Here is an 87,741-nt window from a genome sequence, read left to right on the forward strand (position 1 = left end):
AGGGTAAGGAGATCATCCGTGTCACGGTTGAAGAACCTTTCTATGTCCGGCCCGAAGAGCATCCTGGTGCGTTCTAAGTCGGGTATCATCTGCCGCTCCGGAACAGGGCACTATGCCCTGTTCCGGGGTGGAATTTAAAATAAAAGGGAGAAAAACCCCATGGCCGAGACCAAAGAAGTTAGCAAGAAGCAACAAGACGAGATCCTGCTGAAGTTCGGGGAAACGGGGAGCCTTGAGGAAATCAAGGAACAGCGGATTTCCCTGCACCTCGCCCGCGGCCGGGTCTACGATATTCTGTCCAATGCGTTCAGCTACCCTTGGAACCGCAAGTTTTTCCGCCCCAAATCCCTGCTGGAACCGTTGGATGTATTGTTGCTCAATGAAGAAGACTGGGGCACCGCCAAGGAAGCAATCAATCGGTTCGGTAAATACCTGCCGCGCATGGCTCTCAAACAGGTGCAACAGGAATATGTCCGTGTTTTCGGTCACGCGGTCTCCCAGGAATGTCCCCCTTATGAAATGCAGTACGGCACCGAAGGCGGTATTCAGTCCCAAACCGACGTTTTGATCCAGCTGGGCGGCTTTTACGAAACGTTCGGCTTCGAGTTCCCTAAAAGCCGGGGCAAGGAGCGCGTGGACCATATCGCCGTGGAGCTTGCCTTCATGGGCTATCTGTGTTTCCGCGAGGCTTATGGCATCACCAACGATCACGATGAGAAAAAGATTGCGATCGTCCGCCAGAGCGTGAAAAAATTTCTGCGCAACCACCTCGGCCGGTGGACACCGCTTTTCTCCATTTTTACGGCCCGCAAGGCGGAACGGGGACTGTATAAGGACCTGGTCGATATAATGTCGCTTTTCATTCATAACGAATGTGTTCTTCTCGACGTGAAGCCGATCAAGGTGGAAGAGCCCGAATACCGTTCGTTGTCCTACAGTATGGAAAATGACCTTATCGCCAACGCTCCGGCGGAGTGTGAACCGGTCAAGTAAACCCGGTTATCCAAACCGGTGAACTGCCTATATACCATTCGCTCCGTCCGGAGAGGTTTATGGCAAGTTTGAAGGCCCTGGTGTGGGCGTTTTGTTTTTTCCTTCTTCTGTTGATGGTCGCCCCGGCCGGGGCGGTCACCATAGAAGCCCTCCGTTTGAAAAAAACCATCCCCCTCAACCCATCCGATCCGTTTTGGTCCCGTACCGGTGACCAGCCCAAGCCCGAAATCATCGACTTGATGCCTCAGATGATCACCAATCCAATGTGGCCGAATCCGTCCACCAAATGGGTCATGGTGCAGGCCGCGGTGAATGAGGAGCACATTGCCATCCGGTTGGAATGGGTGGATGCCACCCGCAACGATATCCTCGTGCAATCCCAGCAGTACCGGGACCAGGCCGCCCTGATGTTTCCTGTCGATCAGCAGGGGCCGGTACCGCCATTCACCATGGGCGCGGAGGGGGAGCCTGTCAACATCTGGCAATGGAAAGCAACGTGGGATAAAGAAGGTGCGGGCCAGGCCGGCAACGAGATGATGCAGGACATCGAGGACCAGTATCATTACATGGCAATGGGTTCCGGAAGTTATTACATCTATGAACCGGACGAAGGCTTGAAACTGACCGACGAGCGCCACAAGCATTTCAGCGAACGGCAAACATTCATCGATTCGGGAATGGGGAAAAACGAAGGGGTTTACAATCCGGGCCGTGCGACGGGTAATATTCTTTCCGACAACACAATGCGCCATTCTCCGGTGGAAGACCTCAATGCCGAAGGCTTCAGCACACTCACCACTCAGGCGGAGCAGAACGTGGACGGCTACGGCAATTGGAGCAACAACCGATGGGCCGTGGTGTTCAAACGCTCGCTTCAAACCGGTGACACCAACGATACCCAGTTCGTGGGCGGCAAAACCGCCATCGCCTTTGCCATCTGGAACGGTCGCAACAAAGAAAGAAACGGCCAGAAAGGCGTCACTCCCTTCCATGATCTGGTTTACCGCTGACTCTCTACCGCCCAAACGGGTTAATCCGGCAGACCTTCCACCAGGCTATTGACCCCGCCCCCCCGTTCCCGTGTAAAATCGATATATGGGTGTTCATTCGAGGTATGAAATGAACCTGTGGTGGATTTTGTGAAAATCCGGCAAATAAAGAAATCCAGCTTGCATGGATTGCATCCTAATTTAAATGAGGTATGCGGCAACGCGGTACTTTTTGCTTGAACGTGTTGCCCTTATTAAACTTTTCTACAATGCCTGTTTTGAATATCACGCTTCCTGTTAAACTTTCGACCACCTGGGATTTTTATATTTACTGCAACCGTTTGGAATTCCTGCAATGTGCATCGTCCCCAAAAAGATTGAGGGAAAGGGGCGGTTTTACAGCAAGGTCGGTCATGAATGGAGGAAGGGTGATTTGCTGACGGGCCGGTAATGGCCACATGTTTGTATTCGACCCCCTCACCCAGGGTTTGGAGCTGCTTTCCAAACGCGATCTCCAACGCGCCGAAACCCTGTTCCTGCGCGTCATCAATGACCCCTATGTTCAGGACGAAGAGCTTCGTCAGGCGCGCACCTACCTGAATGACATCCGCTCCTGCCAGGCGGGGTCAAAAAATCTCGACTTCGACAAATACAAAAAACTATCCAGAAAAACAACGCTGTCGCTCGACAAGGTTTACGCCTTGCTGGCAGATGTGTATTTCTCAGATGCGGAATCCTACACCGCATTGGATGCGGAAATCGCGCGGCAGACGCCGAACGTGATCAACCGCCTCAAGCAGATCAAGATCAGTGACATCATTGCCCGCGACAAGCTGTTCCAGCAGTTCGAAAAACAGGGAATGCTGGAAATCCGGCGACGTCTTTCCCAATTCAAGAGCAACGGTAAAAACCAGAGCCAGTTGGATCCCTACCGCTGGAAAACGATCTTCCGCAAGTTCGTCGAGGTGGTCAATCCGATCCTGCTTGAGCGTCATCTGGAACTGCTGGAATACATTCTGGAGACCGGCGAGATACAACTGCTCGACGATCCCAAGCTGACAGTGCTGACACCCAAATACAAATGGATCATCGAATCGACCATCAAGACGAAATGGTATTTGCTGCGAAGTTATTTTTTCAAGGCGCGGTCGGAGATCGAAAACCAGTTCACCAAGAAGGAAGGAACCCGCAAGTATTGGGAGGAAGTCAAATACAAGAAAATCCGCATTTTTGAAAAGTGTGGTTTTCACGAACGGCACATCCAGAAATTTCTCTACATCGACAAGCTGAATTACAAAACACTGGAAGAGATCCACCAGTTCGCACAATCGCTCAACCTCACGCTGGTTCCCCGTGACGTGAGCCTGGCTCTTCGTGGAGTGAGCAAGGCGAAAGACCATATCAAGGAACGCGGTGGTTACCTGATGGGGGCGCGACGCGAATTTCAGGATCAGTTGGTGGAGCTGGGGTTTTCCAAGGAAAATGCCTACACAATTGCGCGGCAGGCCAAAAAGGCCAACAACCACCAGATCATCGAATCCTACAGGCAAGCCCTGCAAGTAGCGCGGGATGAAATTTACTGGTACCGCGTTCCGCCCCGTTCGGCCTCATTTCAACTCGATATCCAAAATCAATGTGTGAAGCATCTGAGTACGGTGCGCATCCACTTGTTTGATCGTGGCCGCCTCAACAAGCTTCTGCTTAAGACGGGAAAGTCTCTCATCCGTCGCTTCCTGGTGCAAGTTTACGGGCCGGAGGTGGTGGACCTGCACTGCTATTTCCGGCTGGAAACCGTTCACCAGTACTACAAGCTAAAATTCTTCCAGTATCATCAGGAAAACTATCCCAGTGTTTCCGAACTCATCAAGATCAGCCGTAAAGAATTCAGGCCCATGTTGGTCGATGGTTTCAATGTGTTCCTTAAAAAACGGCGGCTCACGATACCCGACAAGCTTGTGCAGGGATTGGATAAGCACAAGTCGCAAACGGACTGGGAAGACACCCAGACCACGGTGGAGGAGAAAATTTTACTGCGGTTCTGGTTTCTGATGGATCACGGGGTCAATATCACTCAGGGTCTTTTGAACAAAGGGGTGATGCAACCGGGGGCCGATTTGCTGGAGTATCTGGATCTTCAGGATTCGGAAGAATGCCGAATCTGATTGAGGCGGTTCTGCATATCGCGAAGGGGCATGAGGTCCCCTTTTTTGGAGGCCGCGGCGATGCCCTGCTGGTAAACTTCCGCGGCTTCTTCCTTCCTGGATAATTTCTCAAGCGTTTTGCCAAGCAGAAGGTAGGCGGCGGAATAATCCTTGTAATGTTTGACCACGGTCTGGAGCGGTGGTACCGCCTCCTCGTACCGTTCGGTGTCGTAATAAATTGAGCCCAGCCCGAAGTTGGCGACCTGGTCTTCCGGATCGATGCCCAGCACCTTGATGAACATCTCCAGTTGACGCTCCCGTTCGGCCTGGTCGGCTTCCGCCTTTTTCTCTCGCGCTTTTTTGGCCTGACTTTCCTCGACCATTTTTTCAAACTGGAGAGCCGTTGCCTCCGCCTTTTCCTGTTCCGCTTCTTCAATGCGCCCCTGTTCCATGTAGTAGATCGAAAGGTTGGTGTGCGCCATGATCTCGGTGGGGTCGATCTCCGCCAGTCGCTTCATGAGCGAAATGGCCTCGTCGAGCTTTTTCTGTTTCGACAGCATGACGCCCAGCGCCTCGTATCCCGCGGCGTACTTGGGGTCGAGAGCGATGGCCTGCCGTAAAAGCGCGATCGGCTGGTCCAGGTTTTCTTCTTTTTTGTAAATTTCAAGTGCCTGCTTGTGCAGGGTTTCCGCCCGTTCCGTCCGGCCTTTGGTCTGGTAAAACGGCAACAGCGCGGTCTTCACCGTGTACGGTTCGCCGCCCAGAGTCACTTCATACGTCTGCCCCGGAGAACGGCGTTCCTTCTGCATGTAGGCCAGCGCGATGTTTTTTCCGAGGTGCGGGGAGAACACGGCACTTTTGATTGTGCCGACCTTTTTATTGTTGAGCCTGATCTCCGAATCGCGGGGGGGCAGAGTGTCGCCTTCCAGGGTCAGACCGATCAGCGCGAACGCAGGTGAACCGTAGGTCTTGATGCGCGCGATGACTTCCTGCCCGGTGTAGCATCCTTTGGAGTAACTCACCGCGCTGTGTTCCAGTCCCGTCTCAGGCAGGATCTGGCGGTCGTCCATGTCCTTGCCGTAGGCCGGGATGCCCGCCTCGATGCGCAACACCTCGCGCGTTTCCGCGCCGATGGCCAGAATCCCGAATTCGCTTCCCACTTCCTGAAGTCTGGCGACCAACTTTTCTTCGATCTCTTCAGGGTACGCCAGCACGAAGCCATCCTCGCCCGTCAGGCTGCGGCTGATGAGGCCGATTCTTTGGCCCTCAAACGACACCGTTTTGATGTCGTTGTGCTTCATCAGGTTGGTCACCTCGCCCGTCAAATCGTCCAGGACCACCGGGCTTTTGGGTCCCTGAACGGCGAGCAGGCGGTTCCACGCGGTATCTTTCGAGAATTCCACCTTTTCGCGAATGTGGTAGGTTTCGAGCGTGTCGATCAAGCGGTCACGCTGGGCCCTTTCCACCAGCAGCAGGACGGATTCCTCCGAGTCGCGGTGCACGGAGAAATTGGCAAGGAGTCTCGCCTTGCGGTCGGTGACGGCATTGTCCACCCCATCCCCCACCTCGATTTTCATCATGTCATTGGTGGTCTGCGTCTGAAGGAAGCTCAACGTGTCCGGGCCGGACGCCTTTGCCAGACACCAGTCATCCATCACAAACCAGGCGAGGGATTCGCGCAACTGTTTGTATTCTTCAGCTACGGAGACGGCGGTTTTCATAATGATGGAACCGGATGGTAAGGTGAAACGGGAACCCGGCGCGAAGGGCCGCGAAGGCCATGCGCCCGGAATCATTCTACAAGAAAAAAAGCGCATCGGCACAAACCGGATGCGCTTTGGGTGGACCGATGGGTCCGGGAAACCTGGCTCAGGTCAGGGAGAACGACTCGCCGCAACCGCACACCGACTTGGCGTTGGGGTTGACGAACACAAAACCCTTGCCCTGCAGGCCGCCCTGGTAGTCCAGTTGCATGCCTTTCAGGTAAATCAGGCTTTTGGGGTCCATGAACACGTTGAAGTCCCCATAGTCGATTTCCGTATCCCCGTCATCTTTCGGGGTGAAGCCCAGGTCGTAGGACAGGCCGGAGCAACCACCGCCCTTGACGCCGAGACGCAGCCCGATTTTAGGATCGTTCTCAGCCTCGATCAGCTTCTTGACTTCCTCTGCCGCTTTCGGTGTAATGGATATGAATTCCGAGGTTTTGGTCATTGCCCCTACTCCCTTTAAATTAAATACCGGGTTTTAATATTTAGATTCTGAAACCACCCAATCGATTCACCATTATAGCAGAATGTGGCAGCCGGGGCCAACCGGCAGTTGGATCTTGCAGGCGCCCCGAAGCTCCATTAAATCGTTGATTTTTAATGGGTTACTGGCTTCTCCCCGGGGGGGCCCTGAAGCTTGCCGCAGGGGGTGAAAAAATTAAATCTTTCGGGTATGATTTGAATCCAAAACACGAGCGTTCAAGCCGTAATTTCAGTAACTCATTTCCCTCAGGAAAGGTGGTTTCATGATTAGTGTTCCCGACCTGATCAAACTGGTGACCGATACCATCCCCGACGCCGAAGTTCAGTGCATGGACAAAACCGGAATGCGGGACCACTACATCATTCACGTGACCTCGAAGGAGTTTGAGGGCAAGAATGTGATGGAGCGTCACCGTCTGGTGCAGTCGTGCCTGAATCCTGCCATGCAGGATGGACGCCTGCACGCCGCGGAGATCAAAACCGCGACCCCGTGATACAATAAGCAACAGGAAACTTTTTATTCAACCCCCTCTCAGTACATTGGAGTTAGACGATATGTCGGACAATCTCGAAGAAGAAATCAAAGAAGAAATTGCAGAAAACAAAATCCTCATTTACGGCAAGGGCACCCGCCATGCGCCGCGTTGTGGATTCACCGTCGAGACCATCCAGTTTTTCGACAAGTACGGGTACCCGTTCGAGGTGATTGACGTGCTCGACAACATGCAGAAACGGGAAACCCTCAACAAATTGACCAACTGGCCGACCTTGCCGAAAGTGTTCATCGACGGCAAGTTTTATGGAGACACGGACATCCTCGATGAAATGGAAGCCAAGGGGGAAGTGGAGCCTCTGTTGAAAGATGCATTCGGCGAGAAGTAACTCTCCCGATTTTTGAACTCCCAACAAAAGAGGCTTTCATGGCTGACAAACTGGAGGTAGGGGACAGGGCCCCTAATTTTGAACTGCCCGCGGTTTACGGGTACAAGGCCGGGGCCACGAGCCCTTCCGCCGAGGAAGGCGTCACCATCAAGCTCAAGGACTTCGAAGGCAAGCAGTGGGTCATCCTGGTGTTTTACACCTTCGATGCGAGCCCGGAAGACACGCGCCTGATGGTTTCGCTCAACGGTTACAACCGCAAGTTCCAGACCAAGGAAGTGGAAATGATGGGCATCAGCTGGAACGGCGTCCAGTCCCACCGCCAATTCATCGAAGTTTACCAGTTGAACTTCACCCTGTTGTCGGATGAGAAAAAGGAAATGACCCAGAAGTACGGGGTGGTTTACGAAGAGGACGACATGGGCCAGATGGTCAAAAAGATCCGTCGCTCCACGTTCGTGATCGACAAGACCGGAATGATCCGCGCCATCTGGGACGACATCGAGGACCTGCGCGAGCATCCGAAGGACGTTTGGGCCTTCATCCAGAAAGAAAAATCCTAAGCAGATGGATGCGGCGGGTTTTCCGCCGCTTGCGTCTGGAAAATGGTTTCCGGGGCATGGAGGCGGTAATTTTCGCAAATGGTCGCGCGGATCCCCTCCAGCACCGACTCCTCCTTTTTAGCGGCAATTTCCTCATACTCCACCGGTTTGCCGATGATGATGCGGATCGGACCTGGACGGATAATACCACTGCCTTTGCGGATGATGCGGCCGCTGCCGATGAGGGTCACGGGTACCATGGGGACCTTGGCGCGCACTGCCATCAGGTGCCCTCCCTTTTTGAAGGGACCGATCACCCCGTCGGGAGACCGCGTGCCCTCCGGAAAAATAACAATCGAATTTCCCTCTTTCAGTTTTTCGATCGAGGCGAGAAACGCCTGGTGTGCTTTCTTGCGGCTTTCACGCTCGACCGGGACATAGCCCGAGGCGCGCATCGACCATCCCACGAAAGGAATTTTGAACAGGCTCGCCTTCGCCACCCAGCGCAGCTGCAGGGGCAAATAGCCGGACAGGCTGAATATGTCGAAGAATCCCTGGTGATTGGCAATTAAAATCTGTGACTGATCGGACTTCAGGTGTTCCAGCCCTTCCACTTCGACGTCGATCCCGTTCCATCGGCACAGGAGGCGGCCCCACAAAGAAGAAACCCGATGCGACAGGTTCCCGGAGCGGTCCACCCAGCCCATCACAATGCAGGCCACACCCAGCATCAGGGAAAGCAGGACAATAACGACCCAGAATCGGATGGTATGATAGGCATGGCTCATGGGACTCCTTGTTGAATTCAGGGAAACAGTGGCATGAACAGGTTTAACGGGACAGGATGGTTGGGGCTGTTCACCGGGATCCTCCTGACGGTAGCGGGGATGGCGGCGCCTGGTTGGGCGTGGGGGCCGGAGGGCCATCGTATCGTGGCCCATCTGGCGGAACTGCGGCTGGAACCGGACGTTCGCAATACCATCCAACGCGAATTCAATATAAAGCATCTCGCCTCCATTGCCAACTGGGCCGATTACATCAAGAAAAAACCGGGTGCGCCGGACTTGCTCCACTACACCAATATCGCCGAGGGCGAACGGGAGTACCTTCAAAGCCGTGACTGCCCGCGGCGCAATTGTGTTACTGAAAAGATCGGGGAATACCGGGGGATTCTAGCCGACCGCACCCGCCCGCAGGACGAGCGGGACGAAGCACTCCGGTTCCTGGTGCATCTGGTGGCGGATGTCCACCAGCCCATGCACGTAGGCAACGCCCGCGACCGCGGTGGCAACGAAATCGACGTCCGCACCGGCAACCGCCATACCAATCTGCACGCGTTGTGGGACAGCGGGCTCATCGCCCTCGGCGGACGATCTCTGTTACAATATGCCCGCTTGTTGAATCAGGGACTGACGCCGCAGGAAGCCGCGCTGTGGGGCGGCGGCGATCCCGTGGCCTGGACCAACGAGTCGCGCAACCTGGTTCTTCATCATGGGTACACCCTGTCGAAGGACCGGGAGGGACGCCTGACCCGACGCTATCTTGAAAAAGGCCGGGAGGTGGTGGCAATGCAATTAAAGAAAGCAGGGGTTCGTCTCGCTAATTTGTTGAACCAGATTCTCCAATGAATCCGCAACCGGAGGTGCTCCGTTGAGTGATAACAATCCATTTTATTTCCGGCAACTTCTTTCGGGAGTCGATTTCGCACGCTACGACAGCTCGGCACGCAGCATGGCCAATTTCGTTTACCTGCTGGGCGACGCCCAGACCCGCGAGTGCGTGGTGGTGGACCCGGCGTGGGACATCGACACCCTCCTCGACATCGTGGCGGAAGACGACATGACGCTCAAGGGCGCGCTCATCACGCACTACCACCCCGACCACGTCGGCGGCCACATTTTCGGCATGGACATCCTGGGCCTGCCGGAGTTGATGGAACGCAGTCCGGTTCCCGTCTACGTCAACAAGCACGAGGCGGACGGCGTGCGTCAGGTGACCGGCATTTCGGACAGCGACATGAAGAAAATGGACAGCGAGGACACGCTCAAAGTGGGCTCCATTGATATTTCCTTTCTGCACACGCCGGGCCACACTCCGGGCTCGCAGTGCTTCCGAGTGAAGGATTACCTGATCGCCGGGGACACGCTGTTTTTGCAGGGATGCGGTCGGGTGGATCTGCCCGGTGGCGACAGCGAGGAGATGTACCGAACGCTCACCCAACGGCTCACCAAAATTCAGGACGAGGTGGTTCTGTATCCCGGTCACAATTACGGCGGCAAGGACAACGCTCCCCTGGGGGAAGTGAGGGAAACCAATACCTATCTTCAGATTGACAGCCTGGAACAGTGGCGGATGTTGATGGGGTGAGAGCCTGTTGGACTGAAAACGGCGCATTGATCCGGCCGGGCCAAAATGATATAAGCTGTTAAGCAGTCATCAATCCTTCTTCTATAAAGGAAGTCTGCCATGCGTTCCATCCTTTCGATGTTCGCGAAATCTCCGTTCAAACCCCTCGTCAGCCATATGGAAATGGTTCGCTCCTGTGTGGATCATGTCCACCCTCTATTCGATGCGCAGTTGAAAGGGCAATTTGACAAGGTGGGGGAGATGTCGGAGAAGATCGTGCGCCTGGAGCACGAGGCGGACACCATAAAAAGCGATATCCGCAACCACCTGCCGCAGGGGATTTTTCTGGCTGTGGACCGGCGCGACTTTCTGCACCTGTTGTCCGCCCAGGACGACATCGCCGATGCGGTTGAGGATCTGGCGGTCCTGCTTCGTATCAGGAATCTCAAAACTACGGAACCCATGAAGGAACCGCTCATGGAGCTGGTGAACCACGTCGTAAACATTGCCCAGAAAAGCTGTGACCTGATTCATGAATTGAACGCGCTGCTGGAAGCCTCGTTCGGAGGGATGGAGGCGGAAAAAGTGGAAAAGGGCTGTCACAAGCTGGCTGAGCTGGAATGGGAAGCCGACCGCAAACAGTTCCAGTTTGCCAAGACCCTGTTTGCGCAGGGTGAAGAGTTGAACTCCGCCGACCTCCTGTTGTGGAACGAGGTCAGCAAAAAGCTGGGCGGGGTTGCCGACAGGTCCGAGCAGATCGGCAAAGTCCTGCGTATTTTCCTGGCCAAATAACCTGGCCCGATTCATTCCAAACCCATAGGGGAGAGAGAGCCTTTTGGATTTAGGCACGTTCTTACTGGCCTTCGCCATCCTGGCCTGCGTATACATGGCCTGCAACATCGGCGCAAACGATGTGGCCAATGCCATGGGCACCAGCGTGGGCGCGCGTTCGCTCACGTTCCGGCAGGCGGTGCTGGTCGCCGCCGTCGCGGAATTCGCCGGGGCACTGCTGGTGGGCGGCCACGTCTCCGACACCGTGCGCAAGGGGATGGTGGATCCCGCTCTGTTTGCCGATGAGCCCATGGACCTCGTTCTGGGCATGATCGCGGCCCTGGTGGCGGCGGCCATCTGGCTCCATGTCGCAAGTTATCTTGGATGGCCCGTATCCACCACGCATTCGATCATCGGTGCGGTGGTCGGGTTCGGCCTCGTGGCTCGGGGCATGGTGGCGGTCAAGTGGGCCAAGGTCGGCTCCGTGGTGCTGAGCTGGATCGTCTCGCCCGTAATGGGCGGCATTGTGGCCTTCCTGATATTCCGGTTCATCACCGTCAAGATTTTCGACAAGCACAATGCCGTTGCTTCCGCCAAGCGCGTTGTCCCTTTTCTCGTATTCCTGGTTTTTGTGATCCTCGCCAACTCCATGGTGTACAAAGGGCTCAAAAACCTCCATCTCAACCTGGGGTTCACCCGGGCCCTCACCATTTCGCTGATCGTGGGCGGGATTGCTTTCGTGATCGCGAAATCGCTGGTGGAGAAAGTGGCGGTGCCTCCTGCCGATGACATCAACCGCCAGTTCCAGACCACGGAACACATTTTCAAATTTTTGCAGATCATCACGGCCTTCTACGTGGCCTTCGCCCATGGCGCGAACGACGTGGCCAATGCCGTGGGACCGCTCGCCGCGGTGGTGTCCATTTTGAACGACGGGGAAATCCAAATGAAGGTGGAGATGCCCATATGGATTCTGGCGATGGGAGGGATGGGTATCGTTTTTGGGCTGCTGATCTGGGGAGCGCGGGTGATGGAAACCGTGGGCAAACGCATTACGGAAATCACTCCGTCCCGCGGATTTTCCGCTGAGTTCGGCGCGGCCACCGTGGTGCTGGTCTGTTCCAAGATGGGGCTCCCCATTTCCACCACGCACACCCTGGTGGGTTCGGTGATCGGCGTCGGGCTGGCGCGGGGCCTGGCCAGTTTGAACCTCAATATTGTAAAGCAGATCGTCGTTTCCTGGTTTGCCACCGTTCCCTTCACGGCGGTGCTGGCGATGATGCTCTACGAAATCCTCACGATGTTTCTGGGCTGAGCCCTCCTCCCTCCCTGCGCCGTTCTTTCAAATCGTCTATAATTTAAGTATGGGGAGCAACCCCATCTTCATCTCAAACAGGAATTTTCATGAAAGTTTCCGGACAACTTCGCAAAATGCGTCATGAAGCGGGCGATCCCATCCAGTATTTTCTCGACCTGGATGAAAGCCCCGTCGCTATCAATTCCGCACTCGAGCGGCAGTTGACCCTCAGGTTCAGCGGGCGCATCACATGCGTCGAGTGCGGCCGGGTTATCAAGAAAACCTATGATGAAGGTTACTGCTTTCCCTGTGCCCGCGACCTGCCGGAAAACGCCATGTGCTCCGTGCGGCCGGAACGATGCGAGCACGAAAAGGGGAACGAACGGGATCGCGAGTTTTACGAAACGCACTGCAAGGTGGACCATTTCGTGTACCTGTCGCTGACCTCGTCCGTCAAAGTGGGTGTGACACGGCACTGGAATATTCCGTCCCGCTGGATCGACCAGGGGGCGGTGAATGGGCTGGTGATCGCCCGCACCCCGGAACGGAAACTGGCGGGACAGATCGAGGTGGCGCTTGCAAAAAACATGTCGGACAAAACCAACTGGCGGCGCATGCTGAAAGGGGAGGTGGATGAGGCGGACCTGGAAATCATGCGCGGCCAGGTGTACGAATGGTTTCCAGAGGATCTTCGTTCTTTTTTCCTGGACAGCGAACCGGTGCAGTCGCTCACCTATCCGGTTCTGGAAGTTCCCGCTAAAATCGTGAGCCACAACCTGGACAAGGAAAACACGTTGTCCGGACGGTTGACCGGGATCAAGGGACAGTACCTTATTTTTGACAGCCGGGTGATCAATCTGCGCAAATACGCCGGATACCACGTTGAGTTTGAGTGGGATGAATGAACGCTGAGCTTCGGGAGGCATACGGCTTATGGACATCGAGTGGTGGATAGACGGAGAAGTCCTGTTGCGGTTGCTGCTGGCAATTGTTCTGGGCGGTGTGGTGGGCATAGAACGGGAAATTCATGGCCGTCCCGCAGGGTTCCGCACGCACATCGTAGTGTGCCTCGGCGCGGCGATGATGATCCTCGGCACCGAGTATTATTCACAAAATATGGAGTCGGGTAACATTCTGGATGTCAACCGCATGTCGGCGGGCATCATCACCGGCATCGGTTTTCTGGGAGGCGGAGCCATCTTGCGGGAATCGGACATGGTCCGCGGGCTCACTACCGCCGGGTGCGTGTGGTTTGTCGCCGGACTCGGTATCGTGATCGGCAAGGGAATCTACCCGCTGGCGCTTTGGGGAACCCTGTTCGTTTTCATCATGCTGTTCTTTTTCCGCTTTGTGGGGGACTGGATGCCGGTCGATCAATACAAGGCAATGGTGGTGCAAACCAGCCTGACGCAATACGAAAATGTACGTCAGAAATGCACGGAGGTCTTCCGACGCCATGGTTTTTCCGTGGAAGACATTCATTTCAAACTGGACAACGACCAGAATGAAGCGGAGATCGACTACCGGCTGTCGTTCAGGAAGGGCGCCGACCGCGAAGCGGCGGTGATCGGTATTTCCAGGATTGAAGGAGTGAGGGAGGTGCGGGGGTGAAATCGGGCCTGGCCCGCAGGCGGCGTTACGCCGCCTGCTTGACCATTTCGCCCTGATAGTATTCGTCGGCTTCCGACTCCTTCGGCTGAAGCTGAACCACCTTTAGGTTGGTGGCGAGGCCCAGTTTCCGAAGCAGGCTGATGACCATCCACGTCGGGTCGATTTCCCATGCGTGCAGGCCGTGCCGTGCGGAGCTGGGGAAAGCGTGATGGTTGTTGTGCCAGCCTTCACCGAAAGCGAGCATGCCCACCCACCAGCAGTTGGTGGACAGGTCTTTCTGCAATTTGAAATTCTTGTAGCCAAACATGTGTGAGGCGCTGTTCACCAGCCAGGTTTGATGGTAAACCAGAACCACGCGGACGAAGATGCCCCAAATCACCCAGGGCAGGCCGCCGATGGCGTACAGCAGGCAACCGAACGCGATCTGGATCTTGATGAAGTGGTTGTCCAGGAACTGGTAAAACCGGTCGCCGTTGAAGTCCTTCGTGTAGTCCAGAAGTTTCTGCTTGTCGTCAAAGTCGGAATGCACATAAAACATCCAGGCCATATGGGACCACCAAAAACCCCGCGCCGCGCTGTGCGGATCGCCGTCGGTGTCGGAGTTGGCATGGTGCATTCGGTGCTGGCCGACCCATTTGATCGGGCCGTTTTGGCAGGCCAGGGTACCGACGAATACGAAGAAGTAGGCCAGCCATTTGGGCATTTCAAAACTGCGGTGGGTCAGGTAGCGGTGAAACCCGAGGCAGATGCCGAGAGACGCCGTCATCCAGTTGAGCACCAGCATCACCGCCACAGCGCTCCACGAAAAGGCGAAGGGAAAAACGGCCAGCAACGCCATGGCGTGCAGGAAGCCGAAATAATAAACGTTGGCCATGCTGAACCGGTATTTGGGATTGAATTCTCTAATTTCGCCCATGGATTTCCTCTCCACCTGAGAATGCGTTAGAATGAAAATGAAATTGAATTAATGGAAAGCACTTCTGTACTCCCATACAAGATACATTTGATTGGTTTTATTGGATGTAAAACCTTTGTAACATTTGAAAAAGACGCAATTTGAAGGACTTGCACACCCTGTTTGGGTGAAATTCTGACATGGGTTTTGCCCCCCCAATTCTGGAGATTTTGTTTGGCCATCATGAGCAAATTGAGGACGCTGTTCCACCCCATCATGGTGTTCATCGGGGTGCAGATCGCCTGGGTGTTCCTGATGGCGATCTGGATCAACTGGTACCTGAAGAACCGCCAGGATTTTCAGGAGTTCGCCCAGCGCCTTCGGCCGGAGTTGTTTTCGCCTGATCTCAACTGGGTCATCCTGATTGAGGGATGCGTGCTGATGCTGTTCATCCTGGGCGGGGTGATGATCATGTTCGTCTATTACAACAAACAGGCCCGCCTGAACCAAATGCAAAGCGACTTCATCTCCAGCGTGTCCCATGAACTGAAATCGCCGCTGGCGTCGATCCAGCTTTACCTGGAGACGATGAAATACCAGAAGCTGTCGCCGGAGGAGGCCCGCGATTTTGTGGAAACGATGCTCTCCGACACCGAACGCCTGTCCGCATTGATTGAGAACATTCTCGAAGCCAGCAGTCCGGAATCCAAAAACATGCAGTTGCAGTTGAAGCCGGTGGAGATGAAGCCGTTTCTCGAGGAACTGGTGCAGAGCCACCGACGTCAGTTCGAGGAAAAAAACTGCGCTGCGCATTTGGAGATTGAGGAAGCGCCGACGTTGAACCTGGATAAACGGGCGATGCGGATGGTGTTCAATAACCTCATCGGCAACGCACTTCGTTATTCCTCCTCGGGCAAGCAGTTCAAAATACGAATGGGATTGGAGGGCAAGTATTACCAGATTGATTTCATCGACCAGGGAATCGGTATGGATGAAAAGGACCGCAAAAAAGTATTCAAGAAATTTTACCGGGTGCGCAATCCCCAAACCCAGAACATCGAGGGGGCCGGGCTCGGGTTGTACATTTGCAATGAAATCGTGAAAAACCACAAGGGACACATCGAAGTGAAAAGTGAAGGGCGGGACAAGGGGTGTGTGTTCACTGTGCTGTTGCCCGCAAATGGGAACCCCCCCGGGTCCGGCAATCATTCGTAAGAAGAGTTTTATTATGACAAATGGAAAGAAATTACTGCTGGTCGAGGATGAAAAACACCTGGCGAAAGGACTCGCTTTCAATTTGGAGAAAGAGGGGTACCGGGTGACGATTGTCGAAGATGGGGAATCGGCTCTCAGGGAATACGAGGAAGGTTTCTACGAAATGATGATCCTCGACCTCATGCTGCCCGGTTTGGGAGGGCTGGAAGTCGCCCGCAAGATCAGGGAAACCGATTACCGTTTCCCCATTCTCATGCTGACTGCAAAATCAACCGACGACGACCGCACCGAAGGATTGGAAGCGGGTGCCGATGATTACCTCACCAAGCCGTTTCACCTGCCGGAACTGCTGTTGCGTGTGAAGGGCATCCTCCGCCGCAAGCAGTGGTACCAGCAGGTTTCGCAAAGTGAAGATGTTTACCGTTTCGACGACATGTGGATCGATTTCAAAACGGGCAAGGCACGCGGCCAGAATGGTGACTTCTATCTGACGTCGAAGGAAATCATGATCATGAACCTGTTGATCGCCAACGAGGGGCAGCCGGTGTCCCGTGAAGAGTTGCTGGAGAAGGTCTGGGGTTACGCGCCGGACACGGAGACGCGCACGGTGGATAATTTTATCGCGCGTTTGCGCAAGCATTTTGAGAAAAAGCCGCAGAAACCCTGCTTTATCCAAACCGTGCGTGAAAAGGGCTACCAGTTTGATGCGAAATGACAAATTCTGCATGGATGAGGAACCCGAACCCGGTTTGTGGGACCGCATCCGGGCCCCCGCTTCGGAGCCATGGAAACCGGTATCCGGGCTGGCGCTTGGCTGTACATCGGTTGCGTTCGCTTACCTTCTTTACCTGATGGCGGTGGACCCGGGAATGATGGACCGTGCGGCCCTGCGCTTTCTTCACCAGGTCAATCTGGTGTTTCACGAATTCGGCCATCCGGCGTTTGGAATTTTCGGCGAGACCATCGGCATTCTCGGCGGCACGCTGGGCCAGTTGTTGATTCCGCTGGTCGTGACCGTCGCCTTCTGGCGGCAACGCGATACGGTTGGATTCGCCGTCGGCGGGTTCTGGTTTTTCGAGAACTTTCTGGACATCGCCGTGTACATGGCGGACGCCCGGGCGCTGCGCCTGCCCCTGATTGGAGGGCTGGGGGCGGAGGCGCACGACTGGCGCAATCTGTTTTTTCAATGGGGCCTGATCATGCAGGACACGAAAATCGCCGCCATCACCCGAACGCTTGGGTGGATCGGCATGATCTGGACCTGGATCTGGCTGGGCTGGCGCTGGCTCACCAGTGATCGCAAACCCTACGCGTGAGGCAAGCATGGATGAACAAATCGAAAAACTTCTGGTAGCACTGATGGTGATCATTGATAAGCAGGGTGGGGAGTACCGCCTGGATTCCACTGCGTTTGAAACCATGTTCGAGGCGCGCCATCATAAAGGAATTCAGGTTCAAGAGCGGGGAGAGGAAGGCATCTTCCTCAAACTTGGGGACATGACCGTTCGGCCTGATGAAGCGCAGAACAATTGATCGCCTCAACCGCGGGGTTGGAGAGGAATCTCATACATAAAGAAAGCGTGGTCTCCACGCGGAAAGTGATTTATGGAATTGGACAAGTTCATGGAAGGGTTCGTCAAGCGCAATCCCGGCGAGCCGGAGTTCTACCAGGCGGTGCAGGAAGTCGCTGTCTCGGTCATCCCCTACATCAACGAGCATCCCAAATACATCAAGGCCCGTATCCTCGAACGGCTGTCAGAACCGGACCGCATCATCATCTTCCGCGTCTGCTGGGAGGATGACCGGGGCAAGTACCGCGTGAACCGCGGTTACCGTGTGCAACACAGCAACGCCATCGGCCCATACAAGGGCGGCCTGCGGTTTCATCCCTCGGTCAACCTGAGTGTGCTCAAGTTCCTCGCCTTCGAGCAGACATTCAAAAACAGCCTCACCACCCTGCCGATGGGGTCGGCGAAGGGCGGTTCCAATTTCGATCCCAAGGGAAAATCCGAACGCGAGATCATGCGATTCTGCCAGGCCTTCATGACCGAGCTGTGCAAGCACATCGGCAACAACATCGACATCCCCGCGGGCGACATCGGAGTCGGCACCCGGGAGATCAGTTTCCTGTTCGGGCAGTGGAAACGTCTGCGCAACGAATTCACCGGCGCGTTGACAGGCAAAGGACTGGAATTCGGCGGCAGCCACATCCGCAAGGAAGCCACGGGTTACGGGTGCGCCTACTTCATGGAAAGCATGCTGAAACATAGGGGCGAATCCATCAAAGGCAAAACCTGCGCCGTGTCCGGTTCGGGCAACGTGGCGGTGTTCACTGCCGAGAAACTGATGGACCTGGGTGCGAAGGTGGTGACGTTGTCGGATTCTTCCGGCACGATATACGACAAAGACGGATTGAATGAAGAAAAACTGGAGTTCATCAAAGACCTGAAGCTGTTTAAGAAAGGGCGCATTGCGGAGTATTCGGATAAATTCGATTGCGAATATCATGAAGGCAAAAAGCCATGGGGTGTGAAGTGTGATCTGGCCTTTCCGTGTGCAACAGAAAACGAATTGTTTCAGGACGACGCGAAGGAATTGTTAAAAAACGGTTGCATTGCCGTTGCAGAGGGTGCCAATATGCCGTGCACACCGGAGGCAATCCGTGTGTTTCAGGAGGAGCGCATATTATACGCTCCCGGCAAGGCTTCGAATGCAGGTGGAGTTGCGGTTTCCGGATTGGAGATGACGCAGAACACCACTTACATGGCCTGGTCCGGGGAGGATGTGGATCTGCTATTGAAGGGGATCATGGCGGATATCCATCAACAGTGCATCGATTATGGCGTTGTTGATGGCGGCTACATCGACTATGCGAAAGGCGCCAATCTGGCGGGATTCAAAAAAGTGGCTGACGCGATGATGGCTTATGGAGTTCTCTAACATGAAATATAAACTGAAGAGCTATGCGACAGTCAAATTGGATCTGGTGGGTGGTTGCCACCCTGACACTGTGCGTGACACCGGCCCTGGCGGCAAACGAAGCCGACCGGCCTCCTTATAATCAATCCCGGTACAAAGAAGTTTACTCTTTTCTGCGGGACGCCTCCCGGCGGACCGATTACCTGGATTCCCTGAAGTTCATCCCTATAGACAGGCAGGGAGACTTCTATTTTTCCCTGGGCGGTGAAACCCGCCAGCACTTCGAATACATCGACAACGAAAACTGGGGGGCGGGCTCCCAGGATGAAAACGGCTGGTACCTGCAACGATACCTGCTGCACGCGGACTTCCACGCGAAGGACCGCTTCCGCCTGTTCTTCCAGTTGCAGACAGGTACAGAGTCGGGCCGTACAGGCGGACCCCGCGGCGTCGATGAAGACCGGATGGACATCAACCAGCTGTTCGCCGACTTCAAACTTCCAGGCTCGGGTGCGTCGAATTTCACCCTGCGGCTCGGCCGGCAGGAGATCATTTTCGGCGCACGACGGTTTTTCAATTACCGCGAACGTCCGAACCTGCGTCTCAGCCACGACGCCGCCATGCTGACGTGGCAGGATGAGGAGACCACCGTCACTGGATTCATCGCGCGGCCGGTTCAGATTTCACGCGATTTCTTCGACAACAACTCAGGTAACGAGCAAAGCTGGTGGGGACTCTACGGCGTTCACAAAACCGGTTGGCGGTTTCCGGTGAATGTCGATCTGTATTACGTCGGACTTAACCACGAAGCGCACGCGTTCGACCAGGGAATCGCCAACGAAATCCGTCACACCCTCGGAACGCGGATTTGGGGAAAGGAGGGCGCGCTCGATTTCGATTTCGAGTTCGTGTACCAGTTCGGCACGTTCGGCGACTCAACGATCAGTGCATGGGCGGCGGCTTCCGACACGGGGTACACCGTGCTTTTTGCGAATGAGCGGTCTGCGAGGTTGAGCGTGCGGGCGGACGTGTACAGCGGCGACAACAACGCCGCCGACGGGGACCTCAACTCCTTCAACCCGATGTTCCCGAAAGGCAAGCACATCAGCCAGAGCGCGCCGGTGGGGCTCATCAACACCTACCAGCTTCAACCCCGTGTCAGTTTCAAGCTGGACCGCCACTGGTCGGGGACGGCGAGCACAATGTTTGTCTGGCGCGAGTCCCTTAACGACGGCGTGTATTCCATCGGCAACGGAATATTGAGGACGGGACAATTGAGCAACGCGCGCTACGTCGGCACGCAACAGGAAGTGGAGATCAAGTACGCGTTCGACCGGCATCTCGACATCCGCGCCATCTACAACCATTTCGAGGCGGGATCGTTCATCGAGCAGACAGCACCCGCGAACGATATCGTGTATTGGAGCGGCCTGCTCACTTACCGGTTCTAGCGGGATTTGGTTTCGTCGCCTTCGTAAAACACGATGGTGACTTTTTCTTCGGTGATGAGCCCGGAAGTGACGACGCCTTCCAGCTTCGGCAGGACGCCTTCGATTTTCTCACGCGTGTCGACGACCTCGATGACGATGGGCAGGTCCGTGGACAGGCGCAGGATGGAGGTGGTGTGGTAGTGACTGGTTTTGCCGAAGCCGTCGGTGCCGCGCAGGACCGTTGCCCCGGCCATCCCCTCCTTGCGGAACAGCTCGACCAGGTATTTGTAAAGGGGACGGCCTTCGTGCCGGTCGTCTTCGCCGATGAAAATCCGCAACAGGATCGCTTCGGTTTCTTTTTTCATGATTACAGGTTCACCGAGATGAGGCGCCCGAGGTACACGCCAAGGAGTGCCAGGGTCACCGACCCCACAACATTGAGGCTGAACAGGCCGAGTTCATTCTGTTCGAGAAGCTTGAACGATTCGTAGCCGAAGGTGGACATGGTGGTGAAGGAGCCAAGCACGCCGATAGTGAGAAACACCCGCGTCTCTTCGGTGAACACGCCCTTGAACTCCGACAGGTACATGATGAGGCTCAGCAGGAAACTGCCGATGAAGTTCACGCCGAGTGTCCCCAGTGGAAACGTGACCAGCCCGTTCTGAATCCAGCCGCTCACCCAGAATCGCAGGATGGCGCCTGCAAATCCCCCCGCTCCTATCAGCAATACCAGTTGCATGCCCGCTCGGCCTCCAGGTTGGCAGTGAGTTGTGGCCCTTCAATCCAGCCGCGGGCGTATTGTATCACCCTTCCTGTTTGGATGCGTGCTGGAGTGCGTGGACTCAACCGGAATGGTGTGCCAGGGTTTTCATGATCTGGTGGGAAACCGGCGAGTTCCATTCCCGCGGACCGGATATGTACCCGGCGAGCTTACCGTCGGCTCCGACGAGATAACTGGTGGGCAGTCCCATGATGAAGTACTTGCGGCGCACTTCCTGCTTCGGGTCGAGCAGGATCGGAAAGCGCAGGCCGAAATCCTTCTGGAACTCTTCCACCCGGTCCTTGTTCCAGCGATCGATGTTGATGGTCAGAATCTGAACCACCTCGCCGCCCAGATTTTCGTGCAGTTTCTGGATCGTGGGCAGCTCTTCCTTGCAGGGAACGCACCACGTGGCCCAGAAGTGAATGAGGATGGGTTTGCCTTCGTATTCCTTCAGGCTTACCTGTTTCCCCTCCAGCGTGGTCAGCGTGAAGTCGGGCGCTTCCTTGGCGGTGCGCGGCGGGGTGACGCCGAACTGATCGAACAGCTTCTCTTTCGGCGGCAGGGATTCGGTCCCTGCGCCAGTCAGCAGGAGAAGGGATGCCGCCAGTGCAAACAGCAGGTGAACTTTGTTTTTAAGATTGAAGTGTCTCATCGTGAGTTCCTGTGCAGATAGTTGCGTATGGTTTCCTTCTCGCTTTCAGTGAAAGCGATGTTCTTTTTTTTCATGTGACCCTCCATCACCTTCAGATAGTGGTCCCATTCTTCAGCCGTGTGGCGCTGAGGATGCGGCCAGCTGTGACAGACGGTACATTTCGCACGGTACAACCTCTCATCAGCTGATCCCGCCTCGGGCAACGGGTTGCCACCGCACCCGGCAGCCAGAACAAGGGCAGCCAGCGATGCGACAAGGGGGAATCGATTTCGAGTAATTCCATTCATACGGCTTCCCTAGAATCCGAGTTCTTTGGGTGCGGGCATGCCTTTGTAACGGCGGCTGTCTTTGGTCGGGATCTCGATGTAATACGAGATCATGATCCGGTAATCCTCGGCCAGCTGCGGCCCGCGCAGATTCTGTGTCACCGGCGCCGATGCCGTCAGCTCCAGTACGTGCAACGGGATCGGCTGGTACTGGATGCCCGCGGTGACATTCAGCTTCGTTCCGCCGTAGTTGTCCGGGTCGAACAGCGGACTTGTGAACGGTCCGTTGGGATTGAACCCGACGTGGCCGTGTCCCTGCTCCCTCGCCAGCCGCGGCTCGTCGCTGTACCTGCCTTCATAAAATCCGTTCAACTGGAGGTGCACCACCGACTGCGGGTGAAACTGGTACATGCTGTAAAGATCCAGCCGCACCTCGTCGCCCTGCTGGTAATCCTGGCTGTTGTCGTAGAAACGTCCGGTGTACACCAGGTTCGCGCCGTACCAGAACGGATCGCGCGACCCCTGATAGGTCAGCCCGACGATGGGATCGAACGTGCCGCTGCCCATCTGCATCTTGAAGGGAAGCAGGGTGCCGTTCTGCCCAGCCGCGGGATTTTCCGTGAATTCTTTCTTAATACTTCCCGTCGGCAGGGACACCCCGAACAACATAGAGACCTGTTGCGTCGGCGCCAGGTGATCGTCGGAATACAGCCGGTACTTACCGATGAGCTTGGTGTCGCCGAGGCCCGACGATTCCATGGTGAAGCCCGATCGGCCCGTCGAGGCCTGGAGCATTGCGTTGAAGCGCATGGGCATGGTGTTGTACCTGAAACTGCTCATGAGCATCAGCGCGAAGTCGTCGGAGAACGAGTACGCGCCGCCGAACATGGTCATCCACATGTTCATGGACTCCGGCACGGCGGGAAACTTGCCCATGGCCGGCATGCCGACGAGTTCGGAGGTTTTCAGATCCCTGGTGCCGTCCCGCATGGGACCCATGCGCATGAACATCTGGCTGATCTTGAAACGGAACTCCTTCGGTTCCGGAATGCCGCCGCCGAAAATGTTGAGCGGCATGTTGCCGCCGCAGTGCGCGCAGCAGAGGCCAATGTAGGCCTGCGCGTTGGCGGGCAACAGCAGGAACAGGGCCAGCAGGACGGCCATCCCCCGGTGCAGGCCGCCTGCAAAAATGCGTGAGGCGCCGCGGCGCTTTTTAAGTGGTGGAGTCGGACTTTTTTCAATTTCGGTCATGGTTCGTTTGCGTTCTGGATCGATGAAAGTTGCCCGGCAGGCCGGAGGGGGTTCGTTCGGGGTGTTGCCGTTGTTTCAAAGAAGACGGACGGACCCGAACCGGGAAAAACCTCGTTTGCGCGCAACCGGGATTTAATTAAGGGAATCGATCAGGACGATTTGGGAGGCGGGGAAGGCGGGGACGTCTCCCACAAAACGAAAGGGGAAGGTGTCATTGGATGAAAAGCGGCCTGCATGAGGGAAACCAGCCGAGCGGCACCTCCCGCCGGGCCGAAGGTTTTGAGAACCAGGGCGGACTGTGCCGGCACGGTGCCCTGTGGCTGACCGCCGCAGTCGAGACCGAGCTCCGTACGCGGCGACCGGTACGGTTTCCTGTGCGGGCAGGGCTGGTTGGCGTGGACGTGCCGGTGTCCGTTCAAGTCGCAGTGCACGGCCTTGTCCGGCTCCAGTTTGAACGGATCGGCCCCATGGTGGCTGTGACCCGAATCCGCGAAAGCCAGCGCCGGGACGGCGATGCATCCTGCCAGTAAAAATGTCGCGAAAACAATGCGTTTCACGGCTATTGACCCCGTTCGTTCTTTTTTTCCTACATTTTATGAATTTTCAGGCGCAAATGTCAAACTTGCCGGCCGGATCCGGTACGGGAGGCGAGGGCGGAAGTGGCCACCGGCCGCCAGGCACGGGCGAAAAGTTCCGCCAGGTAGCGCGTGGTGTGGTGGAAGGCGCTTTCTCCGCCCGGCACCGGTTTTACATGAATGAAGCGCATGCCTGCATCGATGGCGCCGCCGTCGGTGATGTAGTTGTCGCCGATCATCACCACCTTCGCCGGATCGTCGAGTTTCAGGTACTCCCGCATGGCGGTGTGGAATCCGGCCGGGTCCGGCTTGGGCGGCACGTTGGTGACCACAGGCACGCCTTCGAACTGCTCGAAGCGGTCCTCGAAGGCGTTGGTGAACAGCGCCACTTTCAATCCCACCGCCTGCAATAACTTGACGTGCGTCACCACCGAATCGGGAAACGTGCGCGTGTGGTGCGGGCCCAGCGTGCCGTCCACATCCAACAGAACGCCCTCGATGCCGTCGGCGAGGAGGCCGTCGGCCGGCACGTCTTCGAACCGTTTCACCCGGCGGTAGGTTTTCAGCCGGTCGGGTGAAAAGGGCAGGGCGAGGAAACGGGCGACCTTCACCCACTTCAACCCCTCACGCGGTGCGGGGGAACCCTCTTCAGCCATTATGCCACCGCACGCCGGTCATCTGGCCGCTGATGTCCCACAGCCGGTCCTGCAAACCGGTGTCGTAGGACACCGGCAGGGTGGGCACGGAGCGTTTGCGCACGAAATAGGTGCCGGTGACCTTTTCCACGGCGGGAGAGGCGGCCAGGTGAATGAGTGTCCGCGCCCCGTTCTGCGGGCGGATGTAAAACGGCCGTGCAAACACCTTGGCGAGCTTGTACCACAGGGGCCCCGCGTGGCCGAAATTGGTCGCCACCACGCCGGGGTGCATGGCGTTCACCGTGATGCCCGAACCCTCCAGCAGGCGCGCCAGCTTGTATGTGAACAGGATGTTCGCCAACTTCGACTGCGCGTACGCCGACATGGCGCGATAACTTTTTTTCTCGAAGAACGGGTCGTCGAAACGGATGGAGCCGATGAGGTGAACGATCGACGAGACGTTGATGATGCGGGACGGCGCACCCGCCTTCAGCAGGTCGAGCAGGCGCAGGGTCAGCACGTAATGCGCGAGGTGGTTGACGGCGAAGGTGGTCTCGTAGCCGTCCTCGGTCAACTCCCGCCGTCCCTGCAGGAGCCCGGCGTTGTTGATGAGCACGTGCAGGACGTCGTAACGCGCGCGTATCTTTTCAGCAAGTTCCTCCACCTGGTGGAGCGAGGCGAGGTCGGCGATCATCAGCTCCATATCGTCGTTGCCGGTGCGCTGGCGCAGCGAGGCCAGTGCCGCTTCCCCCTTTTCGGGATTGCGGCACACCAGGATCAACCGCGCTCCCATGTACGCCAGGGCGCGGGCGGTTTCGTACCCGATGCCGGAGTTGGCGCCGGTGATCAGGCACGTGCGGTTCTTCATGGAGTTGGTGATCATCGTGATTCGGTACCTGCCAAAAACCCGGAATAACCGGGCCCTGTAGAGGATACAAGTATAAACCAAAGTCGGGTCGATTGCATTTCTCAGGATGTCATGATAAGGTATTCAGTTACAATAAGTTATGGCGTGGTGCCGAAGCGGCGGGAAGCTTCTCAGCCGTCGCGAATGAAAAAGGGGGCAATCCTGTACCGGGCAAACCTTCCGCTTTTCACGAAAAGCAAGGGACCGCACCCGGTCGGTTGGGAGAATCGAGCCGTGAGAGAAACCATTATGAATCGTTTCAAAAAATCGGTGCTTCTTGGCGTGGGTGCGCTGGCACTGTTTCCGGCGTCTGCCGAAGCGGAGATGTTCCGCTGGATCGATGATGCGGGCATGGTGCACTACAGCGATTACCGTTCGTCCATCCCCGTGCAGTACCGGGACCAGATCAAAGGCCAGGTCCCGCCCCCGGTGGACCAGTTTGCGCAGGAAAGCATCCAGCAGGCCAAGCTGACAACCGGTAAGGGGGAAGGCCAGTCCCTGGCTACGGGCGAGGGCTCGAAGAACCAGGAAGCCGGCAAGGAAGGTGAGGGCGGCAAGGAAGGCGGCGGCGAAGGCGAAGAGGCCGGGCCGTCCATCGACCCGGAGCTGGCCAAACTGCTGGTGGAGACCCGCGATTACCTGGCCCACGAAAACGCGGTGTACCGCCGCTGGATCCGCGCCGCCAAGTTCGACAAGGAAGAGGGCCGGTTTTTTGTCATGCTGGTGCACAAGCACCTGCCGCGCAAGGAAGAACTGATCAAGAAAATCGAAATCACCGAAGCCGCCAAATCCGTCCCCGTCTTCAATACGGTGAAGTTTCATTTGATGGATGAAGCCGCGGCCGACAAGGAAACCAAGGTGGGGGGCAAGGACTACCTGGAACGGCTGGCGGACATGGAGCGGCGCCTGAAGAGCGCCCTCATTGCCAAGGATGAATTCGTTGAAACCCTGAGCAAGGAACTGGAAAAAGCCAAGGTGGATGAAAAGCTGGTTGCCGAAATGCAGAAAGTGATCGAGCAGGAGGAAGAAATCGCGAAGCAGACCCGTCCTTCCTCCATCAAAGTCGAGGAAGTGGGTAAGGAGAAGCCGAAGCCGACCGGCCAGGTTCCTCCGCCTCCCGGACAGTGATCAGGGAGAGTACATCCGGAATATGAAAGTCCGGTAGAGAATTGAAAGATAGAACGACGCAATAAAAAAGGGCGGCCCGCGGGCCGCCCTTTTCTGTTACATGGGATCGAAAGTTGCGTCGGTGATCAGGCTCCGGTTTCGAACCAGTCAACCACGCTGACGTTGTCGTTGAACACCGCGTTGGCGAGGTTGATGCCTTCACAACTGTAGTTGATGGCAAAGTTACCACGGATATCGGCCTGCGCCTGGGTGCCGTTGCCCACCACCAGCGCGCCGTTGATGGTACCGGAACCCACACCGGTGGTGTCGGTGGCGGTGCTGCTGCAGGTGGTGCAGGCACCGACCAGGATGACGCCGTTCCAGTTCACCGTGCCGGACAGAGTCAGATTGCCGTCGACGATCAGGATGCCGCTTCCGGTCAGGTTACCAGTCATTTTCAGGTCACCGGTGACGTAAGTGATCTGGGGGCTGGCATCGGTCCCGTAGGCGCCGCCACTGAAAATCTGGTTGCCGGTGTAGTAATTGGAAACCAGGTCCGGCGTGCCGTCGTTGTCTCCGTCCGCGGTCAGAACCTGGTGCAGTTCGGTACTGTCCGCGCTGGAGAACGTGCTCTGGCTGGTCTGAAAATCCCGGGTGTTGGAATTGACTCCTGTGTAGTTGCCGTCGTTGCTGTTAGCGTTGCCGTTGGGAACCTCCACGCAGGTGTTGGTGGCGGCCGTAGAACACTGGTTCATGTTGCTGACCTCGGTGACCGGGCCGCTGGACTCGAAGGCCACGGCGGCTTTGCCGGGACAACTGGCGTCCGGGTTGCCGCTCAGGTCCAGCCCGTTGCCGCCGGCCTGATCGGCGCCGTTCACCTCGAAGGAGTTACCGGAGATGTTGACGGCCGAAAGCGGGCCCACCATGGTCAATGCCGAGGGAAAGGTGGACGGCGGAAGATCGAACTTATAAATGTTAGCGCGGATGGTTTTCTCCACACCCGTATTGGACGTGCCCACGGCGGTGACGACCAGGACCTTGTCCGTATCGGTCGTGGTGTCGCCATCCGGCTCCGTGTTGTCGTCCACGCGGATCTTGTAGGTGCCATTCGCGTAGTTGTATTCGTTGTAGTTGGCCCCGTTAAAGGAAACCACGGTGCCGCCCGGCTCCAGCAGTCCCGCGTTCGTGCCCAGGATGGTGTCCCGGCTCATGGTCTTGGTCATCCGGATGGCTTCCTGCACGCCCGCCTCGGAAATGTAGAACGCTTCCTTGGATTCCTGGTAGTTCGCGGTGCGCGTGTAATCGTTGCGGGTCATGTTGATGGCGGCCGGAATGAGACCGATCAAGACGACCATCATCAGGAGAACAACCACCAGAACCGCCCCGGACTCGTTCCGGTGGGACTGGGGTTCCCCGATGTTCCCTGTAAAGCTGTGTTCGTGGTTTTGGTTGTGAGTATTCATGATCCCATGTTCCTCAAGTTGACATCGGTTTTAAGAATAATATCCTCCGCAAAGTCTTCGGGATCTTCCATGGTCAACGTGATCCCGATTTTGCGGATGGTGTGAATGTTGTTCGAACCCGTGGTGTTGCCCACAGAGCTGGTCCAGCCGGTATTGGATAGTGGAACGGTCACGGTAGAGCCGGCGGAATTGGAGTAGGTGAAGGCGACGGATTTCACATTGTGGACCAGCGGCACCACGGGGTCTCCGTCATCAAAAAACTGGACGATATTGGTAGTGGCATTGTGGGTGATGCGCTGGTACCTCATTTTGCTGACCTGCACGGTATCCGTGGAGACCGAAAAGTCCTGGTTCGGATACATGGACAGGTTTACGATGTTGCCCCCGACCGCGGTGGTGAAACGGACCATGTTCCACTGGTCCGCCTGCTTGACCGTGCGTAGCATCAGGTAGCCGAAGCCTCCGGTCTGCGTTGCCATCAGGTTTGCGTCCTGCACGTTGAGCAGCACGTCACCGGAGGTCACATCCGCCGTCACGGCGGTGGTGGCGTCGTCGGTGTTGATCCACCAGTAAACGTAATTGGATCCTACGCTGTACAGTCCGTGGCTGCGCGGCATGCCGTAGCCGATGCGGCGCAGTTCCTTGGCCAGTTCGTTGATTCCGGCCCGGCCTGCGGCACGGATCTGGGAGGCGGCCTGTTCGGTGCGGATCACCTTTTCCTGCTTCATGAAGGTGTACATCGCCGCACCCATCACAACGGTGGTGATGCCCATGACGATGATCAGCTCGATCACCGAAAAGCCCTTTTGGTTTCTATTGAGTTGGGTCCATGTACTCATGATGACCTCTATGGTTAATCCTGGTTCAACCGGGTTTGCAGGGTCCGGGATTCAGTGACGCCGGAACGACTCCAACTGACCGTGACCACGACATCCGTCTGGTCCGACGTGCCGGAGATGGTCCAGTTGCGCGTGAACTTGTTGCCGCCTGCGTTGCCGTTTTCGTCCAGGGTGTCCGATCCGTTGTTGGAGCTGGTCAGGGTGGTGCTCAGCGCCTGGTTTTTGAGATCTTCCAGTTTTTCCGCGGCAAGGGTGGTGGCCAGCGTGGCCGATTCCAGATGGCCGCTTTTATTCAGTAAATTGCCGAGAAAGAAATTGACCGTGAGCAGGCCCATCACGAGGATGGCCATGCCGATCAACAGCTCGATCAACGTGAAGCCGGATTCATTTTTGGTGTGTTTTTGTCGAGGTTCCATGACTCCCCCACTAGGTTTAATTATAAACCTCGTTTAAAGTTCGGCTCCGCTTTTTCAGCTTCTCCCCTCTAGAAAGCAATTTTTGAGCCGTTTTCGATGAAAATCGTGTTTCTGATATAACGATTCCCATAGAATGAGTTGTTTTTCAACACTTAAGGAATTTCACAAAAGAATAAGACAAAATCAGGAATATCGGAATACCTGATCCCAAAGGACAAATTTTGTCCAAATTCCGTATAAAATTTTATAACCAGCCCCGATTTGGGCCCGGTTTGGACCCGGATCCCGTATAAATATTATAAACGATTAAAAATCAAATTCTTATGAAAGAATTGGGCAAAGGACGAGAGGGCCGGTCCTGGTTGCCTGCAGGAACAAGCGCAGACAGGGGGACGAGAAGCAGGGTGAACGGGTCGCGTTCGGGAGGAGGACTGTTTTCTGGAAGTGGGAGTTTAAGACCCCATGTTCCTCAGGTTGACGTCGGTTTTGAGAATGATGTCCTCGGCAAAACCCTCCGGGTCTTCCATGGTCAGCGTGATCCCGATTTTGCGGATGGTGTGAATGTTGTTCGAACCGGTGGTGTTGCCCACGGAACTGGTCCAGCCCGAATTGGATAACGGAACGGTCACGGTACTGCCGGCGGAATTGTAATAGGTGAAGGTCACGGTCTCTACATTGTTGACCAGGGGCACCACAGGGTCTGCGTCATCAAAAAACTGGATGACGTTGTTGGTGGCATCGTGGGTGATGCGCTGGTACTTCATTTTGCTGACCAGCACGGTATCCGTGGAAACGGAAAAGTCCTGGTTGGGGTACATGGACAGGTTCAGCGTGGTGCCGCCGCTGGCGCTGCTGAAGCGGACCATGTTCCACTGGTCGGCCTGCTTGATGGTGCGGAGCATCAGGTAGCCATAGCCGCCGGACTGGGTCGCCAGCAGGTTCGCATCCTGCACGGTGATCGCCGTGTCGCCGGAAGTCACGTCTGCAGTCACGGACGTGGTGGCTTCGTCGGTGTTGACCCACCAGTACACGTAGTTGGTGCCGATGCTGTACAGGCCGTGGCCGCGCGGCATGCCGTAGCCGATGCGGCGCAGTTCCTTGGCCAGCTCGTTGATGCCGTTGCGTCCCGAGGCGCGGATCTGGGCGGCGGACTGTTCGGTACGGATCACTTTTTCCTGCTTCATGAAAGTGTAGATCGCCGCACCCATCAGGACCGTAGTGATTCCCATGACGATTAGCAGTTCGATCACCGAAAAACCCTGTTGATTCTCTTTATTTTTGGTCAAGGTAAGCATGGCGGCCTCTGTTTATGATTCCGTTGCAGCCGGATTTAAAAATTAATGCAAATATATTGGTATTGTTGACGGGGGACGAGTCACCCTTTTTTCCGATCCATTTCTTGAAGTGAAATTTATTATAAGGGCCGAACCCATACTTCAAAAATGAGACGGCCCCTGGAATTCCAGGTTGCAGGAAAGGGCTGCCCCCTCAATACGCGAATCCCCAATCTGAATCTCGCAACGGTCATGGGAACGAACCATTTGGTGCATCCCGGTTTGCGGCCCGTGCTGGTCTGCAGAGTGCAATTCTTAAGCCACTTCAAGTGTACATCTATGATCAAACTTCTTAATATATTGATTTATATGAGATTTACAAGGGTTGAGAATTTTTGGACCTGAAATCAATCTGGCGAAGGCGTTGCAAAGTTGTGACCGGACTGACAAACTTTTGCAACCCACTGTTCACATTTTTCAACAATCGGTTCCCCAGGTTCCTCTTTTATGAGGCGGCCCATTTTTCTATTTCAGGTGTTTGAAGGGCCGATTCCATCGGCCCTCGCCACCGGCGTTGTTCATTTCCAGGGAGCGTCGCTCTGGCCGGTATAATGCAATACACGGATTTCGCCTGAGGTCTTGAGAAACTGCAGGGCGCGCATGTTTTTTGCGGTGACGCCTGCGTCCTCTTTGGGAATCAGGTAGACCACCCCGTTGTCGCTGGTCTGCCCCATGGGATTGAAGGTCAACCGGGTTCCCCCGTTGAACAACTGAACCCCCCGGTTGCCAACGGGCTTGCCGTTCCAGACGTTTTTGAGGTCCGGCAACGATCCGCCGTAGAATTGCAGGTGGTCGCCCAACCCGAATTCCTCGTGAAACTCCCCCGTGTCCGCGACTCCATTGCCGTTGATGTCCTCGTGAACGTTGAAGGCATTGCGTTCAGGAAAGAAGGTAACAGAAACCAGCTTGCGTTTTTCCACCGCGGTATTCTGGGCCATGACAAGACGGTCGTAAAAGGCCACGACTTCCTGGTTGGTCTCGATGCCGTTCCACCAGTTGAGAAGCCGCGGGATGCCCATGAAAACGAGGATGAGGACGATCACCACGCCGGTCACGATTTCCGCGAGCGGCAGTTCTTTTCGGGTTCCGGTTTCCGGCTCGGGTTGGGGGGGCGGTCGCCGGGCAGGACGATTGAGAGGGGATTGACGGGTTGCCATCCAGAGCGTCTCCCTTTAAGGGGTTCGAGGCTTCGGTTCCCTGTGGAGCCCCGAGGCTGTTAAAGGCGATTGAAATAATTAGAGTTATTCTATTCTAACAGAAAACCGGAGAAACGGAAGGGTTTTCCTGCTGTCATAGGTTTCCGGGAGGCGGGTGTCGGTTCCGCCCGATCGGGGATTATTTGATACCGGGGCTGACCGGGATGAGTTGGATGTTCATCCGCTTTTCCTCGCAGAGGGTGTCGAGGGCCTTCTCCACGGGTTCGATTCCTTTCGACAGGGTGCCTTCTATATGCAGGTAGAAGGTGGGTTTCGGCGACCCGGGTTCCTCGTCGAAGTTGGAATCCAGGTGCAGGATGTTGAGACCGGCTTCAGCCAGTGCGGTGGTGACGTCCTCGACGATACCCTTGCGGTCCTCGGCATAGATGCTGACGCGGATGTCGGGCTGGCGGTGGTGTTCCAGTTTTCCCGGCACCGGGTGAATGTTGAATGTGAGGCCCAGGTTGTCGCCAATGGGTTGAACCACCCCGATCAGTTCATCCTGCGTGCCTTCCCAGTGAACCATCATCATGATGGTGAAGTTGTCGCTGAGCGCGGCCATGGAGGACTCACCCAGGTTGCATCCCGCCCGGCATAAAGATGCGCTCAAACGGGCGACAATGCCCGGCCGGTCTTTTCCCACCATCGAAAGCATGAACCAGTTTTCCATTCGAATTCCTCGCGCCCCTTGGGTTATCTCTAAATCATTGTTTCAGAAAACGAATCTCCTGTAAAGCAAAACGCCCGGATAAATCGTTCCCTGCAGGCGGTTCGCATTTTGGAATCGGATGGAAGCGCGAAAACGCAGTTTTGAATTCGGGGTTTTGGCTTTAGAATACCAATGAGGGTTCATCATTCACACCCATCCCATTTTTGTCCACCCGATGAGAGGAATTATGAAAACAACCAAACTGGTATCGGCAGGATTGATCGTGCTGGCCGCCTTGTTTCTGTTCGTCGAAAATGCCATCAGCGATGAGGATAAAGTCCGTGCCAAGATCGCCATCGAAATCCGCAGTGACGATGATTCAATCTGGGCCCGGGCACGCGACAACATCACCTCCCAGGACAAGCTTCGCATCGTGGTGATCCCGCGCACCGACCTGCATGTTTACGTGATCTACTCGAACTACGAGAAGGCGCAACTCCTTCTGCACGAAAAAGTTTCCGGCGAATCGGTGCTGAAACTGCCCGCCGGCAGCAATTTCTTCCAGGTCGACGGCACCCGGTCGCAGGAAGCATTCTGGGTGGTGTGCAGCCCGGAACCGCTTGAAAGTCTGGAAAACGATTTCTCCGGCCGGGAGGCGTCGCACGACCGCTGGGAAAAAATGGCCGAGGGGCTTTACGACAAGGGCGGGCTCGACATTGCCGAAAAAATGAAAAAGCCGATTTCCATGGCCGGGGCGGTGCGCAGCCTGGACATGTCCGAAGACCAATTGAAAGAGGACCTGCTCACCTTCACCGGCCAAACTGTCCTGATCAAACGCTTCGTGTTTGATGTTACGGAGTAAAAAGTTTCTAAAACTCATCCTGCTGCTCCATGCGGGGCTGGTGCTGGCCCTGCTTGGGTTCTGGCTGGTGCGGGGAACGGTGTGGACCAGTTGGGATTATCAGGTACTCGACCGGTTCCACAAGCGGGCCCTGGAGGAGGGTAAAGGCCCGACGGCCTCGCCCCGCCTCCTGTATCTCCTGGTCACCGACGACGCCTACGAAGATTTCGGCCGGAACGCGCTGGACCGCGGATACATGGCGCGGGTCAACCGCATCCTGTCCATGTTGCGCCCGGAAGCGGTGATGTTCGATATCATCTTCGCGCGCGAAGGGGACGCGGAGGAAGACAGGAAGTTCGCCCGCTCCCTGCGTCGTCTTCGTACCGCTTACCTGCCCATTGCTTTTCACATCTCGGATTCCCCCCAGCCGTTCCAATGGAAACCGGGTACGGTTTACGAAAAGAAGAACGAAAAAATCTCCGCGAAGCTCGAAGAGAAGGGACAGGGCGTTCCTTATTATGGCGACCAGCCGGTTCTCCAGAACGACCTGTTTGCCAAAAAGGCACAAGGCACCGGGCACATCAACGCACATAACGACTCCGACGGGGTGTACCGTCATTTCCCTCTTGTGATTAAGCTGGGTGAGCGGTTTTTCCCTTCCATGCCCCTTCGAATTTATCTCGATCACGTCCGCGTGCCATTCGACAGCGTCCGCATCGAATGGGGCCGGGCGCTTACCATCCCGGCTTTCAAGGGAAGCCTGCTGGATGAAGCGGTCGTGGTTCCCATCGACGAACGCGGCCAGGTGTACGTGCCCTACTCAGGCACGTGGGAAAACGATTTCCCCAAGGTGGCGGTCACCCGCCTGCGCGAGCTGTTTGCGGATGAGGACATGCAGGGCAACCTGAGCGAGTTTTTCGGCGGGCGTTTCGTGATGCTGGGCGATGTGTCGCAGGGCATCAGCGATATCGGCCAGACACCGCTGGAGGAAAATGTACCGCTCATCGCCGTGCATGCCTCGGTGCTGAACGGGTTTCTGGAAAACCGGTTTTATGACCGCTGGCCGGACTGGCAGGTTTATGGAGTGGTTATCGGATTCAGTCTGCTGGTGGGAGTGGCGGCCTGTTTTCGCAAGCTGTGGATATATTACGTGACGGGGGCGGTGTCCTTTGCGGCGGTCCTGGCTTTGGCGTGGTGGCAGTTCACGCGGTTTTCCCTGTTTCCGATCACTTCGGTGACAGCCGCCTGCCTGGTGGTGTTCGTGGGGCTGGTCGTGGGATTGCAGGTGTCGCTGGCCCGGCACGGGGCGTTCATCCGTACGGCGTTTTCACGTTACGTTCCGTCGCAGGTGGTGGAACAGCTTCTGGATAACCCGGACCTCTTGCGGCTCGGGGGCGAGGAGCGGGAGGCGACGGTGTTGTTCTCCGACCTGGAGGGGTTCACCACCGTTTCGGAGACCATGCCCCCGCCGAACCTGGCCTCCCTGCTCAATGAATACCTCACCGAGATGACCCGCATTGTCATCGAAAACGGCGGGATCATCGACAAGTACCTGGGTGACGGCATCATGGCGGAGTTCGGCATCCCGCTGGCGAGTCCGAATCACGCCGATCAGGCCGTGCGCGCGGGGCTCGCCATGCAGGTGGCGCTTCGCACCCTGAACGCGGAATGGGAAAAGCAGGGCCGTGTGCAGGTGAATTGCCGCATCGGCATCCATACGGGAATGCTGGTTGCGGGCAACCTGGGGTCGGACCAGGTGTTCGACTACACCGTCATCGGCGACTCGGTCAACCTCGCCTCGCGTCTCGAAGGGGTGAACAAGCTGTACCGCACGCAGGTCATCATCTCGGAAAAAACATTCAGCCTGCTCACTCCGGAGGTGTTCCGCGTGCGGCCGCTCGATATCATCAAGGTCAAAGGGAAGAACGAACCGGTTCGGATTTTCGAGGTGTACGGACTGGAGGTGAAGCCCATCACCGAAGAGGACATCGAATACTACCGATTGTATGAAGAAGGATTCCAGGCCTACCTGAACAGGGAGTTTGCGAAAGCAACCGAATTTTTCAACCGGGCCTTGAAGCTGCATCCCGACGACGCCCCCTGCCTGAACATGATCAGCCGCATCGACCGCCTTCAGGTTGAGCGCCTGCCCGCGGACTGGGACGGTTCCACCGCACTCGACTTCAAGTAGAAAACGGCCCGCCGTCCAATGGGATCAGCGCCGGTCCCGGCGGAGTTTGTTCACCCGCGATTTCGCCCATAGTCTGGCGCGACGGATCTGCTTCCGCGTCATGTGTTTCTCCAGCTTGCCAAGCGCATTTTTGGCTTCAGGATTTTTGTGCGAAGCGATCAGCATCCATTTGTACGCCTCCACCACGTTACGCCGTGTGCCCCAGGCTTCCACGTACATGCGTGCGAGCATCATCTGAGCCAGCGCATTTCCGCGCGCGGCCTGAACTTTGAGGATACGAAACGCGGTGGTGTACTGTTTCAGCTTGATTGCATGATGCGCTCTTTGCAGGGCCGTACCCGTCACACTGTCCGGGGTTTGGTGCGTATCGGTGTGGTCGGTTGTGTTTTTCGCAGGTGGGTCCAGCCGGGTTCCTTCCTGAAGTTTTGCGTTTTCCTTTTCAAGCTGCACCTTTTCCGATTGGAGGCGGGCGATGGTCGCCTCCAGTTCGCTCAATTCGGTTGCCGCGTTCATGGAATCCGGCGTCGCTTCAGGTTCTTTGGGGTCCAGCCGGAACACGAAGTCGCCCTTGTCGAGAAAGGGGTTTCGGATGCGCCCGTATTGAGGGTGCTGGGAGCCCTGCGAGTAATTCACCACCTTGGCCTGCAGAAACTCACCCAGCTCGACTCCCGTCAGGTAGCCGTCCCCGTCGGAATCGCCTTCCCCGTTCAACGCGGCGATGAACTGGTCGCGGAAAATGCTTTCGTCCGGCACCGTTTCATCCGCGCTTCCGGCGGTCACGAATTGCCGCACCGGCTGACTGGTTTTGTAACTGATGTTTTCCGGCACCGCGCGGGAGAGGGCGAAGATCGATCCAGAAAAACAACTGTCGAATAAAAACAGCGCGTGCTTGGACTCGATGCGCTTGGCATACACCTCGATGCGTTCCATATCCATGGCCCGCGCCAGAAAGCCCTGCCGGTCGCGGTTGGGATTGGGCGCGTCTGCGGGAACGATGTAGCCCATGTCGCCGCCATAGGCCAGCTTCAGTGTGTGACCGTGGCCGGCAAAATAAAAAAGCAGGCGGTTGTCCACCCCGTGACCGTATCGGTTGATGAAATCGTTGAAGGCTTTCTGCAAGGTCTCGTGGTTGGGATTCATGACCACCACCACATTGAAGCCCTGTTTCTCCAGTGCATTTTTTACCAGGTTCACGTCTTTATTGACACCGGGAAGGTCCGGCCAGCCTGCGGTGTAATCGCTGACACCGACGATCAGGGCGTGACTTTCCTGGTACAGTCCGACCTGGTTGCCCTCCGCATCTTCGATGGGTACGACGCGGATGCCGCGTTCTTCCGCCAGAGTGATAGCAGGCAACGCCAGAGCGGCGGCGAAGAGTCCAGCCATCAGGGCCGAACAAATGGATTTGGATTTCATGTGTCCAGGACTCCCTTAAAAAAATTTCAATATGTCTTCGTAGATCATAATGAGATAAGCGGCACAGCCGATGCTGAGCGCCGGACCGCCAAACAGTTTCAGCCGCGTGTGCAGGGTGAGGTGGCCCAGCACTTCCTCTTCTTTGCGGTTGCTGATGAGGAACAGCGAGGGTTCCATTTTTTTGAACACCATTTTGGTGTTGGAATACAGTTTGGCGAACTGGTCGCGATTGTATTTGTCGACCATACGCTGTCCGATCACCTTCGCCCCCCATTCCAGTTCGTCGGGATTCAGCACACCGTCTTTATCGCGGTCGAAGCGTTGTTTCAGTTTGGGGTGTTTCTGCACCAGCTTTTTGGCTTTGAGGAAGGTTTTGAAGTCGAGTTTTCTTTGCGCCGCGAGTTTCAATCCCGAATCGGCGTATCCCAGGATGTAAACGGTCTCCCCCGCCATGAATTTTTTTTCAGTCACCCGGTATTTGCCGGAGGTGTTGTCTGCGTCGTCCGTATCGAATTTTTTAAGTTCTTTTTTGTTTTCGGCAACGGCCTGTTTGAAGCGCTGGCGCACCTCGTCGCGCAGGTAGCGGTCCAGATGCTGAACAAATCCCTTTCCCTTCTGGATGATCTGCGCGCCTTCGGCGAACACCAGCGCATTGGCGCCACTGCCGTCTTCCACGTAGAATCCCTCGTCGGAATGAAGAGTGTCGATGGTCACCCAACGGGAGGAGTTGCGACTCCGCACCAGTTTTTCGATTTCCAGCGCGTAGAACACGCAGGCATCACCGCTCATCGGGGCGGTCAGCAGGCGGTCGTCATCACACACGATTTTCCCGGAAATCTCGACGTCCGTTCCTACTGCGCCGGTGGCGATGCGGGAGGTGGGGATGTCTTCCACCGTCCTTTTGGTTTTGAGGTCGCGGAATCCCTTTAAGAAAAAATAAATCCCCGCGAAAAACCCCATCACCGTGTACATCACCAGTTCCAGGTCCACCCGGACCTCGCTGGATGTGGCGGACATAATGATGTGGGCCGCATACCCCGAATTCATCAAAAGCGCTCCGGTTCGTTAACTCATTAATAAGGATAACGGCTTGATCGAAAATTTGAACTGTTTTGTGAGTTGGGGTCCGCAGGGAAAACCTGTATGACGGGAACGAGGAATCATACGAAGGCGAGAACAATTTGAAATTCCGCAGGTAAGGTCAAATTGGAGGCCCGGCCCGGAAGGGTGGACAGGGTACGCCCTTCCGGGCCGCCGTCGGAGGTGGGATTCGATCAGGAATAATATGCGCCGTAGCGGTAGATCCGGAGTTCGCGGCGAATTTCTTCCTGGTCCGGCTGGGAAGCGGGTGCGGGTTGTTTGGACGGTGCATCGGTGAAACCGCGGGTATCGGGAACGTGTTGGCGGCCGGAGTCCCGGGTGTCCACCGAATACTGGTTGTTGGCAAACTTTTCGTTTTCAATGGTTGCGGTCATAGGCAAAAACCTCCTGAATTTTTTTTGGTCGATCATGCCAGGGTTTATTTGACCCGGTATCAGGCCATGGATTGAGCCTCGGGAGAGGGGCTCTTCCATCCGGGTAGAAAAAAATAAAATCGCTGGGGGAGGGAGGCAAGTTTTGCCTCAAAAAATTATATGTAAAGTGGGACCCGTAGAATCAGGAGGCGGGTTTCCAACTGGCCACCCAGGCGTCGGCTTTTTGTTTCTTGGAGGTTTTGATGCGCGGGGTGATGAACTCCAGGCTTCTTTGGGCGTCCTTGTTGCCCCTGGCGGCAGCCAGCGAATACCACTGGTACGCCTGCATGATGTCCTTTTTCACCACGTCGCCGTTTTCGTACATCATGGCGAGGTTCATCTGGGCCAGCGGATGCCCCCGCTCGGCGGCGGGTTTCAGGTAAGTGTGCGCCTTTTTATCATCGATGACCACGCTGGTGCCGTGATAATACATGTCCCCCAGAATCGCCTGCGAATCCAGGTGGCCCTGGTCCGCCGCCAGGATGAGCCACTCGCGGGCCTTGTTGAGGTCCTTATCGGTACCGGTGCCTTCCATGTAAGCCAGTGCGGCATGATATTGACCCATCACATACCCGCCCTTACCGGATTCCTCGAACCACTTGAGGGCGGTGGGCGCGCTGCGTTTGAATCCACCGGTTCCGTTTTTGTAATACCAGCCAATTTCAAAAAGGGCCCACGGTTGTTTCTCCTGGGCGGCTTTCTTGAACCATTCCACCGCCGTTGCGACATCGCGCTCCACGCCCCGGCCGTTTTGATACATGTTGGCGACATACCACATGGCCTCCGGGTTGCCGCGTTTGGCGAGAACCATGAAGTGGGCCATGGCGGTTTTGAAATCGCCCCGCATGAAGGCCTGTTCTCCCAATCCGTAATCCACCTTGGCCTTGAACGGATTCGGTATGTAATCGAGAAACATGGCCGCACCGGTGACCACGACGAGAAACAGTGTGGCGAGGGCCAGGGTCGTTTTCCTGTTCCGGGTCTTGTCAGGTGAAGAAGGTTGGGGTGTCTCTCGAGTTGCGGAGGAAACAGAACGCGTGGGTTTGCCGGAAGGGGAGGGACCTGCATTGGAACCCTGTGTCGGGGGCCGGGGGGCCGGACGTTTCTGTGGCGACGGTTTTTGGGGAGTTCCTTTGGGTTCCGGTTTGGGGACACCACCCGCACGGGGGGCATTGGCCGGAGCCGACGCCGGCGGAGGACGCCGGGGTGGCGGTTTGGGTTTTGCCTGTTCGGGTTTTTTGTTTTTCTCGGGTTCCTTGGGCATGGCTCCCCTTCTCCCCTCAGATTTTCAGGAAACACATTCCTGAAAAAAATCCTCATCAATTATATCGGATTGCTGGAACATTGCAAAAAAAGTCATAAAAAACAAGGGGGATTTCCCCTCTGAACCCTGTCGATGGGATAAAAAAAGAAACCCCGGCCGGGAAATCACTTTGAATTTTGCCGGATAAAAAAGCGAAGGAGGGAAGGGGGGAGTGACTGAAAAAATTTAAGCCATCGAGTGGTCCGGAGATGGAATCCAGCAGAAAAAACTTCACTTACCGCTACTTTTCCTTTCCCGGTTTCCTTATCCTGATTGTTGAAGAGCGGGTGTCCTTCCTGAAAACGGATTCGCTCGTTTCGTACCGCCGAATTCGAATTTAATAATTGCTACTGAAGCTTGGGAGTCTGTTCGTGGTCTGGGTCTATTTGCTTTTCCTGCTGTTTGTATTTTTGATGTTGGCGCTCGATCTCGGCGTGTTTCACCGGGATGCGCATGAGATCAATATCCAGGAAGCTTTGTTCTGGACCGGAGTCTGGGTGGCCTGTGCCCTGGTGTTCAACATGCTGGTTTATTTTTTGTACGAATACCAGTGGCTGGGTGTGGGCGTTGATCCGCGATACCAGAAATCCGGAGCGCAGGCGACGCTTCAGTTTTTTGTCGGGTACCTGTTGGAAAAATCGCTCAGCCTGGATAACGTGTTCGTCATCGCGCTCGTCTTCACTTACTTCAAAGTGCCTCTGCGCTACCAGCACCGGGTTCTGTACTGGGGCATCCTGGGGGCCCTGGTGCTTCGCGGTCTGATGATCGGTCTGGGCACGGTTCTGATTCAGCGGTTCGACTGGATCGTGTATGTATTCGGCCTGCTGTTGCTGTGGACGGCGGTCAAGATGTTGATCGAGCGTCACGACAACCTCGATCCGGAAAAAAATCCGCTGATCCGCTGGGTCAAAAAGAAACTGCCGCTGACCGATGATTTTGAAGGCGACCGGTTTCTGGTGAAGCGTGAAGGCCGATGGATGGCCACGCCGCTGTTCCTCGCGCTGGTGCTGGTGGAAAGCTCCGATTTGCTGTTTGCGGTGGATTCCATTCCCGCCATCTTTGCAGTGACGCACGATCCGTTCATCGTGTTCACGTCCAACATTTTCGCCATCCTGGGACTGCGTTCGTTGTATTTCGCACTGGCGGAGTTGCTGGAGAAATTCCGCTACATGAAAATGAGCCTCACCTTCCTGCTGGCGTTCATTGGAGTGAAGATGATGCTGTCGCACACGCATCCGATTCCGAACCTGGTGTCGCTGGCGGTGATCATCGGCATCCTTGGCGTGGGGGTGGTGGCCTCGATACTGGGAGCCCATCGCGACACCGCGCCCCTGGTTTCCCCGGTCGCCAAAAACCTGCAACAACTGGTGGGCTGGACGTACGACGGGGTGCTTCGACTGTTCATCATCCTGGTGGGCATCACGGTTCTGCTGACGGGGATAGTGATGATCATCCTGCCGGGCCCGGCAATCCTCGTCATTCCCGCCGGACTCGCCATCCTGGCGACGGAGTTCGCGTGGGCGCGCTGGCTGCTGAAAAAATTCCGCAACAAGTCGAGCGCCCTGATGGAAAAGCTGCCGCGAATGCTGAAACGGAATGTGGAAAAGGACGAGGGATTGCGTTAGTGCGGAACCCACTCTAAAGTGGTCGATGAAAATGGAAATGGTTTCAAATCCACCAAGCCTGGGCTAAGATGAATCGTCCACAAGTGCAGTCCCTTATTCACCGACAGGCGGTGATCATGACAAAGGACAATCCGGTATCCGTGCCCACCGACAGCCAGGCGGACCCCACCCCGCTCTGGCAGTTCGTGCGTCCGGATGAATATAGCTTGCCTGTCACCGCCGTTGCGAGCACAGCCCTCCGCAAATGGACCGCGTTCAAACAGCTTTTCATCAAAAACGGGGAAAATGGCGACAGTCCGTTCAAGGCCGAAGTCGAACTGAAAACACTACCGGAAGTGCGCCTGCGCCATTTGGTTCCACCCATCGACTGGAATGAGGTGGCAGGAGTCCTCGACGCGGAACTGGAGGATTGGCTTGATGAGCATTCGCCGGACGTTCCGGTTCAAATTGTTTTGTTCCAGCCCCACACCGGACAGGAGGCCCTGTTGCGCCATTGGGCCGATCTCCATGATGCGCTTTGGCTCGAGCCGCCGACACCGGAACAAATTCTGAAAGCCGATCCCCACTGGTTGGGAAAATGGCCCAACACCGATCGGGTTTGGGTCCTGCCGCACCTCGAACACTGTTTCCTGCGGCATGCGAACGGACTGGAACTGGCCCGCCGGTTTCTGGAGTGGACTGCATCCGGCAGGCTGGGTCGCGGTCTCATCGGTTGTGACAGCTGGGGCTGGGCCTACCTGCAACGCGTCGGGCCGCCTTCACAGGTGAATCCCCTTATCCTGCAGGCGTTCGATGGCGAACGGCTGTCGCGGCTGTTTTCAAAAAAGAGAGACACAGGGGGCCGCAACAACCGGGTGCGTTTCCTGAATGCCAAAACAGGAAAAACAATTTTGTGTTCGCAATCCGGCCAGGATTACGAAATCAGTTCGGAATTGAACCAGCTGGCTGCCCGGTGCCGGGGTAACTTTGGAACGGCCCTCGCTTTCTGGAGCCGCCGGTTGCGGGCCGAACCGGATGAGGAAGAAGCGCCTGTTGTTGAAGAGGAGAATGGCCCGGATGCCCTTGGGAGTCTGAAGGAAGAGTCCGTCTGGGTTGCCCAGATGCCAGAGGAGTTGACCCTTCCCACGGAAAAAGACGAAAGCGTTGCCTTTGTATTGCACGCCCTGCTTCTTCACAACGGATTGACAGTGGCGCTTCTCAGCGATTTGTTGTCCATTCCGGATTTTCGCATTGCATCTTTTTTGCGCCGCCTGCAGGCATTGGGTGCGGTGGATGAAGAATCGGGATACTGGAAAGTGACCCCCCTGGGTTATCCCACCGTGCGGGAGTATCTGAGTGCACGGGATTATCTGCTGGATGGGTTTTGAGGGCGGTTATGGATAACGAAAAAATCTCTCAAGTGTTCAAGACGCTCGATACGGTCGCGATGATTGAGCTGGTTCTGATCGTAATCGGAGCGGTTGTACTCATCCTGATCACTCAGAGCCTGCTGCCCTGGGTGGCCAACCGCCTGCATGGCAGGTTGCGATTGTTCCTGCTGGCCATGACCCCGCTGTTGCGGCTGGTATTCATACTGGCTGCATTCGTCCTGAGCGTGCCCCTGGTCATAGAACCGTCCCTGCAGAACATGGTGGCGGTGCTGGGTTCGGTCGGACTGGTGCTGGGGTTTGCACTCAAGGATTACGCGAGCAGCCTGGTTGCCGGGGTGGTTGCGGTGGGCGAACGGTTGTACCGCAACGGAGACTGGATCGAGGTGAACGGGGTGTATGGCGAGGTGACGCACGTGGGGGTGCGCACGGTGCAGATCGTCACGGCGGATGACACGGCGGTGTACATTCCGCATCACAAACTTTGGACCGAGCTGATCTCCAACGCCAACAACGGCACGCCGCACCTGCAATGCGTGGCGCATTTTTACCTGCATCCCCAACACGATGCCGTGGAGATCCAGCGGATCCTGCACGACGTGGCGCTGACCAGTCCTTACCTGTATTTCGATTTGCCCGTTTCGGTGGTGGTGGTGGAAGAACCGTGGGGCACGCATTATCGCCTGAAGGCATATGCGGTCGATCCCCGTCACCAGTTCCGGTTCATCACCGACCTCACCGTGCGCGGCAAAACCGCGCTGATCGAACGCAATATCCGGTTTGCGCTGACTGCCGGGCAGGCCGGGCAGGATGCCCCCACAGCCACCGGTTGAGCGCGACTCACCCCATCAAACCCTTGCGGTAATCGTCGAACGCCTGTACCAGTTCCGCTTCCGTATTCATCACAAACGGACCTTCCCCGGCGATGGGCTCGGCAATGGGTTCTCCGGAAAGCAGCAGCAACCGGGTTTCTTCCTGAGCGGATAAATGAATGGCCTCGCCTTCGCGGGAGAACCGCACCAGTTGCGCGGCACGGGCGGTCTCGCTCTGATTGACCTTCACCGTGCCCGTCACCGGCACCACGGCGGTGGTGTGTCCGGCGGGCAGGGACAGTTCCATCTCTCCCCCCGCCCGCAGGGTGATGTCCCAGATATTGATCGGCGTGAATGTGAGTGCGGGGCCGCGTGTTCCGTCGTACTCCCCGGCAATGACGCGAAGCTGGCTGCCGTTCACCTCAACAGTGGGAATGCGCGAGGAAGCGATGTCCTGGTAGCGCGGCGGCGACATCTTGTCTCTCGCGGGCAGGTTGACCCACAACTGCACGGCATGGAACGTACCGCCTTTTTCCGTGAAGGACTGGGAGTGGAATTCCTGGTGGACGATACCGGAGGCGGCGGTCATCCATTGCACGTCGCCGGGCTCGAGGTGGCCGCTATTGCCCGCGAGGTCCTTGTGCTCCACCTCGCCTTCATAGACGATGGTGACCGTTTCGAACCCGCGGTGCGGATGCTGGCCCACGCCGCGCGGTTTGGACGCAGGCGGGAACTCCGCGGGACCGGCGAAGTCGAACAGCAGGAACGGGCTCAGCGCTTCGCCGTGGCTGTCGTATGTGAACAGGGTGCGCACGGGAAACCCGTCGCCCACCCAGTGCTGGCCGGGTGTGTTTAAAACTTCCTCGATCTGTTTCAACTGGGCCATGATGCCTCCTTCGGGTAAATGAAAGCCAGCCCCCTCGTTAACAGACTATCATTGAAACACCCGTTCGAAAAACGCCTGCATGGATTTCCACGCGCGTTTGTCCGCCTGCTTGTCGTACACCAGGCTGTCGATGTTGAATTTCTGGCGGAACTCGTCGGCCTGCGGGTTGGTGTAGCTGTGTTTGACGCCTTGCAGGTTGATGTAAGTCAAATCGACATTGGCCTCGAACATTTCCTTCATGAACCCGGCCACCCGGTCGGCGGGCAGGAAGCCGTCTTCCGAGCCGTTGATGACGAGGATCGATGCCTTGACGTCGCCCTTGCTCACCGGCGGCTGGTCCGGCAGGGCGCTGTGGAACGCCACCACGGCGTCGAGGTCCGCGCCGCTCCGCGCCATGCGGATGGACACCGCACCGCCGAAACAGAACCCGATGGCGCCGATGCGGTCCGCGTCCACCGTCGGCTCCGACTTCAGGATTTCCAGGGCGCGGTTGAACTTCGCCTGGCTGCCTTCCCAGTCCTTGAACGCCGCGTTCATGAACTCACCCGCTTTTTTCGGGTGATCGGCCAGCTTGCCGTCGCCGTACATGTCGAGCGCCAGCGCGGTGTAGCCCAGCTCCGCCAGCATGCGCGCGCGGTTCCGCGCGTGTTCGTTGTGTCCCCACCACTCGTGCACGACGAGGATGCCGGGGCGTTTGCCCTCGACCGCGTCGTTCCAGGCGACGAAGGCTTTCAGTTCGACGCCGTCCAGCTTATGGGTGATCTCCTTGGTCTGGACACCCGCGTGAGCGGGCAGGGCGATCAGTACGCAGGCCAGCGCCAGCGCGGTGAAGGAAATCGTTTTCAGGAAACGTTGAGTTTGGAATCGGAACACGTTATCTTGCCTCCAGAAGAGATGATTGAAGGCCCCCTTCCCCGAAGACCGTGGGGAACGAAAAGGGATGGCTTGGTGCAAACCGGGTTCTTTCCCTGTGGAAGGAAAAGAGTAGCCCCAAGGGGAATCGAACCCCTGTTTCCGGCGTGAGAGGCCGGCGTCCTAACCGCTAGACGATGGGGCCGCGCTGTCAGATACCGCCGCCGTCCCTGTTGATCAGGGGCGGACCACTGCTTTTTCGCTGCTTCTTTTTCTCCTGCCGGATGCGCTCTTCGGCTTCCAGGTCGCGCTTGTTGAGGCGGCTGACCAGGTACACCATCAGGAAGTACGAAGGCACGCCCATCACCACCCAGGTGATGAAAAACTTTCCGGCGGGGGAAACCGGGGCGGAATCCGCCTCGGTGGTCGGGGTGGCGAACAGCATGTTGATGGCCCACATGATGAGGCCGAACACGATGCCGAGAAGCGACGCCACCGCCGTTTTGTGCATCAGCTCGTTGGGGTACAGGCCGGACAGGATGTGGAAGTCCGTCACATACGCGCCCAGGATGCCGAGCGTGGCGAAAATGAACATGGTGAACAGAAGGAAGTCGCTGACCACGGCCACGGTCCCCACCAGGTTGTAGGCGGGGGCGCACAATCCAAGCAGAAACGGGTTGCGGTAAATACTGGCGGCCGGCATTCACTCCTCCTGTAAAAAACAAAAAAATGGCTCGGGTACAAGGATTCGAACCTCAACCTTCAGAGCCAGAATCTGACGTCCTACCATTAGACGATACCCGAGCGTTGAACCTATTGTATGAATTAAACCTTCCGGTTTCAAGGTGATTTGACAAAAGGGGTAGAGAATAATAAAACACCCGCGGTTGCCGGGTCAATGGGGGAATGAATTGATTTTTCATGATTTTATTACAGACGGAATCCTGCCGGGGCGGCTGCTGTGCGGGTGATCGGCGGGAGCCTGAGGGGCACGCGGCTGAATCCGCTGAAAGGGCTCGATATCCGGCCCACGCTGGACCGGGTGCGCGAGTCCCTGTTCAACATCGCGGGCGGCGGCATCGAAGGCGCGCGGGTGCTGGACCTGTTCGCAGGCAGCGGTGCGGTGGGCATCGAAGCCCTCAGCCGGGGAGCAAAACGGGTGGTGTTCGTCGAGGCCAGAGCCAAAGTCCGCGACCTCCTGCAGGGCAACCTGAAAAAATGCCGCCTGCTGGAACCGGACGCCGATTCAGCGGACTGGACCCTGCTGTCCGCCACAGCCCGGCAGGCCATCGACCGGCTCGCCCGTCAGGGGGAGGTGTTCGACTGGGTGTACGTGGATCCGCCCTTCGAGGCCGATCTGTACACGGAAACCCTGACGGCGCTGGCGGAATCCGGCATCCTCGCCCCGGAGGCGGAGGTGGTGGCCGAGCATTTTCACAAAACCGCCCTCGCTGAAAACTATGTTAGACTGAAAAAACGTGAAACCCGGCGGACAGGCGACACCTGTTTGTCTTTTTTTTATTTGGAAAACGGTTGATCCATGACGGAACTCCAGACAGTTGAGATCGGCACCGACTGCAAGGTCGTCGTCGCCATGAGCGGCGGGGTGGACAGCTCCGTCGCCGCTGCCCTGCTGAAGGAACAGGGATTCGACCTGGTCGGCATCTCGCTCCAGTTGTGGAACTACAGCTGGGACACGGACAACCGTTTCGGCACCTGCTGTTCGCTCGATGACCTGGGCGACGCCCGCCGCGTGGCGGAGCGGGTCGGCATCCCGTTCTACATCCTCAACCTGGAAAAAGAATTCCGCGAGGGCGTGGTCGATTACTTCGTCGACGAATACCTGAAGGGCCGCACGCCCATCCCCTGCACCGCCTGCAACAAGAAGCTCAAGTTCGACGAGCTCATGCACAAGGCGGAGGTGTACGGTTACGACTACATCGCCACCGGCCACTACGCTTCGGTGGTGAAGGACGCAAGCGGACGCTACACCGTGCGGCGCGGTCGCGACGCATCCAAGGACCAGAGTTATTTCCTGTTCAACCTGTCGCAGGAGCAGTTGTCGCGCCTCGTGTTCCCGCTGGGCGACATGGAAAAGAAGGAAGTGCGTGGTCTCGCCGAGAAGTACCGCCTGAACGTCGCGGGCAAGGCGGAATCGCACGAAATCTGTTTCATCCCCGATAACGATTACGCCAAGTTCATCGAAAGCGAAGTGGACGCGGCGCTGTTTCGTCCGGGCAACATCGTCAATGCCGACGGCGACGTGCTGGGCACGCACAAGGGCTATCCCGCCTACACCATCGGGCAGCGCAAGGGACTCAACCTGGGCGGCCTGCCGGAACCGTACTACGTGACCGCCATCGACACCGTCAACAACGAGGTGGTGGTGGGACCGAAGAACGACCTGTTCCGCGAAGAGTTCACGGTGAGCGACGTGACGTGGCAGTTGGATCACTGCGAGGCGTTCGAGGCGGAAGTGCAGATCCGTTACCGTCACCAGCCGGTGGCCTGTGTGGTGACGCCGCTTCCGGGCGAGCGCGCGCGCATCCAGCTGGAACATCCCCAGCCCGCCATCACGCCGGGTCAGTCCGCTGTGTTTTACACGGACGACTGTATTGTCGGCGGGGGGTGGATTGAATGACCGCTCCCCTGCAGGTGGCCGTGGAGGCGGCGCGGGCGGCGGGTCGCATCCAGAAAGAACGCGCCGACTGCATCGGTGAAATCCGCTACAAGGGCGACATCAACCCCGTCACCGAAGTCGACCTTCTCTGCGAAAAAGAAATCATCGACCGCATCCGGAAAACGTTTCCCGATCACGCTGTGCTGGCCGAGGAATCAGGCGAGACCGTCGGCCACGCCGATCACCTGTGGGTGATCGATCCGCTGGACGGCACCATCAACTACGCGCACGGCTACCCCTGCTACTGCGTGTCCATCGCTTACCGTCACGAAAACGAAACTGTGGTCGGGGTGGTGTACAATCCCAGCCTCGACGAGTTGTTCGTCGCCGAAAAGGGAAAGGGCGCGACGATGAACGGCAAACCCATCGCCGTCTCGCCTCTCGCCAACCTGAAGGAAAGCCTGCTGGTGACGGGTTTCGCCTACGACATCCACACCGCGACGCACAACAACCTGGACCACTTCATCAACTTCATCAGCGCCTGCCAGGCGGTACGCCGCGCCGGGTCGGCCGCCCTCGATCTGTGCTACACGGCGATGGGGCGGTTCGAAGGGTTCTGGGAATTGAAGTTGAATACCTGGGACTACGCGGCGGGTGTGCTGATCCTCGAAGAAGCGGGTGGCCGGGTGACGCGGTTCGACGGCACGCCGTTTCAGTATGGTGACCGCGAGATTCTGACGTCGAACGGACTCATCCACGACGCCATGATCGCCGTCCTCGAAAAAGGCAGCAGCCGCGGTACGTTGATGAAATGACCCCGTTTATTTGTCCGGTTTGATGAGGTAGGTGTAGCCGGACAGGCCTTCCTTGTACAGGTTGAGAAACTGGTCGGCTTCTTCCTGCGAAAGCCGGCCGTTCTGCACGCTGTGGAACAGGAATCCCGCCATGCGTCCCGCCAGTTCTTCCGCGCGGAACTGCACGTAGTCGAGCACGTCCGTGACGTCCTCCCCCTCGATGATCTGCTCGTACTTGAGCGTCCCGTCCTTTTTCAATGACACGTGAACGGTGTTGGTGTCGCCGAACAGGTTGTGCAGGTCGCCCAGGATTTCCTGGTATGCGCCGGTGAGGAAGATGCCGATGCGGTACGGCTCGCTGTTCACCGGATGCAGGGGCAGGGTGCGTTCCATGTTGTGGTTGCCGATGAATGTGTCGATCATCCCGTCGGAGTCGCAGGTCAGGTCCATCAGCGTTGCCTCGCGCGACGGATGTTCGTTCAGCCGTTGCAGGGGAACGATGGGAAACACCTGGTCGATGGCCCACGAGTCGGGGAGCGACTGGAACACGGAGAAGTTGCAGAAGTACTTGTCGGCGAGACGCTGGTTGAGCGTTTTGAGTTCGTCCGGCATGTACTTGAGGCGTGACGCCAGGTCCTGAATTTTCCGGCAGATGCCCCAGAACAGCTTGTCGGCAATGGCCTTGTCCTTGAGCGAAATCATGCCCAGTGAAAACTGGTTCTGCGACTGGTCCTTGAGGTCCAGCGCGTCGTGCCAGGATTCGGTGATGTTCTTGTTCGACGCCTGTTCGAGGACGTAGTGCAACTCCTGCACCACGCTCGGTGCGTCGTCGTCGATATCGAAATCGTGATCCGAGTCCGGGAACGAGGCCACCTCCAGTACGTTGAACACGAGAATGGAGTGGTACGCCGTCATGGCCCGGCCGGATTCCGAGATGATGTTCGGGTGCGGAAGGTTTTCCTCCTCGCAGATTTCCGAGAGGTGGTAGATGACGTCGTTGGCGTATTCCTGAACCGTGTAGTTGGTGCTGGAGGCGAAGGTGGACTTCGACCCGTCGTAATCCACGCCCAGCCCGCCGCCGACGTCGATGAACTTCAGGTTGCACCCCATCTTCATGAGTTCGGAGTAATACCGGCCGACTTCCTTCAGGCTGTTCTTGATGCGGCGGATGTTGGTGATCTGGCTGCCGAGGTGGAAGTGAATGAGCTGGATGCAGTCCAGCGCCCCCTCCTTGCGGGCGATCTCCACCGCCTCCACGGTTTCCATCGGGCTCAGGCCGAACTTCGAGTATTCGCCGCCGGAAGACGCCCAGCGTCCGGCTCCCGCGGAGAACAGCTTGATGCGCAGGCCGATGTTCGGCGTGACACCGATTTCCTTCGCCACACGGAGGGTCATGGAAAGTTCCGAGAGGCGTTCGACCACGATGAACACACGCTTGCCCAGCTTCTGGCCCATCAGTGCGAGGCGGATGAACGACTCGTCCTTGTAGCCGTTGCAGATGAGCAGGGCCTCCGGGTTGTCCATGATGGCGAGGATGGCGTGGAGCTCGGGCTTCGACCCGGCTTCGAGGCCGATGTTGTGGTCCCGGCCGAACTTCACGATCTCTTCCACCACCTGTCTCTGCTGGTTGACCTTGATCGGGTACACGCCGTGGTACTCGCCGGTGTAGTTGTGGTCCACCGCGGCTTTCCGGAACGCATGGGCCAGTTTGGCGATGCTGGATTTGAGGATGTCGGAGAAGCGGATCAGGACCGGCAGGGAATAGCCCTTGGCCTTGATGTCGTCCACCAGCAGTTTCAGGTCGACCGTGTGCTCGTTGGTCTGGTCCGGGCGGACGATGATGTGCCCTTTTTCGTTGATGCCGAAGTAGCCGCACCCCCAGCCGTCGATGTTGTACAATTCCCTCGATTTTTCAATGGTCCATTTCTGCATTCCGGATCGGTGTCCTCTGGTGCGGGTTCTTTGGAAAATGAGTGTATTCGTTCAGTTTTAAAAGACACCCCCGGACGATGTCAAACAGAAAACAGGGGTGGGGGTGGCGGGCGGTTCAAAAGCGGTTTTTGCCGGTCGGCGATTTGTGTTATAAAGGCCGGACCTCGTTTCCCTATCCCATGGTAACACCCTTTCAGGAGAGAGCATGAAAATCGAAGATGTGGACGTCCGCGACATCGCCCGGCAATACGGCACCCCGGTGTACGTGTACAGCCTGAAAACCCTGCGCGCCGCCATCGCGGAGATCAAAACCCTCGCGCCGGTGGTGCGCTACGCCATGAAGGCGGAATCGAACCGCGTCATCCTGCAGGAGATGAAAAAGCAGGGGATTCACATCGACGCCGTCAGCGTGCTGGAAGTCCAGCGGGCCCTGCGTGCGGGTTTCGACGCCTCGGAGGTCTGCTTCACCAGCGACGTGTTCTTTCACGCTTCGGACGCGGAGTACTGCATCGAGAACAACGTGTACACCAACTGCGGCACGCTGGGGATGCTTCGCGAGTACGGGCAGACACTGAAACGGCTCGGCAAGGGATCGAACAAGGTCTCCATCCGCATCAACCCGGGGGAGGGCGCGGGCCATTCCAAGAAGACCAACACCGGCGGCCCCTACAGCAAGCACGGCATCTGGCACCAGAGCCTCGACGAGGCGCGCGCCATCGCGAAGGAATACGGCCTCATCATCAACGGTGTGCACATCCACATCGGTTCCGGCGGCGATATGGAGCACCTGAAACGGCTGACCGGCAAGCTGGTCGAGTTCGCCAGGCAGTTCGACGATGTGGAGGTGATCAATTTCGGCGGGGGCCTGCCGTACCAGTACCGTGAAGGTCAGCCGGAGGCCGATGTCTCCGCCTACAAACCGATCCTGGAGGAACGCCTCGCCATCCTGGAAAAACATTTCGGCCGCAAGATCCGCTGTGAGATCGAGCCCGGCAGGCGTTTCGTGGCCGGGTGCGGGTACCTGCTGGGTGAGGTGCGGGCGCTCAACCACACGCTCGATGAAAACGGCAAACGCCTCGACTACGTGCTGGGCAACATCGGCTTCTGTCATCTACTCAGGCCGATGGCCTACGGCTCGTACCACGCCATTCAGTTTGTGGGTGACAATCTGGGCCCGGAGCAGGACGTGATCGTCGCCGGGCCGGTGTGCGAGTCGGGCGACGTGCTCACTCAGGAAAACGAGGAACCCGTAACGCGCAAACTGCCCTTGCCCAATCCGGGCGACATCATGGTGGTGGGGGGTGCCGGGGCGTACGGCTTTGTCATGTCGTCGAACTACAACACCCAGCCGCTTCTGCCGGAAGTGATGGTGGACGGCGATAAATGCATCCTCGCCCGCCGACGCCAGACCCTCGACGACATCTTGAAAGAAGAGGAAGAGGTTTAAGAAGTCCGCTTCCGCCCTGCGGCGGTCGCTTTATTCTTTCTCGAACAGCGGGTCGATCTGCTGGGCCATCTCCACGTCGGCCAGGGTGACGCCGCTCACGGTGTGCGTCCAGTAACGCACGGTGATGCGTTTGTAGTGGATCAGGATGTCGGGGTGGTGGTTTTCCTTCTCCGCTTCCTCGGCCACCTGCCGGACGAAGTCGATCCCTTTCAAATACTCTTTTGCGCGGTACACGCGGTAGATGAAGGGCAGGCCCTTCTCGTTTTTATCGACCTTCCATTCCGGCGCCATCTCTTTCAGTTTTTGTTGAAGCTCGTCGTCGCTCAATGCGGTTTTCTGTACCATGATTCGTCCCTCATCTATTCAAGAAGACCGTGAGGTCTTGGTTTTAAATTAACACATAGATTCTTCGTCGCCTGCGGCTTCTCAGAATGACAGGGTTGAGTTTGAATTGTCATTCTGAGCGAAGCGAAGAATCTATGTTTTCTCTGTATTTCAAAGTGTCATCCATCGCTGACGCTTTGGATGACAAACCGAAAAGGAAAAAGCCCCCCAGCCCCCTTCGGAGAAGGGGGAGCCGAATTACTTCCAAACCGGCATTTTCTACTTCCCCTCCTTGGAAAGGGGAGGGGAAATTAATGATTAGAGCAAGATTCATTTCCTGCCGTCGAGTTCCTCCAGCCGTTTGCGCAGGGTGACGGGGTGGACTTTGTAGATGAAACTGTCCTCGCCGTTCAACCGCACCACGGGAATCTTTTCCTTGTATGCCTCGAACAGGGCGGCGTCGGATTCGATGTCCGTGAGCCTAAGCGTCGCCGGGTAATCGGCGAGCACCGCCTCCACCACCTCTTTCGCCTCGTCGCACAGGCAGCAGTCGGACTTGGTCAGGATTTCGATCTCAATCATATCGCCATCCGCCGTCCCTTTACATCGAGTGGGTCATGGTGGTGACCTTGCCCCAGATGATGAGCGCCAAAGACAGCACGATGCAGAACACGAGGACGGCGGTGGCTACCGGACGTTTTCGCCAGTCGCGTTCCGGACCCCGGTCGATGAACGGCACCGCGACGAGAAACAGCACGATGAGCGCGGGCGCGACAATCAGAAACGGCACCCACAGGTTTTCCAGCGCGTAGATCCAGACAAACTGCCACGGCGGTTTGGTGACCTCCATCCCGAACACCGGTTCGTCGCCCAACGGCGGCGCGATGGTGAGCGCCAGAATGCAGACGATGAAGAACACCCCCGCGCCCGCCATATTCAGGTATTGCAAATGGCGGGTGAACGGCATGTGCCGCTGGACTACCGGCGGCGTGTCCATCTCGCTCGAAGCCCTGTGCGTCTCACCCACTTCAGGCTGACCCGGCAGGGGCGACAGCCTGTGGTACTTGATATAGAACAGGTGCAGGCCGAGTAGCGGAATCGTGATGACAGGCAGCAGGCTGATGTGTGCCATGTACACGCGGTTCAGGATCGGCACCCCCTGCGCGAATTTTTCCGTCAGCGGGTAGCCAAGGATGCCCAGGTTGTCCGCCACCCAGTTGAAATGCATGAGCGCTTCATACCCTTCCTGATCCCACTTGAGCACCGTTCCCGTGAACAGGAAACCGACCATCATCAGCAGGAGCCCCACACCGATCAGCCAGTTCACTTCCCGCGGTGCCTTGTACGCCGCCGTGTGCGCGACGCGGATCATGTGCAGGAGCAGGGTGACGGTCAACGCCTCCGCCGCCCAGAAATGGAGTCCGCGCAGGAACCATCCCAGATAAACCTGGTCCATCAGGTAATGCACGCTGGCGTTGGCACGTTCCGGATTCGGCACGTAAAACTGTGCGAGCAGGATGCCGGTGATGACGAGGATGGAAAAGGACGACAGCGTCATTCCGCCCAATGAGTAACGGATGGTGTTGGCGTGTTCGGGGATGGGGTACTCCAGCTCCTTGTAGCCGAGCCGGTCTTTCACTGTCTCAACGATTCCATTCGCCATGAGCGGCCTCCGGGGTTTGCCGGTGTGGGAGCCGGGGATTAAGAATCGGTCGGGCGCTTGAGAAACAAGAAGCCGGCCACCAGACCGGATAAGACGGTGATGCCTACGGCGAGGCCGTAGCCCTTGCTGGACGAAGCGACCATTTCATGCGTCGCCTGTTCGATGTGCTGTTTTTCTTTCATGCCGGCCATGTCGTGTCCGGAATGATCCATCATCTCCCCCGGCATCGTGGAATCCATGGATCCCGGACCGAGACCCAGGGGGTCGTCCTCCAGTCCGAGGGAAGGAGAACTGCCGTGCTCCATGCCCGGCATCCCGGACCCCGTGCCGTAATCGACCGAATCGGCCGAACCCATTCCGTACTCGACGGGTTCGGTCGAATGCCCGGCATGCGAATCCATCGGCAGGTCCTCGATCAGTTTGACGGGGGAGCCGACGGCGGGTTCTTCCTCGATAGAGGTTTCGTGATCGTCGTGTTTTTCACCGCCGTGAGCGAAGGCCAAAGCGGGCAGGCAGGACAGGCAAAGCATAAGAACCAGTATGCGTAAAGGAATCATATCCGAGTCACTCCTCAGGATTGCTCCACGAGTTGCTGGAATGCGGCCATCGCGTCTTCCGTCGCCCAGTCCCTCGGTCCGATGGCCTTGTGCACGATGACGCCGTTTTTGCTGACAATGAACGTCTCCGGCACGCCGGTGGTCTTGTACACCTGCTTGGCGATTTCCTCATCCGGGTCGAGCAGGACCGGGAAGGTGAGGTTGTATTCTTCCATGAACGGCTGGATCAGTTTCTGATCCTTGTCCACGCTGATGGTCAGCATTTCGAATCCCCGGTCCTTGAATTTGTCGTACACCTTCTGCATGGAGGGCATCTCCACCTTGCAGGTGGCGCACCACGTGGCCCAGAAGTTGATGAACACCACTTTGCCGCGGTAGTCCTTGAGGGAGATCTTGCCGCCGTTCAGGGTGGGTAGTTCGAAGTTGGGTGCCAGGAACGCCTCCGCCGGGTACTCCGTCTCGAAGGGTTTCGGCGGCACGTTGTCCAGCGCCTTCAAAAAAATAAACAAAAGGGCCGCCGCAAGCAGTGAGTAGGGGATATAGACGCTGACAGGTTTCTTTTCCAGGACGTGTTCCATTTTCTTTTTCTGGGTCCGATCGTTCAATTACAGGTGCCGTTTGTAGGGGCGGTAAAACCGGTCGTCCACCGCTTTCACGATTTCATCGAGAGTCTTGCCGGATTTGTACAGTTCGTACGCGTAGATCACTTCGTCGATGCACACGCCGCACTTGGAGCCGTGCATGGTGGTGAAGCAGGTCAGGAGCGTTTTGTGGCCGTGGTCCCGTTTGCAGTAACAATAGCAGAACTGGCTGTCTATCACTTTCGGGATTTCCGCCGCGTACCGGTAGGCGAGTGCCGCCTTGCCGGTGAACAGCGCCGGGGTCAATACCGGGCGTGTCTCAATCAGGTTGCCCGTGGCCGGGGCCACCGGTGTGGGAGCCGGTTGGAGGTACAGGTATCCGCCGAACAGGATCGCTCCCACCACGGCACCGAACACCCCCGGGAGCGTGTATTTTTTGCTGGGTTTGGCGGACGCCGGCGGCTTCTGGTTCTTTTTGGACTTTTTCTTTCCCATGATTATCCGGTAGTGAAAGGGTGGGATTGAGGATGTATGTTTTCAGACATTATATAATTTAGGCTTTCGGCCTTTCAAGGGTTTTGGGTCACCGTTTGGGCGGGTACCATTTGCTCAGCCGGGCCGGAGAAAACCCCATCAAAAAAAGGGAAGCGATCAGAATGTTGCGCGAAGTGGTCCAAATCAGTCCCTCGGCATGCCAGCGGCGCGCGGAGGTGGAAACAGCCTCACGCAGGATCACCGTCCGGCCGCGTTTTTTCAGGCGGCGAAAGAAATCCAGGTCCTCGCAGATGGGCAAGGGAGAAAATCCTCCCAGTTCGTGAAACACCTCCGGTCGAACGAAGATGCCCTGGTCCCCGTACACCAGGTTCAGGTAGCGTGAGCGCAGGGTGGCCAGGCGCGAAATGGTCTGCAAAGCGGGCTTTTGGGAGTCGATCGCCAGGCTGAAAGCGCCGCCGATGTGGCGGCCTCGTTTCATCACGGCAACCATGCGCTGGAATCCCGCCTCATCCAGGTGGCTGTCGGCATGCAGAAACAGCAGGAGATCGCCTTTTGCGTGCCCGGCGGCGGCGTTCATCTGTGGCGCCCGGCCGCGCTGGGATTCGATAAAGCGCACCCCGCGCCGCTCGGCGATGGACCGGGTGTCGTCGTCACTGCCGCCGTCGCCGATCAGGATTTCGTATGGCGCGATCCGGGTCAGCCGCTCCAGCGTATCCGGGAGCAGGCGGGATTCGTTCCAGGTCGGTATGATGACCGATACGTTCAAGGCCGGTTCCCTTTTTCCGGTGGGTTCACCGGGCGGGGTTATCGAAATATGGATAGATTGTGTTGCGCCCCTGTCGCCGGAAGTAAAGCACAAAACTCCCTGCGTTACAACGGTTTGACCCGGAAGAGCGGGATTTGTGCAAAACGCAGCTCCATACAGGGTGGGATCAGACCCCGGCAATTTCAAAGCTGGGTGGCAAATCCGGCCTTCACCCTACATTTCGCCGCCAAAATGGTATAAAATTCATTTTAGTTGTTATGACGACCTGTTAATCCGAACTGTCCCATAGGTGTCTGGGGCTTTATTTATGCTCGCCCATTTTATTGATTCCAAACCGTTTCAGTGCGGCTACTTCAAGGACCGCCAGTCCTTGTTCGAAGAGTACCTGCTGGAGGATATCTCAGAAGTCGAATTCGACTACATGCTGGCGCACGGCATGCGTCATTTCGGGGAGTACTATTTCCGCCCCCGTTGCGGAAACTGCCACCAATGTGTGCCCATTCGTGTGCGTGTGGAGGAATTCCGCATGACTAGGAGCCAGAAACGGGCGCTCAAGGCCTGCGAGGGCATTGAAATCCGCATGGGTCTGCCCCAGTTCACCAAGGAAAAATTCCGCCTCTACCTCGAGCACAAGAAACGGTTCCACGCCCTTCAGGACGATGTGGAGGATGAGCAGAACTTCCGCCTGTCGTTTTACGTGAACACTCCGTTCGGAATGGAGTTTGAGTATTATTACAATGGTGAACTGGTGGGGGTGGCGCTGGCGGATGTGACCCAGCGGTCTTTCTCTGCAATCTATACCTTTTACAGCAATCCGGTATCGCAGATGAGTCTGGGCACCTTCAGCGTGCTCAAGCAAATCCAACTTTGCCAGAGGCGGGGCATTCCTTACTATTACATGGGCTACTTCATTTCACACAACCACTCGCTGGCATACAAGGCCAACTTTCGACCCAACGAAATTTACATCAACAACGAATGGCGGCCCTTCCGCAATGCTCAGGGCGACTTCCTGGTGCCGGAAAGTCAGGTGTACTGGGTGAACAACGACGCTCTGGTCAAGGCCGCATCCCATTCCGCCAGAGTGGTGCAGTCGCTCTGATCCGGGCGCAAGCCCGTTTGATGTTCTTCCCTAAATAATTTTGAAGAAAACCAGGTAGAGCCAGATCACCAGCAGGACGTTGAAGATCACGCCGATGTGAAACAAAACGTTAAACAGCTTGCTGTAGGTGTATTTGTAATCCATGTCTAACCCTCCTAATCCATGACCAGCGTGACCAGGCGCTGTGCCAGCGCCGAATTGCGGATTTCCTGAATCACCGGCGGATCCATCAGGTTCAGGCTCATGTAAAGCCGCTCCAGCCTGTCGAATGTGCTGGAGGCGATCATGGCCTGCCCGCCCGCGTCGCGGATTTCGTTTCGCCAGATACTGAGCACGCGCAGGGTTTTGAGGTTTTCCGACCGCGAAAGCGCCAGGGCCCCTTCATTTCCGATGCGGTTGGAACAAAGGTAGAGGCGCTCGATGCCGGTCAGGGTTTTGGAATTGGCCAGGGCCACCGCCCCCTCGTCGCCCATCTGGGTGCTGTCCAGGTGAAGCGCCTTGAGATTCGGGAAATTGGGGGATTCGGCAATGGCCTTCACGCCCTCCGGACCGATGGGATTGAAATCGAGAAACAACTCTTCCAGGTTTTGAAAGTGGGTCGAATTCGCCAGCGCCTTCGCGCCTTCGGCGGTGATGGCGTTGGCCTCCAGCATCAGGCATTTGAGCGGCTTCACCCACTCCGACCGGGCAAGGCTCCTGGCCGCACCGTCTCCCAGCAAATTGTGGTTCAGGTACAGAGACTGGAGGTTCCCGGAGACCTGTTCGAGGGTTTCGATCGCCGCATCGGTCAGCTGGTTGTTGCTGATGTACAGCTTTTCCACCTCAGGAAAGATTTCCCATTCCGCAAGGTGTTTCAATTCCTCGAGACCCAGGTCCTTTTCATCGAGATCCAGCATTTTTTCCGGTGCGAAATACTGGACCTGAAACATCTGGTCGAATTTGGTGTTCACTGCCTCATCCAATTCCAATTCCTCCGGGTGTCTCTTAATTTAGATGTTGCGGGAGTGCATTTTGATGTAATAATTTATAGGATTTCCGGGTAAATAGCAATCGGCCGGAAATCGCGTTTCCTCATCAGCTTTAGGACCGTTTTCCTGGTCCACAATCCATTCCCCAAAGCTTACATATGATTATTGGTGTCCCAAAAGAAATCAAGGAAGATGAATACCGCGTGTCCATGACCCCGGCAGGGGTGACGGAGCTCATCGCCGATGGCCACACCGTACTGGTGGAGGAGTCCGCAGGAGAGGGGAGCGGCATCTCCGACGACGATTACGGCTGCACGGGAGCGAAAATCCTTTCCTGCAAGGAGGTGTTCGAGCAGGCGGACATGATCATCAAGGTCAAGGAGCCCCTGCCGGAGGAGTTCCCACGCCTGCGCGAAAACCAGATCCTGTACACTTACCTGCATCTGGCGCCGGCTCCGGAACTCACCCAGGGCCTGCTCGACCGCAAGGTGGCGGGCATTGCCTATGAGACCGTCCAGTTGGCGGACGGTTCCCTGCCGCTTCTGGTCCCAATGAGCGAGGTGGCGGGCCGCATGTCCGTGCACGAAGGCGCGAAGTACCTGGAGCGCGAAAACGGCGGACGCGGCATCCTGCTGGGGGGGGTGCCGGGAGTCGATCCGGGACACATCGTCATCATCGGCGGCGGCATCGTCGGAATCAACGCGGCGAAGATGGCGATCGGCACCAGTGCGCGGGTGACCCTGCTGGACATCGATCTCGAACGCCTGCGTTTCGTTGACGACATTTTCGGCGGACGCGTGAAGACCATCATGTCGAACAAACTCAATTTGCGTGAGTACACGGCAATGGCGGATTTGGTCATTGGCGCGGTGTTGCTCACGGGAGCGCGGTCGCCGCGGCTCATCACGCGCGAAATGCTGAAGAGCATGCGGACGGGATCGGTCGTGGTGGATGTGGGCATCGACCAGGGCGGCATCCTGGAAACCTCGCGCCCGACCACACACTCAAACCCGATTTTTGAAGTGGAGGGGGTCATCCATTACTGCGTGGCCAACATGCCGGGGGCGGTGGCGCGGACCTCCACCTACGCGTTGACCAACGCCACCCTGCCGTATGCCCGGGAACTGGCGCGCAAGGGATTCAAGACGGCGCTGATGGAAAGCCAGCCGCTCCGCCACGGACTCAACGTGTACAAGGGGCACGTCACGCACCCCGCCGTGGCCGAGGCGCTGGGAATGGAATACGTGCCGTTTGAAAAACTGCTGGACTGACCGGCCACTCCGGGTCGATCAACTTTTGTAAGGACAGGACGCCCCATGCGTCATTCCAATTTTGTGCACCTGCACGTGCACACGCATTTCAGCCTGCTGGACTCGTCGCTTCGCCACGAGGCGTTGTTCAAGCGCGCCGAAGAGTTCAAGATGCCGGCGGTGGCGATGACCGACCACGGCAACCTGTTCGGGGCGATGGAGTTCTACCAGGGCGCACGCAAGCACGGTCTCAAACCCATCATCGGGTGTGAGGTGTATGTCGCTCCGGAAAGCCGGTTGAAGAAAGACGATAATTTCCGCCTGCGCGACGCAGCCCACCACCTCATCCTGCTCGCCCGCAACCAGACCGGCTACCAGAACCTGGTCAAGCTGGTGACCTCCGGTTACCTGGAAGGTTTCTATTACAAGCCGCGCATCGACAAGGAACTGCTTGCCCAGCATGCCGAAGGCCTGATCGCCCTCAGCTCATGCAACCGCGGCGAGCTCGCCCATTACATCAACAAGGAAAACCTGCCGCGCGCGCTCAAGATGGCTGAGCAGTACAAGGACATCATGGGCGAGGACAACTTCTATCTGGAACTGCAGAACCACAAGCTGGACTGGCAGGAACCGATCAACAAGGGTCTGATTGAGATCGGCAGGAAACTCGATCTTCCCGTCGTCGCCACCAACAACTGCCATTACCTCGACCAGGAAGACTTCCGTTCGCACGAAATCCTCCTCTGCCTGCAAACCGGCAAGACGATGGACGATCCCTATCGCATGAAGTACCACTCGGACGAGTATTACTTCAAGTCGTCTCAGGAAATGGAGGCGTTGTTCCGTGAGATCCCGGAGGCGATCGAGAACACCATCAAGATCGCCCAGCGGTGCAACCTGGACCTTGAAACCGGAAGGGACAACCTGCCGGAATACCCGGTTCCCGAAGCGCACACGCTGTACTCGTATCTGGAAGAACAATCGCGGCTGGGACTGCAGGAGCGGTATGAGGAAATGGGCAGGGCGGGGCAGGCGTACGACCGCGCGGTGTACGAGGACCGGCTGGACGAGGAACTTGCCATCATCAGGAAGATGGGCTATCCGGGTTATTTTCTCATCGTGTGGGACTTCATACGATACGCACGGGAGAACGGCATCCCCGTCGGACCCGGCCGCGGTTCGGCGGCGGGAAGCCTGGTCGCCTACTCGCTCCGCATCACCAACCTCGATCCCATCCAATACGGCCTCCTGTTCGAGCGCTTTCTGAACCCGGAACGCGTCAGCATGCCGGATATCGACATCGACTTCTGCATGGAAAAGCGCGACGACGTCATCAAATACGTCACGGAAAAATACGGCGGCCACGATTTCGTCACACAGATCATCACCTTCGGCAGTATGAACGCGAAGGGCGTCATCCGCGACGTCGGCCGCGTGCTGGGCCTGACCTACGGCGAAGTGGACAAGATCGCCAAGCTGGTGCCCAACCGGCTGAACATCACGCTCACCGACGCGATGAACGAGGAGCCGCGTTTCAAGGAGATGTCGAAGGAAAACGAAAATATAAAGGAATTGCTCGACATCGCCCTCAAGCTGGAAGGCCTGCCGCGTCACTGCTCCACCCACGCGGCGGGCGTGGTGATTTCGCCCAAACCGCTCACCGAGTTCCTGCCGTTGTACAAGGGCAACAACGATGAAATCGTGACCCAGTTTTCGATGAACAACATCGAAAAGCTGGGGTTGCTGAAGATGGACTTCCTCGGCCTGCGGACGCTCACCGTCATCCACAACGCGCTTCGGTTGATCCGCGAGTCGGAGGGCACGGAGCTCGACCTCGACGCCATCCCGAAAGACGATTCCGAAACCTACAAGCTGTTGAGCGAGGCCCGGACGCGCGGCGTGTTCCAGCTGGAAAGCTCCGGCATGCGCGACCTTCTGCTCAAGATGAAGCCGGACAGCTTTGAGGACATCATCGCGCTCCTCGCGCTGTTCCGTCCGGGTCCGCTGGAGAGCGGCATGGTGGACGACTACGTCAAGCGCAAGCACGGCACGCTCGAGGAGAAATACGAACTGCCGCAGTTGAAGGACATCCTGAAAGAGACGCACGGCGTCATCCTGTACCAGGAGCAGGTCATGAAGATCGCCAACGTGCTGGCGGGCTTCACGCTGGGCGACGCCGACCTCCTGCGCCGCGCCATGGGCAAGAAAAAACCGGAGGAGATGGCGCAGCAGCGCGAGAAGTTCTATCAGGGCAGTCACAAGAACAAAATCCCGGACAAAAAGTCCGAGCGCATCTTCGACCTGATGGAAAAATTCGCGGGTTACGGATTCAACAAGTCGCACAGCGCCGCGTACGCCCTCATCTCCTACCAGACCGCGTATCTCAAGGCGCATTACCCGCTCCAGTTTTTCGGTGCGCTGATCACCAGCGAAATGGACAACACCGACAAGGTGATCCGTTACATCAACGACTGCCGCGAGATGGGCATCCAGATGATGCCGCCGGACGTCAACCGCAGTTTCCGCGACTTCTCGATCCACGAAGACAAGCTGGTGTTCGGGCTGGGAGCGATCAAGAACGTCGGCGCGTCGGCCATCGACATCATCATCGATACGCGCAACCAGGTGGGCGAGTTCACCTCGCTCAAGCAGTTCTGCGAATCGGTGGACCTGAACAAGGTGAACAAGCGTGTCATCGAAAGCCTGATCAAAAGCGGCGCGTTCGACTCCGTTGGCGAAAGTCGCGCGGGGATGATGAAGCACCTGCAGGCGTACATGGATATGGGACAGTCTCGCCAGCGCGACCGGCAGTTGGGTCAGTCCAGCATGTTCGATCTCCTGGGCGAAGAGGAAGAGGACATTGCGGTGTCGTCGGAACCCGCGGAGGAATGGAGCGACCACGACCGCCTGAAATTCGAGAAAGAGACCATCGGCTTTTACGTGTCCGGGCACCCGTTAATGAAGTACCAGAAAGACATCGCGTGGTTCACCGACGCCAACTCCGCCAACCTGTCCGAGCGGCCGAACGGCAAGGAAGTCAGCATCGCGGGGGTGCCGTTCAAAATCATCACCAAGACCACGAAGAAGGGCGACAAGATGGCGCTCATGACGCTGGAGGATTTGCAGGGCACGGTGGAGGTCACCGTGTGGCCGGAGACGTACAAAAACTCACTGGAGATTCTGGAGCAGGACGGGCCGATTCTGGTGAAGGGCACGGTGGAAGCCGACGACAACTGGCCGAAGGTGATCGCAAACGAGATCCGTCCCCTGGCCGAGGCCAAGGATCACTGGAAGGGGACGGTGCACGTCCACATCCGCACGCCGGGACTCGAGAAGACCACCCTGCATTCGGTCAAGGACGTGCTGGCGCGGCATCCCGGCAACAACCAACTGCTCGTGCATTTCCTGTTTCCGGAAGGTGGCCCGGCGAGGCAACGCACGGTGCAGGCCGAGCTCAAGGTGAAACCCTGCGACGAGATCATCGAGCAGATCGAGGATTTGCTCGGCGAAAACTCGATCAACTTCGAATAGTTTTTTAAATTATAGAATATGCGGGTGGGATTAAATTTTAGCTATGCGTTAGATTAGAGATTTCATTTATGTCTTTTATGAGCCCTAAATTTTAAAAATGGATTTAGAAGAGTGGGAATGAGCTTCAAAAGGTTTGTTCTTATATTTGCAATAACCGGATTTTGTGTTGCTGTTACGCTTTATTTGTTTTATGTGATAGTTCTAAATTCTTCTCCTTTAGGAGATTTTGGGTTTAATTTATATATCTTTTTATTTCCGCCCGTTTTGGGGATAATAGGAGCCTCTCCAAAAGAATCTCTTGTTGTTTTATTGCTGTTGCCAGCCCTTCTTAACTCGATCTATTACGCCGTTTTGGGTTCTATATTATGGTATGGCATCTATAAAAGCCGTTTAGTTCTTTTTGTATCAGTGGGTACGTTTTTATATTTTTGGTTTGATGTAATAAGGTTTTTTAATTAACAATTCGCAAATAAAAATTTATCGTCAACTTCGAATAGCGTTGCGCCATTGGAGGTTGTCGCGAATGAGGTTCTGCACCGCCTCCATCTGTTCCGCCTGCCGGGCGCGGGACAAGCGGAATGGAAGGTCCACCTCCACGCCGTTTTCGCCCTGGACTTTGGGATAGGTGATGAACGGCAGGCCGATCAGAAACGCGGGCAGGAACAGTCCGTTGCCCGGCTCCACCGACTCGACGTCGTGCCACGTCAGCCACGCGCGCGGATTGTGAAACGGAAAGTGCTTGCGCGAGTAGTGCATGGCGATGCCGTTTTTGCCGAGGGTGACGAAGTAGTTGCGCGGAAACAGCGCACGGTTTTGCAGGATGAGATGCATCACGCGCACGAGACCGACGATCAACACCACCGAGATGGCGAACACCCCCAGCGTGGTGGCGTTCAGCGAAACGTCATCCTTGAATCCGAACAGCACCAGAACCACGACGCTGGCCAGCAAAACCGGCAGGGGCGCCAGCATGAACAGGCCGTAAAACCGGATTCCCAGTGCGGGAAGGCCGCGCGGGATCACCGCGTACAGCCCGTCGCCGCAGTCGAAGAGGGCGGTATCCGGTTGATCCACTTCGTGTTCCTCCAGAAAGACCTCCGCTTTTCGGAAATCCGTTTCACACCATTCCGGTCGGCTCATGAATTTTCCAATTCCATCTCGGACGCGTTAAAATTGTGTGAGATAATAGCGGTTTTTCCACCACCCCTTCAACAGGCTTTATGAACACCACCCATACGCTTGAAAATCGAACTCACCTCGATACCCTGGAAAACGGACTGACCGTCGTCACGGTCGAGATGCCGCACCTGCACACGCTGGACATCGGCATGTACATCCGTTCTGGCGTTCGTTTTGAAACACCGGCGAACAACGGCATCTCGCATTTCCTGGAGCACATGCTGTTCCGCGGCAACCGCAGGTATCCGGACTCGATCCTGCTCAACACCGAGTTCGAGAAAATCGGTCGCGGCCTGCGCGCTTCCACCTACACCGAACACACGCATTACGACTTCAGCCCGCATTATGAACAGTTGGAGCGGGGAATGGAACTGTTTTCCGATTTCTTCACCGATCCCCTGTTCCCCAGCATCGAAGTCGAGCGCGAGATCATCCTGGAAGAATGTCTTGAAGATTTCAACGCGGAAGGTGTGAACGTGGATATCGACTACCACGCATGCAAACTGCTGTACGGCGACGATCCACTGGGCTATCCCATTATAGGTACTGAGGAGTCGATCAAGGCCATCGACACGGATCAACTCCGCGAGTTTTTTGAAACCTATTACTGTCCCGGAAACATGGTGCTGGCCGGGGCCGGTGCACTGAGTCACGACCGCTTTCTGGAATTGGCCCGGCGCCACTTCGGCGGGTTTCCCAGGTGCGGGCGGGTGATCCCGAAAAATCATTTCGTCGGTTCGGTGAAAGAAAACCAGGAGGAGCCGGTCCTGTTCATCCAGAAGCATGACGACAGCCAGGCCCAGTTGCAGATCTGTTTCCGCTCGGTTTCATTCAATGATCCCGACTACTACATTGTTTCGTTGATCGCGCTGATTTTTGACGACGGGACGGCGTCCCGTTTGCAAAAAACCCTGCGCGAGGACCGCGGTCTTGTGTACTCCGTTCAGGCGCGGGAGACCGCGCTTTCCGACTGTGGCACGTTCGACTTCGACGTCAACGCGCGTCCGGAAAAAGTGCTGGAAATTGCCGATATCATTTTCCGCGAGATCAAAACCCTGCTTGCCGAAGGACCGAGTGCCGAAGAACTGGGTTTTGTGAAAAAGCGATATGCTTACGAACTGGAGCTGGAATACGATTCGCCCTACAAGCAGTTGGTGCGGTACGGTCAGGCCCCCCTCTACTCCACCGCGATTTCAGTTGAAGACGAAAGGATGTTGGTAGAAGACATCACCCTTGATGATGTCCGCCGCGTCGCCCGTCGTTTGTTTGTGGCGAACGGACTCAACGTCGTGCTGGTGGGGCCGCATACTCCTCAGATCACACAGGGTTTGAATGAACTCGTTAACCGTTTTTAATTCTCTACCGAAAAATTTTTCCATGAAACAATACCTGTTTGGATTACGTTGGTTTCCTGCCGTGCTTACGGTTTTGGTCACTGGCCTGGGTTGGGGATGTGGTTCTTCTTCAGTGAATTATGAATCCTGTCTGAATGATGGATACTGCACCGGCAAGGTGAAAGTGACCCGCTATTCGGGATCCCTGCCGCTGTCCCCTCTATCCGGCTTCTGGACGGCGGCACAGGGGCCGGAACGCAAGGTGATCGAACTCGGCCCGCAGTTGATCACCAATCCGCAGTGGCCTGATCCCTCGATCAAGAAAGTCACTCTCAGTGCGGCGCGTACGGATACCGAGTTTGCGGTGCGGCTGGAGTGGGAGGACTCGACCCGCGACGATGGACTGGACAATTCCCGGCTCTATACGGACCAGGCAGCGGTGATGTTTCCGCTGAAGGCAACCGACACGCCGCCTCCCGTCACCATGGGAGCGGAAGGGGAGATGGTGAATATCTGGCAATGGAAAGCCGCGCGGCAGGTGGAGGTCGATGCGCTGAGGCAGACAGTGAAAGATCCGTCCACCATCAAATCGCCGGTGGAGGATTTGAATGCCGAGGGCTTCAGCACTCTCACCCGCCAGGCCCAGCAGGATGTGCAGGGGCATGGTGTGCGAACCGAGACCGGGTGGGTCGTGGTGTTCAAACGCCCTTTGACGACCGGAGACGAACTGGACCGGCCACTGGATGCGGCCACGGCGTTGGCCATTGCCATCTGGGACGGAGGCAACCGCGAGACCAACGGGCAGAAGGGACTCGCGGGGTGGATCGTGCTGGAGTATGTATAAGGGGTTTGTTCAGGCCTGCTGAACCGCAAGGTTGCGGCTGAACTTTTCGAACGTGCCTTCGAGATGAGGCACCAGCTTTTCCTTCAATTCATCCGGTACGAAATTGATTTTATCCACCGGCCAGTTTTCCACCTGGAAAATGTCCAACCCTTCCTTCTTGTAAGGTCCTTCCAACGCCTCCTCGTAGCCGTAGGCCAGCGCATTGGCGTAGACCTTTTGGTATTGCTCCTCCACGTCGGAACGGTCGCTCATGCCCGTCACAAACTTTCCGTAAAGTTCCTTGATGATGGGATGGGCATGCTCCTCGAAGTCCGGAGTGAGAGCCGGCCTCAGCGTGAAGTAGGTGATGAGGATGTCCTGCAGCAGGAATTTGAGTTCATCGACACCCGCGATTCGCGGGCGGTGATCGATGTCCAGAAGCTCGCGCAGCTGGCGAACATTGCGGATCATGTCGAAGATGATGGATTCCGCCCAGGTGGCCGAGTTGGGAACGAAGAACACGCGGGCGAATTGGATGCGCCGTGAAGTGTCCACCATCTGCATCGCGGTGGTCGGGCGCCTGCGGTTGGAGTAGGGGATCACGTCGCCCCACGTCGGCTGGTCCAGTCGAATCCGGTATTCGCGAAACTGTTCTTTCAAGCAGTCGCGGTAATACCGCATCAGCATCTCGAACACTTCCGGTTTGTCCAGCGGGGTCCCCTGAGGGAAATTGACGATGGAATAGAGACGTTTGACATTGGTGCGCGACACACCCGTGGGGTCGGCAACGAGGTAGGAGCCCCCCCACATACCCGCGGTTAGCGGGATGTCGGCCCCCAGGTCGGACCCAATACGTTCGCTGACTTCCGAAGCGATTTCCTGAAATAAATCGTGCAGGTAGTACAGGTTGATACGGGTCGCGCTCACCAATAATTTATTGGGTGCTTCTGGTGCCATGATCTCCATTTGCCTTGCTCCCTTCCTTGTTGGACAAGAAAGAAGCAAGAATTAGCATGAGCGGTTCGCAAAAGAAATCGAGCCATCTCCTACACAGCGTGCGGGAGAGGCCCAGTTTCTTTCCAACGAGAGCAAGAACGAGAACTTTTTACAGTGGGTATCGAATTAATACCGACTAATCCGTTACCGCACCTTTGGAGGACGAAGCAACCAATTTGGCGTACTTGGCAAGCACGCCGGTCTGATATTTGACAGGTGGAGCCTTCCATTCAGCCTGTCGGGCTTGCATTTCCTCACTGCTCAAACTCACCTCAATGAGGTTGCGGTCGACGTCGAGCGTGATCGAGTCGCCTTCGCGGACCAGCGCAATCGGTCCGCCTTCCTGCGCTTCGGGTGCAATGTGTCCGACAACCAGTCCGAAAGTACCTCCTGAAAACCGGCCGTCGGTGATCAAACCGACCTTATCACCCAAGCCTTTTCCGACAATTGCTGATGTCGGTGCCAGCATTTCACGCATGCCGGGTCCGCCTTTTGGCCCTTCATAGCGGATGACAATGATGTCTCCTTCTTTGATTTTATTTTCAATTATTGCATCCAGACACGCCTCTTCGCTGTCAAAAATGCGAGCCGGTCCGGTGAGGACGTGCGTCTTGATGCCCGAAACCTTGGCGACGGCTCCCTCCGGTGCGAGGTTGCCTTTCAAGATAACGAGGTGTCCTTCCTTCGCTTTGGGCTGGTCCAACGGAAGGATGACATCCTGGTTCGCCGCCGGCTGGTCCGGTACGTCTTTCAGGTTTTCCGCGATCGTTTTGCCGGTGCAGGTCATGCAGTCTCCGTGAAGCAACCCTGCATTCAACAACATCTTCATGACCTGTGGAATGCCTCCGGCTCGATGAAGGTCAACCGTAACATACCGGCCGGATGGCTTCAAATCGCAGAACAACGGCACGCGCTTGCGGATGGTTTCGAAATCGTCGATTGAAAGCTTGAGGCCCGCGCTGTGCGCGATCGCCAGCAAATGGAGGACGGCGTTGGTCGAGCCGCCGACGGCCATGACCACGGTGATGGCGTTCTCCAGCGACTTCCGCGTGATGATATCGCGCGGCAGGATGTTGTTCCGGATCAGGTTCATCAACGCGATGCTGCTTTCGCGCGTGCTGTTTTCCTTTTCCTTGTCCTCATTGGACATGGTCGAACTGTACGGCATGCTCATGCCCATCGCCTCGAATGCCGACGACATCGTGTTGGCGGTGAACATGCCGCCGCACGACCCGTAACCGGGACACGCATTTTTTTCGATGTCGGTCAATTCGTCCTGGTCGATGGCCCCGGCGCTGAACTTGCCAACAGCTTCGAACGCGCTGACGACAGTCAGGTCCTGGTCGCCGAGGTGGCCGGGCTTGATGGTGCCGCCGTACACGAAGACCGCGGGGATGTTCAGCCGCGCCATGGCGATCATCGCGCCGGGCATGTTCTTGTCACAGCCGCCGATAGCGAGCACGCCGTCCATGGACGATCCCCGGCAGACGGTCTCGATGGAGTCGGCGATGACTTCGCGGCTGACCAGCGAGCATTTCATGCCTTCGGTGCCCATGCTGATGCCGTCGCTGATGGTGATGGTGCCGAACATCTGCGCCATGCCGCCGTTGTTGTAAATCTCTGCAGAGGCAATGTCCGCCAGCTTGCCCAGTCCCGCATTGCAGGGGGTGATGTTGCTCTGCCCGTTGGCAATGCCCACGATCGGCTTCTCGAAATCTTCGTCCTTGAAGCCCACCGCGCGTAACATGGCGCGGTTGGGCGCACGGCGGTCGCCCTGGGTGATCGTTCGGCTGCGGGGATTGAGCGGGGTTTCACTGGCGTCTGACATGATCTTCTCCTTAGAGTCTCTCCAATTTGTTTATGAATAGGGTGAATTGACCGTCCATCATATAACGGCCGGGCTGGATTTGAAAACAAAAATGGCGGAATCAGCCTTCCACGCGGTGCACGGCGGGGCGGGTGAAGTAGCCCGCGCCCCTGGGCGCGTGCGCCACGGCGTAATACACTGGGCTGCGGGAGGGCGAAAGACGGGCCTGCCAGCGGTCCACTTCGATCTCGTGCGAGAAGGGCACAAGCGGCGTCTTGCGGTCGCCGGACCAGGTGCGGAGCTTGGTCGATCCGTTTTCCGGCAGGCGCGCACGCAGAAATTCGGGAAGGTGAAACGTGCGCTGGTGGTACAGGTAATCGAGCTTGAGCAGGTCGAGCGCCAAGGGATCGTCCAGCAGACCGAAACACTCGGCGAGGAACAAATACTGTCGGTCGAGCGAGATGCCGCCGTGAAACCCGGTGTGCTTTTCGACGTGGGCCAGCAGGCGGTCGAACACGTCTATGGGTGAACGGTCTCGCAGGATGTGTTCCAGCGTGAAGCGGAAGCGTTGCGAGTTGTAGAACAGGTCGAACATCTCGGTGAAACGTTTCAGATAACTGAACTGTTCGGCGGATACAAGCCGGTTGGCGATCACTTCATACGGCGGCGTGGAGAGATACCGGTAGCCTTCTTTTTCTATCTGGTCCTTCACCGGCGCGCCGGGCAGGAACTTGAGGAATCCCAACTGAACCTCGTGCGGGCGCAGGGCGAACACTTCCTCGAACGACTGCATCATCTGTTCGTACGTCTCGCCGGGCAGGCCGAAGATCAGGTCGCAGTGAACGTGCACGCGGTCCTGCGCGATCAGCTGGCGGATGGTGGCGAACAGTTTGTCGTTGTTCTGTTTTCTCTGGATGGTCTGCTGGACCGGGTCGGTGGCGGTCTGGATGCCGATCTCGAACTGGAACATGCCCGGCGGCACGGTGTCGAGAAACTCCAGCATGCCGTCGTTCAGGAGATCGCCCACCACTTCGAAATGGAACTCGACCTCGGGGAACTGTGTCAGCCACTGCATGAGGTCGCGCATCCGGCGCGGTTGCAGGTTGAAGGTGCGGTCGACGAACTTCACCTTGCCGACGCCCGCCTTCACGATGTCCTCGATCTGCTGGCGCACCGCGTCATCGTCGAAATAACGCACCGTCTTATCCAACGCAGACAGGCAGAACGAGCACAGGTACGGGCAACCGCGCGAAGTCTCGACATATGCGTAACGGTTCTGGAGATGCGGCCAGTCTTCCTGCGTGTACGGTACATGCAGATCCGGCAGGTCGCCGCCGTAAACCAGCCACCGGTCCAGCACGTCCGGCGGCGGCGATTCGTTTTTCACGGCGTAGCCGAGATACTCGACGAAACGCGCCTCACCTTCGCCGGAAAGGATGGTGTAGTCGTCACCGTGTGGCATCTCGAACGACACCTCCGGCCCGCCCAGAACAATTTTCAAATCGGGATTCTGTTTTTTGAGAACCTCGACCAGCTCGAAGCATTGCCTGCGGTTCCAGATGTACACGCCGATGCCGAGGATATCGGGCCGGTGTTTCTGAATCTCGGCGGCGATTTTCCAGGTGGGGTGATGGATGGTGAACTCTTCGATCCACACGTTGGTGTAGCCTGCACGGCGGGCGGCGTTCCGCAGGTAGCGCAGGCTGACCGCGGTGTGGATGAACTTCGCGTTGAGTGTGATGAGTCCGATTGAGGGTTGCATGGCCCCAAGGATAGCACCGAAGCCCGGGCGGGTTAAGCGTTATCTCTTTTGGCAGACTTTGCAGAAAAAGGTGGAGCGCCCGGAGTGGACTTTGCGCACGATGGGGGTGCCGCACTGCTTGCATGGCTTGCTTTCGCGTCCGTACACGGCGAGGTCCAGCGTGTAGTAGCCCGGCGATCCATCGGCGCTGAAAAAATCGCGCAAGGTCGTCCCTCCGGAAGCGATGCTTTTCTCCAGTGTGACCCGCAGGGTGGCGAGCAGTGTTTCCCATTGCGGCAGGGTGAGTTTGTTGGCGGAGCGGTTGGGGTGGATCCCCGCCGCGTGCAGGGACTCACATGCGTAGATGTTGCCGATGCCCGCCAGGCGCGTGGCGTTCATGAGGAATCCCTTGATCGGCCCCTTGCAGGTGCGGGCACGCGCTTTCAGGGCCTTTGCTGTGGTGCCGGGGGCGAGGGGGTCGGGGCCGAGATGATCGATCAGCGGATGGCCCTTGCCGTCGGGTACCCACAGGATGCATCCGAAGCGGCGCGGATCGACGAAATGCAGGTAGATGTCCGGCTCGAAATGAAACACGGCGTGGTCGTGTTTGTGAATGGGGGTGAGCGACGGACCCTGCTCGACGCGCCCGCTCATGCCGAGGTGCCACAGCATGGCGCCGCCGGAAAAATGCAGTAACAGGTATTTGCCGATGCGGGTGATGTCACCCAGCACCGCGCCGGGGAGGTTTTTTGTCAGGGGTTCCGTCGGGATGGGAAAGCGCAGGTCCGGCCGGTAGAATTTCAGCGCGGCCAGGCGTTTTCCGGGGATCAGCGGCAGCAGCGCCCGGCGCAGGGTTTCGACCTCCGGCAACTCGGGCATGGGATGGGGTCGCGCCTCAGGCGGGGGGGTCGGCGGGTTTGTCCCCGCTCGGTTTTTTGGCGGTGGCGACTTTCGCCGGAAGCAGGACGCGTCCGTTCATCTTGTAGCCGCGCACGTATTCCTCGATGACCGTATTCTCCTCGTGTTCGTGCGACTCGATCTGCGCCAGCACTTCGTGCACGGCGGGATCGAATTTTTCGCCGACGGCGGTGATGGGTTCGACTCTTTCCTTCTCGAAGATCGCTTCGAACTGCTTGGCCGTCATGCGCACGCCTTCCTTCAGGCTTTCCACGTTGGTATCCGGCGCCTTGAGCGCGCGGTCGAGGTTGTCGAACACGGGAAGGAGGTCCTTGATGAGCCGCTGGTTGGCGAAGGCGATGGCGTCTTCCTTCTCCTTGGTCAGGCGGCGGCGGATGTTTTCCACGTCGGCGCGCATGCGGAGCACTTCGTTCCGCATCTCGGCAAGTTCCTCGTCCTTCCTTTTAAGAAGGGTTTCCGCGGAGTCCTCGTCCACCACTTCCGGTTCCGCCGCCTCATTCGCGGCATCCGTTTGCGCGGCGTCTTCAGGGCCAATTTTGTTTTCCTCTTCAGATTTTTCGTAGGTGTCGCTTTTCTTGCTCATATTGCGGTTGGCACTCCTATTTATTTGTCAAAAACTCCGACACGTTGTCTGCGGTCGAGTTCACAATACCGATCATTTTCCGATAATCCATGCGCTTGGGACCGAACACGGCGAGCGTGCCCAGTTTTTCGTCGCCCATGCGGTAGTTCTGCGCGATGAGGCTGAACCCTTCCAGCTCCTCGTCCGGGTTTTCCTCGCCGATCAACACGGTGAGGCCGTCTTCCAGCATGCACTGGTCGAGCAGTTTGATGAGCTTCGCCTTCTCCTCGACGGTTTTCATGAGGCGCTTCATCTTCTCAACGTTTTCCGAGAACTCCGGCTGGTCGAGCAGGTTGATGAGGCCGTCGATCAGCAGTTCCGCGTTCTTCTCGTCGGGGAACATCTGCACCCACAGCTCGCTCGCCCTTTTCACCAGTTCGTTGTAGTGCTCCTTTTCGTTTTTCCTGCGGTGCTGGAGTTCCTGACGGATGGCTTTCAGAGACCGACCGCCGAACTCGCGGTTCAGGTAGTTGGACACCGCGTTCAACCGGTCCTGAGACAGGGCGTCACCGGTTTCGATGATCTTGTTCTGCAGCATGCCCATCTGCGATTCGAACACCGCCAGGAGTTTGCCGGAAGTGAGGTGGATGAACTGGATGTTCTTGAGCGCGAGGTCCCAGAAGCTGGGCACCATCACCAGCCCCGCCTGGTGCGAACAGGTGGACAGAAACGAACATGCCGACTCCAGAATCTGGTCCAGCGACTGGTTCTGGAGATCACGTGGGAACGCCGCAAACGGCGCGGAATTCTGGATCTGGATCTGCAACAGCTCGTTGACAAAAAACCGGTAGCCCTGGTCGGTGGGGACGCGTCCAGCAGACGTGTAAGGCTGGTGCAGGAACCCCATTTCCTCCAGATCCGCCATCACGTGGCGCACGGTGGCGGGGCTCAGGCGTTGCTCCAGGTTGCGCGAGATGGTGCCGGAGCCCACGGGTTCCGCGGTGGTGATGTAGTTGCTCACCGTCTCCATCAGAATGGTGCGCGATCTGTCGTCTATCCGGGTTGAGGGCATGGTTGCGATAAGGGCCTGATTTTTAAACTTTCAAATATTTAAAACTAGCAATGTCCACGGGGGATGTCAACCTTCCACAAGCCGGGGGGGATGGCGGAAATGCTTGCGGAATAGGAATTTACGGCGCCGAAGGGCGAAAGGAGCGGGGAGGGGCTTATTTGTCCACGATCTGCGTCCCGACGCCCTCTTTCGTGAAGATTTCGAGCAGAAGGGAGTGGCGCACGCGGCCGTCTATGATGTGGGTTTTTCCGACGCCCGCTTTCAATGCGTCGAGACAGCAGTTCACCTTGGGCAGCATGCCGTCCTTGATGACCTTGGACTTGATGAGGTCCTGCGCTTTTCTCCGGGTGAGATTGGGGATCAGTTTGCCGTTTTTGCCCTTCACCCCTTCGATGTCGGTCATGAGCAGGAGCTTTTCCGCTTTCAGCGCGGAGGCGACTTTCGACGCGACGATGTCCGCGTTGATGTTGAGCGTCTCGCCCTTGTCGCCCTGTCCGATCGGTGCGATGACGGGAATGAACCCGGCTTCGTCAATTTCCTGAAGAATGCGCACGTTCACCTGCGTGATCTCGCCCACCAGGCCGAGGTCGATGATCTCCGATTGATTGGTCTCAGGCGACTTTTTGACGTGCTTGTACCGTTTCGCCTGGATGAGGTTGCCATCCTTGCCGGTGATGCCCACCGCGTTGCCGTCGTGACTGTTGATGAGCGTCACGATGTCCTGGTTCACCTTGCCGCCCAGCACCATTTCCACCACGTCGATCATTTCCTTGGAGGTGATGCGGTGGCCGTCGATGAACTTCGACTCGATGCCGAACATCTCGAGGGTCTTGCCGATCTGCGGGCCGCCGCCGTGCACGATGACGGGGTTGATGCCGATGTATTTCATCATCACCACGTCCAGCGCGAACGTGTCCTTCAACTCCTCGGAGACCATGGCGTTGCCGCCGTACTTGATGACGAACGTTTTCCTGTAAAAATTTTTTATGTAAGGCAGGGCCTCGATCAGCATCTCGGCTTTGTTGATCAATGCTTCCATGTTTCGGTCCATTACAGGATGTAGCGGCTCAGGTCCTGGTCCTCGATGATGCCGCCCAGTTTATCTTTCACGCGAGAGCCTTCAATGGTCACGGTCTGTGCTTCCATTGTCGAGGCGTCGAACAGCAGGTCTTCCAGCAGTTTTTCCATGACGGTCTGCAAACGCCGAGCGCCGATGTTCTCGGTGCGCTCGTTGACCTGCGCCGCCATCGATGCGATTTCCTGGATGGCGTCGTCGGTGAATTTGAGGTCGATGCCTTCGGTATTGAGCAACGCCGAGTACTGCTTGATGAGCGCATTGCCCGGTTCCGTCAGGATGAGCACGAAATCCTTCTGCGTGAGCGACTCGAGCTCGACGCGGATGGGAAAGCGCCCCTGGAATTCCGGGATCAGGTCAGAAGGTTTCGACGAATGGAACGCGCCGGCTGAGATGAACAGGATGTGATCGGTCTTGACGATGCCGTACTTGGTGGACACCGATGCACCTTCAACGATGGGCAGCAGGTCGCGTTGAACCCCTTCACGGGAGACGTCGGGACCGCCGCTCATGCCGGAGCGCGCGGTGATCTTGTCGATTTCGTCGATGAACACGATGCCGCTCTGCTGGGCGCGCTCCACCGCTTCCTGGTTCACCTTGTCCTGATCGACTAATTTTTCTGCTTCTTCCTGCGTCAGTACCTTCAGCGCCTCCGGTACTTTCATTTTCTTGTGCGAGGATTTTTTCGGCATCAGGTTGCCCAGCATGTCCTTGATGTTGGAATCCATATCCTCCATGCCGGGCGGCGACATGATATCGACCATGTACGGCGACTTGGCCTGCACCTCGATCTCCACATCGCGATCATCGAATTTACCTTCATGCAGGTACCCGCGGAACTTCTCACGCGTCTGCTGGTACTGTTGCTGGCCGAGGTCGTCCAGTTCGTATTCCTTCTGGCCCGGGTGCCGCTGGCTGGGATGCGGCGGCAATAGGATGTCGAGCAGGCGCTCTTCCGCCGCTTTCCGGGCTTCCTTTTGCACGTCCTCTTCCTGCTCCTGCCGAACCATGCTGCGGGTCAGTTCCACCAGGTCGCGGATCATCGATTCCACGTCGCGGCCGACGTAGCCGACTTCGGTGTACTTCGACGCCTCGACTTTGATGAAGGGCGACTTCGACAGCTTCGCCAGCCGCCTTGCGATTTCCGTCTTGCCGACGCCGGTGGGGCCGATCATGAGAATGTTTTTCGGGGCGACTTCCTCGCGCAGTTCCGGGTCCAGCTGCTGACGCCGCCAGCGGTTGCGGAGCGCCACGGCGACGGCGCGCTTGGCTTTTTCCTGGCCGACGATGAACCGGTTGAGTTCGTGCACGATGGCCTTCGGCGTGAGTGCCGCCATAAACGTTTCCCGTTCTTTAACGGTTTTCGGAGTCTGGGTCGAGAGGTCCGCCATCGTTCACAACTCCTCGATGGTGAGATGATCGTTGGTGTAGATGCAGACATCCTGCGCAATTTTCATGGCTTCCTCCACGATCTGCCGGGCGTTGAGGCTGGAATGGCGCGCCAGCGCTTTCGCGGCCGACTGCGCAAACATGCCCCCGGAACCGATGGCGATGATGCCGTCGTCCGGCTCGATCACGTCGCCCGTGCCGGAAATGAGGAAGCTGTTGTTCTGGTCCGCAACCAGCAACATCGCTTCCAACCGCCGCAGGAGTTTGTCGGTGCGCCAGTCCTTGGCCAGTTCCACCGCAGCGCGCGACAGATTGCCGTTGTATTTTTCCAGTTTTTCCTCGAAACGCGCGAACAGGGCGAACGCATCGGCTGTGCCCCCGGCAAACCCGGCGATGATCTTGTTGTTATACATCCGGCGGACCTTTTGTGCCGAGTGCTTCATCACCGTCGGGCCGAGAGTCACCTGCCCGTCGCCGCCCATTGCGACCTGTCCCTGGTGGCGGACGGATAATATTGTCGTTCCGTGTGGAGTGTGGGATTCCATGTTGACCGGGTATTGAAAACGGGTTGGCAATGCGGTTTCCAACGGTTTCCTGAGAAACCGTCCTGCATTTTTATCATGGTTTGGGCGAATTGGCATCCAATTGTTGAGCCCGTGGGTGGGATTTGTCGTACGTCTCCATGAGCCGGTCGATGGTCAGATGTGTGTATTTCTGTGTGGTGGAGAGACTGGCATGCCCCAGCATTTCCTGAATGGAACGCAGATCCGCCCCGCCTTCGAGCAAATGTGTGGCGAAGGAATGGCGCAGGGAATGGGGTGACACCCCTTTCGAAAAGGCCGGTCCCAGGTAGCGGTGGAGGATCTTCCGCACCCCGCGAACCGTCACCGCTCCACCGCGGGTGTTGAGGAACAGTTGCGCGGGAGGCAGCTCCGGTTTTTTCTTTGCAAGCAGCACCTGCCGTTCTTTCATGTAGGAGCGGACCGCCTCTATGGCTTTCCGTCCGAGCGGCAGAACGCGTTCTTTTTTTCCCTTGCCAAGCACGTTCACCCGGCGCTCGTCGAGGTGAATGGAGTCGAGTGTGAGCCCGGTCAGCTCGCTGATGCGCATGCCGGTGCTGTAGAACAACTCCAGCATGGCGCGGTCGCGTATGCCGAGAAACCCTTCCTTTGCGGGAAGCTCCAGCAGGCGAAACATCTCGTCCACCGTGAGGTAGGTGGGAAGCGCGTTCTTTTTTCGGGGCGCCGGGATGGTTTTCACGACGTTGGTTTTGATATGATTCTCCCGGCACAGAAACTGGAAAAAGGTGCGGAGCGACGACAGCTTGCGGTTCATGGTGCTGCCGGTGCAGGATTGCTCGTAAAGGTAAGCGAGGTACGAACGCACCGCCAGCCGGTCGATCTGGTGGATGTCGATCGCCCCGTCTGCGGTGCAGGCATGTCCAGTCTGGCGCAAGAACCCCGCGAACTGGTCGAGGTCTTTCAGGTAGCCCGTCACCGTATTGGGCGAGGCATTTTTCTCCGCCACCAGGTGGGTGCGGAAGGATTGGATCAGGTTGTCCATGGTTTGGTCATAGTTTTCAATAATATACACTGTATCCCCGGAGGCGGGGGAAGTCAAGGCGGCGGTCTTCGTCCTTGCAGGGAGGCATCATGTGGGGTCGTTTGCGCGGGTGTGTGCAGGAAATTTTTAAAAACATTCAGAAAAAAACTCATCTAATATGTAATTCGCAATCCAACCAAGAAAAGGCAATCGGTATGCTTATGAGTCCAGAAGAAGAACAGAAGGCACGCGAGAACCTGCGCATCCTTTCCGAGTTGCGGGAGAAAACGGAACTGCTTTCCGAGCACGTGGAGAACCGCAAGCAGGCGTTGGAAGAAGAGATCGAAGAAAGCCTGCATGAAGCCATTTCCAACGCACGCGACAGCCTGGAGAAGATTTCCGAAAACATCGAACCCAAACTGCAGAACACCATTCAACAGCGGCTGGATGTTTTGCGCCAGCAAATGGATGAGTGGAAGTACGATGCGCGTGAAATGGTTAAAGACGAGATTGGCAAGCAGGCCGACGCGTTGAACCAGAAACTGTTGGACGCACAGGACGCCCGTATTCAGCAAAAGGTGGATGCCATCCGTGACGACATGCAGGCGAAGATGGAAGAAACCTTGAAAGCCGAGGTCGCCTCCCAAATCGATGCCGTGAAGAAGGAAACGGACGACAAGCTGGCGGGCCTCAAGACGCTTGCGCTGACCGGGGTCGGCCTGGGGGCGGCGGCTCTCGTTGCGGCGGCAGCGGCGTGGCTGGTGCGTTGACGACGGATCAGGTGATCAGCCAGAACAACAGGAACAGGGCCAGTGACGTCAGGATCACCTGATAGGTGAAGCTGAAACCGGGCCCTGTGAACAGAATTCCCACAGTCATGACGCACAGAATGACAAAGCCCAGGATCAACCGGGTTTTTTCGGATAACTTTTGTTTCATGAAAACGGATTGTAGCGGAGTGTGGTCTGGAAGGAAAGAAAAACGGTGCAAGGGAGCCTTGCTTTCCTCCTCAATAAAATAGCTTCTTGATTTCCTCAACCAGAAAGATGTCGTCGATTTCAGACATCACGTCCTTGTATTCGATCGGTTGATCGTCTTCCTTCAGCGATATGCCGAGTTCGGACTCGTTGCCACCAAACCGTGGATACGATTCCAGGTATTCGCGGATGTCATCCAGCTCAAACGCTTCCTTGATTTCCTCAACAAAGTCGTTGCGCAAATGGCTGAGATCCTCAATTTTTTCGAGAGCTTTCTGGTAATTGTTCTGGATGGCGAGCAGATATCCCTGATGGATTTCCGTGTTTCCGGAAAGGGGTGATTCGACTGCCTCGTCCTCACCGGTTTCCCCGGCGTTGTAAAGAAACTCGACTTTCGCTTCCGCCTGTTTGAGGGCCAGTATCAGCGAATAAAACTTTTCACCGATGAGGAAAGAAAGCCCGTCGTACGCGCCAAGTTCTTCCGCCATGTCCACGGCGGTTCGGCAGTAATCCCGAATCTGATGATAGTCCAGCGATTCCATCGCAAATCCTCCCCGGGAAGGGGTTAAATCCTCTACCTATATTTTCGGCAATATTTCCGGAAAACTCAACAATTATTGTGGGACGGGTGCCATCGTCTTAAAAGAGGTTCCCGGCCGATGCGGATAAAAAAAGCGCCCCCGGCCTTCCGCCGGGAGCGCTGCAATAGGGCGATTTCCTACACTTTTCAAAACTTGGAATTGCACTGTTTCTCCAGGTCGGCATTCACGATAAAGCCACACTGGCTTTGTTCCTTGTTCACCACGGCGTAGCAATAAGCCTGCTTGTCCCGGCTTCTGATGAGCGAACAATAATAGGAACTGTGATTTTTATTCTGGTAACGGTTTTCCTTTTCTTCCGCTGTGAGCTTTTTCTCGATTTCAAAGGCCCGGCAGAGGTTCTTTTCGTCCAAATCATTGACAGCGGCACAGGGGTCGGGTTCCGCTTTCGGGTCGGCAAAGGCCACGGAGGGAACCCCCACCGCCAGAGCCGCTACAAGCATCCACAGCCAGAGTTTCTGGTTCATTCTCATCGTTGTCTCCTCGTCAGTTGAATCCACAAAGATGAATATCACTGGGCGGATAACCCCCCAGGTGAAAGCTATGGAACGGGGCTCTGGTTTGCATCAATGCCCCCGGCCAGACCCACCAAATTGATTTGGAAAATCCATTGAAAGGCCTTCTGCCGTTACGCCAAAAACCTACCACGGTTAGGTGGTTTATGCAATATGCAGGGCTCGTGGTTGTGTGCCGGTTTCCTTCTGCGTTTCGGCTGTGAAATGAAACCCTGGCCGGTTTCCCGGTCGTTTTATCGGCTTGACGGCGGGCGGCCACCGGGCACGGGTTGATTGCCTGGAGTTTCGATGGATTGTGTGCCAGCCGATTCCTCCTTGCCGGGGAGCGGGGTGTTTCCCAGGTGGATGGGTTCGGGCACCGTTTCCTCATCTTCACGATGGACCGCAATGACGCGGTCCCCCGGCCCGTACACCACCGACATTTCATGGTCGTCGCCCATCATGAGTTCGCGCGGTGTGGCGATGATTTCCCACAGCAGAATGGAATAGACGTCGAGCGCGAAGTTGGCCAGGGCGCGGTCGCCATTCGGCGCGTTGCCCAGTTCGTAACGATACCAGTCCGTGCGCTGGCCGCTCTGCTGGTCCGTGTGAAAAGGGGTTCCCAGTTCCTCCTCCACCATGGACCGGGAGGCACCGGGTTGGATGACGGCAAAGTTGGGTTCCGGGTCGCCGGATAAAGCCATGATGACGGAACAGCCGGAAGTCATAAACAGGATTGCGAGAAAAGCGATGCCGTGAAGGGCGTGGCGTTTAAACATGGCGGGTTTCTCCATAATTCAGCGGAATGAATTCGTACCGAAAGTCCGAAAAGAATTGTCACCGATCTGCGGAATTTTTGAAAGTATTTTTGAAACCCGGGGCATAAAGAGAATTGCCTTCTGCGCGAAAACCCAACCGGAGTTCAACAAGGCGGGCCGCACTGGCACCCTCCCGCCACCGGTGGGGGGTGGCGGGCGCCTGAGATGGGGATGCCAGTGCGGCGCCTGGTTGAAACATCCGTGAACCGGTTACAGCATCAGGGCGTCTTCGCGGTCGAGGTCGTTGACCACTTCCCAATTACCGCCTCCGGTCTCCACCTTCTGCTGCCAGATTTTCAACCGGTCCACGTACTCTTCCGGATTCACGTTGTCGGCGCGCAGTTTGGTCACGTTCAGCGCGCGCACCTTGAATCCGTCGAGGGTGAACTTGAGGTTGCGGTTGTAACCCTCCGGGAGTTCCTCCTTGAGATCAGAGTAGATGAGGATGTGCTTGTTCGAGGCCTCGACTTCATTCAGGTACTCGATGGCCTGGAACAACCCGCCGGAGATGTCGGTGTACTGGCTGCCTTTCACTTTTTCGACGAAGTCGTTGACGATCTCCGCGAACTTGCGTTTCTGCGCGTTGGCCACAGACGGCCGCGAGTCGAACGTCACCTTGGCGACGATGTCCTTCTCACTGAAGCTGGCGCTGTCGATGCGCGCCACGGCCATGGTGTCACCGGGACCGAGCGTCCCCAGCAGGTAGTTGATGATCTGCTGGGCCTTCCTCAACTCCTTCGTGTAGGTACCGGATGTGTCGAGCAGAAGGTAGACGCCCCGGCTGTTTGAGGCCTGCTCGGCGCATCCGTAGAAAAACAGGATGCATAACAGAACTGAAATCATTCGTTTCATTTTGCCACCTGTTCGATTCGGGTTTTAGAATCCATCAGCATCTCCGCGGTGGGCGGGGTTCCACTGCCCGCTTCGCCGGAGGATTTTTGACGGGTTTTCAACATCTGCTCCAGCCACAAAGGCAGGAAGATGAAGATGTCGTACACATGGGTCATCAACAGGCCCAGGTTTTTGAAGCCGCTCCCAAGAATGCGGAACAGCACCGCGAGACTGCGGATGGTCAATGCCAGCAGGTCGCCGAACACACTGCGGCAGGAGTGCATGAGCGTCTCCAGCGGAATGGCGACGAAGGTCAGGGCGAAAGGCAGGATGAAGCCCATCACCATCTGGCCGAGCATCGGAATCCAGGAGTTGACGCCGCTCACCGGCACCGCTTCCAGCTCACCGCCGGTGGCCGTCAGCGAATGACGGAGCGCGCTCAGGTCCATGGCGATCTGGTCGCGCATGAACGCCAGCGCCGCTTCCACACAGGCCAGCGTGAACAGGATGCCGAAGGTCACCCAGATCATGCGGATGCGCAGGCGGTCGTCCATGGTGCCGATCACAGGAAACAGGCGCGTGAAGCGCAACGCTTCCATCAGGAACAGGCCCATCGACATCTCGACGAAGATGATGACCAGCGCCGCGATGTCCGACACCTTCATGCCGCCGATCTGCGCCGTGGAGCCGACCATCTCGGACATGGGCAAAGCGATCAGGTTGAAGTTGATGATGGCGCCGCCGGTGGCGATGAGTACGACGAGCAACGATACAGCAAACTGCACCGCCGCCGAGGCGCGCAAAGTCCGTTCCGCCTTGTCGGTCTTGTTGATGATCTCGACGTAGCGGTCCATGTGCTGGTCGATGTCGCGGGCGCGGTCGAGCAGGCCGCGCAGGGTTTTACCGACTTCGTCCACGGAGTTGACGAGCTTCCTCCAGTACGGACGCAGGGTCTGCAACAGGGCGTGACGTTTGGCCACGCTGTCGCGGTATTCACGCACCACTTCGCGGTGGTGTTTCTCCGACGCTTCATGGATGCTCTTCAGGATGTTGGCGGTCAGCGGGTTGTTCTTGTGGTCGACTTTCAGCTTCGCCACCACCTCGACGGCCTCGATCCATTCCGGCGTCGGCGGCACTTCCTGCCCGCACTGCTTGTAGTCCTCCTCGATCTGCGTGATCTGGTCGGCGATGACCTTTTGCAGTTCGGGGTAGCGGGCGAGGTCGCGTTCGACCACTGCGTTCACGCGGAAGAACTCGCGTTCGATCTTGCGTTCCATGTGGTCCTGCCCCAACTCCAGCAGGACTTCCTTGTTGCGTTCGCACAGGCGTTTCTCGGCTTTGAACAGCGAGCGGGACGCCAGGCGGAAGCCGGAGTACACCGTCGCCACCATACGCTGGAGTCCGGCGTGCACGGGCTTGCGTCCCATGTACAGGGCCATCATCGCCACAAGTATCAACATCGCGGACCATCCGGGCTGGTTGGCCAGCAGGGTCCATAACGTGTTTTGGTTTTCGGGCTGGTTCATGATTTCCTCTCAGGTCATGGTTGTGAAAAACCAATCCATGGAAAACGGATTCCCTTTCCATTCGGTTTCTTGCCTGTTTAATGTCGCAATACGCGTACCAAACAGGAGGGAAACGCTAATCTTTTGGAAAGGGATTGGTTTTCGCCGTGCAAGGGGAATGTTGATTTTAAGAATCAACTGGCGGGGGGAGGAAAGCGTCAAAAACGGTAACAAAAATGGTCACAGGAGTTATGATTTTCTGCCCAATGTTCAGAAAATCAGACCCATTGCCGCAGCGCCCGGATTTTGACGGGGAAAGAAGGCATGTTGGATTGTTGGCGGAGTGAAGTCGTTGTGCGTTACTGCCAGTTTTCTTTGTCGAGGGTGCGATACTGGATGGCTTCGGCGATGTGTTCGGCGGCGACGGCGTCGTCGCCGGCCAGGTCGGCAATCGTCCGCGCGACTTTTAAAATGCGGTCGTGAGCGCGGGCGCTCATGCCCATCTTGTCGATGGCTGTGGACATGATTTTCTGCGACGCGGCATCGAGTGGGCAGTGCGTCTTGATCTGCTTCGAACTCATCGACGCGTTGGAAAAAATCTTCGACCCGGCAAAGCGTTGCAGTTGACGCACGCGCGCCTTCTGCACGCGTTCGCGCAAGACGGCCGACGGTTCGCCCACCGTGTTCGATGCGAGGTCCTTGTACTCGACGGCGGGCACCTGGATGTGGATGTCGATGCGGTCCATCATCGGCCCGGAAATGCGCGACACGTATTTCTTGATCTGCGGCGGCGTGCACTGGCATTCGCGTTTGGGATCGGTGCGGTAACCGCAGGGGCAGGGATTCATCGCCGCCACCAGCATGAAGCCGGTAGGAAACGTCAGCGACCCCGACGCGCGCGAGATGCACACCTGCCGGTCCTCCATCGGCTGACGCAACACCTCCAGCGCGTTGCGTTTGAACTCCGGCAGTTCATCGAGAAACAGCACGCCGTTGTGCGCCAGTGACACCTCGCCCGGCATCGGCACCTTGCCGCCGCCGATCAGCCCCGCATCCGAAATCGTGTGGTGCGGCGACCGAAACGGCCGCGTGGCGAGAAGCCCCTTGCCGTTGTTCATGAGGCCGAGCACGCTGTGGATTTTCGTCGTCTCGATGGCTTCGTCGAGGGTGAGCGGCGGCAGGATGGTGGGCAGGCGCTTGGCCAGCATGGACTTGCCCGATCCCGGCGGCCCGATGAGGATGATGTTGTGGCCGCCCGCGGCGGCGATCTCCAGCGCGCGCTTCACGTGGTACTGGCCCTTGACGTCGGTGAAATCGAGGTCGTACGCCGAATGCTCGTGGTACTCGCCTTCCGGGTCCTTTTTCACCGGCTCCAGTTCCAGCTCGCCGTTCAAAAACGCCAGCGCTTCCGGCAACGTCTCCAGCGGATAGACCTTGAGACCCGACACCACCGCCGCTTCGGCGGCGTTGGCTTTGGGGAGCAGGATGCCTTCGACTCCCGCCTTCTTCGCCTGCGCGGCGATCGACAGCGTTCCCTTGATCGGTTTCACCCGTCCGTCGAGCGAAAGTTCTCCCAGGATCAGGTAGCGGTGCAGGTGGTCGGGTTTGACGATGCCGTCGGCGGCAAGAATGCCCAGCGCGATGGGCAGGTCGAAGGCGGAGCCTTCTTTTTTGATGTCGGCGGGCGCGAGGTTGACGGTGATGCGCCGGACCGGAAACTCCAGTTGCGTGTTGCGGATGGCGGCGGCAACGCGATCCGAGCTTTCCTTCACCGCCGCGTCGGGCAGGCCGACGATGGACATCCCCGGCAGTCCGGGTGAAAGATGGACCTCGACTTCGACGACGTAACCGTCGATGCCCAGCACTGCGCCGCTCTGCACCCGGGAAATCATGCTGTGCCCCTCGCACGTGATTAAAGTTGCAAAATAATCGGTATGTCAATTTAATGCAAAAGCGCGCGCGATGGAACCAAAAAGGGGCCTGCCGTGGAATTGTGGGAGGGTGTTGCCGGGGGAGGTTTTGGAGCGTTTCCCTTATTCCTGTTTTCCAATAACGGCGCGTCCTATGAAATTCGTGTCCTCTCCGAACCAGATGGTTTTTTCATTGGCATCGAACATCATGTGACGCACCGATCCGCCGCGTTCCGGGATCTCCGTGATGTTGACAAATTTCTTTGTGGGAGTATCGAATCCCACCAGCCGGTTGGGCATGTCCCCGGTTTCGACCACCCAGACCCTGTCTTCATGGTCTACGGTCATGGCATAGGGTCCGGAATCGTCACCACCGGGCAGGGGCCACTCTTTAAATTCCCCGTTTTCGGGATCGAATCGTCCCAGCATTCCCTGGGCATAATCCCCATACCAGACCACCCCGTCCGATGTGATTGCAAGCCGTCTGGGGCGGGCGTCCTTGCGGGGGAGTTCGTATTCTTTCAGTTCCATCGTTTCCGGGTCCACGCTGGCGATTTTATTGCTCCCGAACAGCGCAATCCAGGGCCGGTTGCGGGAATCCATCCAGATCCCGTAGGGGAGGGCATTCCGGGAAGGAACCTTTATAAGGCGGACTTCACCCGTTTGGGTGAACAGCTTGCCGATGAAATTGCTTCTCTGGACGGTGAACCAGATATCACCCGCACCATCGAATACCAGCGTGTGTGGATCCCGCGCCTCCTTGTGCGGCATTTCGAATCGGGTGATCCCGCCGGTATCCGGATCCAGCTTGCCAATATACGCGTTGCGGTTTCCTGCAAACCAGATGAACCCAGCCGCATCCACAATCAGATTGTGTGGCCCTGCGCCAGGCCCTAAATCGAACTTTTTGAAGGTTCCGGAAGCGGGTTCCAGGTACGCGATGTAACCGCCTTTTTGTCCGCAGAACCAGACACGGCCTTTCGGATCGACAAAAGGGTCTCGCGGCCGGGAATCGTCCCAGGGCACTTTCCACTCTGTAATGGAAACCGTTTCCGCCTGCGCGATGCCACCGGCCGGCACGAACCCGGCCAGCAGGGCAGAGATGGAAAGAATGGCGATGCGCTTCAGTCGATTCATGATGATTCCGTTTGTAGAAGGTTGATTAAAAAAGTCCCCCACACATGAATGAAATTTTCCCAGCGAAGCAGCCATCGATGCCCCGCGCCGCGCCCCTCGCACGTGTTTAAAATGGTAGAATAATCCGCATGTCAATTTAATGCAAATGTGCCAGGGATCGAGGCAAAAAGCATTGGTTCGCGGGGGAACGCATGGCGAAGCGGGGAGAAGCGAAGTCGAAAAAGAATAAGACAGGTGCCGGGCATCCCACGAAGGCAACGCGGCAGGACAAGGAAAAGGGTTCGACGGAGTTGAAAGCCAAACATCCGCAGTCCATGCCTCCGCGCGCGAAAGAAAAAGCAGACGAACTGGCGCGCATCTGGGATGAAGACTTGTGTGAATAATTTTATTTATGGGAGGGCAATACCATGAATACGAAACGCAAACTGCATGACGGGATCGTCGGCGCGGTGCTGACGGCGGGCTCGGCGCTGGCGTAATGGGTGGATCCGTTGTGGATTCTGGTGCCGGGCGTGCTGGGAGTGACGCTGTTGCAAAGCGGGCTCACCGGGTTCTGCCCGCTGTACTTCATCCTCGATAAAACGTGCCGGGAAACGAAGACGGCGGTTTAGGTTTAGCATTCCATTTAAAGAAAGGGGTTGGCATGGCGTGGGCGGTGTTGTTTGTGGCGGGGTTGTTTGAGGTGGGCTGGGCCGTGGGCCTGAAGTACACGGAAGGGTTCACGAAATTGTGGCCGACGGTGTGGACGGTGGCGAGCATCGTCATCAGCATGGGGCTCCTGGGCCTGTCGCTCAAGCACCTGCCGGTGGGCACGGCGTATGCGGTGTGGACGGGCATCGGCACGCTGGGCACGGCAATCCTCGGCATCTATTTGTTTGGCGAACCGGCGACGGCTTTGCGACTCTTCTGTATCGGCCTCATCACCGTCGGAATCCTTGGATTACGATTTGTTCCTTCCTGATTTAAACTTGGCCTTCATTCCCATTTCTGGATTACTTCAAAGTAAGCTTCACTGTTATCAAATTCCTGCACGTGATGAGTGCGGTGGTGTTGCTGGGGACGGGGCTGGGGCTCGCCTTCATGCTGTTCCGCGCCCAGCAGAGCCGGAACTCGCAAACGCTCCTGTTCGCGCTCAATAATACTCTCATAGGCGACATCGTGTTCATCGGCCCGGCGCTGTTCGTGCTGTTCGGCTCCGGTCATTGGATGCTTGGAAACGGCGGGCATTGGCAAAGAGGGTACAGATGGTATGTTTACCGCGTGTGTTTTTACTCAAGCGAAGAGGCCTGCAAGCCACCTCGATAGGCATTTTTCAAGATCAGAAAAAAAGGGATCCACCAAACCAGATCATTGGTGATGATATGAACTCCAAAGATAAGAGGAAGCTCATCATTTATAATGGCTGCGGCAAATCCTATAGGTCCAAAAATCTTTCCAAGAAAACCCACCAATACAATGGGCCAATGAACCATTGGATTACTGGCGACAAGATACCGTCTGAAAACCCCGTATGAGCCAGTGCTGGCGTGGGAGCGTCGGGAGTTTTGGCTCTGCCGGGGCACATGATTTCATCCTCGGCCTGTCCTGTACTCCCTGGGTTCCTCTGTTTCACCTCCGTTTTTTCGTTTCCTTTTGTTGACTTAGTATGCGTTCGAGGTTTTCTTCATCTTGATCAAGTTGGAGCGGGATCGGGCCGGGCTTTCAGTCTCTCCATCTCCAGTTTGATCCACCGCTTGAGGTTCACCGCCACCGCCGTGAAGTAACATTGCAGACCGACCTTTCTTATGCCCCGGTACCGTGCCCGCGTCAGCCCGTGGTACCGCTTCATCTCGGACAACTTGCCCTCGATGCCCGGCCGCAGTTTC

92 protein-coding genes, 2 tRNA genes and 1 pseudogene are annotated in these 87,741 nt (G+C 57.0%); 39 read left to right on the top strand and 56 right to left on the bottom strand.

Annotated features, from left to right (window positions below):
• Positions 1 to 159 precede the first annotated feature (159 nt).
• The 3 genes from ACTRXA_RS13050 to ACTRXA_RS13060 all read left to right on the top strand — a co-directional run bounded on the left by ACTRXA_RS13050 (position 160) and on the right by ACTRXA_RS13060 (position 4,144).
• Positions 160 to 993, top strand: coding sequence for a TorD/DmsD family molecular chaperone (locus ACTRXA_RS13050; protein ID WP_442427610.1), 834 nt, complete (start codon positions 160 to 162; stop codon positions 991 to 993).
• Positions 994 to 1,052: 59 nt separating this feature from the next.
• The gene (locus ACTRXA_RS13055) at positions 1,053 to 2,003 is read left to right on the top strand and encodes an ethylbenzene dehydrogenase-related protein (protein WP_442427611.1); all 951 of its coding nucleotides are present in this window, start codon (positions 1,053 to 1,055) and stop codon (positions 2,001 to 2,003) included.
• 437 nt (positions 2,004 to 2,440) lie between these two features.
• Positions 2,441 to 4,144 carry a hypothetical protein gene (locus ACTRXA_RS13060; RefSeq protein ID WP_442427612.1) on the top strand — a complete coding sequence of 568 codons (1,704 nt, stop codon included), beginning with the start codon at positions 2,441 to 2,443 and terminating at the stop codon, positions 4,142 to 4,144.
• Here ACTRXA_RS13060 and ygfZ read toward each other — a convergent pair.
• Together ygfZ and ACTRXA_RS13070 are read right to left on the bottom strand one after the other, a co-directional pair.
• Positions 4,117 to 5,844, bottom strand: a complete 1,728-nt coding sequence (gene ygfZ / locus ACTRXA_RS13065; protein WP_442427613.1) for a CAF17-like 4Fe-4S cluster assembly/insertion protein YgfZ — start codon at positions 5,842 to 5,844, stop codon at positions 4,117 to 4,119. The two genes, ACTRXA_RS13060 and ygfZ, sit on opposite strands and share 28 nt — an antisense overlap.
• A 148-nt stretch (positions 5,845 to 5,992) precedes the next feature.
• Entirely contained in the window at positions 5,993 to 6,334 is a 342-nt protein-coding gene (locus ACTRXA_RS13070; RefSeq protein WP_442427614.1) for a HesB/IscA family protein, read from the bottom strand.
• A gap of 301 nt (positions 6,335 to 6,635) precedes the next feature.
• Here ACTRXA_RS13070 and ACTRXA_RS13075 point away from each other — a divergent pair, with 301 nt between their 5' ends.
• The 3 genes from ACTRXA_RS13075 to ACTRXA_RS13085 all read left to right on the top strand — a co-directional run bounded on the left by ACTRXA_RS13075 (position 6,636) and on the right by ACTRXA_RS13085 (position 7,814).
• Positions 6,636 to 6,866, top strand: coding sequence for a BolA/IbaG family iron-sulfur metabolism protein (locus ACTRXA_RS13075; protein ID WP_005009276.1), 231 nt, complete (start codon positions 6,636 to 6,638; stop codon positions 6,864 to 6,866).
• Between the two features lie 61 nt (positions 6,867 to 6,927).
• A complete protein-coding gene (locus ACTRXA_RS13080) occupies positions 6,928 to 7,254 on the top strand; it encodes a glutaredoxin family protein (protein WP_442427615.1) in 327 nt (108 codons plus the stop codon).
• Between the two features lie 38 nt (positions 7,255 to 7,292).
• Positions 7,293 to 7,814, top strand: a complete 522-nt coding sequence (locus ACTRXA_RS13085) for a peroxiredoxin family protein (protein ID WP_005009278.1) — start codon at positions 7,293 to 7,295, stop codon at positions 7,812 to 7,814.
• On the opposite strand, the gene ACTRXA_RS13090 is transcribed toward ACTRXA_RS13085, so the two are convergent.
• Entirely contained in the window at positions 7,811 to 8,581 is a 771-nt protein-coding gene (locus ACTRXA_RS13090; RefSeq protein WP_442427616.1) for a lysophospholipid acyltransferase family protein, read from the bottom strand. The two genes, ACTRXA_RS13085 and ACTRXA_RS13090, sit on opposite strands and share 4 nt — an antisense overlap.
• A gap of 33 nt (positions 8,582 to 8,614) precedes the next feature.
• Here ACTRXA_RS13090 and ACTRXA_RS13095 point away from each other — a divergent pair, with 33 nt between their 5' ends.
• The 6 genes from ACTRXA_RS13095 to ACTRXA_RS13120 all read left to right on the top strand — a co-directional run bounded on the left by ACTRXA_RS13095 (position 8,615) and on the right by ACTRXA_RS13120 (position 13,818).
• Entirely contained in the window at positions 8,615 to 9,421 is an 807-nt protein-coding gene (locus ACTRXA_RS13095) for a S1/P1 nuclease (RefSeq protein ID WP_442427617.1), read from the top strand.
• Between the two features lie 22 nt (positions 9,422 to 9,443).
• Positions 9,444 to 10,160: an MBL fold metallo-hydrolase gene (locus ACTRXA_RS13100; RefSeq protein ID WP_442427618.1), complete on the top strand. Its 717-nt coding sequence runs from the start codon at positions 9,444 to 9,446 to the stop codon at positions 10,158 to 10,160.
• A gap of 99 nt (positions 10,161 to 10,259) precedes the next feature.
• Positions 10,260 to 10,931, top strand: a complete 672-nt coding sequence (locus ACTRXA_RS13105) for a TIGR00153 family protein (RefSeq protein WP_442427619.1) — start codon at positions 10,260 to 10,262, stop codon at positions 10,929 to 10,931.
• Between the two features lie 43 nt (positions 10,932 to 10,974).
• On the top strand, positions 10,975 to 12,225 hold the full coding sequence (locus ACTRXA_RS13110; protein ID WP_442427620.1) for an inorganic phosphate transporter: 1,251 nt from the start codon (positions 10,975 to 10,977) through the stop codon (positions 12,223 to 12,225).
• Positions 12,226 to 12,314: 89 nt separating this feature from the next.
• Positions 12,315 to 13,112 (top strand): DUF2797 domain-containing protein, encoded by a 798-nt coding sequence (locus ACTRXA_RS13115; protein WP_442427621.1) that lies wholly within the window; start codon positions 12,315 to 12,317, stop codon positions 13,110 to 13,112.
• Positions 13,113 to 13,140: 28 nt separating this feature from the next.
• A complete protein-coding gene (locus tag ACTRXA_RS13120; protein WP_442427622.1) occupies positions 13,141 to 13,818 on the top strand; it encodes an MgtC/SapB family protein in 678 nt (225 codons plus the stop codon).
• 25 nt (positions 13,819 to 13,843) lie between these two features.
• On the opposite strand, the gene ACTRXA_RS13125 is transcribed toward ACTRXA_RS13120, so the two are convergent.
• Positions 13,844 to 14,734 carry an acyl-CoA desaturase gene (locus ACTRXA_RS13125; protein ID WP_442427623.1) on the bottom strand — a complete coding sequence of 297 codons (891 nt, stop codon included), beginning with the start codon at positions 14,732 to 14,734 and terminating at the stop codon, positions 13,844 to 13,846.
• A gap of 222 nt (positions 14,735 to 14,956) precedes the next feature.
• Between ACTRXA_RS13125 and ACTRXA_RS13130 the strand changes: the two genes are divergently transcribed.
• The 6 genes from ACTRXA_RS13130 to ACTRXA_RS13155 all read left to right on the top strand — a co-directional run bounded on the left by ACTRXA_RS13130 (position 14,957) and on the right by ACTRXA_RS13155 (position 20,298).
• Positions 14,957 to 15,928, top strand: a complete 972-nt coding sequence (locus ACTRXA_RS13130; protein WP_442427696.1) for a sensor histidine kinase — start codon at positions 14,957 to 14,959, stop codon at positions 15,926 to 15,928.
• A 13-nt stretch (positions 15,929 to 15,941) separates the two neighbouring features.
• A complete protein-coding gene (locus ACTRXA_RS13135) occupies positions 15,942 to 16,643 on the top strand; it encodes a response regulator transcription factor (protein ID WP_442427624.1) in 702 nt (233 codons plus the stop codon).
• Positions 16,633 to 17,244 carry a hypothetical protein gene (locus ACTRXA_RS13140; RefSeq protein WP_442427625.1) on the top strand — a complete coding sequence of 204 codons (612 nt, stop codon included), beginning with the start codon at positions 16,633 to 16,635 and terminating at the stop codon, positions 17,242 to 17,244. Before ACTRXA_RS13135 ends, ACTRXA_RS13140 begins: the two co-directional genes overlap by 11 nt.
• Positions 17,245 to 17,251: 7 nt before the next feature.
• On the top strand, positions 17,252 to 17,461 hold the full coding sequence (locus tag ACTRXA_RS13145; protein ID WP_442427626.1) for a hypothetical protein: 210 nt from the start codon (positions 17,252 to 17,254) through the stop codon (positions 17,459 to 17,461).
• Positions 17,462 to 17,533: 72 nt separating this feature from the next.
• Entirely contained in the window at positions 17,534 to 18,868 is a 1,335-nt protein-coding gene (gene gdhA / locus ACTRXA_RS13150; protein ID WP_442427627.1) for an NADP-specific glutamate dehydrogenase, read from the top strand.
• Positions 18,869 to 18,891: 23 nt separating this feature from the next.
• Positions 18,892 to 20,298, top strand: coding sequence for an alginate export family protein (locus ACTRXA_RS13155; RefSeq protein WP_442427628.1), 1,407 nt, complete (start codon positions 18,892 to 18,894; stop codon positions 20,296 to 20,298).
• Here ACTRXA_RS13155 and ACTRXA_RS13160 read toward each other — a convergent pair.
• From ACTRXA_RS13160 to ACTRXA_RS13195, 8 genes are all read right to left on the bottom strand, one after another.
• Positions 20,295 to 20,642 carry a DUF190 domain-containing protein gene (locus ACTRXA_RS13160; RefSeq protein WP_442427629.1) on the bottom strand — a complete coding sequence of 116 codons (348 nt, stop codon included), beginning with the start codon at positions 20,640 to 20,642 and terminating at the stop codon, positions 20,295 to 20,297. The two genes, ACTRXA_RS13155 and ACTRXA_RS13160, sit on opposite strands and share 4 nt — an antisense overlap.
• 2 nt (positions 20,643 to 20,644) lie before the next feature.
• Complete coding sequence (crcB, locus tag ACTRXA_RS13165) at positions 20,645 to 21,016, bottom strand: fluoride efflux transporter CrcB (RefSeq protein WP_442427630.1); 372 nt, start codon at positions 21,014 to 21,016, stop codon at positions 20,645 to 20,647.
• 103 nt (positions 21,017 to 21,119) lie between these two features.
• Positions 21,120 to 21,692 carry a TlpA family protein disulfide reductase gene (locus ACTRXA_RS13170; RefSeq protein WP_442427631.1) on the bottom strand — a complete coding sequence of 191 codons (573 nt, stop codon included), beginning with the start codon at positions 21,690 to 21,692 and terminating at the stop codon, positions 21,120 to 21,122.
• A complete protein-coding gene (locus tag ACTRXA_RS13175) occupies positions 21,689 to 21,979 on the bottom strand; it encodes a cytochrome C (RefSeq protein ID WP_442427632.1) in 291 nt (96 codons plus the stop codon). Before ACTRXA_RS13175 ends, ACTRXA_RS13170 begins: the two co-directional genes overlap by 4 nt.
• 9 nt (positions 21,980 to 21,988) lie before the next feature.
• The gene (locus tag ACTRXA_RS13180) at positions 21,989 to 23,209 is read right to left on the bottom strand and encodes a transporter (protein WP_442427633.1); all 1,221 of its coding nucleotides are present in this window, start codon (positions 23,207 to 23,209) and stop codon (positions 21,989 to 21,991) included.
• A gap of 149 nt (positions 23,210 to 23,358) precedes the next feature.
• Positions 23,359 to 23,766, bottom strand: coding sequence for a hypothetical protein (locus tag ACTRXA_RS13185; protein ID WP_442427634.1), 408 nt, complete (start codon positions 23,764 to 23,766; stop codon positions 23,359 to 23,361).
• A 59-nt stretch (positions 23,767 to 23,825) separates the two neighbouring features.
• Positions 23,826 to 24,440, bottom strand: a complete 615-nt coding sequence (locus ACTRXA_RS13190; RefSeq protein WP_442427635.1) for an HAD family hydrolase — start codon at positions 24,438 to 24,440, stop codon at positions 23,826 to 23,828.
• Positions 24,433 to 25,302, bottom strand: coding sequence for an SDR family oxidoreductase (locus tag ACTRXA_RS13195; RefSeq protein WP_442427636.1), 870 nt, complete (start codon positions 25,300 to 25,302; stop codon positions 24,433 to 24,435). Before ACTRXA_RS13195 ends, ACTRXA_RS13190 begins: the two co-directional genes overlap by 8 nt.
• Positions 25,303 to 25,575: 273 nt before the next feature.
• On the opposite strand from ACTRXA_RS13195, the gene ACTRXA_RS13200 reads away from it, so the two are divergent.
• On the top strand, positions 25,576 to 26,454 hold the full coding sequence (locus ACTRXA_RS13200; protein WP_442427637.1) for a DUF4124 domain-containing protein: 879 nt from the start codon (positions 25,576 to 25,578) through the stop codon (positions 26,452 to 26,454).
• Between the two features lie 125 nt (positions 26,455 to 26,579).
• Here ACTRXA_RS13200 and ACTRXA_RS13205 read toward each other — a convergent pair whose 3' ends face one another.
• From ACTRXA_RS13205 to ACTRXA_RS13230, 6 genes are all read right to left on the bottom strand, one after another.
• Positions 26,580 to 27,896: a hypothetical protein gene (locus ACTRXA_RS13205; RefSeq protein WP_442427638.1), complete on the bottom strand. Its 1,317-nt coding sequence runs from the start codon at positions 27,894 to 27,896 to the stop codon at positions 26,580 to 26,582.
• Entirely contained in the window at positions 27,893 to 28,735 is an 843-nt protein-coding gene (locus ACTRXA_RS13210) for a PilW family protein (protein WP_442427639.1), read from the bottom strand. Before ACTRXA_RS13210 ends, ACTRXA_RS13205 begins: the two co-directional genes overlap by 4 nt.
• A 14-nt stretch (positions 28,736 to 28,749) precedes the next feature.
• On the bottom strand, positions 28,750 to 29,151 hold the full coding sequence (locus ACTRXA_RS13215) for a type IV pilus modification PilV family protein (protein ID WP_442427640.1): 402 nt from the start codon (positions 29,149 to 29,151) through the stop codon (positions 28,750 to 28,752).
• Positions 29,152 to 29,603: 452 nt separating this feature from the next.
• Complete coding sequence (locus ACTRXA_RS13220; protein WP_442427641.1) at positions 29,604 to 30,446, bottom strand: PilW family protein; 843 nt, start codon at positions 30,444 to 30,446, stop codon at positions 29,604 to 29,606.
• Between the two features lie 557 nt (positions 30,447 to 31,003).
• Complete coding sequence (locus tag ACTRXA_RS13225; RefSeq protein WP_442427642.1) at positions 31,004 to 31,642, bottom strand: GspH/FimT family pseudopilin; 639 nt, start codon at positions 31,640 to 31,642, stop codon at positions 31,004 to 31,006.
• 178 nt (positions 31,643 to 31,820) lie between these two features.
• A complete protein-coding gene (locus ACTRXA_RS13230) occupies positions 31,821 to 32,351 on the bottom strand; it encodes a glycine cleavage system protein R (protein ID WP_442427643.1) in 531 nt (176 codons plus the stop codon).
• Between the two features lie 226 nt (positions 32,352 to 32,577).
• Here ACTRXA_RS13230 and ACTRXA_RS13235 point away from each other — a divergent pair, with 226 nt between their 5' ends.
• Positions 32,578 to 33,192 carry a hypothetical protein gene (locus tag ACTRXA_RS13235; protein WP_442427644.1) on the top strand — a complete coding sequence of 205 codons (615 nt, stop codon included), beginning with the start codon at positions 32,578 to 32,580 and terminating at the stop codon, positions 33,190 to 33,192.
• Positions 33,179 to 35,362, top strand: coding sequence for a CHASE2 domain-containing protein (locus ACTRXA_RS13240; protein ID WP_442427645.1), 2,184 nt, complete (start codon positions 33,179 to 33,181; stop codon positions 35,360 to 35,362). Before ACTRXA_RS13235 ends, ACTRXA_RS13240 begins: the two co-directional genes overlap by 14 nt.
• A 24-nt stretch (positions 35,363 to 35,386) precedes the next feature.
• On the opposite strand, the gene ACTRXA_RS13245 is transcribed toward ACTRXA_RS13240, so the two are convergent.
• The 4 genes from ACTRXA_RS13245 to ACTRXA_RS13260 all read right to left on the bottom strand — a co-directional run bounded on the left by ACTRXA_RS13245 (position 35,387) and on the right by ACTRXA_RS13260 (position 39,556).
• Positions 35,387 to 36,778 (bottom strand): caspase family protein, encoded by a 1,392-nt coding sequence (locus ACTRXA_RS13245; protein WP_442427646.1) that lies wholly within the window; start codon positions 36,776 to 36,778, stop codon positions 35,387 to 35,389.
• Positions 36,779 to 36,793: 15 nt separating this feature from the next.
• A complete protein-coding gene (locus ACTRXA_RS13250) occupies positions 36,794 to 37,825 on the bottom strand; it encodes a hypothetical protein (protein ID WP_442427647.1) in 1,032 nt (343 codons plus the stop codon).
• Between the two features lie 227 nt (positions 37,826 to 38,052).
• Positions 38,053 to 38,253, bottom strand: a complete 201-nt coding sequence (locus tag ACTRXA_RS13255; RefSeq protein ID WP_442427648.1) for a hypothetical protein — start codon at positions 38,251 to 38,253, stop codon at positions 38,053 to 38,055.
• A gap of 181 nt (positions 38,254 to 38,434) precedes the next feature.
• Positions 38,435 to 39,556: a hypothetical protein gene (locus tag ACTRXA_RS13260; protein WP_442427649.1), complete on the bottom strand. Its 1,122-nt coding sequence runs from the start codon at positions 39,554 to 39,556 to the stop codon at positions 38,435 to 38,437.
• A 410-nt stretch (positions 39,557 to 39,966) separates the two neighbouring features.
• On the opposite strand from ACTRXA_RS13260, the gene ACTRXA_RS13265 reads away from it, so the two are divergent.
• The 3 genes from ACTRXA_RS13265 (at position 39,967) to ACTRXA_RS13275 (ending at position 43,420) form a co-directional block, all read left to right on the top strand.
• Positions 39,967 to 41,220: a TerC/Alx family metal homeostasis membrane protein gene (locus ACTRXA_RS13265; RefSeq protein ID WP_442427650.1), complete on the top strand. Its 1,254-nt coding sequence runs from the start codon at positions 39,967 to 39,969 to the stop codon at positions 41,218 to 41,220.
• Between the two features lie 116 nt (positions 41,221 to 41,336).
• Positions 41,337 to 42,587, top strand: a complete 1,251-nt coding sequence (locus tag ACTRXA_RS13270; RefSeq protein WP_442427651.1) for a hypothetical protein — start codon at positions 41,337 to 41,339, stop codon at positions 42,585 to 42,587.
• An 8-nt stretch (positions 42,588 to 42,595) separates the two neighbouring features.
• Positions 42,596 to 43,420 (top strand): mechanosensitive ion channel family protein, encoded by an 825-nt coding sequence (locus ACTRXA_RS13275; RefSeq protein WP_442427652.1) that lies wholly within the window; start codon positions 42,596 to 42,598, stop codon positions 43,418 to 43,420.
• A 7-nt stretch (positions 43,421 to 43,427) separates the two neighbouring features.
• Here ACTRXA_RS13275 and ACTRXA_RS13280 read toward each other — a convergent pair whose 3' ends face one another.
• From ACTRXA_RS13280 to ACTRXA_RS13300, 5 genes are all read right to left on the bottom strand, one after another.
• The gene (locus ACTRXA_RS13280; RefSeq protein ID WP_442427697.1) at positions 43,428 to 44,276 is read right to left on the bottom strand and encodes a pirin family protein; all 849 of its coding nucleotides are present in this window, start codon (positions 44,274 to 44,276) and stop codon (positions 43,428 to 43,430) included.
• Between the two features lie 57 nt (positions 44,277 to 44,333).
• Complete coding sequence (locus ACTRXA_RS13285; RefSeq protein ID WP_442427653.1) at positions 44,334 to 45,158, bottom strand: dienelactone hydrolase family protein; 825 nt, start codon at positions 45,156 to 45,158, stop codon at positions 44,334 to 44,336.
• Positions 45,159 to 45,270: 112 nt separating this feature from the next.
• Positions 45,271 to 45,342 (bottom strand) — tRNA-Glu (locus ACTRXA_RS13290).
• Positions 45,343 to 45,348: 6 nt separating this feature from the next.
• Positions 45,349 to 45,840: a hypothetical protein gene (locus ACTRXA_RS13295; RefSeq protein WP_442427654.1), complete on the bottom strand. Its 492-nt coding sequence runs from the start codon at positions 45,838 to 45,840 to the stop codon at positions 45,349 to 45,351.
• A gap of 27 nt (positions 45,841 to 45,867) precedes the next feature.
• Positions 45,868 to 45,941: transfer RNA gene (locus tag ACTRXA_RS13300), tRNA-Gln, on the bottom strand.
• Positions 45,942 to 46,095: 154 nt separating this feature from the next.
• Between ACTRXA_RS13300 and rsmD the strand changes: the two are divergent.
• From rsmD to ACTRXA_RS13315, 3 genes and pseudogenes are all read left to right on the top strand, one after another.
• A pseudogene (gene rsmD / locus ACTRXA_RS13305) lies at positions 46,096 to 46,674 on the top strand (16S rRNA (guanine(966)-N(2))-methyltransferase RsmD); the annotation flags it as partial.
• A gap of 3 nt (positions 46,675 to 46,677) precedes the next feature.
• A complete protein-coding gene (gene mnmA, locus ACTRXA_RS13310; RefSeq protein WP_442427655.1) occupies positions 46,678 to 47,778 on the top strand; it encodes a tRNA 2-thiouridine(34) synthase MnmA in 1,101 nt (366 codons plus the stop codon).
• Positions 47,775 to 48,572, top strand: a complete 798-nt coding sequence (locus ACTRXA_RS13315; RefSeq protein ID WP_442427656.1) for an inositol monophosphatase family protein — start codon at positions 47,775 to 47,777, stop codon at positions 48,570 to 48,572. Before mnmA ends, ACTRXA_RS13315 begins: the two co-directional genes overlap by 4 nt.
• Positions 48,573 to 48,578: 6 nt before the next feature.
• Here ACTRXA_RS13315 and speA read toward each other — a convergent pair whose 3' ends face one another.
• Positions 48,579 to 50,483: a biosynthetic arginine decarboxylase gene (gene speA, locus ACTRXA_RS13320; RefSeq protein ID WP_442427657.1), complete on the bottom strand. Its 1,905-nt coding sequence runs from the start codon at positions 50,481 to 50,483 to the stop codon at positions 48,579 to 48,581.
• Between the two features lie 205 nt (positions 50,484 to 50,688).
• On the opposite strand from speA, the gene lysA reads away from it, so the two are divergent.
• Entirely contained in the window at positions 50,689 to 51,930 is a 1,242-nt protein-coding gene (gene lysA / locus ACTRXA_RS13325; protein WP_442427658.1) for a diaminopimelate decarboxylase, read from the top strand.
• A 30-nt stretch (positions 51,931 to 51,960) separates the two neighbouring features.
• Here lysA and ACTRXA_RS13330 read toward each other — a convergent pair whose 3' ends face one another.
• The 7 genes from ACTRXA_RS13330 to ACTRXA_RS13360 form a co-directional block, all read right to left on the bottom strand.
• The gene (locus ACTRXA_RS13330; protein WP_442427659.1) at positions 51,961 to 52,275 is read right to left on the bottom strand and encodes a 4a-hydroxytetrahydrobiopterin dehydratase; all 315 of its coding nucleotides are present in this window, start codon (positions 52,273 to 52,275) and stop codon (positions 51,961 to 51,963) included.
• Positions 52,276 to 52,584: 309 nt separating this feature from the next.
• Positions 52,585 to 52,836 carry a glutaredoxin family protein gene (locus ACTRXA_RS13335; RefSeq protein WP_442427660.1) on the bottom strand — a complete coding sequence of 84 codons (252 nt, stop codon included), beginning with the start codon at positions 52,834 to 52,836 and terminating at the stop codon, positions 52,585 to 52,587.
• A 19-nt stretch (positions 52,837 to 52,855) separates the two neighbouring features.
• Positions 52,856 to 53,917, bottom strand: a complete 1,062-nt coding sequence (locus ACTRXA_RS13340; protein ID WP_442427661.1) for a cytochrome b — start codon at positions 53,915 to 53,917, stop codon at positions 52,856 to 52,858.
• A gap of 38 nt (positions 53,918 to 53,955) precedes the next feature.
• Complete coding sequence (locus ACTRXA_RS13345) at positions 53,956 to 54,474, bottom strand: hypothetical protein (protein ID WP_442427662.1); 519 nt, start codon at positions 54,472 to 54,474, stop codon at positions 53,956 to 53,958.
• A gap of 14 nt (positions 54,475 to 54,488) precedes the next feature.
• On the bottom strand, positions 54,489 to 55,079 hold the full coding sequence (locus tag ACTRXA_RS13350) for a peroxiredoxin family protein (RefSeq protein WP_442427663.1): 591 nt from the start codon (positions 55,077 to 55,079) through the stop codon (positions 54,489 to 54,491).
• The gene (locus ACTRXA_RS13355) at positions 55,080 to 55,550 is read right to left on the bottom strand and encodes a CYCXC family (seleno)protein (RefSeq protein ID WP_442427664.1); all 471 of its coding nucleotides are present in this window, start codon (positions 55,548 to 55,550) and stop codon (positions 55,080 to 55,082) included.
• An 88-nt stretch (positions 55,551 to 55,638) separates the two neighbouring features.
• A complete protein-coding gene (locus tag ACTRXA_RS13360; RefSeq protein WP_442427665.1) occupies positions 55,639 to 56,316 on the bottom strand; it encodes a TIGR04283 family arsenosugar biosynthesis glycosyltransferase in 678 nt (225 codons plus the stop codon).
• 307 nt (positions 56,317 to 56,623) lie between these two features.
• On the opposite strand from ACTRXA_RS13360, the gene ACTRXA_RS13365 reads away from it, so the two are divergent.
• Positions 56,624 to 57,418 carry an arginyltransferase gene (locus ACTRXA_RS13365; RefSeq protein WP_442427666.1) on the top strand — a complete coding sequence of 265 codons (795 nt, stop codon included), beginning with the start codon at positions 56,624 to 56,626 and terminating at the stop codon, positions 57,416 to 57,418.
• Between the two features lie 155 nt (positions 57,419 to 57,573).
• On the opposite strand, the gene ACTRXA_RS13370 is transcribed toward ACTRXA_RS13365, so the two are convergent.
• Entirely contained in the window at positions 57,574 to 58,368 is a 795-nt protein-coding gene (locus ACTRXA_RS13370) for a hypothetical protein (RefSeq protein ID WP_442427667.1), read from the bottom strand.
• Between the two features lie 176 nt (positions 58,369 to 58,544).
• On the opposite strand from ACTRXA_RS13370, the gene ald reads away from it, so the two are divergent.
• Both ald and dnaE read left to right on the top strand, forming a co-directional pair.
• Positions 58,545 to 59,657: an alanine dehydrogenase gene (gene ald / locus ACTRXA_RS13375; protein WP_442427668.1), complete on the top strand. Its 1,113-nt coding sequence runs from the start codon at positions 58,545 to 58,547 to the stop codon at positions 59,655 to 59,657.
• A 45-nt stretch (positions 59,658 to 59,702) separates the two neighbouring features.
• Positions 59,703 to 63,167 carry a DNA polymerase III subunit alpha gene (dnaE, locus tag ACTRXA_RS13380; protein ID WP_442427669.1) on the top strand — a complete coding sequence of 1,155 codons (3,465 nt, stop codon included), beginning with the start codon at positions 59,703 to 59,705 and terminating at the stop codon, positions 63,165 to 63,167.
• A 483-nt stretch (positions 63,168 to 63,650) separates the two neighbouring features.
• Here dnaE and ACTRXA_RS13385 read toward each other — a convergent pair whose 3' ends face one another.
• Complete coding sequence (locus ACTRXA_RS13385; protein WP_442427670.1) at positions 63,651 to 64,307, bottom strand: hypothetical protein; 657 nt, start codon at positions 64,305 to 64,307, stop codon at positions 63,651 to 63,653.
• Positions 64,308 to 64,387: 80 nt separating this feature from the next.
• Here ACTRXA_RS13385 and ACTRXA_RS13390 point away from each other — a divergent pair, with 80 nt between their 5' ends.
• Positions 64,388 to 65,701 carry a M16 family metallopeptidase gene (locus ACTRXA_RS13390; protein WP_442427671.1) on the top strand — a complete coding sequence of 438 codons (1,314 nt, stop codon included), beginning with the start codon at positions 64,388 to 64,390 and terminating at the stop codon, positions 65,699 to 65,701.
• A 112-nt stretch (positions 65,702 to 65,813) separates the two neighbouring features.
• Complete coding sequence (locus ACTRXA_RS13395) at positions 65,814 to 66,524, top strand: ethylbenzene dehydrogenase-related protein (RefSeq protein ID WP_442427672.1); 711 nt, start codon at positions 65,814 to 65,816, stop codon at positions 66,522 to 66,524.
• Positions 66,525 to 66,533: 9 nt separating this feature from the next.
• Here the strand turns inward: ACTRXA_RS13395 and ACTRXA_RS13400 are convergent, their stop codons facing one another.
• The 10 genes from ACTRXA_RS13400 to ACTRXA_RS13445 all read right to left on the bottom strand — a co-directional run bounded on the left by ACTRXA_RS13400 (position 66,534) and on the right by ACTRXA_RS13445 (position 77,626).
• Positions 66,534 to 67,460 carry a hypothetical protein gene (locus ACTRXA_RS13400; protein ID WP_442427673.1) on the bottom strand — a complete coding sequence of 309 codons (927 nt, stop codon included), beginning with the start codon at positions 67,458 to 67,460 and terminating at the stop codon, positions 66,534 to 66,536.
• Between the two features lie 175 nt (positions 67,461 to 67,635).
• Positions 67,636 to 69,327, bottom strand: coding sequence for a dihydroxy-acid dehydratase (gene ilvD / locus ACTRXA_RS13405; RefSeq protein WP_442427674.1), 1,692 nt, complete (start codon positions 69,325 to 69,327; stop codon positions 67,636 to 67,638).
• 100 nt (positions 69,328 to 69,427) lie between these two features.
• Positions 69,428 to 71,068, bottom strand: a complete 1,641-nt coding sequence (locus ACTRXA_RS13410; RefSeq protein ID WP_442427675.1) for a DUF4080 domain-containing protein — start codon at positions 71,066 to 71,068, stop codon at positions 69,428 to 69,430.
• A gap of 39 nt (positions 71,069 to 71,107) precedes the next feature.
• Positions 71,108 to 71,926, bottom strand: a complete 819-nt coding sequence (mutM, locus tag ACTRXA_RS13415; protein WP_442427676.1) for a bifunctional DNA-formamidopyrimidine glycosylase/DNA-(apurinic or apyrimidinic site) lyase — start codon at positions 71,924 to 71,926, stop codon at positions 71,108 to 71,110.
• A gap of 16 nt (positions 71,927 to 71,942) precedes the next feature.
• Positions 71,943 to 72,548 carry a nucleotide exchange factor GrpE gene (gene grpE / locus ACTRXA_RS13420; RefSeq protein WP_442427677.1) on the bottom strand — a complete coding sequence of 202 codons (606 nt, stop codon included), beginning with the start codon at positions 72,546 to 72,548 and terminating at the stop codon, positions 71,943 to 71,945.
• A 16-nt stretch (positions 72,549 to 72,564) separates the two neighbouring features.
• A complete protein-coding gene (gene hrcA, locus ACTRXA_RS13425) occupies positions 72,565 to 73,599 on the bottom strand; it encodes a heat-inducible transcriptional repressor HrcA (protein ID WP_442427678.1) in 1,035 nt (344 codons plus the stop codon).
• Between the two features lie 154 nt (positions 73,600 to 73,753).
• Positions 73,754 to 74,638 (bottom strand): acetylglutamate kinase, encoded by an 885-nt coding sequence (argB, locus tag ACTRXA_RS13430; protein WP_442427679.1) that lies wholly within the window; start codon positions 74,636 to 74,638, stop codon positions 73,754 to 73,756.
• A gap of 11 nt (positions 74,639 to 74,649) precedes the next feature.
• Positions 74,650 to 76,065, bottom strand: coding sequence for an ATP-dependent protease ATPase subunit HslU (gene hslU, locus ACTRXA_RS13435; protein WP_442427680.1), 1,416 nt, complete (start codon positions 76,063 to 76,065; stop codon positions 74,650 to 74,652).
• 3 nt (positions 76,066 to 76,068) lie between these two features.
• Positions 76,069 to 76,608 carry an ATP-dependent protease subunit HslV gene (gene hslV / locus ACTRXA_RS13440; protein WP_442427698.1) on the bottom strand — a complete coding sequence of 180 codons (540 nt, stop codon included), beginning with the start codon at positions 76,606 to 76,608 and terminating at the stop codon, positions 76,069 to 76,071.
• A 73-nt stretch (positions 76,609 to 76,681) separates the two neighbouring features.
• Positions 76,682 to 77,626 carry a tyrosine recombinase XerC gene (locus tag ACTRXA_RS13445; protein WP_442427681.1) on the bottom strand — a complete coding sequence of 315 codons (945 nt, stop codon included), beginning with the start codon at positions 77,624 to 77,626 and terminating at the stop codon, positions 76,682 to 76,684.
• Positions 77,627 to 77,826: 200 nt separating this feature from the next.
• On the opposite strand from ACTRXA_RS13445, the gene ACTRXA_RS13450 reads away from it, so the two are divergent.
• Positions 77,827 to 78,375: a hypothetical protein gene (locus ACTRXA_RS13450; protein WP_442427682.1), complete on the top strand. Its 549-nt coding sequence runs from the start codon at positions 77,827 to 77,829 to the stop codon at positions 78,373 to 78,375.
• A gap of 7 nt (positions 78,376 to 78,382) precedes the next feature.
• Here ACTRXA_RS13450 and ACTRXA_RS13455 read toward each other — a convergent pair whose 3' ends face one another.
• The 6 genes from ACTRXA_RS13455 to ACTRXA_RS13480 form a co-directional block, all read right to left on the bottom strand.
• Positions 78,383 to 78,544 (bottom strand): hypothetical protein, encoded by a 162-nt coding sequence (locus tag ACTRXA_RS13455; RefSeq protein ID WP_442427683.1) that lies wholly within the window; start codon positions 78,542 to 78,544, stop codon positions 78,383 to 78,385.
• A gap of 70 nt (positions 78,545 to 78,614) precedes the next feature.
• Positions 78,615 to 79,124 carry a hypothetical protein gene (locus tag ACTRXA_RS13460; protein ID WP_442427684.1) on the bottom strand — a complete coding sequence of 170 codons (510 nt, stop codon included), beginning with the start codon at positions 79,122 to 79,124 and terminating at the stop codon, positions 78,615 to 78,617.
• Between the two features lie 185 nt (positions 79,125 to 79,309).
• Positions 79,310 to 79,648 carry a hypothetical protein gene (locus ACTRXA_RS13465; RefSeq protein WP_442427685.1) on the bottom strand — a complete coding sequence of 113 codons (339 nt, stop codon included), beginning with the start codon at positions 79,646 to 79,648 and terminating at the stop codon, positions 79,310 to 79,312.
• A gap of 281 nt (positions 79,649 to 79,929) precedes the next feature.
• Positions 79,930 to 80,454 carry a hypothetical protein gene (locus ACTRXA_RS13470; RefSeq protein ID WP_442427686.1) on the bottom strand — a complete coding sequence of 175 codons (525 nt, stop codon included), beginning with the start codon at positions 80,452 to 80,454 and terminating at the stop codon, positions 79,930 to 79,932.
• Positions 80,455 to 80,703: 249 nt separating this feature from the next.
• On the bottom strand, positions 80,704 to 81,345 hold the full coding sequence (locus ACTRXA_RS13475) for a VWA domain-containing protein (protein ID WP_005009410.1): 642 nt from the start codon (positions 81,343 to 81,345) through the stop codon (positions 80,704 to 80,706).
• Positions 81,342 to 82,850 (bottom strand): hypothetical protein, encoded by a 1,509-nt coding sequence (locus ACTRXA_RS13480; protein WP_442427687.1) that lies wholly within the window; start codon positions 82,848 to 82,850, stop codon positions 81,342 to 81,344. Before ACTRXA_RS13480 ends, ACTRXA_RS13475 begins: the two co-directional genes overlap by 4 nt.
• On the opposite strand from ACTRXA_RS13480, the gene ACTRXA_RS13485 reads away from it, so the two are divergent.
• Positions 82,849 to 83,139, top strand: a complete 291-nt coding sequence (locus ACTRXA_RS13485; protein ID WP_442427688.1) for a hypothetical protein — start codon at positions 82,849 to 82,851, stop codon at positions 83,137 to 83,139. The two genes, ACTRXA_RS13480 and ACTRXA_RS13485, sit on opposite strands and share 2 nt — an antisense overlap.
• 49 nt (positions 83,140 to 83,188) lie before the next feature.
• Here ACTRXA_RS13485 and ACTRXA_RS13490 read toward each other — a convergent pair whose 3' ends face one another.
• Complete coding sequence (locus tag ACTRXA_RS13490; RefSeq protein WP_442427689.1) at positions 83,189 to 84,721, bottom strand: YifB family Mg chelatase-like AAA ATPase; 1,533 nt, start codon at positions 84,719 to 84,721, stop codon at positions 83,189 to 83,191.
• Between the two features lie 141 nt (positions 84,722 to 84,862).
• Positions 84,863 to 85,876, bottom strand: coding sequence for a Vgb family protein (locus ACTRXA_RS13495; RefSeq protein ID WP_442427690.1), 1,014 nt, complete (start codon positions 85,874 to 85,876; stop codon positions 84,863 to 84,865).
• A 191-nt stretch (positions 85,877 to 86,067) separates the two neighbouring features.
• On the opposite strand from ACTRXA_RS13495, the gene ACTRXA_RS13500 reads away from it, so the two are divergent.
• The 4 genes from ACTRXA_RS13500 (at position 86,068) to ACTRXA_RS13515 (ending at position 87,181) form a co-directional block, all read left to right on the top strand.
• Positions 86,068 to 86,259, top strand: a complete 192-nt coding sequence (locus tag ACTRXA_RS13500; protein ID WP_442427691.1) for a hypothetical protein — start codon at positions 86,068 to 86,070, stop codon at positions 86,257 to 86,259.
• A 99-nt stretch (positions 86,260 to 86,358) separates the two neighbouring features.
• Positions 86,359 to 86,487 (top strand): YgaP family membrane protein, encoded by a 129-nt coding sequence (locus ACTRXA_RS13505; protein ID WP_442427692.1) that lies wholly within the window; start codon positions 86,359 to 86,361, stop codon positions 86,485 to 86,487.
• 32 nt (positions 86,488 to 86,519) lie between these two features.
• A complete protein-coding gene (gene sugE / locus ACTRXA_RS13510) occupies positions 86,520 to 86,837 on the top strand; it encodes a quaternary ammonium compound efflux SMR transporter SugE (protein ID WP_442427693.1) in 318 nt (105 codons plus the stop codon).
• A gap of 74 nt (positions 86,838 to 86,911) precedes the next feature.
• Positions 86,912 to 87,181: a DUF2269 family protein gene (locus tag ACTRXA_RS13515; protein ID WP_442427694.1), complete on the top strand. Its 270-nt coding sequence runs from the start codon at positions 86,912 to 86,914 to the stop codon at positions 87,179 to 87,181.
• A gap of 367 nt (positions 87,182 to 87,548) precedes the next feature.
• Here ACTRXA_RS13515 and ACTRXA_RS13520 read toward each other — a convergent pair.
• Positions 87,549 to 87,741: transposase (locus ACTRXA_RS13520; RefSeq protein ID WP_442427695.1), on the bottom strand; the 193-nt coding region annotated here is incomplete at its 5' end.

It is taken from the genome of Nitrospina sp. P1_D6 (assembly GCF_052156615.1).
Taxonomy (GTDB): domain Bacteria; phylum Nitrospinota; class Nitrospinia; order Nitrospinales; family Nitrospinaceae; genus Nitrospina.

Bases quoted from the DNA above. Each gene is read 5' to 3' on its own strand.
- ACTRXA_RS13050 (WP_442427610.1), top strand. From the start codon at position 160: ATGGCCGAGACCAAAGAAGTTAGCAAGAAGCAACAAGACGAGATCCTG.
- ACTRXA_RS13055 (WP_442427611.1), top strand. From the start codon at position 1,053: ATGGCAAGTTTGAAGGCCCTGGTGTGGGCGTTTTGTTTTTTCCTTCTT.
- ACTRXA_RS13060 (WP_442427612.1), top strand. From the start codon at position 2,441: ATGTTTGTATTCGACCCCCTCACCCAGGGTTTGGAGCTGCTTTCCAAA.
- ygfZ (WP_442427613.1), bottom strand. From the start codon at position 5,844: ATGAAAACCGCCGTCTCCGTAGCTGAAGAATACAAACAGTTGCGCGAA.
- ACTRXA_RS13070 (WP_442427614.1), bottom strand. From the start codon at position 6,334: ATGACCAAAACCTCGGAATTCATATCCATTACACCGAAAGCGGCAGAG.
- ACTRXA_RS13075 (WP_005009276.1), top strand. From the start codon at position 6,636: ATGATTAGTGTTCCCGACCTGATCAAACTGGTGACCGATACCATCCCC.
- ACTRXA_RS13080 (WP_442427615.1), top strand. From the start codon at position 6,928: ATGTCGGACAATCTCGAAGAAGAAATCAAAGAAGAAATTGCAGAAAAC.
- ACTRXA_RS13085 (WP_005009278.1), top strand. From the start codon at position 7,293: ATGGCTGACAAACTGGAGGTAGGGGACAGGGCCCCTAATTTTGAACTG.
- ACTRXA_RS13090 (WP_442427616.1), bottom strand. From the start codon at position 8,581: ATGAGCCATGCCTATCATACCATCCGATTCTGGGTCGTTATTGTCCTG.
- ACTRXA_RS13095 (WP_442427617.1), top strand. From the start codon at position 8,615: ATGAACAGGTTTAACGGGACAGGATGGTTGGGGCTGTTCACCGGGATC.
- ACTRXA_RS13105 (WP_442427619.1), top strand. From the start codon at position 10,260: ATGCGTTCCATCCTTTCGATGTTCGCGAAATCTCCGTTCAAACCCCTC.
- ACTRXA_RS13115 (WP_442427621.1), top strand. From the start codon at position 12,315: ATGAAAGTTTCCGGACAACTTCGCAAAATGCGTCATGAAGCGGGCGAT.
- ACTRXA_RS13120 (WP_442427622.1), top strand. From the start codon at position 13,141: ATGGACATCGAGTGGTGGATAGACGGAGAAGTCCTGTTGCGGTTGCTG.
- ACTRXA_RS13125 (WP_442427623.1), bottom strand. From the start codon at position 14,734: ATGGGCGAAATTAGAGAATTCAATCCCAAATACCGGTTCAGCATGGCC.
- ACTRXA_RS13130 (WP_442427696.1), top strand. From the start codon at position 14,957: ATGAGCAAATTGAGGACGCTGTTCCACCCCATCATGGTGTTCATCGGG.
- ACTRXA_RS13135 (WP_442427624.1), top strand. From the start codon at position 15,942: ATGACAAATGGAAAGAAATTACTGCTGGTCGAGGATGAAAAACACCTG.
- ACTRXA_RS13140 (WP_442427625.1), top strand. From the start codon at position 16,633: ATGCGAAATGACAAATTCTGCATGGATGAGGAACCCGAACCCGGTTTG.
- ACTRXA_RS13145 (WP_442427626.1), top strand. From the start codon at position 17,252: ATGGATGAACAAATCGAAAAACTTCTGGTAGCACTGATGGTGATCATT.
- gdhA (WP_442427627.1), top strand. From the start codon at position 17,534: ATGGAATTGGACAAGTTCATGGAAGGGTTCGTCAAGCGCAATCCCGGC.
- ACTRXA_RS13155 (WP_442427628.1), top strand. From the start codon at position 18,892: ATGCGACAGTCAAATTGGATCTGGTGGGTGGTTGCCACCCTGACACTG.
- ACTRXA_RS13160 (WP_442427629.1), bottom strand. From the start codon at position 20,642: ATGAAAAAAGAAACCGAAGCGATCCTGTTGCGGATTTTCATCGGCGAA.
- crcB (WP_442427630.1), bottom strand. From the start codon at position 21,016: ATGCAACTGGTATTGCTGATAGGAGCGGGGGGATTTGCAGGCGCCATC.
- ACTRXA_RS13170 (WP_442427631.1), bottom strand. From the start codon at position 21,692: ATGAGACACTTCAATCTTAAAAACAAAGTTCACCTGCTGTTTGCACTG.
- ACTRXA_RS13175 (WP_442427632.1), bottom strand. From the start codon at position 21,979: ATGAATGGAATTACTCGAAATCGATTCCCCCTTGTCGCATCGCTGGCT.
- ACTRXA_RS13180 (WP_442427633.1), bottom strand. From the start codon at position 23,209: ATGACCGAAATTGAAAAAAGTCCGACTCCACCACTTAAAAAGCGCCGC.
- ACTRXA_RS13190 (WP_442427635.1), bottom strand. From the start codon at position 24,440: ATGGCTGAAGAGGGTTCCCCCGCACCGCGTGAGGGGTTGAAGTGGGTG.
- ACTRXA_RS13195 (WP_442427636.1), bottom strand. From the start codon at position 25,302: ATGATCACCAACTCCATGAAGAACCGCACGTGCCTGATCACCGGCGCC.
- ACTRXA_RS13200 (WP_442427637.1), top strand. From the start codon at position 25,576: ATGAATCGTTTCAAAAAATCGGTGCTTCTTGGCGTGGGTGCGCTGGCA.
- ACTRXA_RS13205 (WP_442427638.1), bottom strand. From the start codon at position 27,896: ATGAATACTCACAACCAAAACCACGAACACAGCTTTACAGGGAACATC.
- ACTRXA_RS13210 (WP_442427639.1), bottom strand. From the start codon at position 28,735: ATGAGTACATGGACCCAACTCAATAGAAACCAAAAGGGCTTTTCGGTG.
- ACTRXA_RS13215 (WP_442427640.1), bottom strand. From the start codon at position 29,151: ATGGAACCTCGACAAAAACACACCAAAAATGAATCCGGCTTCACGTTG.
- ACTRXA_RS13220 (WP_442427641.1), bottom strand. From the start codon at position 30,446: ATGCTTACCTTGACCAAAAATAAAGAGAATCAACAGGGTTTTTCGGTG.
- ACTRXA_RS13225 (WP_442427642.1), bottom strand. From the start codon at position 31,642: ATGGCAACCCGTCAATCCCCTCTCAATCGTCCTGCCCGGCGACCGCCC.
- ACTRXA_RS13230 (WP_442427643.1), bottom strand. From the start codon at position 32,351: ATGGAAAACTGGTTCATGCTTTCGATGGTGGGAAAAGACCGGCCGGGC.
- ACTRXA_RS13235 (WP_442427644.1), top strand. From the start codon at position 32,578: ATGAAAACAACCAAACTGGTATCGGCAGGATTGATCGTGCTGGCCGCC.
- ACTRXA_RS13240 (WP_442427645.1), top strand. From the start codon at position 33,179: ATGTTACGGAGTAAAAAGTTTCTAAAACTCATCCTGCTGCTCCATGCG.
- ACTRXA_RS13245 (WP_442427646.1), bottom strand. From the start codon at position 36,778: ATGAAATCCAAATCCATTTGTTCGGCCCTGATGGCTGGACTCTTCGCC.
- ACTRXA_RS13250 (WP_442427647.1), bottom strand. From the start codon at position 37,825: ATGAATTCGGGGTATGCGGCCCACATCATTATGTCCGCCACATCCAGC.
- ACTRXA_RS13255 (WP_442427648.1), bottom strand. From the start codon at position 38,253: ATGACCGCAACCATTGAAAACGAAAAGTTTGCCAACAACCAGTATTCG.
- ACTRXA_RS13260 (WP_442427649.1), bottom strand. From the start codon at position 39,556: ATGCCCAAGGAACCCGAGAAAAACAAAAAACCCGAACAGGCAAAACCC.
- ACTRXA_RS13270 (WP_442427651.1), top strand. From the start codon at position 41,337: ATGACAAAGGACAATCCGGTATCCGTGCCCACCGACAGCCAGGCGGAC.
- ACTRXA_RS13275 (WP_442427652.1), top strand. From the start codon at position 42,596: ATGGATAACGAAAAAATCTCTCAAGTGTTCAAGACGCTCGATACGGTC.
- ACTRXA_RS13295 (WP_442427654.1), bottom strand. From the start codon at position 45,840: ATGCCGGCCGCCAGTATTTACCGCAACCCGTTTCTGCTTGGATTGTGC.
- mnmA (WP_442427655.1), top strand. From the start codon at position 46,678: ATGACGGAACTCCAGACAGTTGAGATCGGCACCGACTGCAAGGTCGTC.
- ACTRXA_RS13315 (WP_442427656.1), top strand. From the start codon at position 47,775: ATGACCGCTCCCCTGCAGGTGGCCGTGGAGGCGGCGCGGGCGGCGGGT.
- speA (WP_442427657.1), bottom strand. From the start codon at position 50,483: ATGCAGAAATGGACCATTGAAAAATCGAGGGAATTGTACAACATCGAC.
- lysA (WP_442427658.1), top strand. From the start codon at position 50,689: ATGAAAATCGAAGATGTGGACGTCCGCGACATCGCCCGGCAATACGGC.
- ACTRXA_RS13330 (WP_442427659.1), bottom strand. From the start codon at position 52,275: ATGGTACAGAAAACCGCATTGAGCGACGACGAGCTTCAACAAAAACTG.
- ACTRXA_RS13335 (WP_442427660.1), bottom strand. From the start codon at position 52,836: ATGATTGAGATCGAAATCCTGACCAAGTCCGACTGCTGCCTGTGCGAC.
- ACTRXA_RS13340 (WP_442427661.1), bottom strand. From the start codon at position 53,917: ATGGCGAATGGAATCGTTGAGACAGTGAAAGACCGGCTCGGCTACAAG.
- ACTRXA_RS13345 (WP_442427662.1), bottom strand. From the start codon at position 54,474: ATGATTCCTTTACGCATACTGGTTCTTATGCTTTGCCTGTCCTGCCTG.
- ACTRXA_RS13355 (WP_442427664.1), bottom strand. From the start codon at position 55,550: ATGGGAAAGAAAAAGTCCAAAAAGAACCAGAAGCCGCCGGCGTCCGCC.
- ACTRXA_RS13365 (WP_442427666.1), top strand. From the start codon at position 56,624: ATGCTCGCCCATTTTATTGATTCCAAACCGTTTCAGTGCGGCTACTTC.
- ald (WP_442427668.1), top strand. From the start codon at position 58,545: ATGATTATTGGTGTCCCAAAAGAAATCAAGGAAGATGAATACCGCGTG.
- dnaE (WP_442427669.1), top strand. From the start codon at position 59,703: ATGCGTCATTCCAATTTTGTGCACCTGCACGTGCACACGCATTTCAGC.
- ACTRXA_RS13385 (WP_442427670.1), bottom strand. From the start codon at position 64,307: ATGAGCCGACCGGAATGGTGTGAAACGGATTTCCGAAAAGCGGAGGTC.
- ACTRXA_RS13390 (WP_442427671.1), top strand. From the start codon at position 64,388: ATGAACACCACCCATACGCTTGAAAATCGAACTCACCTCGATACCCTG.
- ACTRXA_RS13400 (WP_442427673.1), bottom strand. From the start codon at position 67,460: ATGGCACCAGAAGCACCCAATAAATTATTGGTGAGCGCGACCCGTATC.
- ilvD (WP_442427674.1), bottom strand. From the start codon at position 69,327: ATGTCAGACGCCAGTGAAACCCCGCTCAATCCCCGCAGCCGAACGATC.
- ACTRXA_RS13410 (WP_442427675.1), bottom strand. From the start codon at position 71,068: ATGCAACCCTCAATCGGACTCATCACACTCAACGCGAAGTTCATCCAC.
- mutM (WP_442427676.1), bottom strand. From the start codon at position 71,926: ATGCCCGAGTTGCCGGAGGTCGAAACCCTGCGCCGGGCGCTGCTGCCG.
- grpE (WP_442427677.1), bottom strand. From the start codon at position 72,548: ATGAGCAAGAAAAGCGACACCTACGAAAAATCTGAAGAGGAAAACAAA.
- hrcA (WP_442427678.1), bottom strand. From the start codon at position 73,599: ATGCCCTCAACCCGGATAGACGACAGATCGCGCACCATTCTGATGGAG.
- argB (WP_442427679.1), bottom strand. From the start codon at position 74,638: ATGGAAGCATTGATCAACAAAGCCGAGATGCTGATCGAGGCCCTGCCT.
- hslU (WP_442427680.1), bottom strand. From the start codon at position 76,065: ATGGCGGACCTCTCGACCCAGACTCCGAAAACCGTTAAAGAACGGGAA.
- hslV (WP_442427698.1), bottom strand. From the start codon at position 76,608: ATGGAATCCCACACTCCACACGGAACGACAATATTATCCGTCCGCCAC.
- ACTRXA_RS13445 (WP_442427681.1), bottom strand. From the start codon at position 77,626: ATGGACAACCTGATCCAATCCTTCCGCACCCACCTGGTGGCGGAGAAA.
- ACTRXA_RS13450 (WP_442427682.1), top strand. From the start codon at position 77,827: ATGAGTCCAGAAGAAGAACAGAAGGCACGCGAGAACCTGCGCATCCTT.
- ACTRXA_RS13455 (WP_442427683.1), bottom strand. From the start codon at position 78,544: ATGAAACAAAAGTTATCCGAAAAAACCCGGTTGATCCTGGGCTTTGTC.
- ACTRXA_RS13460 (WP_442427684.1), bottom strand. From the start codon at position 79,124: ATGGAATCGCTGGACTATCATCAGATTCGGGATTACTGCCGAACCGCC.
- ACTRXA_RS13465 (WP_442427685.1), bottom strand. From the start codon at position 79,648: ATGAACCAGAAACTCTGGCTGTGGATGCTTGTAGCGGCTCTGGCGGTG.
- ACTRXA_RS13470 (WP_442427686.1), bottom strand. From the start codon at position 80,454: ATGTTTAAACGCCACGCCCTTCACGGCATCGCTTTTCTCGCAATCCTG.
- ACTRXA_RS13475 (WP_005009410.1), bottom strand. From the start codon at position 81,345: ATGAAACGAATGATTTCAGTTCTGTTATGCATCCTGTTTTTCTACGGA.
- ACTRXA_RS13485 (WP_442427688.1), top strand. From the start codon at position 82,849: ATGATTTCCTCTCAGGTCATGGTTGTGAAAAACCAATCCATGGAAAAC.
- ACTRXA_RS13480 (WP_442427687.1), bottom strand. From the start codon at position 82,850: ATGAACCAGCCCGAAAACCAAAACACGTTATGGACCCTGCTGGCCAAC.
- ACTRXA_RS13490 (WP_442427689.1), bottom strand. From the start codon at position 84,721: ATGATTTCCCGGGTGCAGAGCGGCGCAGTGCTGGGCATCGACGGTTAC.
- ACTRXA_RS13495 (WP_442427690.1), bottom strand. From the start codon at position 85,876: ATGAATCGACTGAAGCGCATCGCCATTCTTTCCATCTCTGCCCTGCTG.
- ACTRXA_RS13500 (WP_442427691.1), top strand. From the start codon at position 86,068: ATGGCGAAGCGGGGAGAAGCGAAGTCGAAAAAGAATAAGACAGGTGCC.
- sugE (WP_442427693.1), top strand. From the start codon at position 86,520: ATGGCGTGGGCGGTGTTGTTTGTGGCGGGGTTGTTTGAGGTGGGCTGG.
- ACTRXA_RS13515 (WP_442427694.1), top strand. From the start codon at position 86,912: ATGAGTGCGGTGGTGTTGCTGGGGACGGGGCTGGGGCTCGCCTTCATG.